The organism is Candidatus Tisiphia endosymbiont of Temnostethus pusillus (assembly GCF_964264675.1).
Taxonomy (GTDB): Bacteria; Pseudomonadota; Alphaproteobacteria; order Rickettsiales; family Rickettsiaceae; genus Tisiphia.
The window spans coordinates 1,440,894-1,556,236 of record NZ_OZ183472.1 but is presented as its reverse complement, the minus strand read 5'-3'; the positions used below and the strand labels follow the sequence as shown (position 1 = coordinate 1,556,236).

Here is a 115,343-nt window from a genome sequence, read left to right as displayed (position 1 = left end):
TTATCAACTCCTCAAGAAAAGATAGAACTATTACAGGAATTGGTACGGGTTGAATCGGATAAAAGGATGGAAAAAGTTCAACAAATTGCTCTTGGAGGAGAGGAAGAAGCGAATGTAGGGCCGGTTAGAGTAATGACAACACAGAGGAAAGAAAGTATAAATGGATCTCCTAAAATGGGATACCAACGGAAAGGAGAACATGTTAATGTTAAAGATGATGTAAATTTACAAAAATTCCTAAATGATAGAATTGTTGAAATTAAGCAAGAATCCAAAAAGCCAGTTACTACTTTTAAAACTCGGAAGGTAGGAGGTCATGGTGGTCTCTAATTTACTTTAATTTCAGTTTTATGTAAGCAGCAAACAAAATGCTATGCATTATGTAAAAATATAAACAAACTATTAGAACAGTTTGTTAGAAGACATCGGTTTGATAGTCTAGGGTAAAGTTTGTTCAATTTATTTGATTTAACTATGCCCCAAATGACAAAATCTGCAAAATGACAATATGTAGCCAGTAACTAAAATAGACTTCTTTCGAAACTCGCTTATACTGAAAGATTTGAAGGAGACACTTCACCTTGAACCGCAGCGTACTTGAATGTACATGAGGATTCGAGTACCGGCTTGACGTACAAATCACCAGTAAAAGTAGAGTTTCGAAAGAAGTCTAATGTAAATTTTCATCCCACACATCGCATAATAATACTACTTTGAAGCATAATTTTTGCTCATATTTATCTCGAGGGTGAGACGCGAATGGGGATTAATAGCCTTTCAGGCTATTTTTTTAGATCAACACAAAAATCAACTTAATCTTTTTATAATTTCCTCTCTGCGAAGTAATGGTAATATTACTGACATTTCCGGTCCGGATGCCATTCCCGTTATAGCAAGTCTTAAAGGCAGAAATACCTCCTTGCCTTTTTTATCAGTAACGACCATAATTTTTTTAGTCCATATGCTCCAGCTATCGAGGGTTATTGGTTCGTCTGGTAACAATATAGCTGCCTGTTTTAAAAAATCTTTATCTAACCCTTCAACTTTGGATGGTGAGTAACAAATATTCCACCAATCTTTTATTTCATATAATTTTTGCAAATTAGCTCTCACTGCCAACCAAAACTGTTCAGTTACTTGCTCAGCCTTAATCTCTCTTAAGCGATCTTTTACTTCATCAAAACTAAGGCTAATTAGTAATTTATGATTCAGACGTTCTAATTCTTCCGGCAAATAAGTTGTTGGACTTTTAGAAAAATTATTAATGTCAAACTCTTTTATTAGCTGATCTAAATTCTTAAACGATACAATACTTGATGACGAACCAATTAAACTAAAAAAACTGTTAATTGCCATTGGTTCTAATCCAATTTCATCCCTTAGAGCAGCGATCTCAAATCCTCCTATTCTTTTAGATATTTTGTCATCTCGGCTAATAATTAGACCAAGATGAGCAAAATTCGGTATACTCTTTTGATTTGAGTATAGTTCTTCCTGTAGGGCTTCAAACATTTGTAGCTGAATTGCCGTATTAGTTACATGATCCTCGCCCCTAATAATATGGGTAATCGAATAATCAATATCATCAATAACTGAACAAAGCATATAAGTCATACTATTATCTTCTCTGATAACTATCGGATCACCAAGATTTTTCCCATCATATTTAACTTCACCCTTAATCATATCTTGCCATATAATTGGAGTATGCGATACCAAGAATCGATAATGTGGCTTTCTTCCTTGACTAATGTAATCGTTTATTTGTTGTTGAGTTAAATTCAAAGCTGCACGATCATATATAGGAGGGAGTCCTCTAGATAATTGTAATTTACGCTTTAATTCAAGCTCTTCCTGAGTCTCAAAACAAGGATATAATTTATTTTTTTGTAATAATAATGTTTTTATCGCCTCATACCTATCAAGCCTATTAGATTGACAAAAAGTTTGATCCCAGTTAAGTCCTAGAAATTTCAAATCCTGTTCAATAGCATTTTTATATTGTTGCTTGCTACGTTCAAGATCGGTATCATCAAACCTTAAAATGAATATGCCATTATGCTTTCTAGTATATAACCAATTTATAAGAGCTGTTCTACTATTACCTATATGCAGCATACCTGTTGGTGATGGTGCGAATCTTGTGATAACCCTTCCCATAATTTTATCTTAACCGCTTATTGTACTTTTTTCTTTTTTGTTGTTTTTTTTGCTGTAGCATTCTTTTTAGAAGTTTTTTTTGCAACTATTACCTGCTTGCCATTATCTTTCTCTTGTTTATTCTTTAACTTATTATTACTAGCTTCAATTATTTCTACAGCGATCTCTGTTGTTATGGTAAAAGGATCGTATCTTTTTGGTATTGAAATAAACCTATCAAGATATTTAAGATACGGACCATATCTACCTATACCAAGTATAATCTCTTGTTGAGATTCAGGATGCAAACATAATTTAGCCGGTAACTCAAGCAACCTCATAGCTAAAGCAAGAGTGACATCATTTTGGGCAATAGAAGGTGGCAATGATGCACGCTTTGGCTTTTCACCCTTGGCAACTTGCTCACTAGTCTGTACATATAAACCATATGGGCCTTTCTTTAGAAAAACATCAAAACCATCCTTATTTACTCCTAATAGTTTGTTCTCTTCCATAGTAGTAGTAACATCATCACTATTTTTAGAGGTAATTTGTTTTTTGAAAGTACATTCTGGGTAATTACTACAAGCTAAGAATGCTCCAAACTTACCAAGCTTCAGATCTAATTGACCTGTAGAGCAGGATGGGCAAATTCTTGACTTGTTACTTTCTGACTTTTCTCCAAATAAGTGATAATCTAAGGCTTCTTCAACATAAATAATTATATCAGATATTTTCTTTCCACTAACTACTTCTACATTGTTATTAAACCCATCCCAGAATTTTTTTAGTAAAGACTTCCATTCTATTTTACCTTCTGCCACCTCATCTAAATCATTTTCAAGATCAGCTGTGAAATCATATTCCACATATTTCTTAAAAAAACCTGTTAAAAATGTTGTAACTAAACGCCCTAATTCCTCTGGAAAGAATCGTTTTTTCTCAACAACTACATATTTTCTATCTTGCAACACTGATATAATCGAAGCATAAGTAGACGGGCGACCAATACCAAGTTCCTCAAGCCTCTTTACTAAACTAGCTTCAGAATATCTTGGTGGCGGATCAGTGAAATGTTGTGCTGGATTCACTGAATCTGTAATTAATTTCTCTCCTTCTTTTAGCGGTGGTAGAAGCCTATTTTCTTCTTCTGTTTCATCATCTAGACCTTCTTGATAAATTTTATAAAAACCATCAAACGCAATAATTGAGCCATTTGCTCTGCATGTAAATTCTTTATCTTCTGTACAGTCAATTGATGAGAATTTGGTGACGTCGTCACTCGTCGCTCGCCTATTATCTATAGGCTTCGCTCCATCGTTCCTAGCATCAAATCCTCCTGAATTGACTGTATCAAGCTGAGCTACTACCAAATCAATAATAACATTTTCCATTTGGCAAGCTACCGTCCTCTTCCAAATTAGGTCATAAAGCTTGTAAAAATCTTTATCTAGTTTATCCTTTAACTTTTCTGGTAGCAGGGTAATATCAGTTGGTCTAATCGCTTCGTGAGCTTCTTGGGCATTTTTAGCTTTAGATTTATAAACTCGCTGGCTAGCTGGCAGATATTTATCCCCAAAATTCTTATCTATCAACTGACGTATTTGCTCAACAGCTTCACTAGCAAGAGTTGTCCCGTCCGTTCTCATATAAGTGATCAAACCTATAGTTTCATTACCTATATCCATACCTTCGTAAAGTTTTTGGGCAATTTGCATAGTCTTCTTAGCAGTAAACCCTAATTTTCTTGCAGCTTCTTGCTGCAGCGAAGAGGTAATAAAAGGTGGTTGCGGTTGACGTTTTTGCTGTTTTTTTTCTATAGAGGCAACATGAAAATTCTTTAGTTTTATTTTCTCGACTAGATCATTGGCAGCTAGTTCATTAGTAATTGAGAATTTCTCTAATTTCTTACCATTAACATGAGTTAATCTTGCTAAAAACGGTTCATTATTACTATTAAGAATATTAAGACTAATATCCCAATATTCTTGCGATTTAAAACGTTCAATTTCGTCTTCTCGTTCGCAAATAAGTCTCAGTGCTACAGACTGGACTCTTCCGGCTGATCTACATCCTGGCAATTTACGCCATAATATCGGCGATAAAGTAAATCCTACCAAATAGTCTAAAGCCCTCCTTGCTTGCTGAGCATTAACCAAATCAATATCAATCTTTCTTGGGTTTTCAATTGCATGTAAAATAGCTTTTTTTGTAACTTCATCAAATGCTACTCTTTTAAAGAAATCACTAGATTTAACCAAGTTTCTTTCTTTTATTATTTCTGCAACATGCCAAGCAATTGATTCTCCTTCTCGGTCTCGATCTGTTGCTAGATAAACCATTTCAGCCTTGGCAGCATCTTTAGTTATTGCTTCAACATATTTTTCTGCTTTATCTGATATAACATATTTCATAGCAAAATCTTCATCTGGCAGAACTGAACCATTTTTAGATGGTAAATCTCTAATATGCCCAAACGAAGCAATAACTTTAAAACTATTATCTAGATATTTATTTATCGTTTTCGCCTTTGCTGGCGATTCTACTATTACTAATTTCATATTTATTTATAAATTAAAGATATCTTGTTGCCAGGATATCTAGTTATTTTTCCAGCTAGTTCTAGCTCCAGTATTATCATATATATAACCTGCAAAGGTAGCTGCGTTTGATGCAAACAATCAAAATCTATAGGAGTTGAAGATAAAAGCTCCTTAACTTTCATACGCATATCGTTGGTAATTGGATTAGCATATTTTATATCTAACGCTTTAAACTGGTTATTCTCAGCTGAATCATTCGCCACATCCTTAGATTTGCTGACAACCTTAGAAAAATGTGGTAGATTAGTTACTATATCTTGGGTAGATTCCACCATATATGCTCCTTCCTTGATAAGTTTATTAGTACCCTGACACCTAGGATCTAACGGAAATCCCGGCACTGCGAATACTTCTCTATTCTGTTCTAAAGCAAACCTTGCTGTTATTAATGATCCAGATTTTAGGCTTGCCTCAATTACTACCGTTCCAAGAGATATACCAGAAATCAATCGATTACGTTGTGGGAAATGTTGTCCAAGAGGTTTTGAACCTATTGGTAATTCAGCAATTATTAACCCCTCTTGCTGAATTTGTTCGAATAATTTAACATTTTCTAGGGGATAGACATGATCAATTCCTCCAGCGATAACTCCTATTGTTTTAGAGATATTAACTTGATGCACTGCCGTATCAATACCTCTTGCAAGTCCAGAAACCATTATATAATCTGCGTCTGTCAATTCCTTAGCGATTCTAGCTGCAAAGGCACGACCATTTACTGAAGCATTTCTTGCTCCAACAATTGCTAAACATCTTTCGTGTGATAATAACCCGATATTGCCCTTATAACTTAGTATAGGCGGGCAATCAAAAATCTCTAACAATAACCTTGAATATTCTAAAGACTTATAGGTAATAATTTTGGCGTTATTCTTTTCCAAAAGCTCAAGTTCTTTACTTGCCTCACTTTGTGAAAATACCTTTACTGGTTTAGAGCGTCCACCTCGCAGTGAGAATTCTTGTATATTTTCAATAGCAGTACTACTACTACCAAATATCTTTATTAAACTCCAAAAAGTCCTTGGACCAACATTTTCACTCCTAATTAGTCTTAGAATATCAATTGTTTCTTTTGTATAAGATACTCGGTTAGTATCCAAAAATAGCTCCTTAAGCATCAAATCTCTTTCTTTGGCTTTAAGCTTACTTTGACATAAATTATCCCTTACGCGAATTCGAGATAAGAATTTGTCAATTCTTATCCCAAATTGGAGTCTCTGAGATGATATTTGCAGTATATAACAAAATTTTCTCCCACTAAGTAAAAAAACAATTAATTTCTAACTAGAGAAGTTTAAAAGCTACAACTAGCGGTAGAAACCTGCATAAACCTATGCGTGTCATATATGGTAATCTCGATGTCATCTCTAGCTACGGTATACGGTACATTGGTGTTCGTAGCTAGCAATGACATCTACTGATCCGGCAAACCTACTCTATATACTATAATTTTTCTGCATTGGAAGCTAAGTAATCTGCTACTCCTTTATGTGATGGGGTAATACCTTCATCACCTTTATGCCACCCAGCTGGACATACTTCACCATGCTTGGCATTATAGTCTAGGGCATCTATCAGTCTTATTACTTCATCAATATTTCTACCAATTGGCAAATCATTAACTGACAAATGGCGTACTATGAATTCTTCATCAATAACAAAAGTACCACGCAGTGATATTCCATCATCATGAAGTACATTATAACTATGTGAGGCATTTTTATTAAGATCTGCCACCATAGGAATTTGGATATTGCCAACACCACCTTTATTGTAAGGAGTATTCTTCCAAGCCAAATGAGAAAAATGCGAGTCAACGCTTATTGCTATTAACTTTGTATTTCTTTCAGTAAATTCTCCTAATCTATTATTAAAGGCTATAATTTCTGATGGACAAACAAAAGTAAAATCTAGGGGATAAAAAAACAATACAACTTTATGACCCTTAGCATAATTTTTAAGATTAAATTCAGATTCTATACTATTATCAGGCATAATAGCTTTAGCTGTAAAATCCGGTGCAGCTTTTCCAACGAATACTTGCATTTTAAATTCCTTCAGTTTCAAGTGATTAAAAATATTTCTTATGATAACCTTAAGTATCGATGTAGCAAATTAATACTAGGCTCAAGTAATTATCCTCATTAGGGGTGATGTCACCCTAGGCTATTAAACCGATGTCTTACATCGAACTCAAGTTATGATACACAAAATAATAATGTATTACAATACCAAATCTTAAATGAATTAGCAGAGTAATTTAAAGATTGTAATCAATAGTTGAGTGTATGCCATAATCGGAAATGGTACGAGAACTATAAGTCATGTAATAAATAATCACTCACCTTACGTATATTGCTCGTAAATGAAGAGTTGGTAGACGATAGTATAACTTCAAGAAGAGCTAAGCAGTAGCAAAGTCGAGCGGCGTAGCGTACATGAGTAACTAGGCAGCTTCGATCTTTGGTTGCGGGAACGCCAATTCTTGAAGTTCTACCTGAGTATATAAGGTGAAAAAATCAGCAATTTCTTTAAATTATTAAGCCTTTTACTTGTGATTTCCATAGTTTTTTGTACAATTTACTGTTTTTTAGTAATTCCTCATGTTGTCCATCTTCAACTATGCTACCTTCATTAAAAACCAAAATTCTATCCATATTCAACAAAGTTGATAATCTATGAGCTATAACTAATACAGTTTTATTTTGCATTAAGTAATATAGAGAATCTTGTATCAACTCCTCAGTCTTACTATCTAGACTACTTGTTGCTTCATCAAGAATTAATATTGGAGCATTCTTTAATATTGCCCGTGCTATTATTATTCTCTGCCTCTGACCACCTGACAAGTTATTACCCCTTTCACCACATAAGCTTTGGTATCCTTCTGTTAGGCTCTCAATAAATTCATGTATATGAGCTAGTTTTGCTGCCTCTATTATCTCTTCTAAGCTAGCATCTTTTTTTCCATATCTAATATTATCCATGACTGTCCTATGAAATAGGATTGGTTCTTGCGGTATTATACTAATATTTTCTCGTAAAGAGTCTTGAGTTACATATCTAATATTTTGCCCATCAATTAGAATTTCTCCTTGGTCTATATCGTGCAACCGTGTAATAAGATTAATAAAAGTTGTTTTTCCTGAACCAGAAAATCCTACTAATCCGACCCTTTGTTGACTCAAAATTGTAACGGATTTATTCTCAAATAAATTATTATTATGGTAATATTTAAAACTAACATTTTTAAATATTATCTCACCTTTTGTAACCTTTAGAAGATGGGCATTCTCAATATCTTCTATAATATGAGGTTTCATTAATGATACACTTTGGTTAAAAGAACCAAATTCTTCAAACATATCTCCTATTTCCTGAGTTAGATCCCAAATTTCACTACTAACCGTTATAGATAAAGTAAGTATCAACACGCAATCTCCTATAGTTATTTGCATTTGACTACGAAGTTGAGCTAGATAATAAACCATTATAAAAATCATTATAGAACAAGCTATGCCTAGTACAATACGTAGCTTAAACATAAAGAGTTGCATAATTTGTTCATTAACTACAGCATCATCTATCCTTACTTCTAGATTCTGACGTTCAAATTTATGAGAAGTAAACATCCGTATTGCACCAATATTTGCAATTGCATCAACAATACTGCCGGCAACTATTGATTTGCTTCGTGCATAATTTACTGAATATTTGTTTATTGTACTTGAACAGATAACACTAGTCCCTACAAAAACACAAATATGTATAAGGAATATAGTAGCAAATATTTGATGTATCCAGTACATTGTTCCAAGAGCAAAAACAATTATAGCTAGTTTGTATAGAATTTTCTCTCCAAATAAAGACAAAACAATTTCAAAAGATCTAGCCCCTTCAGTAATACGATTGGTAATATGACCAGCAAGGTTTTCTTGAAAAAATCTATGATTATGGTACTGAGTGTAATTATACATTTCGTCTAATATCTGAGCTTTGATATATGGCATGGTTTTTAGATAAATATAATCATAAATTCGCCACATAGTATTTACACATACCCACCAAAATGCATATATTATTGCCCAAAACAACATGGAGGAAGGTAGGTCTTTAACTGTTTCATTAGAAAAAGACTCAATCAAATTTATAACTTTTTGTAGCAACACACTATCAATAGCTGGTACCATTCCCCGTATTATGCATAACACCCCTAAAATAGTTAGTTTAATTCTTCTTTTCTTTAAAAAATAGAAAAATAACCTTATTGCAGACTTTGAAAAATCAAAACCTTCTAACACAGCACACACCTCATTACAAAAAAAACTAATTAGACTAAATAACCTAAATTAATCTAACAACAAACTCTTGCCACCTTATTACTAAACTGTTATAAAAACGTACAGAATATCTGAAGTTGTTTAGAATGAAAGAAAAAAACGCACCTATTTTGAATACCCCAACTAAGAAAACTACAAACTCATTAGATACTGATAATAATCCCTTTTTTAATGTTAGGTATATTTGTCAATCAACGACTCTAATTACTGAATCTATACAAAAAGGCTTTGATGTTGCACAGTTACCTAATGGAGATATTACAGTTACAGAAATTAAAACAGTAAATGTTCACTATCATTGGGATTCTTTTAAACAAAAATTTGTTAAAGTAAGCCAAAGTTAGCATTATACACTATAAATATATTATTTTTTTGCAAAATATACTTAGTGTATGTATAATATGTTATATAATTAAGTGAATCGATTGTGTAATTAATTTAATTTATGGTAATAATATGCTACTTAAGAACATAGTAACCTTCATTGCTGTTACTTTATATTTTAGTCTATCAATATGTTTTGCAACTACCATGCCAAGTAATAACAATCCAGTAGCACCATTAGAAGCATCAGCTCCTACTGCATTAACTGCATCTGTTACAATACTAAATGCTTGGGCAAGACCTTCTGCTACTGTTAGCAAAAATAATAATTCTGCAATATATTTTGAGATTTTTAATGACTCTGACCTCGATTACAATTTGGTAAATGTTTCTTCAGATATAGCTAACAAGGTTGAATTACATAAAAGTTTTGTTGATGAAAAAGGGGTTAGTAAAATGGTAAAACTCGATAAGCTAGTCATCCCAGCTAAAAGTAGTGCTATTTTACAACCGGGTGGTATGCATATTATGCTCTTGGATCTAAGAACTATATTAAAAGTTGGTGATAATTTTGATTTATCCTTATATTTCGATAATGGTCTTCAGAAAGTTGTTCAAGTAGAAGTAAAAACAAAGTAGTTAGTCGTTCTTATAATAGACCTCTTTCGAAACTCGCTTATGCTGAGGGGTTTGAAGGAGACGCTTCACCTCGAACCGCAGCGTACTCTAATTCCGTTACGGATTCGAGTACCGCATCATTGTCCAAATCACCAGCAGAAGTAGAGTTTCGAAAGAGGTCTAATGAATGGATATTTGCCTTATATGCCAGCTATTGTTAACTCTAGTATCGGTAGTCTAGATGTCATCCTACGCTGGCAAAGCTTTCCTTGTTTGTTGTTCCCATTCTTTAGATCATCCGAGTATACTCTTTTGCTCCTACGAATTGTTTTTTGAAAATATCATGGATTCGCATGCTCATCATTCATTTTCAAATCCAATTCTTCAAATCATTTGAGTATATACGTGAATATCCTACAGTTTTGCGAAACTAATTATTTAAATTAACCTGAATTCGATGTAACAAGTTACATCGAATTCAGTATTATATATAGAAACAATCAGGTGTAGAACCGCTTCAAGAGTGCATTTTTCCTTATAACAAAGCAAGTATCGATATAAGAATTAATAATTCTTATATCGCACTGAGGTTAAAGTAGAAGAATATATAAATATTTTAATGAGGCTGCCCTGAATTAAAGCTGCTAATTAAAGTTTTAGTACTTTTAATTTTTAACTATATCATTTATATTCGGTAATTTAAACATAGTATGTGTAATTATATATGACCATTATGTCTGATAATTGGATAAGAAAAATGTGTATAGAACACGATATGATTGCACCTTTTACTGATACGCAGGTTAGATTGAATAATTCAGAGAGAATTATTTCTTATGGTTTATCTTCATACGGTTATGATGCAAGAGTCTCGAAGGAATTTAAAATATTTACTAATATTAATTCGGCAATAGTTGATCCAAAAAATTTTGATGAATATAGTTTAGTAGACAGAGAGGTTGATGTTTGTATTATTCCGCCAAACAGTTTTGCCTTAGCAAGAACAATTGAGTATTTTAAAATTCCAAGAGATGTGCTAGTTATCTGTGTTGGTAAATCAACCTATGCAAGATGTGGTATAATTGTTAACGTAACGCCGTTAGAACCGGAATGGGAAGGGCATGTAACATTAGAGTTTTCCAATACTACCCCACTGCCAGCAAGAATTTATGCTAATGAAGGAGCATGTCAATTTTTGTTTTTAAAAGGTGAACAAACTTGTAATATATCTTATGCTGATCGTTATGGGAAATATATGAAACAAAAAGGTGTTACCCTTCCAATAACTTAAAATTTAAAATGTAAAGGACTATATTATTATGAAAGATACTAACCAAAAAGAAATGCCTCATATCGCTGTTAATGCACAATACATAAAGGATTTATCTTTTGAAAATCCAGACGCTCCGAGATCTTTAGTATCTTTGGAACGTAATCCACAAATTGACTTATTCCTAGACCTCAATATTTCTAATTTACCTGAAGAGAATTTTTATGAGGTAGAATTAAGTATAGAAGCTAAAGCAATGAGTGAAAATCATAGACTATTTATAGTAGACCTAAAATATGCTGGTGTTTTTAATTTAATTAATATAGAGGAAGATCAACACCAAATAATACTAGCAATTCATTGTCCAGCAATGATTTTCCCATTTGCTAGAAAAATTATTGCTGATGTTACTCAGGATGGTGGTTTCCAACCATTGATGATTGACCCGATTGATTTTGGTGCTTTATATCATAAAAAAATGCAAGAAAATGATAATTAACCATTCACCTTACATATAGCATTTAAAAATTGTAGAAAAGTACAAGACGTCTATTAGCAAGACCACATGAGTGTCGTGGCAATCCACATTCATTAGACTATCGCTGTAACACCCCCTTATAAGTCAATATAAATCATTATTTATATTGACTTTAATATCTATTATATCATACTTTTTACTTACAATTGCTTCGTCGTCGCAAAGCAGCTCTTCGCTAATAGGTGCTAGGCTGTTTTTCCTATGACTTTTAAATTGCCATGGGGGTTATGTGTAAGGTAAGTTAACTATAAAATTATAGAAACAATCAGATTTGAGACAGTTCTGCATCTGATTGTTTCGATAATTTCACTGAATTTGGGATAAGAATTGACAAATTCTTATCCCAAATTCGCGTTACTTGGATATTATTTTGATAAAATTACTTGCTCTTATAGAGATAAAGTGAGAACATAGATGTGTAATAAAGAATAATAAATTAATAATTATAAAAAAGTTAATGGGAGAAATATCATGAGGGTGCTGTTAGTAGAAGATAATAGTGATATAGCTAGTTCTATTGAATTAACGTTAGCTTCAGAAGGAATTATTTGTGAGGTGGTGGAGTTTGGTACAGAAGGAATAGAAATAGCTAAAATTTATAATTATGATTTAATTATTTTAGACCTGATGCTGCCAGATATTAGTGGGTTCGAAGTCCTACTGAGATTACGTTCTGCTAAAGTAAAAACACCTATACTGATTTTATCAGGTATTACTACAGTTGATCAAAAAATTAAAGGACTTACGTGTGGGGCAGATGATTATATCACAAAACCATTTAACCGCGAAGAGTTAATTGCTCGTATTTATGCAATTGTTCGTCGTTCTAAAGGACATTCTGAGTCAGTTGTTAGGTTTGACAAGGTAAGTATTCATCTTGATACTAGAATTGTAGAAGTTGATGGAACAAGGGTTCATTTAACGAATAAGGAATATGCTATTTTAGAATTATTAGTCTTACGTAGGGGAACAGTACTGAATAAGGAGATGTTCTTAGACCATCTTTATAGTAGTGTTGATGAGCCGGAAATTAAAATTATAGACGTATTTGTATGCAAATTACGTAAGAAATTAGCTGATGCTGCTGGTGGTACAAATTATATTGATACAGTATGGGGGCGTGGCTATATGTTGAAAGAATATGATGAACAAGAATCACTATTGCATCATTTTCAAGGAGAAGTTATTGAACCTTCTCTAGAATCAGAGGTAGAAGATAACAAAGAGTCGTGATATAAAATAAAGGATTATGATTTTGATTCTATCGTCTATCAACTCTTCATTTACGAGCAGTATAACAGAAGCTTAATTTAATATAGATAGAGAATTATGATACCTAGCAAGATAGAATTAACTGGTAAAGTCTATATTAAATATGTTGATCCTATACCAGTCCCAAATGTTGGGGATGTTAAGCTTTTATTAAATGATGATGCATTGAGTCTTAACAAAGGAGATTATGATAACTTAAAGTCAAGTGGTTATATTAAAGCAAAAATTTTTGATGGACTTGTTTGGCAAAATATTAATATAAGTGAGTTATGTCTTGAAAAAGAACATAAATTTACTAAAAAACAAAAATCTATTGACTCAGCCTTACTGTGCCGAAGTATAATTGAAAAACATCGGGGAGTCACGTTGCACCGAACTTATAGAGGACATTTTACTACTCAAGAATAGACTTTGTAAACAGAGGACTAATAAATGGAAACAGATGACAAAAAACCAAGGGACTCTAGAAAATTGGCAGACCAAATTAAAGATGCATTAGTAGGCATCACTGATAATGAACTTGGATCTGATGAGGCGATGGAAATTTTCAATGAGTTAAGTAAAAACGATGCTTTCGAACAGGAAATAGAACAAATATTGGCTTGTCTTAACGAGCAAACAATGGATCTAACAAAATTACAGACACAGATCATCCTATTAATAAAAAAATATTTAGGTAAAATTGCACACAAGAAATTAGGAAAATTAGGTGTTAAAATTGATGAGAACCTTGTTAGTAAGAATGTTGCTGAAGTAAGTAGTTACTTAATGCAACAACATTCACAATTGGTAAAAGAAGCTAACCGAGGTTTGATAAAATCAAAAGATAAGCTACAAGGCATAAGTAATCAATCTAGATTGGAAGCAAAACGTTTAGTGAAAAATTTTGCTTTATACCAAGTTTATAAGTTCATGAACCCTAAAAGAATAGCTGGAGAAACAAAGGAAGAAAATTTTGCTTATAATATGATTAGAGGGGGGATAGATCTAGCTAAAAAATATGAGGGTGGATCGAAAAATGATCTTAAATCTTATTCTCCAGAATTTATCAAAAAATTAGATAAGGCTCATCAGAATTTTAAAGGTAGTGGCAGGACAATTTATTGATTAAGTTATTGATTGCGAGTTACCCATTATGGATTGTTTTATGCTCCAATTGAAGTAGGATTATTTGTATAACCCCAGTTGTCAATTAAATAGGAGTGATGAAGTAGAACCACTATGAAAGCAACATTATATATCTTAAGTTCATTTGGACTTGGAGCAATGAAAGCTAGTATAGTAAAATCTCTTAATAGTAGTATACCTATTTCTCTAGTTGTATTTTTACAATTCTTTCTTTGTGCTATCTTTTTTTTACCAAAAGTTATTAGGTCTCGTGGTCAATTAATAGTATCACAGCGATATTGTGCGTTAATTACAAGGGGATTATTGGGGACAGCATATTGGTATTGCATGTTTTCAGCAGTAAATTACTTGTCTCTTTTCAATGTTAGTACACTTACGAATCTGTCTCCAATTTGGGTACTGCTAATAACGGGTATTTTTACTAATAAATCTATCAAAAATGATCTATTATTTTTAGCAATAATTGGCTTTATTGGCTGTTTATTAATACTGAAGCCATCAGTAGAAATTCTAACTTCAGGAATCATTTTTGGATTACTTAGCGGAATATTTATGGCATTAACTATTATATCATTACACAACTTACTAAAAACAGAGACCTCAGATAGAGTATTAGTGTATTATTTTTGGATTTCCTCTCTTATTATGTTACCATTTTTAGTGGATTTTAATATAACACAAGTTTCTTCAAAGGATTGGATATTGCTATTAGTCAACGCTCTGTTGATGCTTTTACACCAAATATTATTAAATAAGGGATTAGAAATTGGTTTAGCTACTGAAATGAGTATACTAGCTTATAGTAGCGTTGTATTTTCTTTAATTTTAAGTGTAGTTATATGGCAGGAAATACCAGATAATTTTTCGATTATTGGGGCAATAATAATAATCTTAAGTGGAGTATATATATCTAGGAGACAAAAATCGTAAGCAAAAAGTAGAGTAAGATGAATATATCTATTAGTTTATGCTTTTGCAGGGATAACATTGGTGAATTTTAGATATCCTCAAGACTACTAACGTCTAACAAGTAGTAAATGAAGCTTTACAAATTGGCAACATTTGTAGTATAAGAGCCTAGGATTAAATTATTTAAAGAATTATAAAAATGAATATTCATGAATACCAAGCAAAGATGATTTTGAGGCAATATGGTATACCTACTTCTACAGGAGTTGTAATATTGCAAAAAGAAGATATCGATAGGCTAATTGATGGTTTAGAAGCAGAAATATATGTGGTTAAAGCCCAAATCCACGCAGGTGGTAGGGGAAAAGCTGGGGGTGTAAAAGTTGTAAGAACTAAAGAAGAGGCAAAGAAAGCAGCACACGCAATGTTTGGCATTAACTTAGTAACTCATCAGACGTCAGCTATTGGGCAAAAGGTTCGCTATCTCTATGTTGAATCTGGGTGTGATATTTTAAAAGAATATTATTTTAGTGTCGTTTTTGATCGTAGTAATAGCAAGGTAACTTTTATAGCTTCTACTGAAGGTGGGGTAGATATAGAAGAAGTTGCTCATAATACTCCAGAGAAAATTATTAAAGTATCAGTTGATCCTGCAACAGGCATACAGCCATTTCATTGTCGTAGAATGGCATACAAGCTTGGTTTTAAGAATGAGCAGGCAAAACAAATGATGAAAATTGTTGAATCAACCTATCGAGCTTTTATAGCAACTGATGCTAACCAAATTGAAATTAATCCATTAATAACAAAAGCTGATGGTAGTTTATTGGCACTTGATGCCAAGATTAACTTTGATGATAATGGATTATTTAAACATCCTGATATTTTAAATATGCGGGATGATGATGAAGAAGATGCTCTTGAAATAAAAGCAGCTAGCCTTGGTCTTAGTTATGTTAAGATGGATGGTACTATTGGTTGTATGGTGAATGGGGCTGGGCTAGCTATGGCTACAATGGATATTATCAAGCTTTATGGTGCTGAACCGGCAAACTTTTTAGATGTTGGTGGTGGGGCTGATCGTGAGAAAGTAACGGAAGCACTAAAAATAATTTTATCAGATTCACATGTACAAGGGGTTTTAGTTAATATTTTTGGTGGTATAATGCGTTGTGATATAATAGCCGAAGGCATTATTGCTGCAGTGAAAGAGATTGGCATTACAGTTCCACTGGTTGTACGTTTAGCTGGAACCAATTTTGAATTAGGTAAAAATATTTTAGCAAATTCTGGTTTAAAAATAATTGCTGCAAATGATTTAGGTGATGCTGCTGTTAAGATCGTTGATGCAGTAAAATAATTCATATAAAAATACGGAAAATGCATATATGTCAATATTAGTTGATAAAAATACAAAAGTAATTTGCCAAGGTTTTACTGGCTCTCAAGGGACTTTTCATTCTGAGCAGGCAATCAGTTATGGTACTAAAATGGTAGGAGGGGTAACTCCTGGAAAAGGTGGAAATACTCATCTAGATCTACCTGTATATAATACAGTACATGAGGCAGTTGCAAAAACTAAGGCTACTGCCAGCGTTATTTATGTTCCACCACCTTTTGCTGCTGATTCAATTTTGGAAGCTATAGATGCAGGAATTAGTTTGGTAGTGTGTATTACAGAGGGAATACCGATACTTGATATGATAAAGGTCAAAAGGGCATTAATCGGATCAAAAACTAGATTAATTGGACCAAATTGTCCTGGCATTATTACTCCTGATGAATGCAAAATCGGCATAATGCCTGGTTATATTCATAAGAGAGGCAGGGTAGGAATTATATCCCGGTCCGGTACTTTGACTTATGAAGCAGTAGCACAGACTACAGCTGTTGGTCTTGGTCAATCTACCTGTATTGGTATTGGTGGAGATCCAGTTAATGGCACCGATTTTGTTGATTGTATTGAAATGTTTTTACAAGATGATGAAACAGAATCGATTATTATGATTGGTGAAATAGGAGGGGATGCTGAGGAAAAGGCTGCTGAATTAATAAAAAGCTCAAAGATTAAAAAACCAATAGTTACTTTCATTGCTGGTGTTACTGCTCCTGAAGGTAAAAGAATGGGGCATGCTGGTGCAATTATTTCTAATGGACAGGGTTCAGCTGAAGATAAGTTGGAGGCATTGCAAAGTGCAGGTGTTACTATCACTAGATCGCCAGCTGATATTGGTAAAACTATGTTTGAACTATTAGAGAAGCTCTAAACCTTAGAGGTAATAACTGCAAAAGCTACAGAAATTGGGTAATCGTCTGAAATGGACAAGTGAATTTTGATTTGTCCAAATTTGTTTGGATTTTCAGGATGACAAATTTGGACAAAGGGCTTTCCTAAGGCATCATTTAGTATAGAGATGTCTTTAAATCGTAAACCCCGCCCAATTCCGATACCAAGGGCTTTGCTAACTGCCTCTTTCGCAGCAAACCTTTTTGCCAAAAAACAACCATATTGGTCTTTGCTTAGAGAAGTTAGCTTTTGTATTTCCGTTTTAGAAAGAATTATGTTTACAAAACGCTGGTCATATAGGTTTAATATCCTTTCTATTCTTGGAATTTGTACTATATCTGTACCAACACCAATAATCATTTTTGTTCATCATCACTAGCATTATCATCAAATATTTGATCGTCTAAATCAGAGTAGTCTTCAGTAACACAAAGATCTGAGCCGTTTGGTAAATAATCAAACTCTTCTACAGCAGTATCAAGGGAAGCATCAGTATTTTCTTCATCAATAGGATCGATTCTGCTTTTTGTTCGAAGACGTTTTAATAATTGTGCCTTTAGGGCTGGAATCGTTATATGGCCAGCAGCTATTTCACGTAATGCCAGTACAGTTGCCTTATCGCCTTTCACGTTATTAATAGTCATTTTACTACCAGAATTTATATCATTTGCTCTTTGAGCAGCTAAAGCTACAAGCTTAAATCTATCGTGAATCTTTCCAACACAATCTTCAATCGTTATCCTAGCCATAATACTCTCTTTAATTTTATAAGATATATATACAATAACGGATCAGTATAAAGTATAATTAGTAGATTTCAAGAATAGAATTTTCATTGCCTCTCTAGGGTAGTTTAAAAATCATAGATACAGGTGGAAAGATGTAAGGACACTACAAAGAATTGGGGAAAATATTATGTTTTTTTGAGCATTTCTTTATATAGATCTAAGGTTTTACTAAGCATTAAATCAAGGGAAAAATTATCGATGACTGCTTTTCTTGCTGCTTGTTGTATTTTGTTACCTTCATTGGTTTTGAGTATAGATAAGCAATGTTCGATTTTTTCTGCTAAATCAACAGCATCGTTTGGTTTGACATGAAATCCAGTTTTTTTATCTAATATTGTTTCAATAGCTCCACCTATATTTGTAGCAATTACTAGCTTTTCCATTGATTGTCCTTCAGTTATAGTGCGACCAAATGCTTCTGGCTCAATTGAAGTAGATATTACTATATCTGAAACACCGTAAAGGCTGAGCATATCAGCTTCATTACCAAAAATTTGAATTTTACTTTGTAGCTTCAATAAGTTTATAAGAGATTTTACTCGATTGGTAAAATTGGGATGTTTGGATAAATCTCCAACCATTAGACAGTAGAAATCTAGATGTTTTAATTTGCCAAGTGCTTCAACAAGGGTAAGATGCCCCTTCCAACTGGTCATTCTTGATGGTAACAATATTATAGGAGTATTGTTAGATATACCGTATTTCTTTTTATGTTTTAGTAACTTTTCTTCGGTAACATTTTTTGGATCAAAATAACTATAATCTACCCCTCGATATATTACAACAATTTGATCTTCTAGGATTTGATAATTAATTAATATATGGTGTTTTACAAAATTAGACACAGCTATGATCTTTTCGCCTTTGACCATAACGCTATTATAAAAATGTTTGAAAGGATTTGAGATGTTGTAAATTCCGTGGAATGTTGTTAAGAATTTAGTGCCTGTAGCCTTTGCCGCCATATAACAACTCCAAGCTGGAGCTCTCGATCTTGCATGTACTATATCTACGTTATATTCCTTAATTATTTCTGACAGAATTCTTGCGTTTTGCCATATTGTCAAAGGATTTTTAGTAGCACTATTCATAGAAATATGTGGCACTCCTGCTGCCACTAATTCTTCAACCAATGAACCACCAGATGAGACTACAATAACATTATAATCAACTTTTTTTAACATTTTAGCCACTTCAATTGTTCCTCGCTCTACTCCACCAGAGAATAAAGCTGGAACTACTTGCAAAATGGTGGGTTTATGATATCGTTTGGGTGAATCTGATGAAATCATTAATCTTTTACATAATTAATTTAAATGCATAAAATATATAATACAGAAAAGAAAAGATTTATCACTTACAATCATCACAAAAGTAGCAAAAAAAATATGCCATCGGTAATTTTTTTGCATGGCTTGATGTCGGGTATGAATGGTAAAAAGGCTATATTTCTTGAGAATTACTGTAAAAAACGTGATTATAATTTTATCACATTTGATAATTTTGGTCATGGAGAATCATCAGGTAGATTTCTAGATGAAACGATTGGATCTTGGCTTACAGGGGTTGAACTAGTTTTAAATAAACTTGTAGTGCAACCAGCTATTATCATAGGCTCCAGCATGGGTGGTTGGTTAGCCATTCTTGCTGCTATAAAATTTCCTAATAAAGTTTGTGGTCTTGTTTGTATTGCTCCTGCCCTAGATTTTACAGAAACTATTTGGCAAAACTTAACTGAAATGCAAAAAACACAAATGCAACAACAAAAATACCTTGAGATTAGAGGGCGTAATTGCAACGATAAATATCCAATAAGTTATCAATTAATACTCGAAGCTAGAAATCACTTGTTACTAAATTCAAATAGTATTAATCTTAAGGGAGCTATACATTTAATTCACGGGATGCTAGATGAGGACGTACCTTATACCATCTCAAATAACCTTGCAGAAAAAATTACTAGTGACATGGTAGTGATAAAATTGATAAAAGATGGAGTTCATACTCTTGTACGAGAATCAGATTTAGCTATAATAGCTAATTCTTTGGAAGAAATAATAAACTTATCATTAGAACGATGAATAAACATATATTTGCTAAAATAACTAAAGTTTCCGATTTTTTAAAGATATCGGAAGTAATAGATAAAGTAGATCAAGATAGCTTGGTGCTTTTTGATGTAGATGACGTACTTATCATGGATCAAGATGAATATCGCTTAACTCATCCTTATAGGCGGCAGTGGCGTGCTGAAAGCAAAAACCGTCTTGCGAGAGAAGAAAGGCATCTTTTATACAGTATTATTTTAAAAAATCGTACTATTCGCTTAGTGGACTATAATATAACTGATATACTAGGTAGATTATGGGAGATGCAAATCCCAACTGCTGCTCTGACCAAATTATACACAGGGAAATTTGGTGTTATTGAGGATTTTACCAATTGGCGTCTTACAGAGCTTAAAGGGATAAATATAGATTTTATGAAATCTACTCCGATAAAAGAGGAAATATTAGTTGATGAATTACATATTGGGGGTGGTGTGCCAACGATGAAAGAAGGTGTGATTCTTACAGCCGATGTTGATAAAGGTGCAGTATTAGAGAATATTTTACACAAAAAAAACTACTATCCTAAAACAATAATATTTGTGGACGATATTTTAGAAAATATTGAGTCAGTGGCGAAAATATGTAGCAAATTACAGATTAATTTTTATGGTTTTGAATTTGACGGAGCTTCTTTGATCCCGGAAACAGAACTAGATGAAAAAAGTGAAAAAATTCGTTTTAAGATTTTAGAGAAGGAACATCGTTGGATAACAGATTTAAAACTATAATTATTTTTTTGTGTATATGCATTACTTCTTGCTATGCTATAGCTGAAGAACAAGAGAGTATTGGGGTAAAAGCTACTAAAGTACAAATGGCTGATTTATATAATGTTTTCAGTGTTATAGGACAATGTAAGAGTGGTATGAGCCGTGATTATTATGCAAATGTTTCTGGTAGACTTGATTTAGTATCTACTTCCCAAGGAGGTAAGATCCATCAAGGTGATGTTTTGCTTATTATTGACCAAGATTTAGCTGTGTCAATTAAGTCACAAGCGGAAGTCTCTTTAAGAAAAGCTATGGCTTCTTATAACCGTAACAAGGAATTATTTGCCAAAAAATATATTAGTAGTGATGTGCTAGAAAAATCTAATAGCGAGTTAGAAGAAGCTAGGCTTGCTTTTGCTAAAGCAATGAATAGTTACAACGATATGGTTCTTATAGCTCCATTTGATGGATATATTGGTATAATAAAATCCAAAATAGGGGATAAGATAAAACAAGGAGATTATCTTTTTAGCATTATTGCTCAAAACTCTACTACTAATAATATTTTAATGGAGCTACCTGAGGAGCTTTATAATCAGGTGTCAGAATCCACTAATTTAGTGATAACCGATAATAAGGGTGGATTAATTAATGGAAAAATTGCTGAAATCTCACAATATGTTTCAGATAATGGTACTATAAGTGCTAAAGTTATCATTGATTCTAATAGTAATATTGTACATGGAAGCTATGTAAATATAGATCTAATTCTTAACAAACATAGGAATTTAGCTGTGCCTAATCAATCGGTACAGAGTAATAATAAAGGTGAGTATTTTGTATATAAAATCAATGACAATAAGGTACAACAACTTTATGTTAAACTTGGCACTAGTTTAAATGGTTTAACAGAGATTATCTCAAGTGAAATTAAGGAAGGAGATATGGTGGTATTGGAAGGGATTACTAAGATTTATGATGGTAGCGTCGTCCAATTGTTAGATTAACCTGAATTCATATAACAGGTTACATTGTTAAGCATCAACTGCGAACGATGTCACCGAGCTAAGATTAAATTAACAGAGGATTAAAATGGAATATATATTATTAGTTTGTAGTATCGTGGCAATTCTTATTATTGTACAGATGGTTAAGGTTGTACCACAACAACAAGCATGGGTTGTAGAAAAGTTTGGAAAATTTGATAGGGTTTTGCAGCCAGGATTGAATATTTTGATTCCAGTGATTCAGAGAGTAGCCTATAAACACACCCTGAAGGAAGAAGCTATTGATGTTACTGCTCAAACAGCCATTTCAAATGATAATGTTACGTTATTAATAGATGGTGTTTTATATGTAAAAATTGTTGATCCAATCGCTGCATCTTATGGTGTTAATAGTCCATATTATGCCATCACACAGCTTGCACAGACCACCATGCGTTCAGAAATAGGTAAATTACCATTAGATAGGACTTTTGAAGAACGAGAAACGTTAAACATCGCTATTGTATCTGCTATTAACCAAGCTGCAATGAATTGGGGGATACAATGTATGCGTTATGAAATTAAAGATATTCAGCCACCACAAACAATACTTAAAGCGATGGAATTACAAGTTGCAGCAGAACGTCAGAAACGAGCTCAAATTTTGGATTCAGAAGGCAATAGACAAGCAAAAATAAACCATGCAGAAGGTGAGAAGGCTCAAGTTGTATTAAATTCTGAAGCTTCCTATACTGACCAAGTAAATAGAGCTAAAGGTGAAGCTGAGGCAATAGGATTAGTAGCAATGGCTACTGCTAAAAGTATTGAAGTTATTGCCGCATCTATTCAAAAGTCTGGGGGTAATGACGCAGTATCTTTAAAAATTGCTGAACAATATATAAATGCTTTTGGTGAGTTAGCCAAAGATAGTAATACAGTAATTCTTCCGGCAAATCTTTCTGAACCAGGAAGTTTTATAACTCAAGCTTTAAGCATTTTTGATCAGCTAAAATCAGTAAGCAATAAGAAATTGTCTAAGGAATCTTCTATGAAGAAACAAACGAGTGCTAGTGAGTAATTACTTATTTAACTTGAATTCGACATAAAAATAATTATTATTCTAAGCATTTTCGAATATCAACCCTAACAGGGACTATATTGATAACAAGTTATATCGAACTCAGGTTACAATAATCAGGTTACAATAAATTTAGGAGAAAATTTAATGACGTACGTGCCTATAGTAGTTGAACAAACCCCTAGAGGGGAAAGATCCTATGATATATATTCTAGGTTGTTAAAAGAACGTATCGTTTTTGTTTGTGGTCAAATTGAAGATTATATGGCAAATGTAGTGGTTGCACAATTACTATTCTTAGAGGCAGAAAATCCAGAAAAAGATATTTTCATGTATATTAATTCTCCTGGTGGTGTTGTGACTTCTGGTTTGGCAATTTACGATACTATGCAATATATTAAGCCTAAAATTTCCACTCTTTGTATAGGTCAAGCTTGTTCTGCAGGGTCTTTGTTGCTTACGGCTGGTGAGAAAGGTATGCGTTATTCCTTGCCACATAGTCGTATAATGATCCATCAACTGTCAGGTGGTTACCAAGGGCAAGCTACAGATATAGAAATTCATGCTAAAGAAACCATGAAATTAAAAAGAATGCTCAATAACTTGTATGTCAAACATACAGGGCAAGAACTAGATTCTATTGAAAAAAGTATGGAACGTGATAATTTCATGGATCCCGAAGTAGCTAAATCATTTGGACTAGTTGATGAAATTATCACCGATAGAGCAAAAATCTTAGTAAGAAAATAGTTTAAAAGGCTGTTAGATGTTATGGATTCCGCACCGAAATGTAGGGGCAGGGGGCAGGATTATTTTTGTTTCTTGGTTTGTGACGTAGTATTAGATCTAGCAAATACTTTAAACTCATCAAGTAGTATTTTAAGATGCAGATTTATATCTTCTAACTGAAAGGTAGCATACAATATGTGATGTTCTTTCTTAACTGTACTATTAGCTAGCTCTGTGGTCTTTTGATGTAGAGCTGCTATTTCATTTTGTGCTTTGATGTAGACGTTAGAGAAATCCTTGCAAATAACCTCGATCTCGCTATAGGTTAATCTGATGTTATTAAGCCATTTGATCGAGAGGAGGATTAAGAGTATCTGTCCGATGATTATGCTGAATGCTAAAATAGCCAAGGTTAATATTTGGTAATTCATATGTTACTTCCTTTGTTGCCTAGGATTGTGCTTGTTCGCTATAGCCTTTCGCTAGATAAGCTTGGCTGATTGATTGCTGCTATAGGACTGTGAAAATAAAGGGGGTTGATTTGGCTAAGAAATTTGTATATAATCATAGTATACCTCAATAAAAGGGTTGTTATTTAAATAGTATTTGATGCTATTTGATTAATTCTACTAGTAAGTACTTTTGAGCCTGTGAAACTTTTCGGTACTTACCAGTTGACTGTAATATTCAATATAATACTTGAGCTTTATTTAAGGATAGAGCTGAAGTATTATATTGGCTTTTTTAGTTTGAGATTTATAGCTAACCCGATTAGCATTACTCCGTCATTGCGAGACCACGTAGTGGTCGTGGCAATCTAGAAAAATTAAATTGGATTGCTTCGTCGCTACTAAAGTAGCTTCTCGCAATGACGCCAATTTATATGGCTAAATACTAATCGGATAGCTAAACCAAAATGTGTATTTTGGTTTTAAAAAAATAGTCAGTAGTTACTGACCTCTTTTTTTTGGTCTCATCCTATTTTTGGGAGTTTATTATAGTTATTTGGGGTTGTCAAGAAAAATGTGTCAACAGTTGATATATTTTTTATTTTTACTTAATCCATGAGTTCTTAGATATGACTCTTGTTAAAGAAATACAAAAATTTTTAGGATTAAAATTTGAAATACTCAAATTGAAAAGAAGAGATTTCTCTGAGGGTAGTGGGATTCCTTATAATAATATTACTAGTATTATGAATGGATTAAGGTCTAATCCCCAAATACATACTATACTGAAAATAGCTAACTACTTTGACTGTTCTATAGATGAAATTGTTGGCAGAAGTGAATATATTCCATTATTACAAGTAAAAGGAAGATTTAAGGATTTATCACTAGATGATATTAATAATAACTTAAAAAAATTCTTAAAAGATAAAGTTGTTAAGCAAGATATAAATTTTTATATTTTAGGAAAAGAAATTGGATTTAATTATTCAATTCATAATTTTATTAACGGAAGCCGAGAACAAAAAAATTTAAATAGTCAAATTATAGTAGCCCTAGCCGATTATTTCCAAGTATCCCTAGATGAAATGGTTGGTAGAATTTCTCCTACTAAAGATACTGACAATACTAAATTTTCTGAACAAAACTTTAATAGTGATCCTGATCTGAATAATTTATAGCTAACCTGTGATTTTTAAATTACCATGTCATTTTTGGCAACAAAACCTAATTCAATTTTGACAACTATATATAAAATCCTTAATTATCGGTACAATAAACTGTTTGAATTTGCTACCACTAAATAAGCCGTAATGCCCAACTCCCTTTTGTAAATGATATTTTCTCATTGTCATAGGAATACCGGAACACAAATCTAATGCAGCTTTAGTTTGTCCAACCGCAGCTATATCGTCATTCTCGCCTTCGATACCTAGTAAAGCACAATTTGTTATATTTTTTAAATGAACTTTACGATTTTTTGAGACAAATTCATCTTTGGCAAGAGCAAAATCTTTAAATACTTCTTGTATTGTTTGGAGATAGAATTCTGATGTTATATCCATAGTGGCTAAATATTCATCATAAAATTTTATGGTATGATTAGCTTTTTCAAGGTTGCCATCTAGCAAATTTTGTAGTAAATCCAAATGCGAATTAATATGCCGAGGAATATTTAAACTGATAAAACCCATAAGTTGTAAAAACCCTAGATAGACATTTCTTCCGTAACCAGGATAGTTAAAGGGGACGGATGTAATCATCATTTGGCAAAACCATTGCATGCTTTTATGGATTGCAAACAAGTCAACATCTGTAGGATTAAGCCTTGCATCAATAGGTCCACCTATCAGAATCATTGACCGCGGCACATTTATATCATTATTTGCAGACATTATACTAATGGCAGCTAGAAGGGGGACTGTTGGTTGGCATACTGCCATAGTGTGCAGATTTGGTCCTAGAAACGTCATAAATTCAATTAAGTAGTCTATAAAATCATCTAAGTTAAATTTACCAAGTTGATTAGGTATAGTGCTTGCATCAAGCCAATCTGTAATATATACATCTGCATAGGGGAGCATTTCAGTTACAGTGTCCCTAAGTAAGGTAGCATGGTGTCCTGACATTGGAGCAATTATTAATAACTTTGGCATTTCTTGCTTAATACCAATTTTGCTAAAATGCTTTAATTGACAAAATGTTTTAGTAGCAACTGTTTTTTCTTTAACAACATAAGACGTACCATCAATAATACATTCATTAATGTTAAATTCTGGCTTCTTGTATGTTCTAGTCATCCTTTCAGCAAGTGTCAAATATGCTAACATAACGTGAGTATAGCCGCTATCTTTTACAGGATTATTACTATTTTTAAACCACTGCTCTAAAATTTCTATGTTTGCTCGCATTGGAATAAGCATAGTTTTAAAGCCTTCTAGTGCATAATAAAGATTATTAGAACTGCCATTATGCATAATATTTGTCCTTTAGAAGTCTGTTTATGCTTTAATTTTATATAATTAAGTGTTAATAATATACTCAAATACTGCAATATTCAAATGATTTACCCTAATTTGGATAAGAATTGATAAATTATTATCCCGAATTTGCGTATTTGAGTATACTGCTCGTAAATGAAGAGTTGGTAGACGAAGGTTCAACTTCAAGAAGAGCTAGGAGTGTCAAAGTCGAGCAGCGGAGCGTACATTAGTACGTGAGCAGCGGAGATCTTTAGACACAACGACGCCAATTCTTGAAGTTCACCGAGTATATTAGTGCTAATGAATTATTATGATAATATAAAGGTGATGCATAAAAAAATTGTGGCGATTATTGGTAGACCCAATGTAGGGAAGTCTACGCTCTTTAATCGTTTGGCTATCAGAAAAAAGGCTATCGTACATGATCTCCCGGGGGTAACACGTGATCGAAAATATGCTGATGCTCAAATTGGACCATTCGATTTTACGGTAATTGATACTCCTGGTTTAGAAGAAGTGGAAGGTGCGAAATTAGAATATAGAATGATGCAGCAGACTGTAGAAGCCATTCTAGAAGCAGATTTACTATGCCTTATGGTGGATGGCAAAAATGGTGTATTACCGGAAGATAAGTTTTTTGCTAATTTTATCAGAAAATATGATAAAAAATCTGTGTTGATTGTCAATAAATGTGAAGGACGGTTTGATTTTGCTAAAGAATACTACAAGCTTGGTTTTGATAATGTAGTGCCAATTTCTGCAGAACATGGTGTTGGTATGGCAGATTTACACGATGCAATAACTGAAAAATTAGGAGATGAGGAACTAGAGGAAGAATTAATCGACCCAATAAAGGCTGACTATATACAAATAGTGGTGAGTGGTAGACCAAATGCAGGAAAATCTACTTTTATTAATAGTATTATTAATAATGAAAGATTGTTAACAGGACCTGAAGCCGGTATAACAAGGGAATCTATAGAAATTGATTGGCTATATAATGATAATAAATTTAAATTAATTGATACGGCTGGTCTAAGAAAAAAGGGAGCTATTAACAAGTCCTTAGAAAAATTATCAGCTTCTGATACCATTAATAGTATTAAGTTTGCTAATACTGTTATTCTGATGGTTGATGCACAAATGAATTTGGAGCAACAAGATCTAAATATTGCTAGTTATGTTATAGAGCAAGGCAGAAGCCTGCTTATAGTAGTTAATAAGTGGGATTTAATTGAAGGGAAAAATAGAGATAAATTTAAGGAAGAATTTTTTTATAAGATGGAAACCAATCTACCACAAGTTAAGGGAGTATCGATAATATTCATATCAGCCTTAAAAAAGCAGAATATTAATATGGTATTAGATGAGGCTATAAAAGTTTATACTTTATGGAATAAAAAAATTGCTACTAGTAAACTGAATAATTGGTTAGGTTTTGCACTCGAGCAACATCCGCTGCCCTTACAAAAAGGTGGTAGACGTGTTAGAATTAAATATATGACCCAAACAAAAACTCGCCCACCAACTTTTAAATTATTCTCTAATAATCCTGAGAAAATCACGGATAGTTATACTAGATACCTTGTAAACAACTTGCGGGAAGCTTTTAATTTACCCGGTGTGCCAATAAGATTTACTTATACTAAAACTGAGAATCCATATGTAAAGTCATAGGTCTAATGTAAGTAGAGTCAATTAAATTTTATTCAGAAGATAACCAATTATTTTGAAAAAGAGTTTATCATGAATAAGGGATAGTACTACTTCTATGGTAATTAATATTATAATGATCCATTCAAGTCTAGTTGAGTGTTTATAGTTTAAGTCATTTGACAAAATGTTATAGAGTTCATGGATCATGTTCAGTCGATGGTTAAGAATATTCTGACGAATTTGAATATCTTGAAACTCTGCAGTCATTAAGTATAAAGGTTCATAACTAGGACGACGCCAAAAAAATTCAGGAGTATCTAGTATATCGCTGTGTAAATTAATGGAATATCGTTCGTTAAATAATATGCCAATTTGTTGAGATATTTCCTTTTTTGAAAGTGATACACTGCCAGTGCTGGCTAGTTCTTGTTGAATAGGCGTTGTTTTTACAATTAAATTACTTACTGATTTTTCTAGTACACTAAGCTTAACTGACTGAGCTAAAGCATGAGATATAGATAATTTTATAAAAGTTGATTTATCTGCTAGAATGATTTGGTTTTTTTCTTCATCTATAAAGGTTTTACCTGTAGTTTTATCATAATCAAAATAAATAAAGTCAGACATTATCTCGTCAGTTTGATTAGCTTGCAGAGCTACTATATCGTCTAGAATCATTTTCTCTTGGCTTTCTTCAGCTCCCCATATAGTAACACAGCCAAATGGGAAAAAGAAAACATCTATAGGGTCTAAGTTTTTTACTTGTTCTTTTTGAATATATAGTACATCATCAAAGTGTTTAGGTTCAAGACCAATCTTATTGAGATTTATTACTAAGTCATTCATCTTATATTCAGAAGTCGTACAGTAGGAAGCACATCTCATATAATAAATAATTTATAGCAAACAACTATTGCATCAGTATAATATAGTATTATAAAACTTATAAAGTCAATTAAAATATCATAGTTGGTAATTATGCATGAAATATTAACAAATAGAGCAATTATTGAAGTTGTGGGTGATGATGCGATGAATTTTTTGCATAATTTGACAACTAATGATATAAAAAATAATGATTATTGTTATAGTTATGCTCTAAATAATCAAGGAAGGTATTTATTTGATTTCTTTGTATTAAAACTATCATCAACAAGGTTTTTTATTGATATAAATGTTAATCAGTCTGATTTATTTAAAAATCACTTAGTGCACTATAAATTACGTGCTAAAATTGAAGTGAATGACTTAACTAACATCTATCAGGTTATTTACTCAAAACAACAGCTGGAATTTAATGGATACAAAGACCCTCGTTATGATCAACTCGGTTTTCGTTCCATTGTTAGTAAAGATGTACCAATAACTACAGGAACAGCAGGACTATACCTGCAAGATAAATATAATTTTGCCATAGTCGATGGCTATGATGATTTAATTGCCAACAGATCTATTCCAATCGAATATGGTGCTGAAGAACTGAATTCTATAAGTTACACTAAGGGTTGCTATATTGGACAGGAAGTTATTTCAAGAACAAAATACCAAGGAGTAGTAAGGAAAAAAATATTTAAATTATACTCTCCTTCCCCTTCGAATTGGCTTCGTAAAACTGTGGGGGATTCGCGTGCTCACGTACTAGATGTACGCTCCGCTCACTCACCCCTTGTTTTACGTTCCAATTCGAAGGGGAAGGAGAGTATATCTGCTACTACAGACAGTTTAGATATCTCAAAAGATGATGAAATTATTGCCAATAATATAAAAATTGGTACAATATGTTCGATTTATCAGAACATGGCAATAGCTTTAATTAGAGTAGACGACTATCATGTATCGCAAAACACAGTTATTACTGTAAAAAACTTAACCGTTTCTTTGGTTGTTCCACCTTGGCGTTACAGATAACTATTTTGTTATTGCGAGGAGTCACTTTTGACAGTTGTACTCCTAGAACCTAAACGGGTTAGCTATAACTTGGTCATTACTTGGTTACTTTTTTGATTATTATGGTAGAGTGTTGTCGTGTTTTGCCTAATTCAGGTAATTGTGGCTGTACTGGAGTTAAACCTAATTTCTCATAACCACCACATATTCTCACAATGTTCTCCAACTCTTCTAATGCTGTACTACTTGCATCTGCTGTTTTCTCTCGTTGATATTCTGTTGCATGGGTATCATAATGTTTTCCTACAAACTGACTTGCTAGATCAGGATATAGCTCAGCAAGTTTGTGCAATGATTTTCTTTCTTGGGCTAGTAAGTTAGGTAATGATTGTAATTTAGCAGTTGTCCGCTCAAGAGTCTCATAATCAAAATACTCGGACAATCCAACTTCCAGCTCTTCAATGGTTGGTAGGGCAGTTTTTATATTTTCTGGCAAGCTTTCAGTCAACTTATATTCAGCAAGACCAATTGGCTTAGTCATGTCCCGTAGTGCATATTCGGCTTTGATTTGTTCTCCTTTATCCTTACAAAGAATTAAGCCTATAGATGGATTATCAGTTGAATGTTTTAATTGTTCATCAACAGCTGATAAGTAGAAATTTAATTGTCCTACATCACGAGGAGAAAATTTACCTGCCTTGAGCTCAATAATTATAAAGGCTCTAAGATGCAAATGATAGAATAACAGATCAATATAATAATCTTCATTTCCTATTGATAATTTATATTGTCGTCCCACAAAGGCAAAGCCTACTCCAAGTTCAAGAAGAAATTTTTCCATATGAGAAACTAACGCTTTTTCAACTTCTCTTTCATGTGCTTCATTGCCTATGCTAAGGAAGTCAAAAATATATGGATCTTTTAGAGTATGATGGGCTAAATCTGACTGCGGAGATGGTAATTTATTTTTAAAATTTGTTATAGCTTGACTCTGACGTTTATGTAGAGCTAATTCAATTTGCATAACCATTACATTTCTTGACCAACCATATGTAATAGAGTGCTTAATATAAAAAAGACGAATCTCTTTATCTATTACCTTATCTAGTAAAGTAATATTATGATACCATGTTAATTGTGCAAGTACCTCTTGCACAAATGTAGGTTCAGGATATTCTTTAGCAAATTGTCGCATATATTTAAGGTTTCTAGTGCTAAATCCTTTCATTTCAGGAAAAGCAGATATTAAATCACGACTAAGTTTGTCAATTATTTTAGTTCCCCAGGCATGTTGCTCTTGACGAGTCAAAATCTCGCTACCAATATGGTGATATAAAATTATCAGCTCTTTATTAACAGATCGTGCTGCTTGATAGCGACTTGTAGCTACACGGACTTTTAACTGTTCTAAAAACTCTTTATATTCTGTAGTTATAATATTTTTATCCATGGTATTTCTATTAATTTATTGATTACCTAACTTAATTACTATAACTTCAGCTCTAGATAATGATAACTCTTTAAAAAAATGTGGGCAAGAGTAATGTATTGAAGAATGAAAAAAATAAGCAATCCTGCAAAAATAATGAAAATTGCTATTAGTGGAGCATAAAAATCTGTTATATATATTATATATAGTTAACCCAACAGTCTCCTAGGAGGCTGCAGTATTAGTAGCAACGAGAAAGAACAGCAAGGTATCATATGAATAAAATCATATTTCTAAATGGATGTGGCTCTGCTGGTAAAACATCTATCGCAAGAGCAATACAGTATTTAAGTAAGGATTCTTGGCTTACTTTTGGTATAGATACTTTTATTAGTATGACACCATTACCATGCTCATCTGATGATAAACCGGATGTTAGATACTTTTCCTTCGTTCCGGGGATAAATGATCGTGGACCAACCATGCGTGTTGAAACTAATCCAAAAGGTGAACAGCTCTTTGGTATCATGCCAGATTTTGCCAATCTACTTGCAAGTCGTAACAATAACCTTATCATTGATGAAGTCTTATTTGAAGATGCTTGCCTCAAATCTTATATAAAAAGCTTGAATGGCTATATTGTCTATTTTGTTGGAGTTTTTTGTGATCTTTCAGTGATGCAGGAGCGAGAAATTTTACGCTGTGATCGTGCTATAGGTTTATCTAATGACCAAATAGATAGAGTCCACGCAGGTAGCCTACGAGAATATGATTTAACAGTTGATACTACGAGCAAGTCACCTTTTGAGATTGCCAAGCAAATTCTGATTTTTGTAGAGGAGAATCCTGCTCCACAAGGTTTTATAACTATGCATGAGAGATTACAGTTATGACGCTTCCCTTAAAACCTTTTTATTTTTTACGTCATGGTGAAACAGATTGGAATCGACACCATATTTACATGGGTTCGCAGGATATTCCTCTTAATCAAACTGGAGAAAACCAAGCACGGGAAGCCTCTGATATTCTTGGAAAAAAGGGTATAAAGCATATTGTTACAAGCCCGCTTATGAGAGCATACAGGACTGCTGAGATCGTCAATGAAAAGCTAAAGGTTGATATTACAATTGTCCCGGAGTTAGCAGAATGTTGTTGGGGTGAATATGAAGGCAAATCCGTTGATGATAATATTTGGAAAAGATGGCGAGATGGCAATACTCACCAAGGAGCAGAATATGTAAATGATTTTGACAAGAGAGTTTTGTGTGCTTTAAATAGTACGCTCAGCTTTCAAGAACCCGTTTTAATTGTTGCACATGGTGGAGTTTATTATGCTATCCAAAGACTTTTAGGATGGCCAATTATACATCTTAAAAATTGTTCTGCTATTTTTCACAGTCCACCAATCGGACAAAGTCAATTATGGTCTATATGTGAACTAAGTTAACCTCAGGTTAGTTGTGAGGAGGAGATTTATGAGTAATATCAAAATTCGTTACTGTGCAATGGAGGACCTCTCTTGCATGTTGCCTCTCATGGAACAACTTGGGTATAGGTCTTCAGAGGATGAATTAAAAGCAAGATTCCAAAGATTCACAAAAAACGATGGTTATGGCGTTGCTGTAGCATGTTTAGAATCCCAAATTGTTGGGTGGGTTGCATGGTCTAAATCTCAACTTTTTATATCAGATAAAACAAGATTTCATATTGAAGGAGTTGTGGTTGATGAATGTTACCGAGGTCAAGCTATTGGAAAAAGACTGATGGATTTTGTAGAGGATGTTGCACAACAGTCTAGCCCAAGCATCGTTGATTTAACCTCTGGTCTTAGGCGTGCCAAGGATGGAAGTCATGAGTTTTATAAAAGCCTTGGTTATCAGAATAAGGGTCTGATGGCAAAACTATATTTAAGGAAAGAAATTGAATGAGTGAATCAAAATCTCTTTTAAAGCCAAATGCATGGGAGGCTTTTTACAAAGAAAAATTTTATAAACCAGCAAGAGAGTTTGTTGTTGAATTCTTTAAAAAAGTTGAATTACTAGATAATCAAAAAATACGAGGTACAGCTATTGATTTAGGGGCAGGAGTGGGACATGAAACATTTTTGTTATTAGAAAAAGGTTTCAATGTTATTGCAGTAGACAACCAAAAAATGGCTTTTGATTTTATGTTTATTAAGTATCCAGAAATTGTTAAATATAAAGATCATTTTAAAACTTTAATATCTTCTTTTGAAGAGTTAGATTCTCAAGAATTACCAAATGCAGACATCATAGTTGCTAGCTTTTCTGTACCGTTTTGTAAACCTGAATATTTTGAAAAATTTTGGAGTAATATTGTAAATAAGATTGATTCAGGTGGTTATTTTGTTGGAAACACTTTTGATCCCGAGATTGTAGCTTTTTGGGAGGAGGATAAGAAAAATATGACTTTTCATACAAAAGAGCAAACAATTGATCTTTTTAAAGAGTTTAACATTATTAGTTTTAAAGAAGTGAAGACTACACCAAAAGAGGATGGGAAAATTGATCATTATTATGAAGTTATAGCCAAGAAAAAATAATACCATTTCCGAAAACTAATCATCATATCGTCGTACTTCATGATCTCTGCTCCTCATGTACTAGTTGTCCAGTAGTGTGACGATCCAGTACTCGACACTCGTACTCCGAGTAGCAATTTAGTCTTGGGAAATGGTATAAGATAAACCTTGTTACAGGATATGTTATGAATATTCATTTTGAAAAAGCTAACTTAAGTCATAAAGACACTATTTTTAACTGGTTAAAAGAACCCCATGTTCAGGAATTTTGGGATAATAGCCAAGAACATAAAGATGATATTTTAAATTTCATCAACGGTCGTATAAAACCTTCAAGTTACGCAGATGGTCTATACACGTATTGGATTGGGTGTATCTATAACGAACCTTATTGCTTGGTCATGACACTACAAGAAAAGCAGGAATATTCTATACCACTACTCAAAAAAGCTTATCTTTCAAAGCATGGTCACACCTATAGCATGGATTATACCATTGGTAATATAGCCTATTTTGGCAAAGGATTAGGGGCAAAGACTTTAGAAGTATTTATTGATTTTATTAGAAGTAGTTATGATAGCCAAGTTGATACTTTTTTTATCGATCCAGATGTCACAAATCCAAGGGCTAGACATGTTTATGAAAAGGCAGGATTTAAATATATCGATGATTTTATTATGGAAGGAGATGGTGTATTTGCTGAACGCAAAACGCATTTTTTAGTAAAGCGATTGTAATCAATGGTACAAATTAATACCAAAATAAAGAATACAGTAAAGTTTCAGGAAAATATTTTAATCCGGCTTGCTGAAACTACTGACATCTCATCATTTGTCGCTCTGTCATATAAAAAGCGTCGTGCTTATGAAAAAGTTCAGCCACAGTTTTGGAAATATGCCGGTCCTGAAGCTGAGAAATCTCAAAAGCAATGGTTCGAAGAGTTATTGAGGTTAGACGATCACATTATGCTAGCTGCAGTTTACAAAGAAAAAATATTAGGTTTCATCATCGGTAGATTAATGTCAGCACCAAAAGTCTATAACCCGGGTGGACTAACGCTTATGATCGATGATTTTTGTGTGGAAAGTAAACACGATTGGAATTCTATTGGTCAGAAATTGATTAAGGAAATCAAGAAACTCGCAAAAACTAAAAATGCTACTCAGTTTCTTGTCGTTTGTGGTGCATATGACGAACCCAAACGTAATTTCCTTAAAAGCATGGGCTTAACTGTAGCTTCTGAATGGTATGTGGGAAGAATTATGTGATTACAGGAATGAATCATGTTACTTTAGCTGTAGTTTGATCAGTCTTGTGAGTTTTTTCGTAATACTCTGCTGCTTTAAATAATTATTTTTTTAATATCATGGATTCACGTATTAAATGGTAATACTTGCGTTCGCCCGCCTCTTGTTTGTTGTTTCCATTCTTCAAATCATTATGGGTATACTCCCCAAATCTAACTTAAAACAATGGAAATCAGTTGTGTTTATTATGAATTGTATTATAATAAACTATTTAGAGGCTTTATTTTAACCTGGGGTTATCTTAAGGCACGAATATTACTGACTTTAAATTAACCTACTCCAATTCGGGATAAGAATTAACTAATAGACTTGCTGCATAAATTAAAGATAGTTGAGGGATTTTTAGGAGAAACGAAGCCGAGTACCGCAGCGTACAAAGACGTACGTGAGGAGCGGAGGCGAGTTTCGACGACAAAATCACCAACTAGATTGACTTATGCAGTAAGTCTAATTCTTATCCCGAATTCGTGTGACTACGTGGGAATGACATCCTAGGTCATTAAACCGATGTCTTACATCGATATTTGAGGTTAAATTAGTAGATTTAAGGATGGTTATGTATAGAATTAACTTTATTATTATAATCTTATCTTTCATGCTTACAGGTTGTCTGCCAGCTGTTTTTACTGCAGCAACTACCTCTACTCTTGCAGTTGCAAAAGATCAATCAATTGCGGAGACAATTGATGACGTAAAAATAGCTACAAAAATCAAAGCTTCTTTTATAAAAAATAATTTCAGGGAATTATATACTAAGATTAAGGTTGAGGTAAATCAGGGTAGAGTACTACTGACTGGAATCATAGACAAAAAAGAAGATGCATTAAAAGCTGTAGAAATTGTGTGGGGTGAACAAGGAGTTCGTGAAGTTATTAACGAACTAATAATAGATAAAAAAAGTGATCATTTTGACTTAGTGCAATATACTAAAGATGCTATGATTACTAGCCAGATCAAGGCTAGAACTTTTGTTAACCGAGATATAAAATGGGTAAATTATACCATTGTTACAGTGAATGATATAGTCTATATATTTGGTGTAGCAAGATCTGAGGAAGAATTAGAAAAAGTTACTTCTATTGCTTCCCAAATTAATGGTGTGGCAAGGGTTGTCTGTCATGTTAAAATAAAAGAAACTGAAGAAAATGATAATAAATAATCTCAATTCGATATAACTTGTTATATTAAATTCAGGTTAAATATGATATAAATGAAAGTGAAACTTAGATATATTCTTTTGTTGCTAGTTTATTGTATAGGGCTTAGCTCTTGTTCTACTAAGCCTAGTCTATATCGTAAATTATCGCAGGAAGATCCTAAAAATGTTCATTATAAGGGGCATTATAAGATAGGTAAAAAATATACTATCAAAGGTAAGACTTATAAACCTAAGGAAGATATTAATTGCAACCAAGTAGGTGTAGCGTCTTGGTATGGTTCTAAGCATAAATTTCATGGAAAAAAAACAGCAAATGGTGATACATATAATAAACATATGCTAAGTGCAGCCCATCCTAGTTTGCCATTACCTAGTTTGGTTAAAGTGACTAACTTAAGTAATAATAAATCTCTTATTCTTATGGTTAATGATCGCGGTCCTTTTAAAAAGAACCGTATTATAGATGTTTCGGAAAAATCTGCTGAAATTTTAGGATTTAAAAAACAAGGTACAGCAAAGGTTAGAGTACAATATATGCATAAGGAGACTAAAGAATTTTTGAATAATATTGCTTTAAAGCCTAAGGAAAATTGTATTGCAAAAAAGAAAGTAGCCAATCCTAAATGTAGCGTTAATTGTCATATTAAATTAGTAAATCTAAAACATAAATTGGCAGTTAACCCTTGATGATTTTTGTATTATAGTGTATTCCCAAATTGGAAAACCAATTCTTCAAGCTTTTATAGGAGTATACATGATTGTTTTTGGGAAATATAAATTAAATAGTCCTCAGTATCTTGAATCTTATAGGAAGATGTTGTTGCTTAGAAGATTCGAAGAAAAATGTGGGCAGTTTTATGGTATGGGTCTAATAGGTGGGTTTTGTCACTTATATATTGGACAAGAAGCGATAATTACTGGTGTGGATTTAGTAAAACAGCTTGGTGATAGTACTATTACCAGTTACAGGGATCATGCTCATATTATTTCAGCAGGGACTGAAGCAAAATACGTATTAGCAGAACTGATGGGTAAAGAGACTGGTTGCTCGAAAGGTAAGGGTGGTTCAATGCATCTGTTTGACGTAGAAAACAAATTTTACGGTGGACATGGTATTGTAGGGGCTCAAGTACCTATAGGTACAGGTCTAGCTTTTGCTGAGAAATATCGAAATACTAATAATATATGTTTTACTTTCTTGGGAGATGGGGCAGTTAATCAAGGTCAAGTATATGAAGCTTTTAATTTAGCGGCGTTATGGCACTTACCTGTAGTTTATATTATTGAAAATAATCAATATTCAATGGGTACTTCAGTAGCTCGTTCTACCTTTATGACTGACCTTTACAGAAAAGGGGAGTCATGTGGTATTACGGGATTTAAACTAAATGGTATGTCGTTAGAGTCAGTTTATGATTATGTTCGGCAGGCTGCGGAGTTTGTTAGAAATGATGGTGGACCAATAATATTAGAAATGGATGCTTATCGTTACAGAGGACATTCAATGTCTGATCCAGGTAAATACCGTAGTAAGGAAGAAGTGGAAAACTATAAAGAACAGGACCCATTATCACAAGTGAAAAATATAATTCTGGCTAATAAATATGCTAGTGAAGAGCAGTTAAAAGAAATTGAGAAAGAGGTTAAAGAGGTCATTGCAGAAGCAGTTGAGTTCTCAGAAAGATCGGCATTACCGGATGAAGAAGAGCTATATACGAATATTTACGTTGAATGAGTAGAAACATGTTACAAACGACAGTACGGGAAGCCTTACGTGCAGCAATGCAAGAAGAAATGTTAAGAGATAATAGTATCTTTATTATGGGAGAAGAAGTTGCTCAGTACCAAGGAGCGTATAAGATAACCCAAGGGTTATTAGAGCAGTTTGGTTCAAAAAGGGTAATTGATACGCCAATAACAGAACATGGTTTTACTGGTATGGCTATCGGAGCGGCATTTGCTGGGCTTCGTCCCATTGTTGAATTCATGACATTTAATTTTGCTATGCAAGCAATGGATCAAATAGTTAACTCTGCAGCTAAAACTCATTATATGTCTGGTGGAACTATTAAATGTCCAATAGTATTTCGTGGACCAAATGGGGCAGCAAGTCGAGTTGCTGCCCAACATAGTCACAATTATACAGCTTGTTATAGTCATATTCCGGGGCTTAAGGTAGTAGCTCCCTATAGTGCAGAAGATCACAAAGGGCTTCTAATGACTGCTATTCGTGACGATAACCCGGTTGTTTTTCTAGAAAATGAAATTCTCTATGGTCATAGTTTTGAAGTCCCAGAAATAATAGAACCAATTCCATTTGGTCAGGCTAAGAAACTTATTGAAGGTGATGATGTTACCATAGTAGCATTTTCCTTACAAGTTAAGTTGGCTTTAGATGCAGCAAATAGCTTGTATGATAGTGGTATTAACTGTGAGGTAATCGACCTAAGAACTATCAAGCCCTTAGATATAGAAACTATATTAGAGTCGGTTAAAAAAACTAATCGGTTGGTTGTTATAGAGGAAGGCTGGTTTTTTGCAGGTGTTGGTGCAACTATAGCTAGTATGGTAATGAACCAAGCATTTGATTATCTAGATGCTCCTATAGAGATTATCTCGGGTAAGGATGTTCCTCTACCATATGCTATTAATCTAGAGAAATTAGCACTGCCAACTATAGAAGATGTTATTAGTGCTGTGAAGAAAGTGTGTTATACTAGCTAGACTTCAAGAATTAAGGTCGTCAGTTTAACCATTACCGATATCATTCCCGCGTGGGGATCACTAGTATGTTATTCCCTCGTAGGCGGAAATCCATAATATCTAACAACCTTTGCAGGTTATTTTTTAGATTTCCGCTTTGCGCTGGAATGACATCTTTTTGCCATTTAATAGTTTGGGGATGTATTTAGTAATATACTAATAATTTGGTCGATAAGATCAGAGTTAGTACTAATATAATCTTCAGTTAACTTTAATAACTCAAGCAGATTGGCTTGAGAAGCATTATCCATAGCACTTGTCTTTTTATCAAGCTCAAATTGTAGGCGGCAGGAATTACCATAAATTTCCCCTAATTCAGAATTATACAAACCTTGAGCTTGCATCATTCCGCTAATCAAATTAGCTTTTAGTATCCAACCAATAACCCCTGATTTACATAAATCTTTCGACTCTATGCCTAGTTTTGTCAATCCTGTACCAAGTGATATGAGTACGATATCTTTTTGAGTTAGTGTATCATCTAGTTCATAAGCTAAATTAGCAGCTGTCAACTCAGGATTACTGGCAAACATACCCCCATCTACTTGATAACTGCTGTTATTATACGCATTAGTTAGAAGCTTTGGTGCAAAGAATATAGGGGCAGCACTGCTAGCTGCTGCAATATTACTTATCAAAAAATCATTATTAGGGTCTTTAAGTGCCTGCTTTCTAGTCCACACCTGTGGTAAATTAGTATCCAAATTATAGGAAGTAACAGCCGTAGGGCTTATTAGTTGGCTCATCCTAGTATTACCAAAAAGCCCTATTAATATCTTGTCATATTGACTCCGATCGTATTTTGGTCCCCAAAGACCAAAACCAGTATATATTTTTCTAAACATGGAAGCGTAAAAAATATCTTTAGACTTTTGCATATATAGATCTAAAATGTCAGAAGCTTTATATTTTGGCTGTCCTGATTCATTAGGTGTAGCGAGAGCTAATACCACAAGTCCACCTGTAGAAGTACCTACCATAAGGTCGAATAATTCACAGGCAGGTTTACCACTTCGATTTTCAAACTCTGCAACAATACGTGCTGGTATAATACCCTTAACCCCACCGCCATCTATTGATAGTATTCTAACAGCTTTCTTTTTATTTTTAAGAATAGATATATTTTTTGTTACTAAAGGACATGAGTTGGCAGAAATTACAGGAGAGTCCTTTTTGCTATATTGCACCTGTTTTCTAGGAGTACAAGCAGTAAATACTACTAATATAAGTAAGAATATCATGACATTTTTCATAATAACCTAAGAATATTTAATTAATTTATAAAAGTTAAGACTTAATTTTGTATACACTATAAAATACATATACTCAAGTGATTTGAGGAATTAGATTTGAAAATGAATGGTGAGCATGCGAATCCATGATATTTTTAAAAAACAATTCGTAGGAGCAGAAAAGTATATTTCGTTATCAAGAGAATTCAGGTTATATTATTCTATATTTTTACTGCCCTGACCATCAAGGCCTTTAGTTCCATCCAGCTTTGCATTAACTAAAGATATTTTACTAACAAAGGCTTTAATGAAATTAACATTTGTTAAATCAGTATCATTAAAATTTGTATTATAAAGTTTGGCAGATTCTAATTTGCTACCGATAAGCGATGATTTACTAAAATCTGTGTTATTTAGATTTGCCATAGTTAAGTCAGTATTTTGTAATATACAACTCTGAAGCTTAGAATTAGATAAATCTACCCTTTTAAGAATAGAGCCTGAAAAAATAGTTTGATTAAATACAAGATCTAGTAAATTTAAATCTTGTAAATTCATATTTGATAAGTCTTTTACCTGCTCTAAATCTTTTACAGAATATATAATATTTGTTGATTTAAGCTTATCAAAGTCTTGACTATTTAATACAATATTTCTGTTAAAATCTGAATTAACAAAATTACCATCTTTATAGCTCACATTATTTAGTTGAGAATTTATAATTGATGAATTATCAAAGGTTACTTCTGACAACTCTGAATTTATGATAGCCATTTGATAAAAATTACTATCAACAAATTTGGTACTATTTAAAACAGTATTCTGCATAAGCACTTTAGTAAAATTCACCTTATTAAATTGAGTACTAGAGAAATTAGAGTTTATTAACTCACTATTAGTCAAATCAGAATTAATAATAGTTGCTTGTTTGACATAGCTATTATTCAGTAATATACCAGTAAGATTACTATTCTCAATATCGCTATTAACAATGTTAATTTTATTTAACTTAAGCAAAATGCTACTGCAATTCTTTATTGATAGATCCTTTATGCTAGTGTTATTAAAGTGAGTATTATCCATAATACTCTTTTGAATTTGCACTTGCTGCAGTTGTGCATTATTAAAATTGGTATTTTCAAAATTACAACTTTCAATAATTGCATTGGTAAAATTCACAGACTGAAAAGAAGAAAAAGAGAATAACGAGTTAGTAAGCTTTATATTTTTTAATTGAGCCTGATTAATAATACCATGAGTAAAATCTGAATTATTAATAATCGCTCCAGTAAAATCTACCCCTGTTAGATCTACAGATTCACAATAACAATTAGTGATACTAGCGTAATTAGCTAATATTTGCCGCAAATCTGTACCATAAAAAATAGAGTTTGATATAACTGCATTTTTGAAACTACTTTTTCCTAAATTGCTTTTCTGAAAATTAGATTTACTTATAATACTATCATCAAATACAACTTTAATAAGATTGGCATTTTCAAAATTAACATTTTCTAAATTAGCTTTGATAAAATCAGTGTCCTCAAAATTTGATTGAATAAAATTACTATTTTCCAAATTGGCATTTTCAAATATAGATGCTTGAAAATCTGAGCCATAAGCTGATATATTTTTTAATCTAGTATTAGAGAGATCACTTTCTTGAATTACAGATTTTGTTAGAACTGCATTCTCAAAATTTGCTCCTGAGAAATCCACACGTGATATTTCACAGAAACTTAAATCAACACTAGAAAGGTCTTCATCTGTCAGTTTAACACCTAATAATTTTAATCCCCTTAAATTTGAACCAAATTTACTTTTAATATTTACTCGTACCTTATTTTTATTCTGCTCTATTATATAATTCCTAATAACAAGACTTTGACTATTAGATAATAAACCATCTGCATCTCTCGGAGAATCCGAACATCCGGTAAGGAATAAAAGTAAAGCTAGAATAAAGAATTTTAGTTTAAAATACTCGCCAACAAAAGAGATGTTACTCTTGCTTCCTTTAACGTCATTTCCGCCGTAGCTCGAATGACACCGAGGCTGCTTAAAGATATTACAGAGCATTCTTTCTGTTTACACCTGTTATATAATGATATAAAGAAGAAAATATTAAGACCTTCACTAAACCAGATGGTATAAATACTATAAACCCACTATAAATAGCTTGTTTAATTCCTATAATTGTTGCCAACCAGCTAACTCCCAAAAAGTAAATTATAACGTGACCAATAAGACAGCTAAAAAACCCTGCTAAAAATCTCTTAGTAAATTTTTCAGATAACCTACTTTTAAGTATACTCATCACAGGGGTTGCAATTAAATATCCTATCAGGTAACCACCTGTTGTACCAAGAAGAAAATATAAACCACTGGATAATTTTGTAAACATTGGCAGCCCTACTATTCCGGCTGTAAGATAAGTTAAAATCGTAGCAAAACTAAGTCGAGGGCTATAAGTAAAAGCAATAATACTAACCACCACAGTTTGCATAGATACTGGTACTGGCTGGGTAGGAATAATAATCTGAGCTCCAGCAAAGAGAGCTATTACCCCCATCATCACTTTAATAACAACTACAGCATGCTTATTAGCTATAAAATTTGCTAGAGTTTTCTTATTCGTAACTGTCATAAATTTCCTCTTCGTTAAATTTATTATTAGGAATATGTAAATTGAGCAATTTCAATTTACGATGTAAAGCCGAACGTTCCATACCTACAAAGGATGAGGTCTTAGAAATATTATTATTAAACCTATACATTTGAGCAGCTAAATATTGCCTTTCAAAAATCTCTCTTGCCTCTCGAAGTGGCATGGTCATCATATCAACATTATCTTCCTGCTTTGCAGAACTAGCACTATTAACTAGAATTTCTGGTGGTATCATAGATGGTTTTATTACTTCATTATTATTTGAAGATAGTGGATTCATAATTAAAGTCCATTCTATCACATTGCGTAATTGCCTTATATTACTTGGCCAATTATAAACTTGCAGAGCTGCAATAGTTTCATCAGAAAATTCACGTGCTTTTAAACCAGAAAACTTAGCAAGTTGTTTAACAAAATATTTGACTAATACAGACATGTCATCTTTTCTATCATATAAAGATGGTACTTTTAAGGAAATAACATTTAGGCGATGATATAAATCTTCCAATAGTTCACCTTTACTTATTTCTTCTTGTATAACCTTAGAAGTTGCAGCAATAATCCTTATATCTAATTTTATTGCTTTGCTTCCCCCCTTATGAAACATTTGATCTTGCACAAATTTAAGCAATTTTACTTGTACCGAAACTGGCAAACCACTAATTTCATCTATGTATAAAGTACCATTATTTACTATTTCTAATATCGAAGGACGTATAACGCCTTGGTTCTCTATTCCTTCAAATAATTCTTGATGGACTCGGTCAGGATTCATGCATACTGGACTAAAGATTACGAAAGGAGCATTGGCCCTTTTTGATTTTTTATGAATTAACCGAGCAGCTAGTTCTTTACCACTACCAATTTTACCTTGAATCAATACTCTACTAGTAGCTAAAGCAGCTTTTTCAATATCAGACTTAAGCTTAGCTGTAATGTGAGAGTTACCTATAAGCTCAGTTTTATCAATAACCTTTGATTTCAGATCAAGATTTTCACGCTTTAACTTAGCTGCTTCACAGGCTCTTTTTAATAAAATCACTAACTTATCATGACTAAATGGCTTTTCTAGATAGTCATATGCCCCCATTTTGATAGCATTTACTGCAGTTTCAATAGTACCATGTCCACTAATAACTATCACAGGCATTAGTGGATAGCGTTTTTTTACTATTTCCAAAATCCCAAGTCCATCAAGTTCACTACCCTGGAGCCAAATATCTAGAATAATTGCCGAGGGGGTTCTTTCCTGGAGTATTTTAAAAGTTTGAATACTATTAGCAGCGGTCTTGGTAGTAAATCCTTCCTCTTTTAAAATATCTGAGACTAAATCTCTAATATCTGCTTCATCATCAACAACAAGAACATCTATAGACATTGATTTTTCCTAAAACTAATTATTGAAATTATACGTTAATAGCTTACATAAAAGAAATCAACTAATTTTTATAACATTTTTACCACATAATCAAAATTATACATATTAAGCCCACACCAAGGCATGCGAATTCGTGATAAGACTATACTATTTAAGAACTTGTTTTATAAGAGGAACAGTAATAGCTCGTTTATGAACTAATGCAAAATGCGTTATTATCCCTAATAATTTTATCATTTGATCAAATTGCCTCGGCAAATTAATTAATAAATATTCAATTACACAGTCAGATACTTTAAGCGATTGATCGGAAAAATACTTAAAGATTAACTTGGTCATTAACTCATCATCAGGCTGGTTTATTTCTAATCTTACAACAGCATTAATTCTTGAGGATAAATCCTGTAACGCAAAATTACTAGCTAAACTTCCTGTAGTCATCAACAAATATTTACGACACTCACTTATTAAATTAAAACAATGGAGAACTTTTCTTTCATCCCAAAATTCTATATCTTCCATAATAAAAGCATTATACTGCATTATATCTTCTGCACTAAGTATATCTAAATCTTTTTTTATAAAAAATGCATTCGACAAATTTTGCCATATTTTACTAAGATAGGTCTTACCAGAGGATGGTGGTCCGTAAATCAAAACTGTAAACTCATACGGTTTACTTCCCCAAGATACAGACCAGTTTTTGATTGAATTGTATGCAACTTGATTAGAAAGTGAATTAATAAAATTATCTAGAGCATATAGATTATTACTAAATAATGGTAATATATATTGCTGGGAGTTTGGCATAATTAATGTTTAAGTCTTATAAAACTTACTGGATTTATAAAAGTCGATAGCGGCTAAAAACAAAACTTTTATTATACTAGCAATTGGCACAGCAAAAAATATACCAATAAAGCCAAATAGGTTACCCAGTGCTAGAACCGCAAATATTATCCAAAGAGGATGTAATCCTATCTTATCACCTATGATTTTTGGTGATAAAATATACCCCTCAACTATTAGACCAATCAAATAGATAATTATTATATAAAATAATTTATTGACCATACCAAAAGTAAAATAACTAACAATCATGGTAAGAGAAAAGGATATAAAAACTCCAACGAATGGTATAATTATTGAGAAACCAGATAATATCCCTAATAATACACCTAGATCTACGCCAAGAATCGATAAAGAGATTCCATAGTAAACTGATAATAACAAACAAACATTTAGTTGTCCTCTTATATAAGCAGATAAGGAACAATTAATTGCTGATAATATTTCTTGAATTTTCTTTTTACCTTTTAAAGGTAGCAAGAGGTCTATATTCTTTGCCATTGTTAGCCAATCCCGTAAAAAATAAAACAATATAAGCGGTATTAATAAAATTAACATAAATAAATTGATTGTTATCTTTGTCACATGCCAAATATTATTAGCAAGACCTGTGATAAGCAAAAATATGCCATTAACAAAATTACTAATAGAATCTTTTATCTTATCGGCAATATTTGGATCTATTGAATAAACTTTTGCCGTAATAACCGGTATTAATTCAGTTTGTAAGTAATCTTTATAAGCAGGAATCTTACTAATAAGTAGAGTTGTTTGTTGATATATAATAGGCAACACTACCACAACCACTATAGTAAAAATACTGAAAAACAGCAAAGAAATTACCGAAACTATTATAGTTCTAGATAGTTTATATCGTAATGAGAGATTATCAATTATAGGATGTAATATATATGATATTATCCCAGCTATAAGAAATGGCATCAATATATCAGAGATCAAAGTCAAAGTTACTATAACAGTCCCAATAACAATAACCCAAAAAATAACTTTATCCAAGATTATGCCTTTTCTTTATTCATGTTTTTTTCGATACTTGCACTATAGCAGGTCTAACTAACCTATCTTTTATCTTGTAGCCTGATTGCATAATACCTATAATACTATCTTGATCATATTCATCTGATACTACTTGTGAAATTGCGTGATGTATATTGTAATCAAACTTTTCCCCTAATAATGGCTCTATTGATTCTAAACCGTGCTTTTTTAGTATGCTAGTCAATTCACTTTTAGTCATTTCTACCCCGGTAATAATACTAGCTAGATCACCTTCCGTATTTTGTGGCTTATGCTCCAAGGCTCTAGAGAGATTATCATTAACACTTAGCAGATCTTTAGCAAAAGAGAAAATGGCATAGTCTTTTGCATCTTCAATTAATTTTTCTAAACGTTTCCTAGTATTGTCAGATTCAGCTATTGTCCTTAACAGTTTATCCTGTAAAATTTCAATTTGACTTTTCAAGCTAGCAATCTCTTGCAAACTATCTTGCAAAATCAGGGTATCTGTAGGATTTTCCTCTATTTCATTTACTAGCTGAGCATCATTGTCAACTTTAATTTCTTGGTTACCATTATTCTTCTCATGTTGTTTTTCCATATTTACAGCCTTTTTTCTTGCAAAAATCTATTTTCTTAACATATAGTGTAAATCTTTGTATTTTCAAGTCAATTTTAATTAAGTAATAATCCATGAGAGCTTTTAATAGAAAGAATAATCAATTACGCAATATTTCAATTGAACCTTCAGTTCTGCTTAACGCTGATGGTTCGTGTCTTGTTAAGTTCGGCAATACCCATGTAATATGTAGTGCAACATATGAAACAAATGTTCCGCCATTCCTACGAGGGCAAAATCAAGGTTGGATAACTGCTGAGTATGGTATGTTACCTCGCTCAACCCACCAACGTATGAAGCGTGAATCAACGCAAGGAAAACAGTCTGGTAGGACACAAGAGATTCAAAGACTAATTGGCAGATCGATGCGTACGGCAATTGATCTAAAAGCCTTGGGAGAAAAGCAAATTATCATTGATTGTGATGTAATTAATGCCGATGGTGGAACTAGGACAGCAGCAATTACTGGTAGCTATATTGCACTTCATTTAGCGATTAGATCATTAATTGCTAGAAAAATACTTAAAACTAATCCTTTAATTAGCCAAGTAGCCGCTATTTCATGCGGTATATATAAAGGACAGCCCATAGTTGATCTTGATTATTTAGAGGATAGCAACGCGGAAGTAGATGCCAATTTTGTTTTCTCAGGCAATGGAAATATAATAGAAATTCAAAGCACAGCAGAAAAAACCCCCTTTTCCGAAGAGCAATTTTATGATATGCTAAAATTGGCGAGGTTTGCTTCCTCTGATCTATTCAAGCTACAAAACCAAATATTATTAAATAGCACAATTTAATATTTTTACATGGAATATTTATGACTATAAAAGAATTTTTTACTAAATATTCGGAATTAAATGTTGAAGATTTAAAAAATCTTTTAGTTGATCGTGTTAAGGGTCTTAACATAAATCCAGCAGACAGTAAAGAAAAACTTATACATAATATAATCAAAACACCTGAAAAATCTACAGATCCAAAGGGTAGCCTTGAAAAAGCTGGTGTAATAATAGATATAATGGAAAAAGTTGTATTGCAGCATGCGGGTGATTTTCTAAAAGGAGCTCATGTAATGGTTGAGGACAATGGAGATATGTATGATACCTTAAAAGATTTAGGATTAGTTAAAGAACGAATCTCTTCACATCATAGAGGTAATAAAGCTGAGCCAGATGCATCAGTGCAAGCTGGAGAAATATTTAGGGAATTTTTAGTTGGAAAAACGAAAGACGGGAAAACATGGTTTCAGCTAGAAGCTCATTCTATAGGAGGGCTTAGCAATTTTATAAAACATATGATAGATTATGTGACTTATGTATTAACCGGCAAGAATGTTGGGCAATATGGCCTTTCAGAACACGTGGACAGCAAACCTATTACACTTAAGACTAAAGAAGTTAAGGAAAGAACACAAAAGAAAACTCCTACTACAACTGCCAAATTTGTACAAAGAATAGGAGATGAAAAGAGAAAAACACAACATATTGAACGTTAATATCATCGTTCGTAGTTAATACTTACTACATATTAACTATTGGCTGTGCAAATTTCCCTGTAAATATACATTTTAGCCTTGCTTAGCTTTAAATCTTTTGATTTTCTTGTTTATTACAAGGATTTTACCTTTTCTTTTTACAACCTGACAATCTTTATCTCTTTTCTTTAAAGATTTTAACGAACTTACAACTTTCATATAAAACTATCCTTGGTATTACTTGCAAAAACCTAGAAAGTGATATAGTCAATTGATGAGAAGTTGGTGACGTCGTCACTCGTCGCTCGCCTATTACATATAGGCGTCGCTCCATCGCTCCTAGCACCAAATCCTCCTGAATTGACTATAAATCAACCTTCAAACTTTCACTAGCTTAAGTTTAAAAAGTAATAATAATATTTTTTATCAATTCAGTCAACCTAAAAACTTCTTTAGAGTAATTTAAAAGTCGGGATGTACTGCGATGTAGAGAAATCTAGCTTGTATAAAAAAATTATTACGGTATTCTAACTTTTTTCCAATATTAATTTTATGTTAACTCCTTTAAAATTATTCGTTATTTGGTTATTTGGACTAACTAGCGGGTTTACCTTAATGATTACAGGTAATACTTTAAACTACTGGTTGGCCAAGGAAAATATTGACTTACAATCTATTGGTATGTTTGCTTTTATCATAATGCCCTATTCTATTAACTTTTTATGGGCTCCTATTTTTGACACTATATATTTAGGTCAATTAAGAAAACTGCTTGGTCATAGATTATCTTGGATTTGTCTAATCCAGATTTTGTTGGCATTTACTATTTTTCTTTTAAGTACCATGAATCCTCACCACAGTCTAATATTGTTTGCACTAGTAGGCTTGATAATATCATTTTTAAGTTCAGCTAAAGATAGTATCCTAGGGGCTTTCAGAACCGAAATTATTGCAAAAGAATCTCAAGGAGCAGCTTCTGGAATTTATATTTTTGGCTACCGCATTGGTATGCTAATTTCAAGTTCTGGAGCTATCTATCTGTCAAGCTATTTAGGATGGAATAATATATATAAAATTTTTGCCATTTCTGTACTTGTTTGTTCTGCTATTTTGGTTACAAGTATCTTGCGGTTAGAACACGACTTAGCCTCAAAAACTTATCCAGATCATAAAATAAATATTTCAAACTTTGTACAAAATATCTTAAGACCTGTAGGGTCTTTTTCCTTAGTCTTTTTAATAATAGTTTTCCTTATTTTATATAGATTACCAGATGATTTTATTACTATGATGATGAACCCCTTCTTAATACATCTTGGTTATAACGAATTTGAAATAGCCAGTGCAGGGAAATTCTTTGGCATAATATCTACAATAATTGGTGGACTAATAGCCAGCTTAGTGATGAAAAAAAAGAATATCTTAGATAGCTTGCTGATATTTGGCGTAATTCATGCAATCGCACATACCTCACTTATTGTGCATGAGATTTATGGCAAAAATCTACCATTATTCTTTATTACCACAGTCTGTGAAGGTATAACTTGCGGGATGGCTATGACAGCTTACATTGCTTTTATAGCTTCAATATGCACAGGCAAATTTCGTGCCACTCAGTATTCATTTTTTTCTTCTATGATGGGATTTTCAAGATCGATTTTTCCAGCTCTTTCAGGATATATTGTCGTACAATTTGGATGGAAAAGCTTTTTTACATTTATTATTATAATCACAATTCCTTCTCTACTTCTGCTACTAAAAATCAGCTCACTATTAAAAGCAAAAATGAAATATTAAATGTAACCATGAGTTCTATTACGTTGTTGGTGTCGGGATAATGTCTTTTGTTTTGTTGATACTACTGTGTTTGTTTCAGGTGGAGTGTTGTTCACATGATGTTTTAAGCTACTCTGAATCTGTGTTAATTCACCTATAGAGTCGCTTGCCTCAAGGGGAATAATAGCTTGTGACATATTGATATTACATTCTTTATTTTTTGCTACTTCTTGTACCATTGCTTCATATTGACCTTTTGTTACAGGGATAGTGTAGATATTATTTCCTCTTTGTATATATCCTATAGCATCTTTATCATCCCAAGCAAACTTTAGTGATAATGGGTTGGTTATTTCCACTAGTTTTCCTTGCTTGTTATAGTGAACAGTAAAATAAAGTGCTTTCGAGCTTGCAATATTTTCACCTTTCTCGTTTTGTACCGGGAATGAAAGATGGACAGCTGTACTAGAGGGCTTGATTGTTAATGGTAGATTAATATTTCGATAATTACTAATCTCTCTCTCTGTTACACCATCTTCTAATATTACTTTCTTAGAGGTCTTTATATTAGTTTCTATTAATTTAAATAATTCTTCATCTTTGACTTTAATAACCCTTGACCTAGTAGAGGTTATGTTTGTTACTGTTTCTTGTTCGTTCCAAGTTAAAGGTTTAAAATGATTAGCCTGAAGGACTTTAGCATAACTTTGTACTTCATCATTCATGGCTTGTGCTATATTTGCTTTTACACTGGGGGCAGCCCAAGCCTTTTGTATTAATCCGTTGTTATTTTCTATAAACTCTTTAAACTCCTGAGAATTAGTAGCAAGACCTGCAACTGCAACTCCTTTATCCGTCTTAATATTTGCTTCAGCAAGGACGTGTTGTAATAGTGCTTGTTGTTTGGCAATAATTTCTTGTCTAAAGGCTAATGTTATAGAATCCACTTTGGAGGTTGAGGATTGAACATTAGTAGTTGTTGTTTCGTGAGTCAGCATAACGTCTAGTGCTTTTCTAGATATTTGCATAGATGGTTCGAGATCGCTTGTTTTTTTGGTCAGTAGCTGTTTTTCTTCTTGTAATATTTTTGCTATTTCTTTAATTAATAATACTTCTCGAGCTTTATAGTCTAAAATATACTCTATTTTATTTTCTTTTCTTAATTTTAATTTTTTGGTTTGGTTGATTATATTGTTAAAATAATCGGGATGTTCTTGGACTAATTCTCGTAATTTTGGTGTGTTAATTTTTCCTTTTGTTACTAAAAGACCCAATTTAATTTGCAACCCATATTCTTTTAATGATTGTTGTCTCTTTTGCATAGTCTCTTTAAGAGCATCTTTAACATCAGCAATCTTTATGTTTTCTGGGGCTATGTCCTTAAATTTCTGGTGCATTGCCATTTTCGCCCAATTTGCTAGTGCTTTATCACTATAATATTTTGATAATTCAGCAAAGCTATTATCAATAGTATCATTTAAATCAACTTGGGCAGTATCAAGTAAACCTTTTACAAATAACTCATTATACTTTAGGCTACTTGGGAATTCTCTAAAATGATTAGTTGGACCTAGTAAGGGCAGATGTCTAGACCAAGAATTTGGATGGATGTTATCCTCTAATTGGTCAAGACTTCCAGCAAAATCTATACGAACTAGTTTGGGAAGAATGGTAGAATCTTCGGGGTCTCTTATAACTCCTATGTTACCTGTATGAATATCAAAGTCACCTATTAATAAGCTAGTTGGAGCTATTTTATCAAAAGAACTATAATGAAGTTCTTCAAAAGCTTTGCTTAAAGTATTAGATAATAATTCTCTTGTTCCCATGAAAATCGGTCTTCCCCCATCTTTTCGAAGCCAACCACTTGGTTTAGTTTTTGTAGACATGTGTTTATCCATATCTACATACATATCACCACTATAATTCTTAAAAAATTCAGACCGTACATATACCTCAGAGCCATCACTTTGAAGTCCTCCTTCCTGATGTACTTTTTCGGTAAGATGATCAGGTACAGTGAGAGAAACTTTAGCTCCATGATTTGGGTTTGTTGCTTGAAAAATTTGTGAGCCTAGAAACTCTGATATATTTTTTCGAGAATCCCCTTCGCTTTTAATCATGGATAGAAGGTCATCAGAACTTTTGTATATTCCTCCTAATTCTCCACCATCATTAGCTCCAAGTGATTTCTTTGCCAAATAATTCCAACCGATAAATTTTGATATCAATGGTGTTGTCATATTATCCTCTTGGACTTTTTTGCTTCAGTTCGATATCGAACTAATGGTTATATTGATTATACACTCAAATAATTTCAAGAAAGTTTAAGAAATCTCGTAATTCTTGTCGAGCAGCTACGTGAGATATACTAAGTGTTTTTCCATGATTAGCTGTTGTTAAGTCGAGTAATGTTAATCCTTGTAAAAATAATTCCCGAAAAATTACTCTTTCACTAAAGCCTGGGGCAATTTTAAAGCTAATTCTTTTTGCTAATTGTTCAAGAGAAGTAGCAACCTTCCTTTTATTGACTGCATCCAAGTTGCTTAATCTATTACGCATTACAATCCAATTAATTGTTTCGCCATTACGGTTAGCCTTCTGCATTTTTTGTTCCCAAACCATTTGGCTATAGATTGACGGAGTAATAATTGACAAATTGTTAGCATTAACTTTACCTAGTACATCAAAATCAAGGAAACTGTCATTAATTGGCGTAATTATAGTATCAGCATAAGAGTGAGCTAGTCTTGATAAAAAGGAGTAGCTTCCTGGTGTATCGATTACTACATAATCTGCTTTTTTTGTCTGTTCAATTATTTGTTCAAACCTAGTTTTTTCGTCCTCTTCTTTAAGGTTAATGACTTGTTCTTGGCTTTCAGTTAAATGAACATGCTGAGGAACGGCAACCGTTTTGTCCGGATTCTTTAGATTATAGTCATCCCTATTCTTTAAATAATTTGTTAAAGAACCCTGACGTGAATCAGTATCAATACTAGCTACCGTATGACCATTATACAATAAGCCAGTAATTAGATGCATGGAGCAGGTAGTTTTACCCGCTCCACCTTTTTCATTACCAACTACAAAAATACGATTTGTTTGATTATTTTTCATAGTGATCTTGGATAAATTGGTTAAGAAGCCTTACACCATAACCTACTGCTCCTTTGGGACCAAGAGGATTACCTGTTTTATTATAGGCAACACCAGCAATATCAAGATGAGCCCAAACCATACCTTCCTTAATAAAATTTCCTATAAATTGAGCTGCCGTACAACTACCAGCCGCTCCAGGGACATTACCAATATTGGCAAGATCAGCAATGTCAGATTTAATCATTTCATCAAAATCTTTATGCAGAGGCATACGCCATAATTTTTCATTAACTTTATTACCAACCTCTATTAGCTTATTAGCTAATTCATCATTATTAGTGAAGCATCCAGCATAAGTTTTGCCAAGAGCAACAACGATAGCTCCAGTAAGGGTAGCAAGATCGATGACACATTGAGGTTTAAATTTTTCTTGAGTATACCAAATTGCATCAGCCAGGACTAACCTACCTTCTGCATCAGTGTTATCCACCACCACTGTTTTTTTAGACATAGTGGTTACCACATCTCCCGGTCGTTGAGCGTTACCTGATGGCATATTTTCCACAAGACCAACTACCCCAACCACGTTAACTTGGGCGTTACGACTAGCCAAAGCCATGATAGCTCCAACTACTGCGGCTGAGCCAGCCATATCATATTTCATATCTCCCATATTGGCTGCTGGTTTAAGAGAAATCCCGCCACTATCAAAAGTAACTCCTTTCCCAACGAAAGCTACAGGCGGGGTATCATCATCCAAACCATTATATTGCATTACTACAAGTTTAGATTCATTTTGCGAACCTTGTCCAACACCAAGTAAAGCCCCCATGCCAAGATTTTTCATTTCTCTTTCACCGATAACGGTAATTTCAACTCCTAATGGTTCAAGATTCTCTAATATCTTTTCCGAGTAAGATGAAGGAGTTTTGATATTGGCTGGTTCATTAATTATATCTCTAGCAAAGAATACTGCCTCAGCCAATGATTTTTTATCATTAAATAATTCTTCTGCTTTAGACTTGTCATCTATAGAAATCTCCAGAGAATCTACAACAAATTTTTCTCCTTCACTTTGGGTAGTTCTGTATTTATCAAATCTATATGAAGCAAGCAAACAGCCGCTAGCTATAAGCATCGCTACAACAGCTGGCTCATATTGTCCAATATTATGAGAGATTTTTATACCAATAGTTCTAATTTTACAGCAAGTACTACTGGATAAAATTCTTCCCCCGATCTCTTCAATACAAGAGGTCTTTAGTTTTGTTTCATCACCAATGCCAACTATGATTAAATATTTTATTTCCCCATCCTTAGCAACAGAGTTAACAATTTTAATTTGTCCAAATTTCCCAGCAAATACTAATTTATTCTGAATAGTTTTAGAAATTAAACCATGATGTTGTTGGTCAAGTAGCAATAACTCATTGTCTAATTTTAGTTGTTCGTTAATAAAAACTACAGTTGCTTGATTATTTGATAATTCTTTACTTATAAAGTTAATGTTATTGAGCATAAATTCCTATTTTTGAGAGGCTAATTTTATATATTCTTTTTGTAAGCGTAATAATCTGAATAATGGAAGTATATAAAAAACCCACTAATTAATAAAGTAATTCTTTAAGTCTTTAAATATTATATTCTAAAATTATCTTCCACTAAGTAGAAAAGTGATTAATTTCAATTATTTTTTTGTGGTAGAGTATATAAAAATAAATATTGCCAAGTGTGCGTTTAAGTAGGTGTAATAGTCCTCGATGTTTTAAGGGTGATGGTACTGGGCTTATTATCAATTTATTACATCGATACTTGAGGTTAATTAGTTTCTTTTAAATTAGATTTAATTTTGTCTGAATATAATTTTACCTATAAACCTTAACCTAAAAATTTCTTTCTTGCTTTTCTACTTGGAAATAGTGTTTTCAGGAAAATAGTGTTATCATCTTCTTTTATATAAGGTATACTGCTCGTAAATGAAGAGTTGGTAGACGAAGGTCAACTTCAAGAAGAGCTAGGAGTGTCAAAGTCGAGCAGCGGAGCGTACATTAGTACGTGAGCAGCGGAGACCTTTAGACACGACAACGCCAATTCTTGAAGTTCACCGAGTATACAGCATATATTTCAGTTAGTATCCTTACATATAGAATTTGCTGATCAGGATATTGTTCTTGATTATGATGTTTAGTTATATCTAATAGATTCCCATCTGCTATAGATTGAATTATTTCTTCAAAACCTATTCCTCTTTCAAGCAATAATTTTGAATTCTTTTCATAATTATATCTAAATTTAATCAACTTAAACTACCTAACAACTACAATTTTGTGGCTTCTTTATGAATTAACATATTAATATATGTTTGATATGCTAACCCAAGTTTTGAAGCCTTAATTTTTATAGCTTCAATATCCTGCTCAGCTACTCTTATAGTAATAGGATGCTTTCTCTTTAGGTGTGTTTTAGCTGCATTTTGAAATAGTTTAATATCATTTTGATTTTTAATACTAGGTTGTTCTTCAAAATTAATCTCTATATCCTGCTCATATTTATCTAATTTGTAGCTCATAGTTTGATATATTTTATTTAATATAATAATAAATAGTACATACTATGTCAATACATTATACGCGAATTCGATAAGCGAACAATAGTGTACTGCTCATAAATGAAGAGTTGGTAGACGATAGTATAACTTCAAGAAGAGCTAGGCAGTAGCAAAGTCGAGCGGCGTAGCGTACATGAGTAACTAGGCAGTTTCGGTCTTTGGTCGCGGGAACGCCAATTCTTGAAGTCCTACCTAAGTATGCATAGTGAAGTAGGCTAGGCAATTTTTTTATACTCAAAGTATATTTTTCTTACCGAGTGAATCCATACAATACAAACAATGGTAAATACCACCATTAAAAATGGTGATATAGAGCTAAAAGTAGCTGTTGGTATTAATGTGAAAATAATTGACTGTATTAACCCGCTCGAAGATTTACCAACCTTCGAGCTAATGACGTCTACAGCTGCCTTACCTTTTGTCTTTAGCTCTTGGTCAAGAGGAATATATAACATTTCTCTTGAGGTATCCCAAATTGAATATTTACTACCTTTCACTAGAATGTTTTGTAAAGCACCAATTGACACCGCAAGAGCTAAGGGTGTCATGAGAATGCTACTATCAAATATCGATAATACTTGGTGGTCAAATACGATTAAGATAAAAAACAATATACCAGTAATCATCATGACAATTGGCGGAATTACTGCAGCAACAAACCAGCCATGGCTACGCATTATATTATTGCCTATTATAGTCATTACCATAATAGCAACTCCAGTCCAAAGAATGTAAAGACTATTGAATTCTGCATAACTATTAACAGTGGGGTATAATTCCTTAATTTTTGCTTTCCATACTGCTTCTACCAAATTCATTGATAAACCAAAGGCAGCAGAGCAAATTAGCATTAACCATAAATATTTTGATCTTGTTATATATTTAAAACTTTCAATTAAACCCATGCCTTCTTTAGTAGATCTACCACTTTTAGCATTTGCATAAAATGTTGGATTTGTAAAAACATTTTTGGTAATAAATTTTACAAGTAAACATGATATAACAGCAGAAACTACCACGAGACTTGTTGATATTTTTATAAGTGTAGTTTTGTTGTCCGATACGGTTAAAAAATATTTAGCAATACTGTTCTCAGATGATAAGTTCATCATCAAAAAGCCTACAAATATTAAAGAAGAATTGCCAAATAATGAAAAAAGCGTGTAAAACCTTTTTGCTTCTTCTGTTGTAGTAAGTTCATTAGCAAACTGCCAAAAAAGTAAAACATAAAAGATATTTGGCCAAAGTTCAGATAATGTATAGAAAACCATATAACTCCAATTACCAATTAAAGCTATATACCATTTAAGATGAGGATAAGTTCCCATAATTTGTTCTAGTGAATTTGGACTAATATGGAAAATATCGACATTTGGATAAATAATGAAAGCAAAAAGAATGAAGAATCCAACAAAAAAAGTGATTAAATAGCAAAAAATCTTTTCAAAACTAAAATGATTAAGCATCTTAGCATAGATTATAACGAATAAAGCTGCTGCAGGTGTTACACAATAAACTTTAGTAAAACTTACTACTTCAGCACTAATCTCTGAAATTAAAATACTATCTTTTAAAATTCTTAATATGTTTTGATTGAATAGGACACAGAACATCAGGCCGCACATAGGTATGAATTTTCCAAGCTCATGATTATGGATAGGCCAAAATATAGTTCTGAATTTGCTTTTAAATAAGTTTGACTGTATACTAGTCATAATAAGGATTCCCTAAGACAAAAAAAAAACTTGAGGACTATGTTCAAGAGTTTCTCTATAATGGCTTAAGGCTATTATGAAAACCAAAGAAAGTTAGGAACTTATATATTATTAGCCTCCCTATGTCAAGATATTTTAATTTAGCTTGTATAGCAAGATAGGAGATGCTATAACTCTTTATGTCTATATAGAAAATCTAACGAGAGTATATGAGAAAACTATTGTTATTAATCGCTGTTGCAACTTCTGTTATTTTGACTTCTACCATATCAATAGCAGATGAAAATCAATTTTATGTAAAAGCAGAAGTTGGTGCAACAATATTAAGTGAAGGAAGTGAGGCTAACTCTAATATACGAAAGAAGCACTATCCAATTAAGGCTATTTCTGGTTTTGGTGTAGGCTATTATGTAATGAATAATGTTAGAGTAGATTTAACACTCGATTTTGTTCCAAAATTGGAAAGCAGTAAGATTGATAAGAATATTCTAAATATTGTTAGGAATGACAATAAGACACTACCGAAAATATCTCACACACGTGCAGAAGTAGCACATAAAGCCAAAGTAGAGTCATTGTTACTTAATAGTTATATTGATTTGTATGGTGTAGGTATTGCCAAGTTCTTTATAGGAGCAGGTGTTGGAATGGCTCAAATAAAAGAAACAATAACAGCTACTGTGAAACACAGCGATACAGTCACAAACCCAATGGTAGCAGTTTCTGTGTCTTCTAAGAAGGCTAATAATTTTGCCTATCAGTTGACTATTGGGACGTCTATCAATGTGCTTGATCATGTAAATTTTGATGTTGTATATAGTTGGAGAGATTATGGAAAAGTACCATCTAAGCAATATAAATATAATGATACTGAAAAGAAATATAGCACTGCTGAAATGACTAAAAATTCTTACAGAACTCATAATGTGATTGCTGGCATAAGATTTGATATATAATAATAAATATCAAGAATATTTTGATCAATATAATGATTATTCATCCAAATATTTATTGGGTAATAAGTATTGTTCCTTGGGTAAAAAAATAACTAAAACAAAATATTATCAAATTTTATATTATAAAACACTGGCATCGCAAGATTGCATTATTAGTAAAAAAAGAATATTCTTAGTTATTCCTTCGATCTTTAACTCCCCGGAAATTCTCTTCTTAGCTAAATCAAAAAGCTTTGTTGATAACTTAAGACATTGTGGTGAGGTGTTTCTAGTTGATTGGTTTGAAGTTGATGAAGCTGATTATTTGTTAGAAGACTACGTAAAGAGGGTAGTTGAAATTATTAGCAATTTAAGACAAAAAAAGTATCAAATAGACTTAGTGGGACACTGTATCGGTGGTATTATAGGAATGGCAGCCACTATAATAATACCAAACATGATAAGAACATTAACATTACTTTCAACTCCTTGGGATTTCTCCCATTTTGCTACAGCAAGGAATATATACCAATATCTTGGTCTAGATTATTATGTACGAAATTTGCCAATGATCCCTAAACTACATATTCAGATTCTTTTTTTCCTATTAATGCCAAATTATTTCAGTACAAAACTTGATAAATTTTTTACCATAACTGTACCAAAAATAAGAGATTTATCTTTTAGAGTAGAAAATTGGTTGATGTCTGGAACTGCTTTGTCTAGAAATACATATATACAAATTATGGATGATGTAGTAGGCAATAATATGCTTGCAAAACTTCAATGGAAAGTCAACAATATCACCATTGATCCGACATTAATAAATAAACCAGTATATCAAATAATTGCAAGTAATGACAAAATAGTACCAAAATCATCTATGTTATCCTTACACAAATTATTTAGAGAATCTATGATCTTCGAAGTACCAAGTGGTCATATTAGCTATTTGATTAATAACAATTTAGATATCTTATTTAAGGAGTATACTCGATGAGTAAAAAGGCAGTTTATATAACTCATGCAAAAAGAACAGCAGTAGGATCTCTGCTAGGAAGCTTAGGATCAATTCCAGCAACTAAACTTGCAGCTATCATTATAGAATCAATTTTAAAAGATAGTAAACTAGATCCAGCTATTATTAATGAAGTAATAATGGGACAGGTAATCACTGGTGGCGTAGGACAAAATCCTGCTAGGCAAGCTCTAATCCAAGCTGGATTACCTAAAGAAGTTACAGGCTTCACAGTTAATAAAGTATGTGGATCTGGGTTAAAAACGGTATGTTTAGCAGCAAGTAGTATTATTGCAGGTGATAATGAGATTGTGATAGCTGGTGGGCAAGAGAATATGTCTTTGGGTTTACATGGAGCGTATATTCGTGCTGGTCATAAGTTAGGTAGCACACAAATGGTAGATTTGATGCAGTATGACGGTTTGACCGATGTATTTTCTAATAATTTAATGGGAATTACCGCCGAAAATATATCTAAAAGATTTAATATTACTAGAGAAATGCAAGATGAGTTTGCACTAAAATCACACCAAAAAGCACGTGAAGCACAAGCAGAAGGTCGTTTTAAAGACGAGATCTTACCAGTAGAAGTTAAGATGCAAAAAGCTACATTAATATTTGATCAAGATGAGGGAATTAGAGCTGATATTAAATTAGAAGTTCTAGCTAAACTACGTCCAGCTTTTGACAAAGAAGGTACTGTAACAGCTGGTAATGCTTCTTCTATTAATGATGGAGCAGCTTGTTTAATGGTAGTATCTGAAGAAGCATTAAAGAGATATAATCTAAAACCTCTTGTTAGAATTGTATCATATGCTGAAGTAGGGGTAGAACCAAATATTATGGGAACAGGTCCAGTACCAGCATCGAAGAAGGCTTTGGACAAAGCTGGTTGGAAAGTAGAAGATTTGGACATAATAGAAGCTAATGAAGCTTTTGCCGCTCAAGCTATTTATGTAAATCAACAGATGAATTGGGATATTAATAAAGTCAATATGAACGGAGGGGCTATTGCTCTTGGTCATCCAATAGGAGCAAGTGGGGCAAGAATCTTGGTAACATTAATTCATCAAATGCAAAAAATTAACGCGAAAAAAGGGCTAGCAACACTTTGTATAGGTGGAGGGATGGGGATAGCTATGTGTATTGAAAAGGTAAATTAATAATGCAAAAATTTTCATTTGACTTAAAGTTTCAACATAAAAAAGCAAGAACTGGTGTTATTACTACTAGGCACGGTCAGATACGTACCCCAGCTTTTATGCCAGTCGGTACGAAAGGTACGGTAAAAGCCATGTTGCCCGAAGCAGTGGAGTCTACCGGAGCTGATATAGTACTTGGTAATACTTATCACTTAATGTTGCAGCCAACTGCTGAAAGAATTGCTAAGCTTGGGGGCTTGCGTAAATTTATGAACTGGTCAAAGCCTGTACTTACTGACTCAGGTGGTTTTCAGGTCATGTCCCTATCGAAATTACGTAAAATTACCGAAGAAGGTGTAATTTTTAACTCTCATATTGATGGTAGTAAGCATATGTTAACTCCCGAACGTGCAACTGAGATACAATATCTTCTTGATAGCACTATTACTATGGCGTTTGATGAATGTACCCCATATCCTGCAACATTTGAGCAAGCAAAATCATCTATGGAGTTGACATCTAGATGGGGAGAGAGGTCAAGAAAAGCCTTTGTTCAAAGAGAAGGTTATGGTCAATTTGGTATTGTACAGGGGAGTATATATCAGGAGTTACGTGTTCAGTCAGCACAGAATTTGGTAGAATTAGATTTTGAAGGGTATGCTATCGGAGGTCTAGCAGTAGGTGAGGGGCAAGAACTAATGTTCAATGTGTTAGACTATGCTCCGGATTTGTTACCTAAATATAAGCCAAGATATCTTATGGGGGTTGGTAAACCAGATGATATTATTGGTGCGGTTGCAAGGGGAGTAGATATGTTTGATTGCGTTATTCCAACCCGCTCGGGTCGGAATGGTCAAGCTTTTACCAAATATGGTATAGTAAATATTCGCAATAGTAAATATAGTAGCGATCATGAACCTCTAGAATATGATTGTCCATGCCCAGCATGTAAAAATTATAATAAAGCTTACTTACATCATTTGGTAAAGGTAAAAGAGATTCTAGGGGCGGTACTTATGACGTGGCATAATTTGGTGTATTTCCAAGAATTAATGTCAAGAATAAGACAATATATTCAACAAGGGAAAGACTTTGATTTTATCAATTAGTTCAGAGGGATAATTTTGTTAAAACGGTATAGCTAACCCGGATAAGTTCTTGATATACTGCTCGTAAATGAAGAGTTGGTAGACGAAGATCAAAATCAACAAGTGCTAGAAGTGTCCAAGCCGAGGAGCACAGTGTACATTAGTACGTGAGTACCGCAGGTCTTGGACAACGACAACGCAATTGTTGATTTTCATCGAGTATATTGTTATAAGCTTCTAAATGTCTATTAGCGAGTAGCTATCTAGAACCTTAACGGGTTAGCTATAGTATTGGTGCTTTGCTTTTTTAACAATATTTCTACTGTTCTTTTTACAACTTATAGTGGCGCTTCTGATAAATCTGCATCTCCTGACCCATTACCCATTAAATCGGTGCCTTCTACATTAGTTACTGAAAAAACAAATGTAGGGTATGGTTCTTCTGTTTTACTACAATACTCCTGGCAAATAGCAGTACCTTTTTTGTAAATATAAGTAGCAATACCACCTACCGTAATTACTACAATCGCAGCTGAACCTGCAGCTGTCAATATATCTTTCAGCGACCATCCTTGACCTTCAGTAGTTTGTTTGTGTGGTGCTGCTGTAGGAACAGAACCCCTATTAAATGGAGCATTATGAGGTTCTAGGTTGGGTGTGTTTTCTTCCGTTATAGTGGTAGGTGTATTTTCTTCCATTATAGTGGTAGAGTTCGCTGTAGGAGTGGAATTTTCTGCAGAGCTAGGGGAGATGGCTCAATGGTAGTACGTGCTGCTAGTAATTCTTCTAGAGCAGCTTTCTGTTCAAGGGCTTGTGTAAAATTTGGATCTACCTCAAGAGCCTTGTTGCATTCTGTTAGAGCTTCTTGATATTTACCAGCAGAACTCAATCCATTGCACTCATTTAAATGTTGATAACGTGGTGAAAGTGGCAAATCACATGTGTGACGCACTGGATAACTCCAGTGGTAGCCGCCCACCCAAACAGAACTTTTATATAAGAAGTCTATCTCTGCCATTTGTCCGTTATTAAGACTTCTTACCTGTAGATCTTTTAATAAATACCCCCAATTAAAGCTTTCTCCTTCATCGCTTGAAACAAATGATTGACCTTTGTGGCAAGGTTCATTATAACACTTTTTAAATAACTCGCCCCACTCTATATGCCCGTTAGCGGGATGTCTTTTCACTCCAACTGCCAAACAGTTCTGATTTGACAAAGTAATGGATTGTACTTCTGATATATCCCCCACACCACGTTTACCTCTATGATGAACTGCATCGGAGTTATCTGTAGGTTCTGCAGATGGGTGGTTATGGTTATATCCAGTAGGGAGTGCACCAACAGCCTTTAATACTTCACTAGCGGCTAGTGTTAAGACAACCGCTTTGGGGATAGTTGCAAGAACATCAGCAGCAGCAGTAGTAAGCCAACTACCTGTATTAGAAGAAGGGGAAGGAGCAGTGATGACTCCAAGCTTTATAGCTGCGTCTTTCATGTTTTCTGATAGTAAGTCTTCACCGTATTTCTTTATAGTTCCTCTCAGATGAAACTTTTTATTTGTATCATTTAATTGGTCAAAATTTTTCGTATCATCAAAATACTTTGGGGTAAGGTCACCGTTGTTGTCACGATAAGGATTTGTCTGTAAATTTTTTTGTTTAGAATGTCTATGATTTTTTGACATAAAAAATTGTTTCCTATTTAATAATATTCAGTTTAACAAGATAGTTAATATAAACTATTTAAATTGATAAAATAGCTTTTTTTATATAGGAGTCAAGGTTTAGTTTCAAAGCTACCCTGGCTAGCTGATAAAAAATAACATAGTGATATTTTATAGTTACCCTGACTAGCATTACTCCGCTATTAGCGAGGAGGCATTTTAGGTGGCAACGAATGAGTTATATAGAACCTTAATGGGTTATAAAACAATAATTTTTTAAAGCAGAAGGTATAATTGTATTTTTTAACTTAGTGGATAGAAATTTTATAGTATACTACATGGATTTGGTAGATAATAGTACTGTGATAACTCATTTGAGTATACATATTTGAAAGACTATAAATGATTACAGAATGTTAATATATAAACGTTATATAATAAGAAATATTGTACCATCCTTGGTGATAATTATTTTCTCGATCACTAGCCTTGTATGGATTACTCAGATATTAAAGTTTTTGTACTTAATTGATAAAGGAATAAAAGCTCAGGATTTCTTAAATTTAATTATTTTAGTTATTCCATCTTTGCTATTTATTTTGCTACCTTTTGCAACTATTATCACTATTATTTATACTTATAATGCTTTAAGTGAGAGGCGTCAGATAATTATTCTGCAAAATTTGGGATTAAGTAATATACAACTAGCTAGTCCAGCATTGATTGTAGCTTTGACAGTTACGTTATTTGCTTATTATATTTCGATTAGTTTATTGCCATTATCTTATGCAAAGCTTAAATCAGATCTTAATTTCATGAAAAATAATTATGCATCCACTCTACTAGATGAGAAGACATTTAATACAATTTCTAAAGATATCACAGTTTATTTTGATAAAAAATTGGCTGATGGTACTATGAAAGATTTAATCCTTTTTGATAATCGTAAACATGATAATCATGCAATTTTATTTTCTAGATCGGGGATATTTAAAATATATAATAACTCTTCGTTTTTTCAACTAAAAGATGGAGTTAGGCAGGTATATGATTATAATGGTAATTTAACTAATTTATCATTTGATGTTCTAACAGTAGAATTAGTCAGTAATGATGCTAAAAGATTGGTAAAGGAAGAGTATAGTCGAGAAATCAATGAATATTATATTCATGAATTATTAAAACCCAACAATAATCTATCAAAGCAGAGACAGATTAAATTAGTTGCTGAGGGACACCAAAGATTGATTTGGCCAATGTATAATTTTGTACTTGTTTTTCTAACATTGTCGGTTTTTTTAAGACAGCCTTATAATAAAAAATCTAGTCTGAGGCAGATTCTAATTACAGCACTTTCTGCAATAATTATCACATATTTACACTTTGTATTACAAAATCTTGCTTCTAAAGATTCAAATTTTATCTTTGCTTGTTATGCTAACATTATTATCGCTATTATTTTAAGCCTGTATTTATATTTTCGTAAAATTATATGAGTTTTCAAGATTTACCACAATTCCTAAAAATTTTAGAGCAAAATGGTCTCCTAAATCGTATATCTTATCCTGTATCATCTAACCTTGAAATAACAGAAATCAGTAGAAGAGTTTTAATAAAAGATGGTCCTGCTCTTTTGTTTGAAAATGTTATTAGAGATGATGGGACTAAGTCTGATATGCCAGTTTTAACTAATTTATATGCCAGCACGCAGCGGATTGCCTTAGGACTTGGTTTAAAAAATACAGAAGAGTTGAGGAAATTTGGTGAATTGCTAGCTTTTCTTAAAGCACCAGAACTACCTTCTTCCTTTAAAGAAACCTTTGCTATGTGGCCACTCGCCAAAAGAATATTGGCTATGTCACCCAAGATTTTGTCAAAAGCTCCTTGTCAAGAAGTGATAATTAATGATCCTGATGTTAATATATTGCCGATACAAACCTGCTGGCCTCTTGATATTTCACCACTACTTACTTGGTCAATAGTTGTTACAAAAGGACCTAGCTTAGAAAAAATAGATAATTTTAACCTTGGTATATACCGAATGCAAGTAGTAGAGCGTAACAAACTTATTATGCGCTGGCTTAAAATGCGAGGTGGAGCTCAGCAACATAAGCGTTGGCAATCAGCAAAGATTGATCCTTTCCCTGCTGCAGTGGTTATTGGGGCAAGTCCTGCCGTGACTATGGCTGCTGTTATGCCGCTACCCGATAATATGTCCGAGTATAATTTTGCTGGATTATTAAGAGGTAAGTCAATTGAACTGGTAAATTGCGTCAGTATAGATATGAAAGTGCCAGCTCATAGTGAAATTGTTATTGAAGGGCATGTAAGTTTTGATGAATATCTACCAGAAGGACCATTTGGTGATCATACAGGTTACTATAATGACGTTGAATATTTTCCAGTATTTAATGTTAAGACTATTACCATGAAAAGACAACCTATATATTTAAGTACTTATACTGGTAAACCCCCAGATGAGCCATCTATACTTGGTGAAGCATTAAATGCAATGTTTATTCCGATAATTCAACAGCAATTTCCAGAGATCGTTGATTTTTGGTTGCCACCTGAGGGTTGTTCTTACAGAGTTGCTGTGGTATCTATTCGTAAAGCTTATGCAGGTCATGCAAAAAGAATAATGATGGGGATTTGGTCATTTTTAAGACAATTCATGTATACAAAATTTATTATTGTGGTAGATGATGATATAGATATTCGTGACTGGAAAGAAGTGGTTTGGGCAATATCGACTAGGGTGGATCCTTCTAGGGATACTACTTTTATTGATAATTCACCAATAGATTATCTTGATTTTGCCTCACCTGTGTCTAGCCTTGGTAGTAAAATGGGAATAGATGCAACTAATAAAATAGTCCCAGAAACTAATAGAATTTGGGGTAAGAAAATAGAAATGACTAGTGAAGTTGTGGAAAAGATTGACAAAATTTGGGATATGCTTGGTATATCCGCAAAAACTTGAAATAATTTTTTCTTAAAACACTTAGTGTTAGAAATTTATAGTATATATTATATATACTGCTTGTAAATGAAGAGTTGGTAGACGATAGTATAACTTCAAGAAGAGCTAGGCAGTAGCAAAGTTGAGCGGCGTAGCGTACATGAGTAACTAGGCAGTTTCGATCTTTGGTCGCGGGAACGCCAATTCTTGAAGTTCTACCTGAGTATACTCAAATGACTTGAAGAATTGGAATTGGATATAGTGGATAATATTTCTAGTGATGAAATAATCAAAAATATAAAAAAAGTTAGTGATAAATACCAAGAGATAATACTTTGTCTTATGCAGGGCAGGGGGAACATGATCCCTGCATCTCTTATTGATATGGATAAAAATAGAGTTATATTATCAAGCTTAAGTGAACAATTTGTAAAAAATCCTGAAAAATTTTGGCAACTAAATATTCAGTATGTTGAGAAATTTCAGAATCTTGTCATAAATTCAGTAGAGAAATTTGTAGGGAAATCAACCACTCCTCTTTTTTCACCAAATAGTAAAGATAGAAGGTTTAAGGATTTAGCTTGGCAGGATAATGCGTATTTTGATTTTGTTAAGCAGTTCTATTTAATGTCTTCAGAATGGTTACAGGATAATATCGAACAATATGAACTAGCACCTGACCTTAAACAACATTTGGCATTTATGACGCATCAATTTATTAATGCCTTCTCTCCGTCAAATTTTGCTTTTGGTAACCCGATAGTTCTTAGTAAAATTTTGGAAACAGGTGGTCAGAATCTTGTTCAAGGCTTAGAAAACTTTCTTGCAGATATAAGAAATTCTAGTGATATATTAAATATAAAAACTACCGATAATAATGCTTTTTTACTTGGCAAAAATATAGCTACTACTAAAGGAAAAATTGTTTTTCAGAATCAATTAATACAGTTAATATGTTATGAACCTAAGCAAAAAACACGGGCGATACCATTACTTATAATTCCACCCTGTATTAATAAATACTATATACTTGATCTATCTGAACATAATTCAATGGTAGCATTTCTTGTCGAACATAATTTTCAAGTATATATGGTCTCTTGGGTTAATCCCGATGAAACTCTAGCTGATAAAAGTTTTGAGGACTATGTAAAAGAAGGAGTTTTAGAAGCTTGTGAATATATAATGCGGTTTGGATATAACCATATTAATGCTATTGGTTATTGTATTGGTGGAACTTTTCTTGCAACTGCTGTTGCTTATCTGAAGGCAAATAATTTAAATTATATTAATAGTGTCAGCTTTATTACTACCCTTTTAGACTTTAAAAATCCTGGGGAAGTAAGTATTTTTGTCAATGAGTCATCGATTGCCATGATCGAACAAGAAATGAATTCTAAAGGATATTTTGATGGTCGTTATTTGTCGAATAGCTTTAGTTTGCTAAGAGCTAATGATTTAGTATGGTCGTTTTTTGTTAATAACTATCTGCTTGGTCAAACTCCAATGCCATTTGACTTATTATATTGGAATGCTGATCCAACGAATTTACCAACTAATATGTATAGCTACTACTTACGTAATATGTATCTAAATAATTTATTAAAAGAACCGAGTAACTTATCATTATTTGGTACGCCAATTGATTTGAGCAAGATTGACTGTAATTCTTTTTTCCTTGCTGCAAATGACGATCATATAGCTCCGTGGCGATCGGTGTATGAAGGATTAAAACTATTAAAAGGTAACAAAACCTTTTGTCTTACAAGTTCTGGACATGTTGCAGGGGTGGTTAATCCTCCTGCAATGTCTAAATATAATTATAAAACTAATAAAGACTTAACCTTGACTAGTGAATCATGGTTTATTAATGCTGACGAGCATCAAGGATCATGGTGGTCTTACTGGCTTACTTGGTTAGAAGATAATAGTGGTGAGTTAATAAAATCGATAGATTATGATAGGTTAAAATCCATCGAACTTGCCCCCGGCAAATATGCTCATAAAAGAATATAACCTCTAACTTTTTTACCTAATCTCAACTTGATAGAGCTAAATAAAGTGAGCCGATGAAAATATAGAATCAATTAATGTGAGCCAAGAAATTTTGAGAGTCAATTAAATCAAGCTAGACTGTATTTTTAAAGTCAGTTAATTTAAGCCGCTTGTTGCCGATGAAAGCAAGCCAGTGTCATTTCAAAATCAGGTCGTCACAATTAAGGAAGCTGCTTTAAGTATTTATTTTTAATAGCTCTCTAATTTTGGTAATAGATAATTTGGTCATTCTAGAGATTTCTTCAATAGAACTACCACTTTTTATCATCGTTTTTACTAATCTAGCTTCACCTCTAGCTTCGCCTCTAGCTTCACCTCTAGCTTCACCTATTTGTTCCCAATGTTGTGCTAAACTACCCATAAGTTTTGTACCTGTTTGTTGATTTAACTTACTGGTTAATAATTTCTCCAACTCTATTTTATCCGATTGATCTATTTTTGTCAAAGTGTAAGAAAGAATCATTTCAATATAGTTATAACCTATAGTCACTTTGGTAAATTCAGGTAAAATATTGGCTATTTCCTGCCATTTCTTTAATAGATTACGTTTTTTTATATGTTTCATAAAAAATTCGAGAATGCCTGACCACACTCTTTTTTTCAGTTCCTCATCAGCAATATCATGCACATTTACTAGTTGATAATCATTTGCCCAAATATCCCTAATTAATTTACTATTGTCAAATAAACTCCACAAATTACGAGACACATTATATTTTCTTGTGCCGTTAAAAAATATTAACGGATAGACTAACGGTAAAGTTTTGGTTTTAGGATTCTCAGTTAAATATCTGTCACAAATATTCATCATATATTTGAAGAGACGGAAAGCCATGAAATGATCAGGGCTGCTTTGATGCTCGACGAGCAGGTACAGATAACCATCTTGCTTACCAAATTTAGTATAAAACAACACGTCTGAGATAGTATCTCTTAAATTTGGTTCAACAAAAGTTGTATTGTCCATTTCTAGGCTAGTGAAATCTACTAAATCCTTAATATGTTTAGGTAAATGGGCATCAAAAAATTCATGTGCTACTAGTGGATTTTCCATAGCTTTACGAAAGATTTGATCATGCTTTAAGCGTCCAGCCATTTTCCTTACCTATTTTAACAAATTTTACAAGTTCTATATAGTTCATTGATGAGAATTTAGTGACGTCGTCTTCGATCACTCGCCTATTATCTATAGGCTTCGCTCCATCGTTCTTGCTATCCAATTCTCCTGAATTGACTATATTTGAGGTTACTTAGAAACTCTTGCTACCCTTATATTTATTATGTCTGAATTTAATTCAATATTAGTCATATATTCTGGCGTAAAATTGCTAGCAAATTCACTTAAGGTTTGTTCGAGAATAAATTGACTGTGCTGCTGGACTATTAGCATAAAATCTGGTTCACCAATAATTTCTAGAAAGATTCTGTCACTTATAGCAAAATTGGCATCTTTTCTTGCTTGTTGAATAAAGCGTACCAAATCTCTTGCTATACCTTCTTCGTATAATTCTTTTGTTATGTCTAAATCTAGCAATATTAGTCCATGATTATTGGCTAAAGATTTTGTACCTTTAACATTTTTAGGTTGTAAAACTAGAGAGAACTCGTCTTTATTCAGTTGCTCTCCTGCTATTATTAGATGCTCAGAGGTAAGCTGCCATTGATGATTTTTAGAAGCTATTATGATATCTTTGACTTTATGAGGTAGACGCTTGCCTAAATTAGGAAAGTTAATCGATAATTTATGATCGGCATAATTTTCTACATCATCTCTATAAATTACTTTTTTAACATTGATCTCATCTTTAATCAATTCTTCAAATTTTATTAATAATTCATTATTGTTGCTAATGATTGTTAAACTACTCAGTGGTTGTCGAGTCCGAATATTTTCACTACTTCTAATGAATAAAGCATTACTACAAATATCTAATATTTGATCCATAGTGCTGACCAAATCATAATCGATTTCTATCGTATCAAGTTTAGGAAAATCTGCTAAATGAACACTGCCTCCTTGCTTTTCTAGCCCTGTGAGTCCCAAATAAATTTCCTCAGAAATTAATGGCAATAAACTGGATTGAGCAATAGACATTATTTCAAGACAACTATACAAGGTATTATAAGCGTTTTTCTTATCTTGATCTTTTTCACTTTTCCAGAAACGATTCCTACTTCTTCTAATATACCAATTGTTTAATACTTCAAAAAAATCGGCAATGCTACTATAAGCTATTTGACTGTCAAAATTATCTAACCCATGCTGAATTTTTTGTACTGATATTTTTAGTTTTGATAAAATATAACGATCTAGCACATTTTGAGAATTAAAGTCTAGCTCAGCTTTGATCTGATCGCTATTAGCATACAAAGTAAAGAAGTGGTAGGCATTCCAAATGGGTTTGATAAATAAACGTAGGCTCTCATAAACCATTTTTCCATCTTTATCGATCAATAATTCCTGACCTTTAACTATATTGGTAGAGAGCATGGTGACTCTTAGAGCGTCAGAACCATATTTATCAAATAATTCTAGTGGATCAGCATAATTATTAAGACGCTTTGATAATTTTTGTCCGGTGCTATCTAATATAACTCCATGGCAAATACAATTTAAAAAAGGTGGTTGGTCAAAAAGGGCTGTTGACAGTACCATTAAAGTATAGAACCAACCACGTGTTTGTGCTGAATATTCCACTATAAAGTCAGCAGGAAAATGTCCCTCAAACCACTCTTTATTTTCAAATGGGTAATGTGCTTGTCCATAAGGCATAGAGCCGCTTTCAAACCAACAATCAAAAACATCTTCTACTCTAACCATCATTGATTTACCGGTTGGATCGTCTGGATTTTTTCTAGTTAGCTGATCAATAAAAGGTCTATGTAAATCAACGATTGTCACTCCAAAATCTTTCTCTAGCTCCTCTATTGACCCATATACATCAATTCTTGGATAAATCGGATCATCCGACTTCCACACTGGTAGAGGCGTCCCCCAAAATCTATTGCGACTAATTGACCAATCTCTAGCATTTTCTAACCATTTGCCAAATAGATTATCCCTGATATGCAAGGGTATCCAGTTAATTTGTTGGTTTAATTCAACCATTCTGTCTTTAAATTCGCTAACTTTTACATACCAAGAAGGAACTGCTTTGTATATAAGAGGGGTATCAGTACGCCAACAATGCGGATAATTATGAATATATTGCTCGGTTTTAAGCCAATTACCCTGATTTTTTAGCTTAATAATAATTTGATCATTAGCATCAAATACTTGTAAACCAACAAAATCATAAATTTCTTTGGTGTATTTTCCAGCATTATCTACAGGACAAACGAGTTCTATTCCTTGAGATTGACAAAGAATCTGATCCTCTTCACCAAAGCCGGGAGCCATATGGACGATACCGGTGCCGTCTCCTTCAACTACAAAATCTCCGGAAAGAACTTTGAAGCTACCAAGATGGTTGGAAAAATAATCGAATAATGGTCGGTAAGTAAGATTCAGGTTTAATAGGCACTTACCTTCAATTATATCATAATTTGTGTCAGCACTAAGCCCTAATTCTTTGGAATATTTTTCCAAAGCAAATTTAGCCAAAATATAACAAACCTGACCATTTGGCACTAAAGCATATTCAATATTTTCTCCAATGGCTAATGCTAAATTAGCCGGCAAAGTCCATGGAGTCGTAGTCCATGCCAGCATTCTGTACTCATTATAGGGTACAGAACTTGGCAATTTCTCATTAAGTACAAAACTTACCGTAACCGCCTTATCAGTTCTTTCTCTATATGAATTATCTAGCCTAGTCTCAAAATTAGATAAAGGTGTCTCACATGCCCAAGAATAAGGCATTACCCTCATCGATTCATAGAGAAGTCCTTTTTTGTATAACTCTTTAAAAGCCCACAAAACAGATTCCATAAAGGCTTTATCCATGGTTTTATAGGAATTATTGAAATCTACCCATCTTGCTTGCCTATTGACATATTCCTGCCACTGATCAGCATATTTCATGACCGATGATCTACAATGCTCGTTAAATTTATCAATACCAAAATTGATGATGGCAGTTCTACCAGAAATACCCAGCTCCTTCTCTGCTTGCATCTCGGCAGGTAGTCCATGACAATCCCAACCAAAGCGTCGCTCAACTCTTTTGCCTTTACTGGTTTGATAACGTGCATACACATCTTTGATAAAGCCAGTTAGCAAATGTCCATAATGTGGTAATCCATTAGCAAAGGGTGGGCCATCATAAAAGATGAATTCATTATTTTGCCCATTAGACCTCTTTCGAAACTCTACTTCTGCTGGTGATTTGTATGTCGATGCGGTACTCGAATCCTCACGTACATTAGAGTACGCTGCGGTTCTGCGTTCCGCGTCTCCTTCAAATCCCTCAGCACAAGCGAGTTTCGAAGTAGGTCTACTTTCTAATGATGCTCTAGCATCTATAGTTTTTTGGAAAATATTGTGCTTCTGCCAATAAGCTAGAATCTTTTTTTCCACTGTTGGAAAATCAACATTAGATTGAATATCAGGGTAGTATTTTTTAGTCATGTTTGTAATATTGATTATTATGAAAATAGTCGAATAATTGGTATATCGACAGGGTTTGGTAACTTTAACATATTCTTACATTTAGAGGTCATAGTTATAATATTGGATAAGGATTTAGTGATATATTGATCAGTATCTACATTATTTTCCGACTCATCTTGAATATAATAAAGTATTGAAGTTATATAAACACTGAGCAACAGACCTCTCTTAGTATAATAATTATAATCTATAGACTTATCACCTGCATAACGCCAAATTAAGTCACATGTACGAAAAGCTATTTTTGTTGCGAATATGCTGTTTGATGGTGTGGTAAAATAACTGCGATTCTTCAAATGTATAAGTTTAGGTGTACAATCTTTTATTCTAATTCTTAAAGCTAAATCAATTTTATCCCTTATTTTAATCGGGGTTTCTTGTTGAGATAGTAAATCAAGCATGTTCTGGTCTTGCCAATTTTCAAAGAAATCAACTATTTCCCTTATGCCGCCCGGAAAGATTATATGATAATAGCCTTTAACAAACCCACATTCTTCCTCGGTATCTGCCAATAATTTATTATTCCACTTATCAAAGATTAGCAGTTTTGCTAGAACTTGTACAAATTGTACTTTCAAACTATAATATTTTTCGTAAGTAGTCATTAAATGCATCTTTTAATCTTGACATATAAGCTTAGTATATAGATAATGTTACTATCATTCAATAGTCTAATTTGTGCTAAAAGGGGGTAATTAAAAGTGATACTAGTAAATGTTCATGCTGGGAATGGTGAACAAGCAATTAAAAATTTGAAAAGAAAAATGCAAAGAGAGCTTGTTTTTCGTTCAATGAAAATGTCGCGTTTCTATGAACCTCCTTCAGTAAAACGTGTCCGTAAGGATCAAGAAACAGAAAGAAGGAAAAGAAAAGTTGCTCGTAAACAACTGATGGAAGGCTGATGGTTCTTATTTTTTACCCCCTGTTTACGCGCAGGGGGTGTACTAGTAATTTACGTGGTAATGACATCGTGTTGCCGTGGTGACATCGTTTCTTTCCTGCAAGCAAGTCCAATGTTAATATTTGAGATATTATGATTATTAGAACATATTTTTGCTATATTTTTTTTATAGTTTTAATAATATCATCTTTTATGATGCATACTCACGCAGCTGAAACAAAGAGTGCTAATTTATATATTATAAGCGATAAAGCTTTTGTTGGGGATCGTAGTCAATTGCTAGGAGTAGCAAGAGAAAGCGAGAAGTACTTTAAAAGCAAGTCTGTTAAGCTGAATGTTGAGGAATACGATAAATCTCAATTAGAAACCGTTAAGGATCAAATTAGCAGTAACAAAAATCTTGCCATTATAGTTTCAGTTGGTTATTACGGCATAGAATCAATAACTAAATTAAAGTCAGATCCTGAACTGGCAAAAAAGATTATCGCAGTACATCTTTCTCACCAACTATTAGATAATGGCACTTTATCACACAAGCAACTTGTCCAAGAAAAACGTGATAATTTTTTTGGTGCAGACATAATAGTATTGCCTAACCATGCATTAGATAAGCATAATGTTAAGCTTACTGGCGTGAACACTATACTACTTACTACTAATGGGGTAGCTCATAATATGCAGGTCTCTGATATTGAATCAGAATATGGTGCATTTAAATCAATGTTCTCTTCCTTTGATAAATATTTAGCAGTGATTTTAGCAGGGGATGTACCGGAAAATGGTACATATCATTGCTACACAAATAAAGAAGCCGAGAAGTTAGCCGAATATGTTAGTAATCTTGCATTAAAAAATAATTATTTCGTATTAGTATCCAATGGACCGCGTACAGGAAAATATGATTGCCAAAACAATAAAGAGCTTAGTGTACATGAAAAAGATAGTATAATGGACATGGTGACATCAAGTTTCCAAAGGGTTTTACAAGAAAATCGAGTACCCTTTAAATTATTTGACTTTAAGAAAGGACAACCAAGTATGTATAAGGCTATTCTTGGAGCCGTTTTATATAACAAGCATAGTCTGATTATAGTACCAGGTGAGTCTACTTCTATGGTCTCGGAAACCGTAGATATGTTACCTGCTAAAACTGTTACGGTGTATTATAACTCCACAATGAACGAAACCCATAAAAGACATATAAAAAACGAGTTTAATGAAGGAAGAGTGTCAATTATTGATGAGAATATGCATCTTCATTTACCTAATATACCTAATAATATGCGAGCTAAGTATTATTCTGCTAGTGAGAATATAGCTAAGGGGATATATACTTTGTGGCATACTCGTACAGTTACTATCCCAAAGGTTATTAAATAGACCTGTTCCATACTTATCATCCTACTCTTACTATAGTGAAACCTATTGAATTAGGTGATACAAACTTTGTGTCATGCGAAAGCAGGTATCTAGATTCCCGCTGCGGCTAGGAATGACAACTTACAACCCCTGCGAAAGTAGGGGGTTTAAAAAACTATTAAACATTTTTAGATTCCGCTACCTACGCAGGAATGACATCAAAGCTGTTTCAGAACCTAGGTTAATTATATAAAGTGCGAAACTCCTGATAGAGAATTTTCAATAATCTAAAGATTTTACTTCTAAAAGTTGTTTTTAACAACTTTTGAAGTTATAGTTATACTCAAATAATTTTATAATATTAATTTAGATAATTTAAACTATGGGTAAATAAAATGTCATTACCAGAATCAGAAGAAACTTTATCCGCAATAAAACAACTTCAAGAAAAGATGAAAACTGAACAGGGTATGTTTGAAGAAGCTGATAAAGACCTTAAAGGTCTACAAAAAGATATTCAAGACAAGCAAAAAGCATTAGATACTCTAAAAGATAATTTGCAGCAAGAAGATAATGATGCATTAGAATTGTTGGGAAAACTTTGGAAACAGCAGGAAAAAATAAAAGGACACCTAGCTGCTCAATCAGCAGACGCAATAATACAAGCAGTTCAAGAACAAAATGAATTTATAGACTCAGAGTTAGAACTGATCAAACAGCAATATGAAAATATTGCATTAAATCTTGAGATATGCCGAGAGTTTGAGCAGTTTTTACGTGAAGATGGACAAAATACTTCTCATAGGAGCATTGAACACAAAGAGGCATTTGCTAAATTTCTTGAAGGAAGTGAATTGCTTAAAGAAGATGACAAAAAAGAGTTGCTTGAGAAAAATTCGCAGCTTATGACCGAGCTTAATGCCAGTATGCAGAATTTAGAAAAAAGAGATGGAAATTTAATCGAGCAAAAAAAGAAGTTAGAAAAGAAAGATTTAGCTAATAATTTGGCAGTTGATGTTCAGCCAATACTACAAAAATTGTTTAAGGAACAGCAAGCGGAGATAGAAAAAGAAATAGAAGTTATATTAGCAGAAAATTCTACAATAGTGGAGCAATATAAAAATGTAAAACTACGAGAAGAAGAAATAAAGAAAATCCAAGGTCAAATAGAGCAAAAAACTCAAATCATTGAACAAAGCAAGCAAAAAGAAGAGCAGTTGTTTGAAGAATTAAAGCAATTGGAACAAAAATCTTACCCCCCTCTATCCAGTGCAAAACAACAAGAAGGTTCAGTTAGCCAGTATTCTATATTACAAGAAAGAGCTAATGATGCTGAGGCGTCAGTGAAACGTCAAATTGAGATTAATGAACTGATAAAACAGCAAAAAGAACTGACTAGTGTTGAAAAAGCAAGAGCAGATAATTTAGACCAGCAATTAACACAGCTACAATTGTCTACAAAGCAAGAAATACAAGCACATCAAAAATTAATAGATGACCTCCAAGACGAGATTATAGGTCTGAAAGGAGAAAAAGAGCAGAAACAATTTAGTATGCCTACTAATGAGAAAAATTGGGCAGATGAACTACAGGAGCTAAGTGAATCAGATGGATCTTTGTCAGATCAGATAGATAAGTTAACCAGTGAAAATGATAATTTAAGAGCTAAGTTAGAAGAGACAGAGAAAAATGCAAAAGAACAGCTATTAGAACTTAGTGGAGCAAAAGATTTAGAGTATAGTAAAGCAAAAGAAAATTATGTAGCAGAATTACGAACAATAAACGAGGAATTATTACAACTAAAATCAGAGCAGCGAGAAAAACAGGCAGAGCTAGATAGAACAAAAGAAGAATTAACCAGTACTAGTAAGAAATTGCTTGAAGCTGAAAAATTGCATGGAAAAGAAAGTGAGCAGGCTAAAATTTTACAAGATCAGGTAGAGGAATTAACCGAGGCTCAGCATCAATTAACAACTAACTTAAAAGAAACAAGAGAAGGGGCAGAAAGTCGAATAGCAGGACTTACTAAAGAAAAAGAATCAGCAACTCTCGACTTACAGGCAGCACGATTGGTCTATGAAGCAATGCTTAAAGGACAATCAGAGGCAGCTGCAGTAGAATTGCAAACAATAAACGAGAAATTATCTCAACTAAGATTAGAGCAGCAAGAAAAACAGATAGAGCTACAAAGGACGAAAGAAGAATTAACCAGTACTAGTAAGAAATTGCTTGAAGCTGAAAAATTGCATGGAAAAGAAAGTGAGCAGGCTAAAATTTTACAAGATCAGGTAGAGGAATTAACCGAGGCTCAGCATCAATTAACAACTAACTTAAAAGAAACAAGAGAAGGGGCAGAAAGTCGAATAGCAGGACTTACTAAAGAAAAAGAATCAGCAACTCTCGACTTACAGGCAGCACGATTGGTCTATGAAGCAATGCTTAAAGGACAATCAGAGGCAGCTGCAGTAGAATTGCAAACAATAAACGAGGAATTATCAAAACTAAAATCAGAGCAGCAAGAAAAACAGACAGAGCTAGATAGAACAAAAGAAGAATTAACCAGTACTAGTAAGAAATTGCTTGAAGCTGAAAAATTGCATGGAAAAGAAAGTGAGCAGGCTAAAATTTTACAAGATCAGGTAGAGGAATTAACCGAGGCTCAGCATCAATTAACAACTAACTTAAAAGAAACAAGAGAAGGGGCAGAAAGTCGAATAGCAGGACTTACTAAAGAAAAAGAATCAGCAACTCTCGACTTACAGGCAGCACGATTGGTCTATGAAGCAATGCTTAAAGGACAATCAGAGGCAGCTGCAGTAGAATTGCAAACAATAAACGAGAAATTATCTCAACTAAGATTAGAGCAGCAAGAAAAACAGATAGAGCTACAAAGGACGAAAGAAGAATTAACCAGTACTAGTAAGAAATTGCTTGAAGCTGAAAAATTGCATGGAAAAGAAAGTGAGCAGGCTAAAATTTTACAAGATCAGGTAGAGGAATTAACCGAGGCTCAGCATCAATTAACAACTAACTTAAAAGAAACAAGAGAAGGGGCAGAAAGTCGAATAGCAGGACTTACTAAAGAAAAAGAATCAGCAACTCTCGACTTACAGGCAGCACGATTGGTCTATGAAGCAATGCTTAAAGGACAATCAGAGGCAGCTGCAGTAGAATTGCAAACAATAAACGAGGAATTATCAAAACTAAAATCAGAGCAGCAAGAAAAACAGATAGAGCTACAAAGGACGAAAGAAGAATTAACCAGTACTAATGAGAAATTGCTTGAAGCTGAAAAATTGCATGGAAAAGAAAGTGAGCAGGCTAAAAAACTACAAGATCAGCTAGGTGGGTTAACCAATGAGAATAATAGTTTAAAAACTCAGTTAGAAGAAATAGAAAATGAAAGAAAACAGTTAGAAACACTTAGTGGAAAAAAAGATTTAGAGTATAATTATTTAGAGGCAGAATACGAAAAACAACAGGCAGAGCTAAAGAAAATTCAAAAAGAATTAACCGAAGTTCAAGAAGACCTAACGTTGGATAAACTTATTTCTGATGACCAAAATAAAAACTTTAAAACTCAGCTAAATAAAGTAACCGACGAGAATGAGGGGTTAAAATCTCAGTTAGAAAAAATAAAAAAAGATACAAAAAATCAGCTAGAAACACTTAGTGCAGCAGAAAAATTAAAGTATAATGCTTTAGTAACAAAACAAAAAGGGTATATAGATGAACTTTGGGGGAGGTTAGAGGTTGCTAAGGAACATGCCCAAAGAATCCAAAAAGATGAACAGGCTAGGGTAACAGAGCTTAGAGATAAGGATATTAGGATAGCTGCTCTTGCAAGGCAAAATGCCGCACTTCTAAGTCAATTGGAAAAGTTGCAAATTAAGCCAGAAGCATATGAAGTTGAGATTCAAACGGATAATATAGCTGGTAAGTCAATAGGTACGGAAACAGAGACTATTACTAAAGAGTTTAGAGCAGTTGATAGCCAAACAGATAATAGGCAAAAGTTGTATCAATCAGTAGGTACAGAGTATAGACCAGTGATGGATAGTGGCGTGTCTGTAGATAAAGTATTAGTTCAGGATAAGACTAAGGGTAATGTTTATGACGATGATAAAATATTGCAAGCTTTTAAGGAATTGTCAAGAGAGCAAGTTCAGCCAATTGTTAATAAATGTTCTTTGCAATCTACAAGCAGTTTTGCTCAATTTGCCCAAGAAAATGTTGGTAAATTATCCGAAGCATTTCGGGACTCAAATGTACTACGAGAGATAGAAAATATTGAACAAAGAGGCTATACAGATATTCATAAAAAATTTGCAGCTGAGTATAAAGATATTGCATGGCAAGAAAATATTATATCCCCAGAATCAGGTAAAAGCTTTAACTTGAAGCAAAACGGTAAGGATGTTGTAACAATAAATGAAACAACATTGAGTTATGATGTAAGTCATGATGACAAAAATGCTAAATATAAAACTAGAGAGGGAGAAGAAATTAAAAATGCTCGTATGGTAAATATACCGTTATCTATAGATATGCAGGGGGCGTGTCATATGTCTTTTGCAGTGCAAGATACAAATGGACGTAATATTGGTAAAGAAGATGCTGTATATTTGACTGCTCACTATAAGAATGGCAAGTTGGTGCATCTGACCAAACCTACAGAAATATTTTCTTGTTCTGATGACAATAAGTCACCTTTATATTTGAAACGTAAGGGTAAAACTTATACTTTACCAGTAGATAAAAGCACTCTTGAGCAACTTGAGCAAGAAGTCCTTAAAAACAAAGGAGAATATGTAGGAATCGTTAGAAATGTCCAGGGTAATATTAAGGTAAATTCAGCTGCTGTTCACGGGTTGCAACCTGATCGTGTAACAGCTGACCCTCTTTTTAAGGATGCGTCTCAGCTATTACATGATGCTAATGCCACCCCTGCTCTAGATGGTTCTCTAGATATGAAAGGACTTGCTCATAAAAAACCTAACCGAAATGTAGGTGGTAGTAGAAATCCTTAACGAAAGTTGCTAATTATGTAATAATTAGCAACTTGTATTAAAATTTCACTGATCCATTAACATAGAAAGAGTGGGTAGTAAAACTTTTTTTTAAACTATAATCGTAACCAGCACCTAATTCAAGTGCTGATACAGATTGCATGTTTATACAACCTCCTAAAGTGTACATAACATTCTTTGGAGATGGTCTTAGAGATTTTGTGATAGCTACTGTTTGAGTATGGTGTTCTATGCTAGTAAAATTAATGATGTCGGTTGAATTATTTAGTAGAACAGTCTGATCTAGTTTAAAGTGTACCTTAGGAATAATTGAAATATTTCTTACTAAAATGCGTTTACTGAAATCAATTCCAGTTTCAAATGATACTCTTTTTCCTTTCCTAGTTGGTACATTAATATTAAAATCTTTCCTATATTCTGTAAAATTTTTGATTAGAAAATGATCAAATATTATTCCTACCATTGGTTTGAACAAAAATTTATCTAAATCAACTTTATAGTGAGTTTCAAGCTTCGCACGTCCTACATAACCGTTAGTCTTGCTATTAATTGATATAGTATCTCTTTTCCCTAGATTTTTAATAAAGGCTTTACCATATTTAAGATAAGAACTCAGATACATATTTTGTGATAATGTATATTTGCTGTAAACTGCAGCTACATGTAAAATAATATTTTGCTTGTCATTAAAGATGCTTTGAAATTTAGTATATGAATTTGCATTAGCATATGCGATTCCTATAATAAGTTCATCAAGAGGCTGTGCATCAAAACCTAGAACGAAGCCTTGCTGATTATTTTTAAAGGGTAAAGTATTTCCTTTTTGTTTGCTAGTAGAGTTCATAACTTGAATCCACCCTCCTTTTTTAATATAATAATCATTATCCCCTGCCGCTACCATATTTACCCTATTAGGTTTTAATAGATTATTTCGAGTACTTAAAGCGTTTGAAATTAAATCCAAGTAATCAAATTCTATATATGTAGTATATTTTGCTATATTTTGTTCGATATCAAAATTAATAGGTGAGATATAAGATTCTTTTTCAGCTAATATTGTAGTTTCTGCAGAAATTTGGGGTTCAGTTGCAGTTGCAATAGGTTGAACATCAGATATAAGCTGTTCATCTGCAGGATGTTCAGGCTCAGGAAGTTGCTCATTAGCTACAAGATGTTCATCCTTCTGAGGTTGATCATTAGCTACAAGACGTTTATCTGCATCATGTTCAGCCTCTTGGGCTTGATCATTAGTTACTATTGGTACATCCTCTTCTTTAAACAATTCTTCTAACCCAAGATTATCTTCATCAAATATATCATGTTCATCCTTCTGAGGTTGATCATTAGGTATAAGATGCTGCTCATTAGCTGCAAGAGGTTGAACTGCAGGAGGATTATTTTCTACATGGACTACATTTGCAGGAGGTTGAGGTACAGCCTCAAGAGGTTGAACTGCAGGAGGATTATTTTCTACATGGACTACATTTGCAGGAGGTTGAGGTGCAGCTGCAAGAGGTTGAACTGCAGGAGGATTATTTTCTACATGGACTACATTTGCAGGAGGTTGAGGTACAGCCTCAAGAGGTTGAACTGCAGGAGAATTATTTTCTACGAGGACTACATTTGCAGGAGGTTGAGGTGCAGCTGCAAGAGGTTGAACTGCAGGAGGATTATTTTCTACATGGACTACATCTGCAGGAGGTTGAGGTGCAGCTGCAAGAGGTTGAACTGCAGGAGGATTATTTTCTACATGGACTACATTTGCAGGAGGTTGAGGTGCAGCTACGAGAGGTTGATGATCAGCTACAAGATGTTCATCTGCATCATGTTCAGCCTCAAGAAGTTGCTCATAAGCTACTATTGGCACAGCCTCTTCTTTAAATAATTCTTCTAATCCAAGATTATCTTCATCGAATATATCATGTACAGCTATACTCCTTTTCTGCCTTTTAGTTTTATAAAGTTTCGGTGGATTATAATATTCATGTAGCTCTAAGTTGTTTTCGTTTACCCCTTGTTTATTGTCCGCATTGTATACTACAACTTGCTCAACTACTGCGTGCATTGTTGAAGATTGTTCTTGAGTTATTGGTGGGGGAAATGTTACTACTGCTGCTTCAGTACTATTTTGAAAGGATGCAACATTTTGAGTTCTATCTATTTTTGGAGCTTGAGATTGCAATATAGGAAGAGTTGGAGAATATCTTCTATATAATCTTGGCGGTTTAGATTCTTCGTCATCTAGTTTACTATCTAAGGATTCATCACTAGAATCAAGATTTGAGGTATCTGATGATCTTCTTGAATAATATTGTGGATCGAGTGGTGCTAATGAAGATGACCGTGAAAACCTTTTGGGAGTATCTATGAGTGGTTCATCTTCAGAGTCGCTCCACTCTTCCTCTTCAGATTCTGGTATGCTGCTGTGATGAGAGAAAAATCCTTCGTCTAGTGATTGGGGTCGGGGGAGTTTGAGGCTAAACGTACGAGTAATAGTTTTATTATCTTGATAATGTTTAGGTTGTTCTGTTTCGATGCTATGTCTGCGAGTAATAATCTCCTTACGTTGATTATTACCGTCATCTTCTGTTGCAAATTCTTGAAATTCGTTGTGTAAACTTTTAGTGTTTACTAGTGGTATAGCTTTATCGGTTAGCGTTTGATTATTAGGCTGAGTGGTATCTGATATTAGAGGCATAACAACAGAATCCTCTACTTGGTATGGTAATATCTCTGTTTGCATACTTAAGCTTGGATTTGGAGGTGGGTCATTAAGAGATATATAAGGTGATTTTACTGACATCAAACTATTAGAAGCTTGAGGTTGTGCTTTGATAATAGAAATAATGTATGCTGCCACATTCTTAAATTTCTTCTTTGGTAAAGTAGGTAATGAATTATTAGCCTCTTTACAATCTAACTTAGATTCAAAGTATTGTTTTGTTTCTTCTAACTTGCGGATTTTATCTTCTTTTATATTGATAGCACTTGATAGTTTGTCGTAATGATCTTTTTCTTGGTTGAGTATTGACTCTTGCTGTTCTATGTTACTCATATCCTGTGCCAAATCTTCTAACTTTTGATTTACTTCCTTAAGATTAATATAAAGAGTTTCTTTTGTGTTATCATCGTACCTTAGGTCTTGTGGAGATATGTCTATTTCTTTTAAAATTTTAACTATACTTGAATGATCTGAAAAATTGTCTTCGTAAATACTTTCGGGGTTTGTGTTTACTACGTTATATTCGCTCCCTCCTTGTTTGTTATTCTCATTCTTCAAATATACAGCATCTTGATATGAGGCTTCTTCTAATTCTTTTTTTATTTTTGATAAAGATTCTTCCTTTTCTACCAAAGCCTTTCGTTCAGCGTCTGATTGAGCTTTATCATATTCTTTAGAATTTCTCTTTATTAGTTGCTTTATTGCGGTTAAACCTTTCTCCTTTATACCTTTCCGTGTTTCGTTATTTAATATTTTTTCTTCGATCATTTCTTTCTTGAAACTATAGTTTCTATGTAAATCAAGTAATGTTAAATAATTTGCTTCTAGTAACTTAAGTGTTCCTAGATAATAATTGTTTTGTGAACCAAATTCTTTTTTCAACTCATTGTCATAATCCCCAAATCTGTCTATTATTTGTGAATTACGTGTTTGTTCTAGTCTTTTCAACTCATCACGAGCTTCATCAATAAGTTGCCAAGTTGTTTCTATTTCATTTTCAAAGTATTCTCTATTAATAGTTGGGTTTGGATGATATAAATTTATTTGCTCATTTCTTAATCCTGCTGCCAAAACATTAGATGTACCAAATCCTTGTAATAAAAAAAACAGAATAAACAAAAAAAGAAAAATTATGCACCTTGTTACTAAAGATCTATTAGATATATATCTATTAGATCTATTAATAAGAGAATTATTTTGTAACTTGTTAAATAAAACCATTTTATTACCTATCAGTTAATTTATTTATTAAAGATTAATTAATGTTAATGCAATTGTCATAGAGAGGGAAAGTAAAAACTGTATTTATAATTTTATTTTTAAAGAAAGATTTACTAATATGTGATAAAAATCACGATTACAGATTAAGTATATTGTTATAAAGCATGACTTTAAATATAAGAGAGTCGCCAAGAAAGAGGTAAAGTAAGGAAAGAATATTAAGTGAAAATGTGATTTATCGACTTCGAATTATTGATCTTTAATTTTAATTCATCAAGGTTGAATGTTATGTTGACAATCGCTCCCCCCTCGTACTTGTTTGCTAACTCTAGTGTTGCACAATGATCTTGTGCTATTTTTTTGATAATGGCTAGTCCTAAACCAGTTCCTTTAGATCTAGTTGTTATATAGGGTTCTGTAGCCCTATCAATTAAATTTGCTTGGAATCCTACTCCATTGTCATTTACTGTAATAGTGATCTGATGGTTAGACTTGGTTATAGAAACAGCAATAACACCTTGTTGAAATCTAGTAAGTCCTATAGATTCTTCGGCATTTTTTAATAAATTAACCATAATCTGATTAATTTGAGTTGTATCACAGATAAAATCTATGTGTTGATCAGTTGTGATGAATTTATATAATATTTTATCATTAATTAATTTTCGTGATTCAACCATATTCTTTATAAGAATTACTAGATCGCAATCCATAAATATTGGGGCTGGTAGTCTTGCAAAATTAACGAATTCAGAGACAATTTTCTTAATATCGTCAGTATGACGTACAATCATCTGTATGTATTTGTTGAACTCTGTCTTATCTTCAACTTGATTACTAAATTTCCTAAGTAATCTTTCGGAGGCAAGATGAATAGGTGTCAAAGGATTCTTAATCTCGTGAGCTACTTTCCTTGCTACGTCAGACCAAGCAAGTGCACGCTGAGCTATAACTAGATCTCTTTGTTGATGGTCAATTTGTTTAATCATCCTATTAAAAGCTGAGGATAAAACGCTTATTTCATCTTTATTAACAAGGTCTTCTGGTACTTGAATAGTTAAGTCACCATTTTTAACCTTTTCAGTAGCAATCACTAATTTCCGAATAGGCTTTACTATCTTTGTAGCAAAAATCATCCCCCAGCTTATTGCAGCTAATAGCAGTAATAAAGCAATAAAAATAAATACTATAGAAAATTTGATCTGCATACTGGATATATGTTTTTTAAGACGATAATATTCTTCAGCTGCACCGTTAGTTTTATCAATATGATCAATAATTTTAGCATCAATCAATCTACCTACCAACAAATATATATCATTATGATCTTTAAGTTTTGTAAGCATTCGAATCTTTTTAGGATCAGATTTTATCTCAACAATTTCTCCTAGCTCAGCTCTTTTCATTAAATGAGCTGGAATAGTAGCAAATGAAATTGCGAAACTTAAGAATGTATTAGCAATAACAGTATTAGTAGGTCTATGAAAAACTATAGCTTCATCAAGAGAACGCATCTCAACTTCAGTATTTAATGCTTCATTAAATGAAAGGGGATTATGTATTAGATTATAATACATCTCAGTTAAATCATCAGCGACAGATAATGCTGTTTCTCGTAACTGTAGTTTATGTTCGTCTATATAAGATTCTGCGACTATTATCGACTGATCAAGCACAGCAGAAATCTTTTTATCGAACCAAGATTGAATGCCAAAATTAAAAAAATATGCTGAAAAGACTGAAACAATAATGGTTGGGATTGTAGCAATTAAGCTAAAGGCAATAATGATACGATTTTGTAATTTCGAAGACGTCTCCCTTTCACCTTTATCAATAAAATCTCGTAAAAATTTACGAGCTAATAAAATGCCTAAAAGTAAGAATACAGCAAGATCTACTAATATAAGCCCTATAACTCTACTTGGGTCTGGACCAAGAGATTTCGACTCAATTGAAATCACATAATAAGTCGAGCAAGCCAATATAATGGCTACAATTATTAGAACAAATATTAATTTACCGCTACTACAATATTTTTTAAGATCTCGATAAAAGTAATTCAACATTTTTATTATTCAAAATCATTTGAGTATGCTAGTTACAATTAATTTTCAAGCTATTATTAGATATAAGACTTGCTGCATAAATCAAAGATAGTTGAGGGATTTTTAGGAGAAACGAAGCCGGCTACCTTCGCGTACACAGACGTACGTGAGGAGCGGAGGCGAGTTTCGACGACAAAATCACCAACTAGATTGACTTATGCAGTAAGTCTATAGTTTTAACCTAAGCAAATTCAAGTAACACCTGCCCACTAACCACCTGATCTTTCTCATTAACTAAGATTTTAGCAATTTTCCCATTACGTTCAGCAACAAGTATATTTTCCATTTTCATAGCAGTTAAAACCATAATCTCTTGACCAATAACTACCTTACAACCTTCTTGAACCTTAATTGCAATAATTTGTCCTGCAAGCGGGGCATGCAGCTCTGTTTGCTCTTCTTGGATATTTTTTGTAATCATCAACGCTTCTAGTTCAGACATCCGTGGAGAACGGACATAAGCTTTAACAGTAATACCTGAATGTGATAACATATAACCTGTTAAGATATTACCAATTTTTACATTGGCTTTTCTACCATTTACAATACAGGAAAAGAGTCTACTACCTAAGTTCCAGTTACTACGGATATAAATTCTATCATTTTCTTGTCTTATATTATAACCATAATCTACTGATTTAATTAAAACTGGAAATAGTTTATCATCAATTGATACAACCCATCTAGTACCGATTTTATTAGTTTGATCGACTATTTGACCAGAAATTAACGAAGCACGTTTTTGCTCCGCAATATAAACAAAAATGGCTGTAGCTAGGAATATTTTAGTGATTTCAGAAGTTAAGCTTGCTCCAGAAAAACCATCTGGATATTCTTCTTCTATAAACGCGGTATTTATATCACCTGCTATAAAACGAGGATGTGATATTACTGCTTCTAAGAAACTAATATTATGAGAAATACCTTGTATTATGTAAGCACTTAAAGCAGAACGCATAACCTCAATAGCTTGTTCTCTAGTCTCTCCGTAAGTACAAAGCTTTGCAATCATTGAATCATAAAACATACTGACTTCTCCACCAAGTCCAAGACCTGTATCCACACGTATGTTAGCATTTTTTGGTGGTTCTGAATATTCAGTAATTCTACCGCTAGACGACAGAAATCCACGCATGGGGTTTTCTGCACAAATTCTAGATTCAAACGCATGCCCTTTTAATTTTATATCTTCTTGAGAAAATGATAATTTTTCACCAGCAGCAATTTTTATCATCTCTTCTACTATGTCAATACCAGTGATCAGTTCAGTTACTGGATGCTCAACTTGTAGCCTAGTATTCATCTCAAGGAAATAAAAATTCTTATCTAAATCAACTATAAATTCAACTGTCCCGGCTGAGTAATAACCTACCTTGCTAGATAAAGCTATGGTCTCTTTATACATTTTTTGCCGTATTTCCTCGGTAATAAAGGAGCTTGGGGCTTCTTCAATCACTTTTTGATGATAACGTTGAATTGAACATTCTCGCTCACCAAGACAAACACTGTTACCATACTGATCAGCTAATAATTGTATTTCAATATGCCTAGGGGACTGAATCAATTTTTCAATGAATAATCTACCATCGCTAAAATTATTTACTGCCTCAAGCTTAGCTGATTCAAAGGCATTAGCCATTTCTTCGGAGTTTTTTACTACTCTCATTCCACGACCACCACCGCCAGCTGTTGCCTTAACTATAACAGGGAAACCTATTTTTTCTGCAATTTCTATAGCCTGATTTATGTTGCTGATAGTACCAATATAGCCAGGGACAGTGCTGACTCCTGCTTCCATAGCGATTTTTTTTGCTTCAATTTTATCACCCATTTTCTTAATAGCAGAAGCATTGGGACCTATTAAGGCAACTCCTTCCCTTTTTAAGATATTTGCAAAATTTGAATTTTCTGATAAAAATCCATATCCTGGATGTACTGCTGAAGCACCACTTGCTCTAATAGCATTTACAATATTTTTAATTGACAAATAGCTTTCAGTGGCAGGAGAATTGCCGATATAATAAGCTTCATCAGCATATTGTACATGCATTGAATGTGTATCTGCTTCAGAATATACGGCAACTGATTTAATACTCATCTTCTTTAGGGTTTGCATTATTCTCAAAGCTATTTCACCACGATTGGCGATTAAAATTTTATCAAATAATGGTTTAGTCATAAAATCTCGTGCTTAAGTATACTAAAGTGGTAAGTTATCATGCTTCTTCCATGGTAATTGTATTTTTTTGTTTTGAAGAAAGTTTAGTGCTTTACATATACGCCATCTAGTATTTTGAGGCTTTATAATATCGTCTAGGTATCCTCTAGATGCTGCAGTGAAAGGAGAAGTAACAGTATCTTTATACTCTTGGATTTTTCGTTTTTTTGATTCTGTATCTTTGCATTCTTCTTTAAATATTATTTCAGCAGCTCCTTCAGCTCCAAGTACTGCAATTTCTGAGTTGAACCACGCGTAATTCACATCACCACGAAGATGTTTTGAGTTCATAACTATATAAGCTCCACCATAAGCTTTCCTAGTAATTATGGTAATTTTTGGTACAGTTGCTTCAGCGTACGCATATAACAATTTTGCTCCATGTTTAATAATTCCGTTATGCTCTTGATCAGTGCCAGGTAAAAAACCTGGTACATCAACTAGAGTTACTATTGGGATATTAAACGCATCACAAAAACGAACAAACCTTGCTGCCTTTCTTGATGCGTTAATATCCAAACAGCCAGCTAAATGTAATGGTTGATTCGCAACAAATCCTATAGGTCTTCCTTCCATATAACCAAAGCCGATTATAATGTTTCTAGCAAAATCTGGTTGCAGCTCAAAAAATTCTCCTTCATCAACAATACGCTCAATTAATTCTTTCATGTCATAAGCTTTGTTCGGAATGCTTGGGACTAAGGTGTTTAGGGACATATCAACCCGATCAGCTGGGTCTTCGGTACGACGATGTGGTAGGGGACTACGATTTGATAGAGGTAAAAAATTAAAAAACCTTCTAGTTTCTAGAAGTAGCTCTATATCATTTTTAAAAGCAAGGTCAGCAACACCACTCTTTGTAGTATGCATTTTTGCTCCGCCAAGTTGTTCTTGGCTTACTTCTTCACCTGTAACAGTTTTAACTACGTCTGGTCCTGTTACAAACATATAAGAAGTATTTTTAACCATGAATATGAAATCTGTTAAGGCAGGAGAATAAACAGCACCACCAGCACAAGGTCCCATAATTAAGGTGATTTGCGGAATGATACCAGAAGCAATTACATTACGTTGGAATAATTCACCATAACCAGCGAGAGCATCGACTCCCTCTTGGATTCTTGCTCCTCCCGAATCATTTATCCCAATAACTGGTGCTCCTACCGCTAGAGCAGAATCGAGTAGGGAACATATTTTTTTAGCATGATACTCACCAAGGGATCCACCGAATACCGTAAAATCTTGGCTATACACAAAAACCAATCTACCATTTATGGTACCATGTCCAGTTATTATACCGTCCCCAAGAAATTTTTTGTCGTTCATGCCAAAATTACTGCATCTATGTTCAACAAACATTCCTGTTTCTTCAAAACTCTCAGGATCTAGCAATACTTCTATTCTTTCTCTTGCAGTAAGCTTACCTTTTTTATGTTGTAAGGCGATTCTCTCTCCTCCCCCACCTTGACGGGCATTATTGCGTTTTTCATCAAGTGATTCAGGAGAGTTTACAATATGTTGATTCATTATGGCTATACTAGTTCATTATAAAATCATAACCTGTAGTATAATAATAAAATGTCGAAAAGATAGTAGAAATTTATTTGAATAGTTATAGAATGCAGTGAAGAACTTAAAAAAGTTTATAGGAAGGGTTTTATAACAAAGGAAAAGCAGCAGAAATTGCAAAATAGTGGGAGTAAATTTAGTGAGAGTAAATTTCAAAAACTGTCTAGTGCTTTAAAACAGAATATAGCAAGAAGAAAAAATAGCCAAAAAGTTCATATTGAGGATAAAAACAAAAGTGAAAATAATTAAGATCGCACCTTCGTTACTGTCAGCAGATTTTGCTAATTTGCAAAAAGAAATCAGTTCTTTGGAAGAAGCTGGCGCTGATATGATCCATATAGACGTTATGGATGGACATTTTGTACCTAACTTAACATTTGGACCTCCTATAATAAAAGCTTTAAGACCTCACACTACATTACCATTTGACGTACATTTAATGATTAATAACCCGGAATATTCGATTAAAGACTATGCTAGTAGCGGAGCGGATATTATCACTATCCATCCTGAAACCACTATTCATCTTGACAGAACTTTAAGTACTATTCAAAATTTAGGATTAAAAGCTGGGGTGGCATTACTTCCCTCTACAAGTCCAAATTCTATAGATTATATTATTGATAAAGTAGATCTAATTCTAGCAATGACCGTAAACCCCGGTTTTTCTAGCCAAAAGTTTATAGAGAATCAGCTAGAGAAAGTCAAAATTATTTCGGAAAAAATTAAAAATTCCGGCAAAAATATATTGCTTTCTGTAGATGGAGGAATAAATGATGTTACCGGTAAGAACTGTATAAAAGCTGGAGCTGATATTTTAGTATCAGGTAATTTTATTTTTCAATCAAAAGATTATCAAAAACAAATAGACTTACTAAGACATTAAATATTGATGGAGAGTATTGCCATGTTCCTTAAGCCATAATCTAGCCAACTTATAGTCAGGATAAAGTCTTGCTACTAAATTCCAAAAACGAGGACTGTGATTCATTTCAATTATATGACACATTTCATGGACCACTAAGTATTTTAATATTTTTTTTGGAGCAAAAATAAGACGCCAATTAAAAGCAAGTACAGCCTTACTAGAGCAGCTTCCCCATTTGCCCTTATTATTCATAATTTTAATTTTAGTAAAGTTTATATTATGTTCTTTTGCTAGAAGAGTAGCCAGTTTTGTGGTTTCTAGTAAAAACATATCTTTTAAAAACCTTACTAAAGTACTTTTGTGTTGTGAGGGTAAAGAATATATCTGAATAACATCATCCGTGATTTGTACTTTTTCATAATCTGCATCAATATTTAATAACGAATATACTTCGTCAAAGACTGTTATTGTGTTATAATCAAAGGAGGGCTTGTTTAAGAATTTTTGCAGTTTTTGCCTAACCCAAGATTCTTTTTCTAACAAAAATTTATATCCTGTATTAAAATTTTTATTAGGTAAAACTAATTCAGCTCCTGTGTGGTTTATTCTAATGCTAATTCGTTTGGCTTTAGTACTATATCTTACTGGAATGTTAATATCAGACCCTAGTTTATCTAAAGTAATCTGCTGATGTTTCATGTTTAAAATCTAATTTAAAAATTATTATTAATATAGTATATTGACAATTCTAGTTAATTAAATTTATTAAGAGTAACTTAATTATGCATACTTTATCTTTTAACGTAGATGATCAGTTAAATGAACAAATTGAAACTTTTGCTAAAGTGCATGACCGTAGTAAAGCCTATATACTAAGAAAAGCTGTAGAGTTATATTTAGTCGATCAAAATGATCTTACAATTGGCAGGCAAGCTTTAGATGAGTTTTATAACGATGGTTTTAAAACTTATTCATTAAATCAAATTAAAAAGGAAAATGGCTTATAGTATTCTGTTTACGGATCGTAGTAGAAAACAATTTTCAAAATTAAATAAAGATACACAACAACGTATAATTCACTATTTGGAAAGCAGAATCTCTATTAATCCTCATGATTTTGGCAAAAGTCTTGTTGGAGAGAAGAAAGGTCTTTGGCGTTACAGAGTTGATGATTATAGAATTATTTGCAATATCAGTAATAACGAATCGCTGATCTTGGTTATTGATGTAGGACATAGACGTGAAATATATGATTAAAACCGATGTTAGTACATACTAAATACTAGAAATTACGGAGGCTAGAGGACTCTCGCTTATCATCCCAACGCCGTTATTAAGCCTATATAGCTGCAAAGTTCAAATTACTCTGTATTTAAAATCTAATATTATTTTATAGCCAATGATAGTATCATATGATACTATCATTTTATGAGTAAAAAACCACCTTTTCAAGTAAGTAATAAAATACTTACATTACTACAAGATATTGCATATGAGCTTGGTATTCTATCCGGAGCTAAGCTTTCTTTGCCTGCAGTAAAACTTAGAAAAAGTAACCAAATAAAGACTATCCATTCTTCTTTAGCAATTGAAGGTAATAGTTTAAGTTTAGACCAAATAACCGATATAATTGATGGAAAACCGGTGCTAGGTCCTAAAAATGATATTATTGAAGTTAACAATGCCATTAAATTATACAATAATTTACATAAATTAAATCCATTATCAATAGATTGTTTATTAGAGGCACATAGATTATTGATGCAAGAGTTAATAGTTGATAATGGCTATTTTCGAGCTAGCGGAGTTGGCATATTTAAAGGCAATGAAATATCTCATATAGCTCCTAAAGCTAATCGTGTTCCATTATTAATTGATAAATTATTTCAGTTCATAAAAGAAAACAAGGATATTCCGTGGCTAATTAAAGCTTGCTTATTTCATTATGAGCTAGAATTTATCCATCCTTTCTCAGATGGTAATGGACGAATGGGTAGGTTATGGCAACAATTATTATTAATGAAAGCAAATCCAATTTTTAAATATATTTCGGTAGAGGTACTAATAAAAAACGAACAAAGTGAGTACTATGACGTTTTAGCTGAGTGTGATAAAGTAGGGGAGTCTACCTTATTCATTGAATTTATGGCAACACAGATACTAAAAGCTCTGCAACTATATGTTAATAATGTAGTATCGCAAGTCAAAACTCCTAAGTCTAGGTTAGAATTTGCTAAAATAAAATTACCAAATAGTTGGTTTTCAAGGAAAGATTATATTCTGTTACATAAGAATATTTCTTCTGCGTCGGCCAGTCGTGATCTAATCTTTGGGGTTAAGGAAGGTATCCTAACTCATAAAGGTATAAAAAATCAAACTTGTTATAAATTTCAATAATAGACTCTTCCGTTAAATTAAGTTATAAAAGAAATCTAGAAAGAATGAGTGGATATATTAATGGAAAATTATGATCTAGCGATTATTGGTGGTGGACCAGGTGGTTACGTGGCTGCAATTAGGGCCGCACAACTAAATAAAAAAGTTGTGTTGATTGAGAAGGAGCATTTAGGGGGAGTTTGCTTAAATTGGGGTTGTATACCAACAAAAGCATTGCTTAAATCAGCTGAATTATTTCAAAAAATTAAACATGCTAAAGATTATGGTATTATAGTAGGTGAAGCAAGTTTTGACCTAAAAAAAATAGTACAGCGTTCTAGAGATATATCGACGCAGTTAACATCTGGTATTAAATCTCTGCTAAAAAAAAATAAGGTTACGATAATTGATGGCACGGCTAGCCTAGGAACAGGCAAGGTAGTAGAGATCAATAATAATGGTCAAAAAATTTTGATTAAAGCAAAGGACATAATAATTGCAACAGGTGCAAGGTCTAGAATCTTAGATGGATTTGAGCCGGATGGCAAGCAAGTTATTACCTCCAAAGAGGCTATGGTTCTTGATAAATTACCAAAATCTATGATTATCGTTGGATCAGGAGCGATTGGTATAGAATTTGCTTCATTTTATAATGCTTTAGGAACAAATGTCACTGTAATTGAAGTGCAAAATAGGATATTACAGGCTGAAGATGAAGAAATTTCTTTAATGGCACAAAAAACCTTTGAAAAGAAAGGCATAAAAATTCATACTAATAGCAAATTGTTAAATCATAGCAAAACCCAAGATCATGTTGTAGTTGAAGTTGAGATAAATAAAAAAAATTACAAGATACAAGCTGAAATTTTGCTTATAGCCGTGGGTATAGTTGGTAACATAGAAGACCTTAATTTAGAAAAAACTAATATAAAAATAGATAGAGGTCATATTATTACCAATCAGTTTATGCAAACTTCAGAGGAAGGCATTTATGCAATAGGTGATGTAACATCAGCGCCATGGCTTGCCCACAAGGCAAGTCATGAAGGTATTATTGCTGTAGAAACTATTGCGGGGCTTAAAGCTCATCCTATAGAGAAACGTAATATTCCAGGCTGTACTTATTCCTCACCTCAGATTGCTAGTGTAGGACTTACTGAAGAACAAGCGAAAAAAGCTGGTTACCAAGTGAAAATTGGCAGATTCCCGTCTATCGCTAATGGTAAAGCCTTGGTTGATGGTTGTACTGAAGGGATGATTAAAACGATTTTTGATGTAAAGACTGGTGAATTGTTAGGAGCCCATTTGATAGGCGAAGAGGTTACTGAACTAATTCAAGGTTATGTGATTGCTAGAACTATGGAAGGTACAGAGCTTGATTTAATCAATACTATTTTCCCTCATCCAACTTTATCTGAAATGATGGGTGAGTCAGTATTGCAGGCTTATGGTAGGGCTATTCATATATAATTAAAAAAATTCTTTTTGTTACTTAGTGGTAAGCATAAATTATGTTATAAATTGTCCTAGAATTAATATGAGGAAAAAAAATGAGTAAAATGAACCGTGAAGATTATGGAGTTTATCCACCAAGGAGGAGAATAAACATTGTTATGCAGCATGGCGTGTCATTTGGTGCGGCACTTGCTATGGCTATTTCATTTAATATAAACCATTCTGTATTATGGGCAATCGTGCATGGCTTGTTTTCTTGGCTGTATGTGGTTTATTATTGTTTGATTTAGTTTTAGCATAATAAAAACGGATCATATATACTCTTCTGCTTTGAAGAATTGGTTCTTGCAAATACTTGTGGGAGATTCGTGTGCTTACGTACTTCATATACTGCTTGCGTTCGTTCACTCCTTGTTTATTGTCTCCATTCTCCAAATCATTTGAGTATATAAGACGCTAAGATTATAGAATTTTATGGATATAAAAACATAATGATTAACAATAAATTAGTACGTAACTATACTTCTGCTTTATTTGATAATGCATTGGCAAGTAGCTTGGAAGATAAAATATTACAGCAGATTAGCATTATTAATCAATTTATCGAGGATAATCCGCAAATCAAGGTTGTTATATTTTCTCCGATAGTAAAGGATATTGACAAATGTAAAATAATTGAGTTAATTACAGAAACCTTTAATATCGAATCTATAGTTAAGCGGTTTTTGTTAATATTACTAAGGCATTCACGTATGCCTATTTTATCAAACATAATAGTATTATACCAACAACTACTTAATAACAGCAGAAATATTAAAATGGTAAAAGTAACTTCTTCTAAATCTTTGCAAACTAGAGAGAAAGAATGGTTAACAAAATATTTAGCAGATGAGTTTCAGCAGAAGGTTGTCATAAATTTCCACCGAAATCAGTCAATTATTGGTGGTATTGTGGTACAATATGATAGCATAGTTAGGGACTATTCTATTGTTGGAATGTTAGAAAAAATAACGAAAACCTTGAAAGCTACAAAGATAGGTTAAATAAATTTTATATGAGGAATAACTATGGGGTCTACCCAACAATTAAAGGCTGTCGAACTTGCTGAAATATTAAAAAAAGAAATTGCTAACATTGATCAGCTTAGCGATTTACGAGAAGTAGGGCAGGTTGTAACGGTTGGTGATGGTATAGCTAGGGTATATGGTATTGATAATGTGGAAGCTGGCGAGGTAGTTGAGTTTGCGTCAGGAGTAAAAGGTCTAGCTCTTAATCTTGAAACAGACTCTGTAAGTATTGTATTAATTGGTAGTGATCGAGAAGTCAAACAAGGTGATGCGGTAAAAAGAACTGGAAAGATTTTACAAGTACCAGTTGGTAAGTCGTTGCTTGGTAGGGTCGTTGATGGTATGGCAAATCCTATTGATGGTAAAGGCGAGATTATAACTGATACATATAGGAATATAGAGGAAAAAGCTCCTGGGATAATTGTTAGAAAAAGTGTTACAGAGCCGGTGCAAACGGGCATTAAAGTAATTGATGCCCTAATTCCTATTGGTAGAGGTCAGAGGGAGTTAATTATTGGTGACAGGCAAATAGGTAAAACCGCTATTGTTATCGATACTATTATTAACCAAAAACAAGCTCATCTTGACGGTGATGAAAAAAATAAAATTTATTGTATTTATGTAGCTATTGGTCAAAAAAGATCGACTATTGCACAGGTAGTAAAAAGATTAGAAGACTCAGGAGCAATGGAATATACCACAGTTGTAGCAGCTACTGCCTCTGATCCTGTTGCGTTACAATATGTTGCTCCTTACACTGGTTGTAGTATTGGTGAGTATTTTCGTGATAATGGTATGCATGCACTAGTTATTTACGATGATTTAAGTAAACATGCTGTTGCTTATAGACAAATCTCACTACTACTTAGAAGACCGCCGGGACGTGAAGCTTATCCAGGAGATGTATTTTATCTACATTCTAGGTTACTTGAACGAGCAGCAAAAATGTCAGATGAATCTGGTGGTGGCTCTCTTACGGCTTTGCCAATTATTGAAACCCAAGCAGGTGATGTTTCCGCATATATTCCAACCAATATTATATCAATTACTGATGGACAGATTTTTTTAGAAAATGAGTTGTTCTATAAAGGTATCAGACCAGCGGTAAATATTGGTATATCCGTGAGTAGGGTAGGATCAGCAGCACAAGTAAAATCTATGAAGCAAGTGGCAGGAAGTGTGAAACTTGAGTTAGCACAATTTAGGGAATTAGCAGCTTTTTCTCAGTTTAGTTCAGACTTAGACGCTTCAACTAAACAACTTATTTCACATGGTACAAAGCTTAGCGAAATATTGAAGCAGGATCAATATAACCCTTTCCCTATTGAGGAACAGGTGGTTAGTCTTTATGCTGGGGTAAAGAATTATCTTGATAGTATTCCTGTTGAACGAATAAAAGAATTTGAGCGTAGAATGCTACAAGAAATAAAACTGAGTGAAAACGATATTTTAGTATCTATTAGAGAGCAAGGACGAGTTACTGAAGAAATGGAACAAAAGTTAAAAATTTTCTTAGAAAATTTTGTGCAAAACTTTAACGCTTGTTCAGTAAGTTAAATCGACTTCAGGTTAAGATTAATTAGGTAGCTATGTCAGGTTTAAAACAGTTAAGATCTCGTATTAAGAGCATTACAACAACGCAAAAAATTACTAAGGCTATGCAGATAGTTTCGGCTACTAAGTTTACAAAAGCCAAAAACCAAGTTAAGGACTCAGAGGATTATATTGGGATTCTGCAGGATATAATGTCTAGTGTGGCATCTAGCAATAATTTACAGGATATGCCTCTCGAACAGAAAAAATTTTTTTCGGAAGAATTATTATACCAAGGTGACGTGAATAGACCTATTGCAGAAGTAGAATTATGCAATAGGTCTAATATAAATAAGTTACATTTACTAATAGTAGTCACTTCCGAACGAGGCTTGTGCGGAGCTTTTAATTTTTTACTGTCCAAGCAGGTAAAATCTGATATTGCAAATTTGGAAAATGCTGGTAAACAAGTAAGGCTTATTATTATTGGCAAAAAGGGTTATGATGTATTTAAGGGGCAATATTCCCATTATATTGATAATTATTATGAATTTCCAAAAACTCATAATAATAATTTGTCATTTCAGGTCAAAGAAAAACTGATGGAGATGATAGAGGATTCTAGAATTAGCAATTGTCAAATATATTTTAACAATTGTAAAAATGCTATGATACAGATTCCAACTAAAAAGCAAATATTGCCAATTGAAAAACAGCTATGTTCAAATGAGAAATATTTGAGCTATGAATATGAAGGTGAAGGGCTTATTTTGCATATGATTAATCTTTATATATCTGCTCAAATTAATTATGCTCTACTACAAAATAGAGCTAGCGAAGAAGGAGCTAGAATGACAGCAATGGATAATGCAACAAAAAATGCTAAGGAGCTTATTAATAAATTAACACTAAAACTTAATAGATCTAGACAAGATCTGATTACTAAGGATTTGATAGAGATTATTGCAGGGGCAGAAGCCGTATAAAAAATAAATTAAGGTAAAATATGACAAAAACTATTGGCAAGATTGTGCAGATTATTTCAGCTGTAGTCGATGTGCAGTTTAGTAGTGATGGTAAATTGCCAAAAATTCTCAATGCACTTGAGTGCAATAATAATGGAGAGAAAGTGATACTAGAAGTATCACAGCATATAGGAGACGATATTGCTAGATGTATATCTATGCGACCAACAGAAGGGTTAGTAAGAGGGCAAGAAGTAATAGATACAGGTGAGACTATTAAGATACCTGTCGGTATTGGCACACTCGGACGCATAATAAATGTGGTTGGTGTACCAATTGATGAAAGAGGTAAGATTGATTCAACTGACTTTGCTTCAATTTACAAACCAGCTCCAAGTTTTGTTGATCAATCAACTGAAAGAAACATTTTGGTTACAGGAATTAAGGTCATTGATCTTTTAGCTCCTTATTCAAAAGGAGGAAAAATTGGGTTATTTGGTGGTGCTGGGGTAGGAAAGACAGTGTTAATTATGGAACTTATTAATAATATAGCAAAAGCACATGGAGGATATACGGTTTTTGCAGGAGTTGGGGAAAGGACTAGAGAAGGTAACGACCTTTATCATGAAATGATTGACTCTGGGGTAATTGATTTAAAAAATTCCAAAAAATCTAAAGTAGCTCTTGTTTATGGGCAAATGAACGAACCACCCGGTGCAAGAGCTAGAGTTGCTTTAAGTGGTCTTACTATAGCCGAAAGTTTCAGGGATTTAGATGGAGGACAGGATGTCTTGTTTTTTGTCGATAACATTTTTCGCTTTACTCAAGCTGGTTCTGAGGTATCAGCCCTTTTAGGCAGAATACCTTCAGCAGTTGGTTATCAACCAACACTGGCAACAGATATGGGAGAGCTACAAGAGCGTATTACTTCAACAAAGCTTGGATCAATTACCTCTGTGCAGGCTATTTATGTGCCAGCAGATGACCTAACTGATCCTGCTCCTGCTGCCTCTTTTACCCATTTGGATGCGACTACCGTACTTAGTCGACAAATTGCTGAGCTTGGTATTTACCCGGCAGTAGATCCACTTGATAGTAGTTCACAATTACTAAATCCGGCAATTGTTGGAGAGAAACATTACTCGGTTGCTCGTGAGGTGCAAAAAGTTTTGCAGACATATAAGTCTCTGCAAGATATAATTGCCATTCTAGGAATGGATGAGTTATCGGAAGCAGATAAATTAACCGTTACTAGGGCAAGGAAAATTCAACGCTTTTTATCTCAACCTTTCCATGTTGCCGAAGTATTTACAGGTATAGCTGGAAAATTTGTCAGTTTAGCTGATACTATTGAAGGGTTTCATGGGTTGGTTTCTGGCAAATATGACTATTTACCAGAGGCTGCTTTTTATATGGTTGGTAGCATTGATGAAGCAGTAGAGAAAGGTGAAACACTTAAAGAAAAAGTGGCATAATGAATAAAACAATTAGAGTTAAAATTGTAACACCAGTGAATGTTGTGTTTGACATGGAAGCTCGGATGATAACAATGCCGGGAGAATTAGGAGAATTTGAGGTTTTACCAGGTCATGAGTTATTGATTGCAAATTTAAAAGATGGATTGACAAAAATTACAGTAGATAATTCTGTATTTAAGTACTTTATCTACTCAGGGTTAGCTGAGGTCACGTGGACAAATGTAAATATAGTGACAGAGTTTGCTGTTGATACTAGTAGTTTGCAACTACATGACATAATTAGAAAAATAGACTCTTTAACAAAAGAAATAGACGAAGAAATTGATGATACAAAAATTGATATTATTAAATTGGATATTGCTAGATATGAATCTTTGCTAGCTCATATTTAAAGAATTAAACAATTTTTCAAAGCATTCGAGTATATACTGCTCGTAAATGAAGAGTTGGTAGACGATAGTATAACATCCTTCTAGGCTATTTTCTTTAGATACCAGCCGGGGGGCCTACGCCTGAGATGATATCAAAAGTGCATGGATGATACCCTAGGCTATTAAACCGATGTCTTACATCTATACTTGAGGTTAATGATGATAAAGTGTACTCGTAAAATTGAATTTGATGCAGGTCATAGAGTTGTTGGACATGAGAATAAGTGTCAATTTCTACATGGTCATCGTTATGTCCTTGAAGTTACAGTGGAATCAAGTGTTACTGATAATCTTGGTATGGTTATAGATTTTGGTTACATGAAGTCAATAATACAAAAGTGGATAGATGATAATTTTGATCATAATATTATATTACACCAAAATGATAGAGAAATGGGGGATAGAATATGTGACTGGACTGGTCAAAAAATATATTATATGCAGGAAAATCCAACTGCAGAAAATATAGCACTACACTTAAAATTGAATATTTTACCAAAATTATTTACTAATAGTTCTTTTATTATTACAAAAGTCAAATTATTTGAAACACCTAATTGCTTTGTTGAGGTATAAGTGGTACAAAGATGTTGTGTGATTTTAACTACGACCAATGACCAGCAGGTGGTAGATAAAATAACAACTAGCTTATTGGAAGAAAATCTAGCTGCTTGTATACAAGTAGATAATATAGTCAGCTATTTTAAATGGGAAGGCAAGATATCTTCTGTGCTAGAATATCGTATTGTGATAAAGGCTAAGTCTGATAACTACAATACAATAGAAAAGGTGATTACTGATATACATAATTATGATCTTCCGCAAATAATAAAGCTCGACATTCAAGATGGGCTGTCTAGCTATTTAAATTGGGTAACTCAAAGTATCTAATTTTAAGAGAGTGTTTATTAGAGCTAAGATTTACTCAAACTATATAGTCCACTGCTTCCTGAGTTTAAGTCAGCTATGTTATACTCTTCTGCTTTAAAGAATTGTTTTTTGAAAATATCATGGATTCGCATGCGTAATTATACTATATGTACACCTAGCATGCTCACCATTCATTTTCAAATCCAATTCTTCAAATCATTTGAGTATATCTAGAATTCCAAAGTTGGTGTCATCCTGAACACAAGTGGATATTATCTTGAATTTATTTCAGGATGACGTCGGATCAAAACACTCTTTAAATTAATTAAGTAGAACAATGAAATTATGGAAAAAAGTTACATTGGGATTAATCTTGGGTATATTGTTTGGTATATATTTTCCTGAATATGTATCTTACATAAAACCGGTAGGAGATATTTTCCTACGTTTGATCAAAATGATTATTGCTCCTTTAATATTTTTTAGTTTAGTATCTGGCATAACTAGCATGAATGACCCTGCTTCTCTTGGTAGAGTAGGGATAAAGGCAGTTGCAGCTTTTTTAGGTACTACCTTCTTTGCCGTAGTTTTTGGTATTACAGTTGCTCTTGTATTAAAGCCAGGACATGGTGTGCATATTAACTTTGATGTTGCACAAAATGTTTCACAAGAGAAGTCCTTTAATATGCTTAACTTTTTTGTAAATATTGTGCCTGAGAATGTAGTGGGATCCTTTGCCAATTCTAATGTTTTGCAAATTGTATTCTTCGCAATATTTTTTGGACTTGTACTAAATAAAATGGATGTTAGTGCTACACCTATTAAGAATTTATTTCACATATTATCAAAAATAGTGTTAAAAATGATCTCCATGATCATTCAACTTTCTCCATATGGTGCATTTGCTTTAACTGCTTGGATAGTTGGTACGCAGGGCTTTGATGTAATGATTAGCTTGTCTAGATTAGTTGCTGCGGTAGTTATTGCCATGATATGTCAATATGGTATTTTTGGTATGCTAATTTATCTATTCTGTCGAATATCACCATTACCTTTTTATAGAAAAAGTCTAGAATATCAGGTACTTGCCTTTTCTACTTCTAGTAGCAAGGCAACACTTGCCACCACTATGCAAGTTTGTCGTGAACGTCTAGGCATCTCTGAATCTAGCACTTCTTTTGTATTACCACTTGGTGCATCGATAAATATGGATGGGTTTGCAATAAATTTATCTCTTACTACCATATTTTTTGCCCAAATGATGGGTGTAGATTTAGCATTACATGATTATTTAGTCATTATTATTACCTCAACTCTTGGTTCTATAGGTGGTGCTGGTATTCCAGGAGCCTCTTTAATAATGCTACCTATGGTTCTGTCTTCAATCCATTTACCGATTGAAGGTGTTGCTATAATTGCTGGAATTGATAGGATATTAGATATGTTACGTACCACCATTAATATTACAGGTGATGCAACAATTACCTTGATTATCGATAATAGTGAAGGTACTTTGGATAAAGATACATATAATTCGGTGTAAAATATTAGCATTTTGGTATTAGTGGGCAATAAAAATATGATATAGTAGTATAGTTAACCTAGACTATACATTAGACTTACTGCATAAGTCAGTCTAGTTGGTGATTTTGTCGTCGAAACTCGCCTCCGCTCCTCACGTACGTCTGTGTACGCGAAGGTAGCCGGCTTCGTTTCTCCTAAAAATCCCTCAACTATCTTTGATTTATGCAGCAAGTCTATTACTCCTAATAGGGTTAGCTATATGATAAAATGAGGATATATGAAAGTAGAAGATGTTGAATTAAAAATAGGTGATAAGTCTTTTAAGTTACCAATAAAAAAAGCATCGATTGGTCAAGATGTTATTGATGTTAGCGGTATATATTCATTAACAGGCTATTTCACTTATGACCCTGGTTTTATGTCTACAGCAGCTTGTAAATCTGCAATGACGTACATAGATGGGGATCAAGGGATATTAAGACATCGGGGATATGATATTAAAACGTTAGCAGAAAAAAGTAATTTCTTAGAAGTCGCCTATTTACTGTTAAATGGTGAATTACCAACCACTAATCAGTATAAATCTTTTTCTCAGAAAATTACTAATCACTCGCTGGTTAATGAACAGCTTAGAAGCTTATTTATGGCTTTCCGTCACTCAGCTCATCCTATGGCAATTATGTTGGCTGTGGTAGGATCTTTATCTGCATTTTATCCAAGTTTTTTAAATGTAGAAGAAAATGAACGCGAGTTAGCTGCTATTAGAATGATTGCAAAAATGCCAACTATTGCAGCAATGGCATATAAATATTCAATAGGTCAGCCTTTTATATATCCTGATAATAGTTTAGATTTTACTGAAAATTTTCTCCATATGATGTTTGCGACGCCTTGTGAAAAATATAAGGTAAACAAAGTAGTAAAGAACGCCTTAGATAAAATATTTATTCTCCATGCTGACCATGAGCAGAATGCCTCCACTTCAACAGTACGTTTGGCCGGATCATCCGGTGCTAACCCGTTTGCCTGTATCAGTACTGGCATAGCATCTTTATGGGGACCAGCACATGGCGGAGCAAATGAGGCAGTAATTAATATGCTGAAAGAGATTGGGACAATAGACCGTATTCCACAATATATTGCAAGAGCAAAAGATAAAAATGATTCTTTCCGCTTAATGGGCTTTGGTCACCGAGTCTATAAAAATCATGATCCAAGAGCAGTTGTACTTAGAGAGACCTGCAAAGAAGTATTAGATGAATTAGGAGAAAATAATAACCCATTACTCCAAATCGCTACTGAGCTTGAAAAAATTGCTCTCAATGACCAATATTTTATAGATCGTAAGCTTTATCCAAACGTTGATTTTTATTCTGGTATTATTTATCAAGCTATGGGGATACCATCACAGATGTTTACAGTGCTTTTTGCTATAGCAAGAACTGTTGGTTGGATGGGACAATGGAAAGAGATGCATGAAGATCCTGAACAAAAAATTAGCAGACCTCGGCAATTATATACTGGGTATGTACAAAGAGAATTTATTCCTTTTGATAAAAGATAATTATAGTAAAATCCTATATAGTCGATCCGTCAAAAAGGCTGTAGACATAAGAGATAATACATGTTCGTGGTCAAAAATCACATCAAAATCCATAAGATTTTCACCTTATTTTGTTCAAAACCTTATGGATTTTCAAAATTTTTAAGTCTACTCACTAACAATGCTTGTTATTCCTAGCTAAAGTCGGGAATCTAAAATGGTTTCCAAAAAGCCCTGAGGTACTATAGATTCCGCTACCTACGCAGGAATGACACCTCTTGCGTTTAAATATAGTAGATGTTGTGTTTTTAGACTTTTGAAGGATTGACTATTTAACTATGCTATTCTAGCAATAGATTAATTGACTCCTCTACACCTGCAAGAGCAACATCGCCGTTACTGTTTTGTCTGTCATTAGTATTTAGATTTTCAGGAGTACTGACGAGATTTGAAGCATCATGACAAGCTAAACTATAGTTTAGCTCAAAACCATTCAAATTTCTTAAAAAATCATATAACATTGAAAACGAATTTGCCTGTGCACAAGCACATAACCACTCTCCTGTGTCAACATCTGAATCACTGATGGCTTGCCCTAGGGTTTTAAGGAATTTATTGCAGTCATCAGATGTTTTATGCTGTAATAGACTTAATAGCAACTCAAATACTGCACATTCATGCAAATTTTCATTTACTTGCTTTAAATTATAGTCATCGGAAGACCGTAAGATAAGACTGTAACACCTAGAAAAACTACCTGCGTTTATTGCATCCAGCAAATCACCACTAACAGCTGAAAACAACTTCTTTGAATTATTTTTTTTACTGGTTTTAAAATTTTCTAAGTCTAGTATTGTTAACATGATATCTTTTAAAATAAAATTATGAAACTAATTGCACCATTAACATGATTGGTAACATAATTAGTAAAAAGCAATTTTGCAAGTATTATCTCCCTGGAATATATGCTCAGGTAGAACTTCAAGAATTGGCGTTCCCGCGACCAAAGATCGAAGCTGCCTAGTTACTCATGTACGCTACGCTGCTCGACTTTGCTACTGCTTAGCTCTTCTTGAAGTTATACTATCGTCTACCAACTCTTCATTTACGAGCAGTATACCATAATCAAGAAGGTAAATATGACAGTTATTTCACTTCGCCTTTTCATCCCCAGGTAATACATAATTCGGTCCTTTCCAACTTGATGAAAAATCAAATTCTCTATATGGCTGATCAAGTTTAACTGGCTCATATACTACTTTTGCAAGATTCTCATCATATTTAACCTGCACGTAACCAGTTAATGGAAAATCTTTTCTAAGAGGGTGTCCAACAAAATCATAATCTGTTAGAATACGACGAATATCATGACTCTCAGCAAAATTCACTCCAAACATATCATATGCTTCACGTTCATACCAGCAAGCAGCACTAAAGATTTTGGTAACTGAAGGAATTATATCATTTTCTCCAACCTCAACTTTAACTAATATACGTTTGTTTAATTTAAGACTTAGTAAATTATACACTACTTCAAACCGTTTAGAACGGCTCAAGAAATCTGCAGCAAACAAATCTGTCAACACAGTAAAACGTAAATCCTCAGATTCCTTAATTGCCGATAAAAATGGTATCAAACTTTCTATACCAGCTTTATAACTAATAAAATGTATATTCAAATCATTTTCAGGCAAAGCAGTTATCTCAAGATTCTGATTTTTTATTAAGTCGTCAATGATATTTTCCATTGTCACCCTCTCTAAATCTAGTAGTTCTTCTAATTTTCTTTTGTAACTGCATTAAACCATAAATCAAAGCTTCAGCACTTGGGGGGCAGCCTGGCACGTATACGTCTACTGGAACAATCTGATCACAGCCACGTACTACTGAGTATGAATAGTGATAATAACCCCCACCATTGGCACAGCTTCCCATTGATATAACCCACTTAGGTTCAGTCATTTGGTCATAAACTTTTCTAAGGGCGGGAGCCATCTTATTGGTTAAGGTTCCTGCAACTATCATTAAGTCAGATTGACGTGGGCTTGGTCTAAACAACATGCCAAAACGATCCATATCATAGCGGCTAGCAGCAGCTTGCATCATTTCTACTGCACAACATGCAAGACCAAAACTCATGGGCCAAAGTGAATTAGATCTAGCCCAACCTATCAAATCATCGAGTTTAGTTATAAGGAATCCTCGATTTGAAATTTCTTCTTCAAGGAGCTTATCTTGATCATATAGATCTATCTTTGCTTGCATGTCATTACTCCCAGTCTAAAGCTCCTTTTTTCCATTCATATACAAAACCGATGGTAAGTACCAATAAGAAAAACATCATTGAGAAGAAACCAAATTTACCAATTTGTCCAAGCGTAATAGCCCATGGTATCAAAAAAGTTATTTCTAGATCAAAAATAATAAATAAAATAGCTACTAGATAAAAACGTACGTCAAATTTACTTCTAGCATCACCAAAAGGTTCAAATCCACATTCATAACTATCCAACTTAGCCTTATTATATTTTTGAGGAGCTAAAAGCCTTGGCAATGTAACTATTACCAATGACAAAACTGATGCTATACCAAAAAACACAGCTATAGGCAAGTATTCCTGTAAAATATTAGATGTTTCCAACATTAGTAATTGTACTCCTGTGATTTTGAAAGAAGTAACTTAAACAAAATCATCGCTCCAAAAGAGCTGCAAACCCACCATATTTGCCAAATGTTAAATGAAATCATACCTATTATGTAATAATTTATAAAGCAAGCATAGGCAACTGACTTGTAATTTAATACATCTATTTTGTTATTTTCAGTCGTTCGATTCATCTTACCACTTTTAGAAGACTGCACTAAGGATATATTACTAATTTTTTGAATATATTTGTAAATTAAAGATAAAAATAATATCAAACCTATTAAGCCCGTTTCCAATAAAATTTGCATTATATTATTATGTGGGTGTAGAGGAAGGGGAGACCACGTCCACTGATTATAGCTAATCATTTGTTTCTCATCAATTTTAAAATTTCTTGATGAAGCAAATCCATGACCTAAAATTGGTTTCTTGATAATTTGCTTGGCAACAAAGTGCCAAATAAATACACGGTGCTTAGCAGAGTCTGGTAGAAACTTGGCATAGTGATCTGAGGCATAATGTGGTTGTATTTTATAGGCAATTATCGGCATCATTATTGAACCGGTAAGCATAGCCAAGGTAAATAATTTCAAAAAAATAGATTGTAGAGATTTGGATGCTAACAATCTATTTGTTAAAAATACTAAACCACCTACGGTAAATGCTAAAAAGCTTGCCAAACTATCAGAGATAGATAATAAATAAAAAATTATCAGGTAATATATTAGTGCTAATAAATATCTATGATATGATATAATTATAGCTATAGCTACCCATGAAAGAACTGATAATAAAGAACAGCCACGGTCAAGAGTGAATAAAAAGAATTGATTTGAAGATTTTGGCTGAAAAACAGTACGGAAAGCCCTTGTTATAATACCGTGAGATGCGTATTCTATAAAAAACAAAGCAATTGCTGCTATTATTCCTATAATAAAGTATATTTTTATTTTAGTTACATTTATGGATAATTTGTCAATATTGCTATTTACGATAAATCCTATTAGAACAATTAAACAAACCTGTAGATAGTTAAGTAAAGAGGAGGGGTAATTAGGTGAATAAAAATTTGTTATAAGACACCAAAGACAAAATAGTAATTCCAGTTTCCAATTGGATAACAAAGTTTCTTTAATAGTGGCGTATTTAAAATGAATAAAGATTTTATCTCGCAAAGCAATTAATATAGTTAATAACAACAGAGGAACTGTTACTGCAGCAGAAAAACCAGAAATCAATCCAACTACTGGAAATAGCATTACTAAAATGTAAAACAGGGATTGTATCATTCTTAAATATCCTATAAACAATTTTTAGCAAAGATTTCATAAATAGGATGTTCAAAGGTGGAAACTGAAATGCTTGATGAGATAATCCATCCTTGAAAAATTAACATAGGGTCTTCATCAATCTTATGCTCTGTAATGGTTAATAGCATGTAATTATCCTCATTGTAAGGATCAAGATTTTTAATACATTTATGAAGTTTAATTTGAATATTACCAAAATATTGTGGTTCATTAGGCTTTAATACCAGCTCCTTTGATGTTGCTGTGATTTTATTTAAAGCAATAACCTTACCTAAAGTGCAAGTTTTTAATTCTGAATGTTCAACATTATTTTGTATATTAGGTAAGTTATTAGAATCAGCAACATGCTCAGTAAAATTATGATTTTTTAATTCATTACTTTCATCTGTAGTATCAAGGAATTCCATATTTTGGGTAGTATCTTCAGCTTGTACATAAGAAGAAAGAATACATAAAAACCCCATTATACTAGCAAATATAAGGTGCTTCATCAATTTCTGCAACATGCGAAAATAATAATTCTTTAAGTTATAATTTGCCCCAATTCGGGATAAGAATTAACTAATTCTTATCTCGAATGGGCTTTAATATTATGGATTGCCACACTCAACGTACGTTCACTCTACTAATATACATATACTCAGGTAGAACTTCAAGAATTGGCGTTCCCGCGACCAAAGATCGAAGCTGCTCACGTACTAATGTACGCTACGCTGCTCGACTTTGCTACTGCCTAGCTCTTCTTGAAGTTATACTATCGTCTACCAACTCTTCATTTACGAGCAGTATATACGTCTATAAAACGTCTATTAGCGAGGAGGCCGTAGGTAGACGAAGCAATCTATAATTTCACCGAATTTGGACTGTGCTGAATTATACTAGCATGCAACAAAATTGTATATATAAAATTTTATGATAGTGTAATTCATCTCTAGTAGTTTAAAATAAGTAAAACTTTAGTAATTTTTCTATTGTAATTTATTTTTCTATACTCCATATTGGTAGAATGTCAGATAATCACTCAAAATAAACATTTTAAAGGTGACTTTATGCAAATTTTGTTTTCTCTTATCCTAATGTTGTCTATTCAGAACTGTTACGCAGATATTTCTCTTAATTCTTCTATACAATATGCAGTTGACAGTAATACAAAACATCAATACCTTGAAGGGGCTATACCTAATGAGGCTGTAGAACCATATTTAAAGCATTTGAAAACCATTCTCTCGCCAAAAGATTACAAAAAATACACGCAAAATCAACAAAAGCGTGATGCGGGAAAGTATCATATTACTATAGTTAGACCTGATGAGTACAAAGCCTTGAATCAAGATTTTTCGAGTTTTATAGGATATCCTATGAGCGTTAGGTGCTTTGGTATCGGAAATATTAAAGAGGGAGATAACGAGACATATTTCCTAGTATGTCAAAGTCAAAATGCCGCTAATTTAAGACAGCATCTTAAGTTACCTACGCAGAATTTTCATGTTACACTAGGATATAAAGAAACAGATATTTTTGATCGTCCAAAAGATAAATCTTCTTTAATTCCTCCTTATTCTATTTTAGAGTAATGTAGGCGGCAAGTTGTTGGCTGTTTAAAACTCGTCAGCAACTTGCTATTTTTAACTTAATAGACTGCTGCATAAATCAAAGAAGCTTTCGGGATTTTTAGGAGAAACGAAGCCGGCTACCTTCGCGTACACTGCTCGTAAATGAAGAGTTGGTAGACGATAGTATAACTTCAAGAAGAGCTAGGCAGTAGCAAAGTCGAGCAGCGTAGCGTACATTAGTACGTGAGCAGCTTCGATCTTTGGTCGCGGGAACGCCAATTCTTGAAGTTCTACCTGAGTATACACAGACGTATGTGAGGAGCGGAGGCGAATTTCGACGACAAAATCACCAACTAGATTGACTTATGCAGTAAGTCTAATAACCAATTAGATTGACTTTAAGTAAGTCTGCTAACTAATTACGTGAGTAAGCCTTAATGCAAGCTATTATCCGCCTTATATTAACAAACCCAAAAATTAATTCTAAATTTAGAACTGGTTTTTCGTACTTTTCTATATTCATTTTTATGGGGTTTGCTACTTTTGTATCTTTATCGATCAATAAGTTTGTTAGTGATACTATGTCAATGACCATAGCAGAGCCAGAGATACTTGAGTCTTCAGAAGAACTGTCAAATGAAATTTCCAAAATTATAACGGTCAAAAAAGGTGATACATTAAAGTCAATACTTTTGCATCAACAAATTCCAAATAAAGAAATAACCCAAATTATAAAAATAGCAAAAGATAAAAATATTGAATCTTCTCTGAAGATAGGGCAGCAACTGGTTTTCGATTACGAAATAAAGATTATTGAACAAGATGATGAAGATCTTGCTTCTGAATCACGTACATTAAATAAACTGACTATAGCGTATGATAAAATCAAATCTTTAGAAATTATTAGAGAAGGTGAAGATTTCCTTGCAAGAGACGTAACCAAAGTTCTCAATAAGCTATTAACTAAATCGTCGGTAGTTATTAATTCAAACTTTATGTCAGCTTTAAAATCGTTAGGGTTATCGAGTAATAGTATAATTGAAATGATCAACTCATATAGTTATCAAATTGATTTTCAACGTCAAATTAAGAGTGGTGACACTGTAACTGTTATAACCGAAAAATTTGTTACCGATGATGGTAAATTTTCTCATCATGGTAAGGTTTTATATGTATCACTTAATTTATCTGGTAAGGAATATAATATTTTTCGATATTCTCCAAATAATGCAGAAAATAATCATGATTTCTTTTCTGAGGATGGTAAAAGTGTCAAAAGAAGTTTGCTTAGAACACCTGTTAAATTAGTTAGAGTTTCTTCTCATTATGGTAATAGACATCATCCTACTTTAGGCTATACTAAAATGCACAAAGGTGTTGATTTTGCTGCTCCAACTGGTACGCCGATTTATGCTGCAGGTAATGGGGTGATAACTGAAATAGGATGGAAATCTGGCTACGGAAAATTTATACAGATTAAACATAGTCAAAATCTATCAACTGCTTATGCTCATGCTTCTAATTTTTCTAAAAATCTTAAGCTAGGAAGTATAGTTAAACAAGGTCAAGTTATTGCGTATGTTGGTAGTACTGGTAGAACTACTGGACCACATTTACATTATGAAGTTAAAATAGGTGGTAAGAACATAAACCCTATGCACGTTAAATCTACTCCAGGCATAGAACTTGCTGGCAAGCAATTAGCAAAATTTAAACAATTTAAAAGTAATGTAAGGTCTTTAAGTAATGAGCTTGATAATAAGTCAGAGATTGCTGAAAATTCAGCAACAAAATTCTTGAAATCTTAAGGAGTTAATATAGTTCTCGTTTCTTATTATTTCACCAAGTGTGATAAAGAAAAAATCCTTGATGAGTTTAGAAAAAATACAATCTTACTAAATTATTTAAGTAATTTTTAGTCAAAATGCAGCTCAGTAATGTAAATAGTAAACATAAGTAACAAGGTAAGCCTAAAAATTATGGCATCGTTTCTTTCGCAAAAACATAAGAAGATAGGTATAGTTGGTTTGGGTAAGACTGGTATAGCTGCTTGGGAAGTACTGAATAAAGTAGCTAAAGTAATTTGCTATGATCAAGCAAAGAGCAGTCGGGATGCTTTTACCAAAATCTATGGGGCTGATAGTCTTGTTGGCTTATCTGATCTGCAGTGGCAAAATCTTGATAAGATTCTACTGAGCCCAGGTATTCCTTTGTCTCATGACATTGTTACAATGGCTAATTCTTATAATATACCGATAACTTCAGATATAGATATGTTATTTGAGGAAGTTAGGTTAAGAGAGGCTGAGGCAGCTAACTTCATTGGCATAACTGGTACTAATGGTAAGAGTACTACCACTGCTTTAACCGGTCATATTTTACAATCTTGTGGTTTTGATTATCAAGTTGGAGGAAATATAGGTTTTCCTGTTTTGGCTATGAGGTTAGATAGCAAAGGATATGTATTGGAGCTATCCTCATTCCAATTAGATTTATTAAACAGTTTTAAAGCCAAAATTGGGGTGCTTCTTAATATCACGCAAGATCATTTAGACCGACATAATAATATGCAAGGCTATATTGCTGCTAAAAAAAAGATCTTTGATCGAATGGACAAAGATTCATTTGCCATAATTAGTGTTGATAATGAAATTACCAAGAATATTTCTCTAGAATTACAAAAGGAAAATAGAACAAATGTAGTACCAATCTCTACTTATGAAATTCTTAATAAAGGAGTATCAATTTGTAATAATATTATTTATGACAATATTTTTGAACCTATTACTATTAATTTCCATAATAATAACTATCTACAAGGGATACATAATCAAGAAAATATCGCCGCTAGCTATGCAGCTTGTCGAATTATAGGGGCAAGACCAGAACAAATAATTGCCGCTATCGGGCTATTTAAGGGGTTACCACATAGAATGCAATATGTTGGTACAATATACTCAGGCCATTCGAGTAAGATAAATTTTTATAACGATAGCAAAGCTACCAATTATATTGCTGCTTCTAAATCCATCTCATCGCTTGATAATATATATTGGTTAGCTGGGGGGATAGCAAAAGAAGGAGGAATAACAGATATAGAACCATGGTTTTATAAAATTCGCAAGGCTTATCTTTTGGGTCAAGACAAAGACCTTTTGGCATCATTCCTTAATGGCAAGGTAGATTACCAAATTTGTCAAGATTTAACGGAGGCTTTTAATTCTGCCTTTAGAGATGCAATGGAGGATATAGGGAGTATAAAGAATATCCTGCTAGCCCCAGCTTGTGCTTCCTACGATCAATTTAAAAATTTTGAAGAACGCGGAGAATTATTTATTAAATTATATAATATTATTGCTACCCATGATCAAAGATAATCATAATAATGAATTGTCTAACAACTATATAAAATGGTGGTGGCGTAGTATTGACCAGCAAATGATTATTGCTTTAGTAATCCTATTTGTGTTTAGTATAATGTTGGTTACTACATCAGGATCAGCAGTAGCGAATAGAATTGGACTTAATGAGTATTATTTTGCATCTAGACAATTATTCTACCTTGCTAGTGCTTTGTTACTAATCATTTTTTTTTCTTTTTTCTCAAGAAAATGGTTAAAGAGATTCTCAATTCTAGGGTTTATTGGGAGTATATTATTATTAATTTTAGTTAGATTTTATGGTTATGAGGTTAAGGGGGCTACTCGTTGGATTAATATTCTAGGTCTCTCTGTACAACCTTCAGAATTTGTAAAACCATTTTTTGCAGTGGTGGCAGGCTGGATATTATCGCTGAAATTTGAAGATGAAATTCCAAGTTTTTCTATTTGCCTAAGTCTTTATAGTATCGTTGCTTTATTATTAATTATCCAGCCAGATTTTGGTATGTTAGTGATGGTAACTGCTGTTTTTGGTATTCAACTTTTTATTGCTGGTATGCCGATATTTTGGATTATACTTGCTGCTTTTATGTTGGTATTTGGGGTTACAGCAGCTTACTTTTGGCTTCCTCATGTAACAAAAAGGATTAATAGTTTCTTGGATCCTGATAGTAGTAGTAATTACCAAGTTGGTAAGTCAATCAGGGCGTTTGAGCATGGAGGTTTATACGGTCGTGGTCCTGGTGAAGGGGCGGTAAAACAAGTATTGCCGGATTCGCATACTGATTTTATCTTTGCTGTTGCTGGTGAAGAATTTGGGGCAATTATTTGCTTAATCATTATAGGGATATTTGCTTTTATAGTTATTCGTAGTTTACTTAAACTTATTAATGAAGAAGATAAATTTATTCAATTAGCAGCTAGTGGTATTATTTCCCAAATAGGGTTACAAGCAATCATTAATATTGGTGTAACCTTGAATTTATTACCAACCAAAGGTATGACGTTACCCTTTATTAGTTATGGTGGTTCTTCAACTCTTGCTATAGCCATTGCTACGGGGATGCTGCTTGGTTTTACCAAACATAAAACCTCTCTTAGTAAGTATAAAATTCAAGATATTGACATATGAAGAATATAATTGTTGCTGGGGGTGGTACAGCTGGTCATTTGTTTCCCGCTATTGCTTTAGGTGAAGAATTAATGAAGCGTGGGTATGAGTTGCACCTTATCACCGATGTTAGATGCCAAAAATATTTAATTAGACCTCTTTCGAAACTCGCTTATGCTGAGGGATTTGAAGGAGACGCGGAACGCAGAACCGCAGCGTACTCGAATGTACGTGAGGATTCGAGTACCGCATCGACGTACAAATCACCAGCAGAAGTAGAGTTTCGAAGGGGGTCTACTGAAGATTTAAAGCTTATACCACATATAATAAATTTTAGATTAGCACCTAAAGGGTTAATTAATAGGTTTAAGTTATTGATTTCTTTGTTATTTGTAACTTTTAAGATGTTATTGCTATTAGTGAAGATTAAACCATATGCTATAATTGGGTTTGGTGGCTATCCGACTTTTCCTCCATTGCTTGCTGCAGTATTTTTACGTATTCCTATCATAGTTTATGAACAAAATTGCTTTATTGGTAAAGCTAATAGATTTTTCTTAAAATATGCTAGGAAAGTTGCTCTTACATATGATGAAACTAAAAATTATAATATTCTTGATAAAAGTAAGAAACTGGTTATAGGAAATATAGTACGGGAAAATGTTAAAAATTTGAAAGTTAGAGAA

General features: G+C 33.2%; 103 protein-coding genes and 4 pseudogenes (2 of these 107 cut by a window edge). 63 read left to right on the top strand and 44 right to left on the bottom strand.

The window, feature by feature from the left end:
* Positions 1–330 carry the end of a Sca4 family protein gene (locus ACFEL2_RS07105; protein WP_375331885.1) on the top strand. Its footprint begins 1,905 nt before the window's first position, so only the last 330 of its 2,235 coding nucleotides appear in the window; its start codon lies beyond the left edge, outside the window; it ends in the stop codon at positions 328–330.
* 477 nt (positions 331–807) lie between these two features.
* Here ACFEL2_RS07105 and gltX read toward each other — a convergent pair whose 3' ends face one another.
* The 6 genes and pseudogenes from gltX to ACFEL2_RS07070 all read right to left on the bottom strand — a co-directional run bounded on the left by gltX (position 808) and on the right by ACFEL2_RS07070 (position 9,043).
* On the bottom strand, positions 808–2,160 hold the full coding sequence (gltX, locus tag ACFEL2_RS07095; protein ID WP_375331883.1) for a glutamate--tRNA ligase: 1,353 nt from the start codon (positions 2,158–2,160) through the stop codon (positions 808–810).
* A 17-nt stretch (positions 2,161–2,177) separates the two neighbouring features.
* Positions 2,178–2,690 carry a topoisomerase C-terminal repeat-containing protein gene (locus ACFEL2_RS07090; RefSeq protein ID WP_375332397.1) on the bottom strand — a complete coding sequence of 171 codons (513 nt, stop codon included), beginning with the start codon at positions 2,688–2,690 and terminating at the stop codon, positions 2,178–2,180.
* 6 nt (positions 2,691–2,696) lie between these two features.
* A pseudogene (topA, locus tag ACFEL2_RS07085) lies at positions 2,697–4,700 on the bottom strand (type I DNA topoisomerase); the annotation flags it as partial.
* Between the two features lie 2 nt (positions 4,701–4,702).
* Positions 4,703–5,842 carry a DNA-processing protein DprA gene (dprA, locus tag ACFEL2_RS07080; protein WP_341755939.1) on the bottom strand — a complete coding sequence of 380 codons (1,140 nt, stop codon included), beginning with the start codon at positions 5,840–5,842 and terminating at the stop codon, positions 4,703–4,705.
* Between the two features lie 343 nt (positions 5,843–6,185).
* Positions 6,186–6,788, bottom strand: a complete 603-nt coding sequence (locus tag ACFEL2_RS07075; RefSeq protein WP_341747226.1) for a peroxiredoxin — start codon at positions 6,786–6,788, stop codon at positions 6,186–6,188.
* Between the two features lie 485 nt (positions 6,789–7,273).
* Entirely contained in the window at positions 7,274–9,043 is a 1,770-nt protein-coding gene (locus ACFEL2_RS07070; protein ID WP_375331882.1) for an ABC transporter ATP-binding protein, read from the bottom strand.
* A gap of 125 nt (positions 9,044–9,168) precedes the next feature.
* Here ACFEL2_RS07070 and ACFEL2_RS07065 point away from each other — a divergent pair, with 125 nt between their 5' ends.
* From ACFEL2_RS07065 to sucD, 10 genes are all read left to right on the top strand, one after another.
* Positions 9,169–9,426, top strand: coding sequence for a DUF2671 domain-containing protein (locus ACFEL2_RS07065; protein ID WP_341755938.1), 258 nt, complete (start codon positions 9,169–9,171; stop codon positions 9,424–9,426).
* A 112-nt stretch (positions 9,427–9,538) separates the two neighbouring features.
* Positions 9,539–10,045: a copper chaperone PCu(A)C gene (locus ACFEL2_RS07060; protein ID WP_375331881.1), complete on the top strand. Its 507-nt coding sequence runs from the start codon at positions 9,539–9,541 to the stop codon at positions 10,043–10,045.
* A gap of 703 nt (positions 10,046–10,748) precedes the next feature.
* The gene (gene dcd / locus ACFEL2_RS07050) at positions 10,749–11,315 is read left to right on the top strand and encodes a dCTP deaminase (protein WP_341751713.1); all 567 of its coding nucleotides are present in this window, start codon (positions 10,749–10,751) and stop codon (positions 11,313–11,315) included.
* 28 nt (positions 11,316–11,343) lie between these two features.
* Entirely contained in the window at positions 11,344–11,793 is a 450-nt protein-coding gene (secB, locus tag ACFEL2_RS07045; RefSeq protein WP_341755936.1) for a protein-export chaperone SecB, read from the top strand.
* Between the two features lie 510 nt (positions 11,794–12,303).
* Positions 12,304–13,065, top strand: coding sequence for a response regulator transcription factor CtrA (ctrA, locus tag ACFEL2_RS07040; RefSeq protein ID WP_342260298.1), 762 nt, complete (start codon positions 12,304–12,306; stop codon positions 13,063–13,065).
* A gap of 96 nt (positions 13,066–13,161) precedes the next feature.
* The gene (locus ACFEL2_RS07035) at positions 13,162–13,512 is read left to right on the top strand and encodes a hypothetical protein (protein ID WP_341755934.1); all 351 of its coding nucleotides are present in this window, start codon (positions 13,162–13,164) and stop codon (positions 13,510–13,512) included.
* Between the two features lie 24 nt (positions 13,513–13,536).
* Positions 13,537–14,211 (top strand): DUF5394 family protein, encoded by a 675-nt coding sequence (locus tag ACFEL2_RS07030; RefSeq protein WP_341748035.1) that lies wholly within the window; start codon positions 13,537–13,539, stop codon positions 14,209–14,211.
* A 114-nt stretch (positions 14,212–14,325) separates the two neighbouring features.
* On the top strand, positions 14,326–15,162 hold the full coding sequence (locus ACFEL2_RS07025; RefSeq protein WP_375331880.1) for a DMT family transporter: 837 nt from the start codon (positions 14,326–14,328) through the stop codon (positions 15,160–15,162).
* Between the two features lie 178 nt (positions 15,163–15,340).
* Positions 15,341–16,501 (top strand): ADP-forming succinate--CoA ligase subunit beta, encoded by a 1,161-nt coding sequence (sucC, locus tag ACFEL2_RS07020; protein WP_341751719.1) that lies wholly within the window; start codon positions 15,341–15,343, stop codon positions 16,499–16,501.
* Between the two features lie 28 nt (positions 16,502–16,529).
* On the top strand, positions 16,530–17,408 hold the full coding sequence (sucD, locus tag ACFEL2_RS07015; RefSeq protein ID WP_341751720.1) for a succinate--CoA ligase subunit alpha: 879 nt from the start codon (positions 16,530–16,532) through the stop codon (positions 17,406–17,408).
* Here sucD and acpS read toward each other — a convergent pair.
* From acpS to ACFEL2_RS07000, 3 genes are all read right to left on the bottom strand, one after another.
* Positions 17,405–17,788: a holo-ACP synthase gene (acpS, locus tag ACFEL2_RS07010; protein WP_341751721.1), complete on the bottom strand. Its 384-nt coding sequence runs from the start codon at positions 17,786–17,788 to the stop codon at positions 17,405–17,407. The genes sucD and acpS overlap by 4 nt on opposite strands.
* A complete protein-coding gene (rpoZ, locus tag ACFEL2_RS07005; protein ID WP_341751722.1) occupies positions 17,785–18,177 on the bottom strand; it encodes a DNA-directed RNA polymerase subunit omega in 393 nt (130 codons plus the stop codon). Before rpoZ ends, acpS begins: the two co-directional genes overlap by 4 nt.
* Positions 18,178–18,341: 164 nt before the next feature.
* Positions 18,342–19,508 (bottom strand): glycosyltransferase family 4 protein, encoded by a 1,167-nt coding sequence (locus ACFEL2_RS07000; protein WP_375331879.1) that lies wholly within the window; start codon positions 19,506–19,508, stop codon positions 18,342–18,344.
* Between the two features lie 24 nt (positions 19,509–19,532).
* Here ACFEL2_RS07000 and ACFEL2_RS06995 point away from each other — a divergent pair, with 24 nt between their 5' ends.
* The 5 genes from ACFEL2_RS06995 to ACFEL2_RS06975 all read left to right on the top strand — a co-directional run bounded on the left by ACFEL2_RS06995 (position 19,533) and on the right by ACFEL2_RS06975 (position 23,851).
* On the top strand, positions 19,533–20,297 hold the full coding sequence (locus ACFEL2_RS06995) for an alpha/beta hydrolase (protein ID WP_341751724.1): 765 nt from the start codon (positions 19,533–19,535) through the stop codon (positions 20,295–20,297).
* Positions 20,294–21,055 (top strand): DUF2608 domain-containing protein, encoded by a 762-nt coding sequence (locus tag ACFEL2_RS06990; RefSeq protein ID WP_375331878.1) that lies wholly within the window; start codon positions 20,294–20,296, stop codon positions 21,053–21,055. Before ACFEL2_RS06995 ends, ACFEL2_RS06990 begins: the two co-directional genes overlap by 4 nt.
* Positions 21,031–22,044 carry an efflux RND transporter periplasmic adaptor subunit gene (locus ACFEL2_RS06985; protein WP_341751726.1) on the top strand — a complete coding sequence of 338 codons (1,014 nt, stop codon included), beginning with the start codon at positions 21,031–21,033 and terminating at the stop codon, positions 22,042–22,044. The genes ACFEL2_RS06990 and ACFEL2_RS06985 overlap by 25 nt, the downstream gene beginning before the upstream one ends.
* An 85-nt stretch (positions 22,045–22,129) precedes the next feature.
* Entirely contained in the window at positions 22,130–23,101 is a 972-nt protein-coding gene (locus ACFEL2_RS06980) for an SPFH domain-containing protein (protein WP_341751727.1), read from the top strand.
* A gap of 147 nt (positions 23,102–23,248) precedes the next feature.
* Complete coding sequence (locus ACFEL2_RS06975) at positions 23,249–23,851, top strand: ATP-dependent Clp protease proteolytic subunit (RefSeq protein WP_375331877.1); 603 nt, start codon at positions 23,249–23,251, stop codon at positions 23,849–23,851.
* Between the two features lie 59 nt (positions 23,852–23,910).
* Here ACFEL2_RS06975 and ACFEL2_RS06970 read toward each other — a convergent pair whose 3' ends face one another.
* Positions 23,911–24,261: a hypothetical protein gene (locus ACFEL2_RS06970; protein WP_341751729.1), complete on the bottom strand. Its 351-nt coding sequence runs from the start codon at positions 24,259–24,261 to the stop codon at positions 23,911–23,913.
* A gap of 647 nt (positions 24,262–24,908) precedes the next feature.
* On the opposite strand from ACFEL2_RS06970, the gene ACFEL2_RS06965 reads away from it, so the two are divergent.
* The gene (locus ACFEL2_RS06965; protein ID WP_375331876.1) at positions 24,909–25,460 is read left to right on the top strand and encodes a helix-turn-helix domain-containing protein; all 552 of its coding nucleotides are present in this window, start codon (positions 24,909–24,911) and stop codon (positions 25,458–25,460) included.
* A gap of 51 nt (positions 25,461–25,511) precedes the next feature.
* On the opposite strand, the gene phaZ is transcribed toward ACFEL2_RS06965, so the two are convergent.
* Positions 25,512–26,756: a polyhydroxyalkanoate depolymerase gene (gene phaZ / locus ACFEL2_RS06960; RefSeq protein ID WP_341751731.1), complete on the bottom strand. Its 1,245-nt coding sequence runs from the start codon at positions 26,754–26,756 to the stop codon at positions 25,512–25,514.
* A gap of 333 nt (positions 26,757–27,089) precedes the next feature.
* On the opposite strand from phaZ, the gene der reads away from it, so the two are divergent.
* A complete protein-coding gene (gene der, locus ACFEL2_RS06955; protein WP_341751732.1) occupies positions 27,090–28,439 on the top strand; it encodes a ribosome biogenesis GTPase Der in 1,350 nt (449 codons plus the stop codon).
* A gap of 21 nt (positions 28,440–28,460) precedes the next feature.
* Here the strand turns inward: der and ACFEL2_RS06950 are convergent, their stop codons facing one another.
* A complete protein-coding gene (locus tag ACFEL2_RS06950; protein ID WP_342260287.1) occupies positions 28,461–29,264 on the bottom strand; it encodes an RMD1 family protein in 804 nt (267 codons plus the stop codon).
* Between the two features lie 132 nt (positions 29,265–29,396).
* Here ACFEL2_RS06950 and ACFEL2_RS06945 point away from each other — a divergent pair, with 132 nt between their 5' ends.
* Positions 29,397–30,326: a YgfZ/GcvT domain-containing protein gene (locus ACFEL2_RS06945; RefSeq protein ID WP_341751734.1), complete on the top strand. Its 930-nt coding sequence runs from the start codon at positions 29,397–29,399 to the stop codon at positions 30,324–30,326.
* Between the two features lie 397 nt (positions 30,327–30,723).
* Here ACFEL2_RS06945 and ACFEL2_RS06940 read toward each other — a convergent pair.
* Positions 30,724–31,755, bottom strand: a pseudogene (locus ACFEL2_RS06940) (PDDEXK nuclease domain-containing protein); the annotation flags it as partial.
* A gap of 254 nt (positions 31,756–32,009) precedes the next feature.
* Between ACFEL2_RS06940 and ACFEL2_RS06935 the strand changes: the two are divergent.
* The 10 genes and pseudogenes from ACFEL2_RS06935 to ACFEL2_RS06890 all read left to right on the top strand — a co-directional run bounded on the left by ACFEL2_RS06935 (position 32,010) and on the right by ACFEL2_RS06890 (position 39,466).
* Positions 32,010–32,627 (top strand): chloramphenicol phosphotransferase CPT family protein, encoded by a 618-nt coding sequence (locus ACFEL2_RS06935; RefSeq protein WP_375331875.1) that lies wholly within the window; start codon positions 32,010–32,012, stop codon positions 32,625–32,627.
* Positions 32,624–33,181 (top strand): histidine phosphatase family protein, encoded by a 558-nt coding sequence (locus tag ACFEL2_RS06930; protein WP_375331874.1) that lies wholly within the window; start codon positions 32,624–32,626, stop codon positions 33,179–33,181. Before ACFEL2_RS06935 ends, ACFEL2_RS06930 begins: the two co-directional genes overlap by 4 nt.
* 28 nt (positions 33,182–33,209) lie before the next feature.
* Positions 33,210–33,662, top strand: a complete 453-nt coding sequence (locus ACFEL2_RS06925; protein WP_341751738.1) for a GNAT family N-acetyltransferase — start codon at positions 33,210–33,212, stop codon at positions 33,660–33,662.
* On the top strand, positions 33,659–34,297 hold the full coding sequence (locus ACFEL2_RS06920) for a hypothetical protein (protein ID WP_341751739.1): 639 nt from the start codon (positions 33,659–33,661) through the stop codon (positions 34,295–34,297). Before ACFEL2_RS06925 ends, ACFEL2_RS06920 begins: the two co-directional genes overlap by 4 nt.
* Positions 34,298–34,461: 164 nt before the next feature.
* Positions 34,462–35,013, top strand: a complete 552-nt coding sequence (locus ACFEL2_RS06915) for a GNAT family N-acetyltransferase (protein WP_375331873.1) — start codon at positions 34,462–34,464, stop codon at positions 35,011–35,013.
* A 3-nt stretch (positions 35,014–35,016) separates the two neighbouring features.
* Entirely contained in the window at positions 35,017–35,544 is a 528-nt protein-coding gene (locus ACFEL2_RS06910) for a GNAT family N-acetyltransferase (RefSeq protein ID WP_341755914.1), read from the top strand.
* Positions 35,545–36,139: 595 nt separating this feature from the next.
* The gene (locus tag ACFEL2_RS06905; RefSeq protein WP_375331872.1) at positions 36,140–36,742 is read left to right on the top strand and encodes a BON domain-containing protein; all 603 of its coding nucleotides are present in this window, start codon (positions 36,140–36,142) and stop codon (positions 36,740–36,742) included.
* Positions 36,743–36,814: 72 nt separating this feature from the next.
* Positions 36,815–37,429, top strand: a pseudogene (locus ACFEL2_RS06900) (septal ring lytic transglycosylase RlpA family protein); the annotation flags it as partial.
* 67 nt (positions 37,430–37,496) lie between these two features.
* The gene (gene pdhA, locus ACFEL2_RS06895) at positions 37,497–38,477 is read left to right on the top strand and encodes a pyruvate dehydrogenase (acetyl-transferring) E1 component subunit alpha (RefSeq protein WP_375331871.1); all 981 of its coding nucleotides are present in this window, start codon (positions 37,497–37,499) and stop codon (positions 38,475–38,477) included.
* 8 nt (positions 38,478–38,485) lie between these two features.
* On the top strand, positions 38,486–39,466 hold the full coding sequence (locus ACFEL2_RS06890) for a pyruvate dehydrogenase complex E1 component subunit beta (RefSeq protein ID WP_375331870.1): 981 nt from the start codon (positions 38,486–38,488) through the stop codon (positions 39,464–39,466).
* A gap of 164 nt (positions 39,467–39,630) precedes the next feature.
* On the opposite strand, the gene ACFEL2_RS06885 is transcribed toward ACFEL2_RS06890, so the two are convergent.
* From ACFEL2_RS06885 to grpE, 7 genes are all read right to left on the bottom strand, one after another.
* Positions 39,631–40,758: a patatin-like phospholipase family protein gene (locus ACFEL2_RS06885; protein WP_375331869.1), complete on the bottom strand. Its 1,128-nt coding sequence runs from the start codon at positions 40,756–40,758 to the stop codon at positions 39,631–39,633.
* A 195-nt stretch (positions 40,759–40,953) separates the two neighbouring features.
* Positions 40,954–42,816 (bottom strand): pentapeptide repeat-containing protein, encoded by a 1,863-nt coding sequence (locus ACFEL2_RS06880; RefSeq protein WP_375331868.1) that lies wholly within the window; start codon positions 42,814–42,816, stop codon positions 40,954–40,956.
* Positions 42,806–43,384 (bottom strand): biotin transporter BioY, encoded by a 579-nt coding sequence (locus tag ACFEL2_RS06875; RefSeq protein WP_375331867.1) that lies wholly within the window; start codon positions 43,382–43,384, stop codon positions 42,806–42,808. Before ACFEL2_RS06875 ends, ACFEL2_RS06880 begins: the two co-directional genes overlap by 11 nt.
* Positions 43,368–44,783: a sigma-54-dependent transcriptional regulator gene (locus ACFEL2_RS06870; protein ID WP_341748227.1), complete on the bottom strand. Its 1,416-nt coding sequence runs from the start codon at positions 44,781–44,783 to the stop codon at positions 43,368–43,370. Before ACFEL2_RS06870 ends, ACFEL2_RS06875 begins: the two co-directional genes overlap by 17 nt.
* Before the next feature lie 147 nt (positions 44,784–44,930).
* Complete coding sequence (locus tag ACFEL2_RS06865) at positions 44,931–45,593, bottom strand: HdaA/DnaA family protein (RefSeq protein ID WP_341751747.1); 663 nt, start codon at positions 45,591–45,593, stop codon at positions 44,931–44,933.
* Positions 45,594–45,602: 9 nt separating this feature from the next.
* Positions 45,603–46,649 carry an AI-2E family transporter gene (locus ACFEL2_RS06860; RefSeq protein WP_375331866.1) on the bottom strand — a complete coding sequence of 349 codons (1,047 nt, stop codon included), beginning with the start codon at positions 46,647–46,649 and terminating at the stop codon, positions 45,603–45,605.
* Between the two features lie 19 nt (positions 46,650–46,668).
* A complete protein-coding gene (gene grpE, locus ACFEL2_RS06855; protein ID WP_341751748.1) occupies positions 46,669–47,250 on the bottom strand; it encodes a nucleotide exchange factor GrpE in 582 nt (193 codons plus the stop codon).
* A 92-nt stretch (positions 47,251–47,342) separates the two neighbouring features.
* Between grpE and rph the strand changes: the two genes are divergently transcribed.
* Positions 47,343–48,068 (top strand): ribonuclease PH, encoded by a 726-nt coding sequence (gene rph / locus ACFEL2_RS06850; protein WP_375331865.1) that lies wholly within the window; start codon positions 47,343–47,345, stop codon positions 48,066–48,068.
* 20 nt (positions 48,069–48,088) lie between these two features.
* Positions 48,089–48,766, top strand: coding sequence for a hypothetical protein (locus ACFEL2_RS06845; RefSeq protein WP_375331864.1), 678 nt, complete (start codon positions 48,089–48,091; stop codon positions 48,764–48,766).
* A 72-nt stretch (positions 48,767–48,838) separates the two neighbouring features.
* Here ACFEL2_RS06845 and ykgO read toward each other — a convergent pair whose 3' ends face one another.
* Entirely contained in the window at positions 48,839–48,964 is a 126-nt protein-coding gene (gene ykgO, locus ACFEL2_RS06840; RefSeq protein ID WP_094648811.1) for a type B 50S ribosomal protein L36, read from the bottom strand.
* A 333-nt stretch (positions 48,965–49,297) separates the two neighbouring features.
* Between ykgO and ACFEL2_RS06830 the strand changes: the two genes are divergently transcribed.
* The gene (locus ACFEL2_RS06830; RefSeq protein WP_341751751.1) at positions 49,298–50,542 is read left to right on the top strand and encodes an AmpG family muropeptide MFS transporter; all 1,245 of its coding nucleotides are present in this window, start codon (positions 49,298–49,300) and stop codon (positions 50,540–50,542) included.
* On the opposite strand, the gene ACFEL2_RS06825 is transcribed toward ACFEL2_RS06830, so the two are convergent.
* The 6 genes and pseudogenes from ACFEL2_RS06825 to ACFEL2_RS06800 all read right to left on the bottom strand — a co-directional run bounded on the left by ACFEL2_RS06825 (position 50,539) and on the right by ACFEL2_RS06800 (position 57,943).
* Positions 50,539–52,764 (bottom strand): Sca4 family protein, encoded by a 2,226-nt coding sequence (locus ACFEL2_RS06825; RefSeq protein ID WP_375331863.1) that lies wholly within the window; start codon positions 52,762–52,764, stop codon positions 50,539–50,541. The genes ACFEL2_RS06830 and ACFEL2_RS06825 overlap by 4 nt on opposite strands.
* Positions 52,765–52,828: 64 nt before the next feature.
* The gene (locus tag ACFEL2_RS06820) at positions 52,829–53,638 is read right to left on the bottom strand and encodes a division plane positioning ATPase MipZ (protein ID WP_375331862.1); all 810 of its coding nucleotides are present in this window, start codon (positions 53,636–53,638) and stop codon (positions 52,829–52,831) included.
* The gene (locus ACFEL2_RS06815) at positions 53,628–55,139 is read right to left on the bottom strand and encodes a leucyl aminopeptidase (protein WP_375331861.1); all 1,512 of its coding nucleotides are present in this window, start codon (positions 55,137–55,139) and stop codon (positions 53,628–53,630) included. Before ACFEL2_RS06815 ends, ACFEL2_RS06820 begins: the two co-directional genes overlap by 11 nt.
* Before the next feature lie 592 nt (positions 55,140–55,731).
* A pseudogene (locus tag ACFEL2_RS06810) lies at positions 55,732–55,920 on the bottom strand (hypothetical protein); the annotation flags it as partial.
* Positions 55,921–55,937: 17 nt separating this feature from the next.
* The gene (locus ACFEL2_RS06805; protein WP_341751756.1) at positions 55,938–56,189 is read right to left on the bottom strand and encodes a CopG family antitoxin; all 252 of its coding nucleotides are present in this window, start codon (positions 56,187–56,189) and stop codon (positions 55,938–55,940) included.
* A 254-nt stretch (positions 56,190–56,443) separates the two neighbouring features.
* On the bottom strand, positions 56,444–57,943 hold the full coding sequence (locus ACFEL2_RS06800) for an Npt1/Npt2 family nucleotide transporter (protein WP_375331860.1): 1,500 nt from the start codon (positions 57,941–57,943) through the stop codon (positions 56,444–56,446).
* 209 nt (positions 57,944–58,152) lie between these two features.
* On the opposite strand from ACFEL2_RS06800, the gene ACFEL2_RS06795 reads away from it, so the two are divergent.
* From ACFEL2_RS06795 to tgt, 4 genes are read left to right on the top strand one after another with little or no spacing between them, the layout of a single operon-like run.
* Entirely contained in the window at positions 58,153–58,899 is a 747-nt protein-coding gene (locus ACFEL2_RS06795; protein ID WP_341751757.1) for an outer membrane protein, read from the top strand.
* A complete protein-coding gene (locus ACFEL2_RS06790; RefSeq protein ID WP_375331859.1) occupies positions 58,889–59,878 on the top strand; it encodes an alpha/beta fold hydrolase in 990 nt (329 codons plus the stop codon). Before ACFEL2_RS06795 ends, ACFEL2_RS06790 begins: the two co-directional genes overlap by 11 nt.
* Entirely contained in the window at positions 59,875–61,059 is a 1,185-nt protein-coding gene (locus ACFEL2_RS06785; RefSeq protein ID WP_375331858.1) for an acetyl-CoA C-acetyltransferase, read from the top strand. The genes ACFEL2_RS06790 and ACFEL2_RS06785 overlap by 4 nt, the downstream gene beginning before the upstream one ends.
* 2 nt (positions 61,060–61,061) lie before the next feature.
* Positions 61,062–62,147: a tRNA guanosine(34) transglycosylase Tgt gene (gene tgt, locus ACFEL2_RS06780; RefSeq protein WP_341751760.1), complete on the top strand. Its 1,086-nt coding sequence runs from the start codon at positions 61,062–61,064 to the stop codon at positions 62,145–62,147.
* 317 nt (positions 62,148–62,464) lie between these two features.
* Here tgt and ACFEL2_RS06775 read toward each other — a convergent pair whose 3' ends face one another.
* Both ACFEL2_RS06775 and ACFEL2_RS06770 read right to left on the bottom strand, forming a co-directional pair.
* The gene (locus ACFEL2_RS06775) at positions 62,465–62,824 is read right to left on the bottom strand and encodes a hypothetical protein (protein WP_375331857.1); all 360 of its coding nucleotides are present in this window, start codon (positions 62,822–62,824) and stop codon (positions 62,465–62,467) included.
* Positions 62,824–63,813 (bottom strand): hypothetical protein, encoded by a 990-nt coding sequence (locus ACFEL2_RS06770; RefSeq protein ID WP_375331856.1) that lies wholly within the window; start codon positions 63,811–63,813, stop codon positions 62,824–62,826. Before ACFEL2_RS06770 ends, ACFEL2_RS06775 begins: the two co-directional genes overlap by 1 nt.
* A gap of 392 nt (positions 63,814–64,205) precedes the next feature.
* Here ACFEL2_RS06770 and ACFEL2_RS06765 point away from each other — a divergent pair, with 392 nt between their 5' ends.
* The 3 genes from ACFEL2_RS06765 (at position 64,206) to ACFEL2_RS06755 (ending at position 68,770) form a co-directional block, all read left to right on the top strand.
* A complete protein-coding gene (locus tag ACFEL2_RS06765; RefSeq protein ID WP_341751764.1) occupies positions 64,206–65,288 on the top strand; it encodes an LptF/LptG family permease in 1,083 nt (360 codons plus the stop codon).
* Entirely contained in the window at positions 65,285–66,775 is a 1,491-nt protein-coding gene (locus ACFEL2_RS06760; RefSeq protein WP_375331855.1) for a UbiD family decarboxylase, read from the top strand. Before ACFEL2_RS06765 ends, ACFEL2_RS06760 begins: the two co-directional genes overlap by 4 nt.
* Positions 66,776–67,015: 240 nt before the next feature.
* Complete coding sequence (locus tag ACFEL2_RS06755) at positions 67,016–68,770, top strand: PHA/PHB synthase family protein (RefSeq protein WP_375331854.1); 1,755 nt, start codon at positions 67,016–67,018, stop codon at positions 68,768–68,770.
* 214 nt (positions 68,771–68,984) lie between these two features.
* Here ACFEL2_RS06755 and ACFEL2_RS06750 read toward each other — a convergent pair whose 3' ends face one another.
* The 4 genes from ACFEL2_RS06750 to ACFEL2_RS06735 are packed head-to-tail and all read right to left on the bottom strand — an operon-like array spanning position 68,985 to position 74,026.
* On the bottom strand, positions 68,985–69,905 hold the full coding sequence (locus ACFEL2_RS06750; protein WP_375331853.1) for an Rpn family recombination-promoting nuclease/putative transposase: 921 nt from the start codon (positions 69,903–69,905) through the stop codon (positions 68,985–68,987).
* Positions 69,883–70,029 (bottom strand): hypothetical protein, encoded by a 147-nt coding sequence (locus ACFEL2_RS06745; protein WP_341751767.1) that lies wholly within the window; start codon positions 70,027–70,029, stop codon positions 69,883–69,885. The genes ACFEL2_RS06750 and ACFEL2_RS06745 overlap by 23 nt, the downstream gene beginning before the upstream one ends.
* A gap of 26 nt (positions 70,030–70,055) precedes the next feature.
* On the bottom strand, positions 70,056–73,379 hold the full coding sequence (ileS, locus tag ACFEL2_RS06740) for an isoleucine--tRNA ligase (RefSeq protein ID WP_375331852.1): 3,324 nt from the start codon (positions 73,377–73,379) through the stop codon (positions 70,056–70,058).
* Positions 73,380–73,396: 17 nt separating this feature from the next.
* Positions 73,397–74,026 carry a COQ9 family protein gene (locus tag ACFEL2_RS06735; protein WP_375331851.1) on the bottom strand — a complete coding sequence of 210 codons (630 nt, stop codon included), beginning with the start codon at positions 74,024–74,026 and terminating at the stop codon, positions 73,397–73,399.
* Between the two features lie 96 nt (positions 74,027–74,122).
* On the opposite strand from ACFEL2_RS06735, the gene rpsU reads away from it, so the two are divergent.
* The 3 genes from rpsU to ACFEL2_RS06720 all read left to right on the top strand — a co-directional run bounded on the left by rpsU (position 74,123) and on the right by ACFEL2_RS06720 (position 80,711).
* Positions 74,123–74,323, top strand: coding sequence for a 30S ribosomal protein S21 (gene rpsU / locus ACFEL2_RS06730; RefSeq protein ID WP_341748434.1), 201 nt, complete (start codon positions 74,123–74,125; stop codon positions 74,321–74,323).
* Between the two features lie 191 nt (positions 74,324–74,514).
* Positions 74,515–75,702 carry a hypothetical protein gene (locus ACFEL2_RS06725; protein WP_375331850.1) on the top strand — a complete coding sequence of 396 codons (1,188 nt, stop codon included), beginning with the start codon at positions 74,515–74,517 and terminating at the stop codon, positions 75,700–75,702.
* 374 nt (positions 75,703–76,076) lie between these two features.
* Positions 76,077–80,711 carry a hypothetical protein gene (locus ACFEL2_RS06720; RefSeq protein WP_375331849.1) on the top strand — a complete coding sequence of 1,545 codons (4,635 nt, stop codon included), beginning with the start codon at positions 76,077–76,079 and terminating at the stop codon, positions 80,709–80,711.
* Positions 80,712–80,748: 37 nt separating this feature from the next.
* Here ACFEL2_RS06720 and ACFEL2_RS06715 read toward each other — a convergent pair whose 3' ends face one another.
* The 4 genes from ACFEL2_RS06715 to ACFEL2_RS06700 form a co-directional block, all read right to left on the bottom strand.
* Positions 80,749–84,654: an autotransporter domain-containing protein gene (locus ACFEL2_RS06715; protein ID WP_375331848.1), complete on the bottom strand. Its 3,906-nt coding sequence runs from the start codon at positions 84,652–84,654 to the stop codon at positions 80,749–80,751.
* Between the two features lie 218 nt (positions 84,655–84,872).
* Positions 84,873–86,720: a sensor histidine kinase NtrY-like gene (locus ACFEL2_RS06710; RefSeq protein ID WP_375331847.1), complete on the bottom strand. Its 1,848-nt coding sequence runs from the start codon at positions 86,718–86,720 to the stop codon at positions 84,873–84,875.
* A 220-nt stretch (positions 86,721–86,940) separates the two neighbouring features.
* Positions 86,941–88,938: an acetyl/propionyl/methylcrotonyl-CoA carboxylase subunit alpha gene (locus ACFEL2_RS06705; RefSeq protein ID WP_341751774.1), complete on the bottom strand. Its 1,998-nt coding sequence runs from the start codon at positions 88,936–88,938 to the stop codon at positions 86,941–86,943.
* 21 nt (positions 88,939–88,959) lie between these two features.
* Entirely contained in the window at positions 88,960–90,504 is a 1,545-nt protein-coding gene (locus ACFEL2_RS06700) for an acyl-CoA carboxylase subunit beta (RefSeq protein WP_341751775.1), read from the bottom strand.
* A gap of 156 nt (positions 90,505–90,660) precedes the next feature.
* On the opposite strand from ACFEL2_RS06700, the gene ACFEL2_RS06695 reads away from it, so the two are divergent.
* Both ACFEL2_RS06695 and rpe read left to right on the top strand, forming a co-directional pair.
* Entirely contained in the window at positions 90,661–90,795 is a 135-nt protein-coding gene (locus ACFEL2_RS06695) for a hypothetical protein (RefSeq protein WP_341751776.1), read from the top strand.
* The gene (gene rpe, locus ACFEL2_RS06690) at positions 90,782–91,432 is read left to right on the top strand and encodes a ribulose-phosphate 3-epimerase (RefSeq protein ID WP_375331846.1); all 651 of its coding nucleotides are present in this window, start codon (positions 90,782–90,784) and stop codon (positions 91,430–91,432) included. Before ACFEL2_RS06695 ends, rpe begins: the two co-directional genes overlap by 14 nt.
* Here rpe and ACFEL2_RS06685 read toward each other — a convergent pair.
* A complete protein-coding gene (locus ACFEL2_RS06685) occupies positions 91,421–92,113 on the bottom strand; it encodes a M48 family metallopeptidase (RefSeq protein ID WP_375331845.1) in 693 nt (230 codons plus the stop codon). The genes rpe and ACFEL2_RS06685 overlap by 12 nt on opposite strands.
* A gap of 83 nt (positions 92,114–92,196) precedes the next feature.
* On the opposite strand from ACFEL2_RS06685, the gene ACFEL2_RS06680 reads away from it, so the two are divergent.
* From ACFEL2_RS06680 to ACFEL2_RS06615, 14 genes are all read left to right on the top strand, one after another.
* Positions 92,197–92,421: a DUF6290 family protein gene (locus tag ACFEL2_RS06680; RefSeq protein WP_341747822.1), complete on the top strand. Its 225-nt coding sequence runs from the start codon at positions 92,197–92,199 to the stop codon at positions 92,419–92,421.
* A complete protein-coding gene (locus tag ACFEL2_RS06675) occupies positions 92,411–92,671 on the top strand; it encodes a type II toxin-antitoxin system RelE family toxin (RefSeq protein WP_341751779.1) in 261 nt (86 codons plus the stop codon). The genes ACFEL2_RS06680 and ACFEL2_RS06675 overlap by 11 nt, the downstream gene beginning before the upstream one ends.
* A 171-nt stretch (positions 92,672–92,842) precedes the next feature.
* Positions 92,843–93,811: a Fic family protein gene (locus ACFEL2_RS06670; RefSeq protein ID WP_375331844.1), complete on the top strand. Its 969-nt coding sequence runs from the start codon at positions 92,843–92,845 to the stop codon at positions 93,809–93,811.
* A gap of 60 nt (positions 93,812–93,871) precedes the next feature.
* A complete protein-coding gene (lpdA, locus tag ACFEL2_RS06665) occupies positions 93,872–95,260 on the top strand; it encodes a dihydrolipoyl dehydrogenase (RefSeq protein ID WP_341751781.1) in 1,389 nt (462 codons plus the stop codon).
* 80 nt (positions 95,261–95,340) lie between these two features.
* Complete coding sequence (locus ACFEL2_RS06660) at positions 95,341–95,535, top strand: hypothetical protein (protein WP_341751782.1); 195 nt, start codon at positions 95,341–95,343, stop codon at positions 95,533–95,535.
* A gap of 201 nt (positions 95,536–95,736) precedes the next feature.
* Positions 95,737–96,288, top strand: coding sequence for an ATP synthase F1 subunit delta (gene atpH / locus ACFEL2_RS06655; protein WP_341751783.1), 552 nt, complete (start codon positions 95,737–95,739; stop codon positions 96,286–96,288).
* A 24-nt stretch (positions 96,289–96,312) separates the two neighbouring features.
* Entirely contained in the window at positions 96,313–97,869 is a 1,557-nt protein-coding gene (gene atpA, locus ACFEL2_RS06650) for a F0F1 ATP synthase subunit alpha (protein ID WP_375331843.1), read from the top strand.
* A 32-nt stretch (positions 97,870–97,901) separates the two neighbouring features.
* Positions 97,902–98,831 (top strand): ATP synthase F1 subunit gamma, encoded by a 930-nt coding sequence (gene atpG / locus ACFEL2_RS06645; RefSeq protein ID WP_375331842.1) that lies wholly within the window; start codon positions 97,902–97,904, stop codon positions 98,829–98,831.
* Positions 98,832–98,851: 20 nt separating this feature from the next.
* Positions 98,852–100,285, top strand: coding sequence for a F0F1 ATP synthase subunit beta (gene atpD / locus ACFEL2_RS06640; RefSeq protein WP_375331841.1), 1,434 nt, complete (start codon positions 98,852–98,854; stop codon positions 100,283–100,285).
* Positions 100,285–100,680 (top strand): ATP synthase F1 subunit epsilon, encoded by a 396-nt coding sequence (gene atpC, locus ACFEL2_RS06635; protein WP_341751787.1) that lies wholly within the window; start codon positions 100,285–100,287, stop codon positions 100,678–100,680. Before atpD ends, atpC begins: the two co-directional genes overlap by 1 nt.
* 198 nt (positions 100,681–100,878) lie before the next feature.
* Positions 100,879–101,295 (top strand): 6-pyruvoyl trahydropterin synthase family protein, encoded by a 417-nt coding sequence (locus ACFEL2_RS06630; protein WP_341751788.1) that lies wholly within the window; start codon positions 100,879–100,881, stop codon positions 101,293–101,295.
* Between the two features lie 18 nt (positions 101,296–101,313).
* A complete protein-coding gene (gene cutA, locus ACFEL2_RS06625) occupies positions 101,314–101,610 on the top strand; it encodes a divalent-cation tolerance protein CutA (protein WP_341755864.1) in 297 nt (98 codons plus the stop codon).
* A gap of 316 nt (positions 101,611–101,926) precedes the next feature.
* Positions 101,927–103,132, top strand: coding sequence for a dicarboxylate/amino acid:cation symporter (locus ACFEL2_RS06620; RefSeq protein WP_375331840.1), 1,206 nt, complete (start codon positions 101,927–101,929; stop codon positions 103,130–103,132).
* A gap of 258 nt (positions 103,133–103,390) precedes the next feature.
* Positions 103,391–104,677 carry a citrate synthase gene (locus tag ACFEL2_RS06615; RefSeq protein WP_375331839.1) on the top strand — a complete coding sequence of 429 codons (1,287 nt, stop codon included), beginning with the start codon at positions 103,391–103,393 and terminating at the stop codon, positions 104,675–104,677.
* 320 nt (positions 104,678–104,997) lie between these two features.
* Here the strand turns inward: ACFEL2_RS06615 and ACFEL2_RS06610 are convergent, their stop codons facing one another.
* The 6 genes from ACFEL2_RS06610 to ACFEL2_RS06585 form a co-directional block, all read right to left on the bottom strand.
* Complete coding sequence (locus ACFEL2_RS06610) at positions 104,998–105,519, bottom strand: hypothetical protein (protein WP_341751792.1); 522 nt, start codon at positions 105,517–105,519, stop codon at positions 104,998–105,000.
* Between the two features lie 288 nt (positions 105,520–105,807).
* Positions 105,808–106,410 carry an NADH-quinone oxidoreductase subunit C gene (locus ACFEL2_RS06605; RefSeq protein WP_375331838.1) on the bottom strand — a complete coding sequence of 201 codons (603 nt, stop codon included), beginning with the start codon at positions 106,408–106,410 and terminating at the stop codon, positions 105,808–105,810.
* Positions 106,388–106,921 (bottom strand): NuoB/complex I 20 kDa subunit family protein, encoded by a 534-nt coding sequence (locus ACFEL2_RS06600; protein WP_375331837.1) that lies wholly within the window; start codon positions 106,919–106,921, stop codon positions 106,388–106,390. Before ACFEL2_RS06600 ends, ACFEL2_RS06605 begins: the two co-directional genes overlap by 23 nt.
* 4 nt (positions 106,922–106,925) lie before the next feature.
* Positions 106,926–107,300 carry an NADH-quinone oxidoreductase subunit A gene (locus ACFEL2_RS06595; RefSeq protein WP_342272041.1) on the bottom strand — a complete coding sequence of 125 codons (375 nt, stop codon included), beginning with the start codon at positions 107,298–107,300 and terminating at the stop codon, positions 106,926–106,928.
* Complete coding sequence (locus ACFEL2_RS06590) at positions 107,300–108,592, bottom strand: O-antigen ligase family protein (RefSeq protein WP_375331836.1); 1,293 nt, start codon at positions 108,590–108,592, stop codon at positions 107,300–107,302. Before ACFEL2_RS06590 ends, ACFEL2_RS06595 begins: the two co-directional genes overlap by 1 nt.
* 11 nt (positions 108,593–108,603) lie before the next feature.
* Complete coding sequence (locus ACFEL2_RS06585; protein WP_375331835.1) at positions 108,604–109,104, bottom strand: DUF2155 domain-containing protein; 501 nt, start codon at positions 109,102–109,104, stop codon at positions 108,604–108,606.
* Between the two features lie 558 nt (positions 109,105–109,662).
* Between ACFEL2_RS06585 and ACFEL2_RS06580 the strand changes: the two genes are divergently transcribed.
* From ACFEL2_RS06580 to murG, 5 genes are all read left to right on the top strand, one after another.
* The gene (locus ACFEL2_RS06580) at positions 109,663–110,187 is read left to right on the top strand and encodes a hypothetical protein (protein ID WP_375331834.1); all 525 of its coding nucleotides are present in this window, start codon (positions 109,663–109,665) and stop codon (positions 110,185–110,187) included.
* A gap of 416 nt (positions 110,188–110,603) precedes the next feature.
* Positions 110,604–111,974 (top strand): M23 family metallopeptidase, encoded by a 1,371-nt coding sequence (locus ACFEL2_RS06575; RefSeq protein ID WP_375331833.1) that lies wholly within the window; start codon positions 110,604–110,606, stop codon positions 111,972–111,974.
* 171 nt (positions 111,975–112,145) lie between these two features.
* Complete coding sequence (gene murD, locus ACFEL2_RS06570; protein ID WP_375331832.1) at positions 112,146–113,543, top strand: UDP-N-acetylmuramoyl-L-alanine--D-glutamate ligase; 1,398 nt, start codon at positions 112,146–112,148, stop codon at positions 113,541–113,543.
* Positions 113,530–114,678: a putative lipid II flippase FtsW gene (gene ftsW / locus ACFEL2_RS06565; protein ID WP_375331831.1), complete on the top strand. Its 1,149-nt coding sequence runs from the start codon at positions 113,530–113,532 to the stop codon at positions 114,676–114,678. Before murD ends, ftsW begins: the two co-directional genes overlap by 14 nt.
* A protein-coding gene (gene murG, locus ACFEL2_RS06560) for an undecaprenyldiphospho-muramoylpentapeptide beta-N-acetylglucosaminyltransferase (protein ID WP_375331830.1) crosses the window boundary here: on the top strand, positions 114,675–115,343 show its 5' portion. Its footprint extends 555 nt past the window's final position; only the first 669 of its 1,224 coding nucleotides appear in the window; it begins with the start codon at positions 114,675–114,677; the stop codon falls past the right edge of the window. The genes ftsW and murG overlap by 4 nt, the downstream gene beginning before the upstream one ends.

Coding starts and splice junctions, on each gene's coding strand:
- gltX (WP_375331883.1), bottom strand. CDS start 2,160: ATGGGAAGGGTTATCACAAGATTCGCACCATCACCAACAGGTATGCTG.
- ACFEL2_RS07075 (WP_341747226.1), bottom strand. CDS start 6,788: ATGCAAGTATTCGTTGGAAAAGCTGCACCGGATTTTACAGCTAAAGCT.
- ACFEL2_RS07065 (WP_341755938.1), top strand. CDS start 9,169: ATGAAAGAAAAAAACGCACCTATTTTGAATACCCCAACTAAGAAAACT.
- ACFEL2_RS07060 (WP_375331881.1), top strand. CDS start 9,539: ATGCTACTTAAGAACATAGTAACCTTCATTGCTGTTACTTTATATTTT.
- dcd (WP_341751713.1), top strand. CDS start 10,749: ATGACCATTATGTCTGATAATTGGATAAGAAAAATGTGTATAGAACAC.
- secB (WP_341755936.1), top strand. CDS start 11,344: ATGAAAGATACTAACCAAAAAGAAATGCCTCATATCGCTGTTAATGCA.
- ctrA (WP_342260298.1), top strand. CDS start 12,304: ATGAGGGTGCTGTTAGTAGAAGATAATAGTGATATAGCTAGTTCTATT.
- ACFEL2_RS07035 (WP_341755934.1), top strand. CDS start 13,162: ATGATACCTAGCAAGATAGAATTAACTGGTAAAGTCTATATTAAATAT.
- ACFEL2_RS07030 (WP_341748035.1), top strand. CDS start 13,537: ATGGAAACAGATGACAAAAAACCAAGGGACTCTAGAAAATTGGCAGAC.
- ACFEL2_RS07025 (WP_375331880.1), top strand. CDS start 14,326: ATGAAAGCAACATTATATATCTTAAGTTCATTTGGACTTGGAGCAATG.
- sucC (WP_341751719.1), top strand. CDS start 15,341: ATGAATATTCATGAATACCAAGCAAAGATGATTTTGAGGCAATATGGT.
- sucD (WP_341751720.1), top strand. CDS start 16,530: ATGTCAATATTAGTTGATAAAAATACAAAAGTAATTTGCCAAGGTTTT.
- acpS (WP_341751721.1), bottom strand. CDS start 17,788: ATGATTATTGGTGTTGGTACAGATATAGTACAAATTCCAAGAATAGAA.
- rpoZ (WP_341751722.1), bottom strand. CDS start 18,177: ATGGCTAGGATAACGATTGAAGATTGTGTTGGAAAGATTCACGATAGA.
- ACFEL2_RS07000 (WP_375331879.1), bottom strand. CDS start 19,508: ATGATTTCATCAGATTCACCCAAACGATATCATAAACCCACCATTTTG.
- ACFEL2_RS06995 (WP_341751724.1), top strand. CDS start 19,533: ATGCATAAAATATATAATACAGAAAAGAAAAGATTTATCACTTACAAT.
- ACFEL2_RS06990 (WP_375331878.1), top strand. CDS start 20,294: ATGAATAAACATATATTTGCTAAAATAACTAAAGTTTCCGATTTTTTA.
- ACFEL2_RS06980 (WP_341751727.1), top strand. CDS start 22,130: ATGGAATATATATTATTAGTTTGTAGTATCGTGGCAATTCTTATTATT.
- ACFEL2_RS06975 (WP_375331877.1), top strand. CDS start 23,249: ATGACGTACGTGCCTATAGTAGTTGAACAAACCCCTAGAGGGGAAAGA.
- ACFEL2_RS06970 (WP_341751729.1), bottom strand. CDS start 24,261: ATGAATTACCAAATATTAACCTTGGCTATTTTAGCATTCAGCATAATC.
- ACFEL2_RS06965 (WP_375331876.1), top strand. CDS start 24,909: ATGACTCTTGTTAAAGAAATACAAAAATTTTTAGGATTAAAATTTGAA.
- phaZ (WP_341751731.1), bottom strand. CDS start 26,756: ATGCATAATGGCAGTTCTAATAATCTTTATTATGCACTAGAAGGCTTT.
- der (WP_341751732.1), top strand. CDS start 27,090: ATGCATAAAAAAATTGTGGCGATTATTGGTAGACCCAATGTAGGGAAG.
- ACFEL2_RS06950 (WP_342260287.1), bottom strand. CDS start 29,264: ATGAATGACTTAGTAATAAATCTCAATAAGATTGGTCTTGAACCTAAA.
- ACFEL2_RS06945 (WP_341751734.1), top strand. CDS start 29,397: ATGCATGAAATATTAACAAATAGAGCAATTATTGAAGTTGTGGGTGAT.
- ACFEL2_RS06935 (WP_375331875.1), top strand. CDS start 32,010: ATGAATAAAATCATATTTCTAAATGGATGTGGCTCTGCTGGTAAAACA.
- ACFEL2_RS06930 (WP_375331874.1), top strand. CDS start 32,624: ATGACGCTTCCCTTAAAACCTTTTTATTTTTTACGTCATGGTGAAACA.
- ACFEL2_RS06925 (WP_341751738.1), top strand. CDS start 33,210: ATGAGTAATATCAAAATTCGTTACTGTGCAATGGAGGACCTCTCTTGC.
- ACFEL2_RS06920 (WP_341751739.1), top strand. CDS start 33,659: ATGAGTGAATCAAAATCTCTTTTAAAGCCAAATGCATGGGAGGCTTTT.
- ACFEL2_RS06915 (WP_375331873.1), top strand. CDS start 34,462: ATGAATATTCATTTTGAAAAAGCTAACTTAAGTCATAAAGACACTATT.
- ACFEL2_RS06910 (WP_341755914.1), top strand. CDS start 35,017: ATGGTACAAATTAATACCAAAATAAAGAATACAGTAAAGTTTCAGGAA.
- ACFEL2_RS06905 (WP_375331872.1), top strand. CDS start 36,140: ATGTATAGAATTAACTTTATTATTATAATCTTATCTTTCATGCTTACA.
- pdhA (WP_375331871.1), top strand. CDS start 37,497: ATGATTGTTTTTGGGAAATATAAATTAAATAGTCCTCAGTATCTTGAA.
- ACFEL2_RS06890 (WP_375331870.1), top strand. CDS start 38,486: ATGTTACAAACGACAGTACGGGAAGCCTTACGTGCAGCAATGCAAGAA.
- ACFEL2_RS06885 (WP_375331869.1), bottom strand. CDS start 40,758: ATGAAAAATGTCATGATATTCTTACTTATATTAGTAGTATTTACTGCT.
- ACFEL2_RS06880 (WP_375331868.1), bottom strand. CDS start 42,816: ATGCTCTGTAATATCTTTAAGCAGCCTCGGTGTCATTCGAGCTACGGC.
- ACFEL2_RS06875 (WP_375331867.1), bottom strand. CDS start 43,384: ATGACAGTTACGAATAAGAAAACTCTAGCAAATTTTATAGCTAATAAG.
- ACFEL2_RS06870 (WP_341748227.1), bottom strand. CDS start 44,783: ATGTCTATAGATGTTCTTGTTGTTGATGATGAAGCAGATATTAGAGAT.
- ACFEL2_RS06865 (WP_341751747.1), bottom strand. CDS start 45,593: ATGCCAAACTCCCAGCAATATATATTACCATTATTTAGTAATAATCTA.
- grpE (WP_341751748.1), bottom strand. CDS start 47,250: ATGGAAAAACAACATGAGAAGAATAATGGTAACCAAGAAATTAAAGTT.
- rph (WP_375331865.1), top strand. CDS start 47,343: ATGAGAGCTTTTAATAGAAAGAATAATCAATTACGCAATATTTCAATT.
- ACFEL2_RS06845 (WP_375331864.1), top strand. CDS start 48,089: ATGACTATAAAAGAATTTTTTACTAAATATTCGGAATTAAATGTTGAA.
- ykgO (WP_094648811.1), bottom strand. CDS start 48,964: ATGAAAGTTGTAAGTTCGTTAAAATCTTTAAAGAAAAGAGATAAAGAT.
- ACFEL2_RS06830 (WP_341751751.1), top strand. CDS start 49,298: ATGTTAACTCCTTTAAAATTATTCGTTATTTGGTTATTTGGACTAACT.
- ACFEL2_RS06825 (WP_375331863.1), bottom strand. CDS start 52,764: ATGACAACACCATTGATATCAAAATTTATCGGTTGGAATTATTTGGCA.
- ACFEL2_RS06820 (WP_375331862.1), bottom strand. CDS start 53,638: ATGAAAAATAATCAAACAAATCGTATTTTTGTAGTTGGTAATGAAAAA.
- ACFEL2_RS06815 (WP_375331861.1), bottom strand. CDS start 55,139: ATGCTCAATAACATTAACTTTATAAGTAAAGAATTATCAAATAATCAA.
- ACFEL2_RS06805 (WP_341751756.1), bottom strand. CDS start 56,189: ATGAGCTACAAATTAGATAAATATGAGCAGGATATAGAGATTAATTTT.
- ACFEL2_RS06800 (WP_375331860.1), bottom strand. CDS start 57,943: ATGACTAGTATACAGTCAAACTTATTTAAAAGCAAATTCAGAACTATA.
- ACFEL2_RS06795 (WP_341751757.1), top strand. CDS start 58,153: ATGAGAAAACTATTGTTATTAATCGCTGTTGCAACTTCTGTTATTTTG.
- ACFEL2_RS06785 (WP_375331858.1), top strand. CDS start 59,875: ATGAGTAAAAAGGCAGTTTATATAACTCATGCAAAAAGAACAGCAGTA.
- tgt (WP_341751760.1), top strand. CDS start 61,062: ATGCAAAAATTTTCATTTGACTTAAAGTTTCAACATAAAAAAGCAAGA.
- ACFEL2_RS06775 (WP_375331857.1), bottom strand. CDS start 62,824: ATGGAAGAAAATACACCTACCACTATAACGGAAGAAAACACACCCAAC.
- ACFEL2_RS06770 (WP_375331856.1), bottom strand. CDS start 63,813: ATGTCAAAAAATCATAGACATTCTAAACAAAAAAATTTACAGACAAAT.
- ACFEL2_RS06765 (WP_341751764.1), top strand. CDS start 64,206: ATGTTAATATATAAACGTTATATAATAAGAAATATTGTACCATCCTTG.
- ACFEL2_RS06760 (WP_375331855.1), top strand. CDS start 65,285: ATGAGTTTTCAAGATTTACCACAATTCCTAAAAATTTTAGAGCAAAAT.
- ACFEL2_RS06750 (WP_375331853.1), bottom strand. CDS start 69,905: ATGGCTGGACGCTTAAAGCATGATCAAATCTTTCGTAAAGCTATGGAA.
- ileS (WP_375331852.1), bottom strand. CDS start 73,379: ATGACTAAAAAATACTACCCTGATATTCAATCTAATGTTGATTTTCCA.
- ACFEL2_RS06735 (WP_375331851.1), bottom strand. CDS start 74,026: ATGACTACTTACGAAAAATATTATAGTTTGAAAGTACAATTTGTACAA.
- ACFEL2_RS06725 (WP_375331850.1), top strand. CDS start 74,515: ATGATGCATACTCACGCAGCTGAAACAAAGAGTGCTAATTTATATATT.
- ACFEL2_RS06720 (WP_375331849.1), top strand. CDS start 76,077: ATGTCATTACCAGAATCAGAAGAAACTTTATCCGCAATAAAACAACTT.
- ACFEL2_RS06715 (WP_375331848.1), bottom strand. CDS start 84,654: ATGGTTTTATTTAACAAGTTACAAAATAATTCTCTTATTAATAGATCT.
- ACFEL2_RS06710 (WP_375331847.1), bottom strand. CDS start 86,720: ATGTTGAATTACTTTTATCGAGATCTTAAAAAATATTGTAGTAGCGGT.
- ACFEL2_RS06705 (WP_341751774.1), bottom strand. CDS start 88,938: ATGACTAAACCATTATTTGATAAAATTTTAATCGCCAATCGTGGTGAA.
- ACFEL2_RS06700 (WP_341751775.1), bottom strand. CDS start 90,504: ATGAATCAACATATTGTAAACTCTCCTGAATCACTTGATGAAAAACGC.
- ACFEL2_RS06685 (WP_375331845.1), bottom strand. CDS start 92,113: ATGAAACATCAGCAGATTACTTTAGATAAACTAGGGTCTGATATTAAC.
- ACFEL2_RS06680 (WP_341747822.1), top strand. CDS start 92,197: ATGCATACTTTATCTTTTAACGTAGATGATCAGTTAAATGAACAAATT.
- ACFEL2_RS06675 (WP_341751779.1), top strand. CDS start 92,411: ATGGCTTATAGTATTCTGTTTACGGATCGTAGTAGAAAACAATTTTCA.
- ACFEL2_RS06670 (WP_375331844.1), top strand. CDS start 92,843: ATGAGTAAAAAACCACCTTTTCAAGTAAGTAATAAAATACTTACATTA.
- lpdA (WP_341751781.1), top strand. CDS start 93,872: ATGGAAAATTATGATCTAGCGATTATTGGTGGTGGACCAGGTGGTTAC.
- ACFEL2_RS06660 (WP_341751782.1), top strand. CDS start 95,341: ATGAGTAAAATGAACCGTGAAGATTATGGAGTTTATCCACCAAGGAGG.
- atpH (WP_341751783.1), top strand. CDS start 95,737: ATGATTAACAATAAATTAGTACGTAACTATACTTCTGCTTTATTTGAT.
- atpA (WP_375331843.1), top strand. CDS start 96,313: ATGGGGTCTACCCAACAATTAAAGGCTGTCGAACTTGCTGAAATATTA.
- atpG (WP_375331842.1), top strand. CDS start 97,902: ATGTCAGGTTTAAAACAGTTAAGATCTCGTATTAAGAGCATTACAACA.
- atpD (WP_375331841.1), top strand. CDS start 98,852: ATGACAAAAACTATTGGCAAGATTGTGCAGATTATTTCAGCTGTAGTC.
- atpC (WP_341751787.1), top strand. CDS start 100,285: ATGAATAAAACAATTAGAGTTAAAATTGTAACACCAGTGAATGTTGTG.
- ACFEL2_RS06630 (WP_341751788.1), top strand. CDS start 100,879: ATGATAAAGTGTACTCGTAAAATTGAATTTGATGCAGGTCATAGAGTT.
- ACFEL2_RS06620 (WP_375331840.1), top strand. CDS start 101,927: ATGAAATTATGGAAAAAAGTTACATTGGGATTAATCTTGGGTATATTG.
- ACFEL2_RS06615 (WP_375331839.1), top strand. CDS start 103,391: ATGAAAGTAGAAGATGTTGAATTAAAAATAGGTGATAAGTCTTTTAAG.
- ACFEL2_RS06610 (WP_341751792.1), bottom strand. CDS start 105,519: ATGTTAACAATACTAGACTTAGAAAATTTTAAAACCAGTAAAAAAAAT.
- ACFEL2_RS06600 (WP_375331837.1), bottom strand. CDS start 106,921: ATGCAAGCAAAGATAGATCTATATGATCAAGATAAGCTCCTTGAAGAA.
- ACFEL2_RS06595 (WP_342272041.1), bottom strand. CDS start 107,300: ATGTTGGAAACATCTAATATTTTACAGGAATACTTGCCTATAGCTGTG.
- ACFEL2_RS06590 (WP_375331836.1), bottom strand. CDS start 108,592: ATGATACAATCCCTGTTTTACATTTTAGTAATGCTATTTCCAGTAGTT.
- ACFEL2_RS06585 (WP_375331835.1), bottom strand. CDS start 109,104: ATGAAGCACCTTATATTTGCTAGTATAATGGGGTTTTTATGTATTCTT.
- ACFEL2_RS06580 (WP_375331834.1), top strand. CDS start 109,663: ATGCAAATTTTGTTTTCTCTTATCCTAATGTTGTCTATTCAGAACTGT.
- ACFEL2_RS06575 (WP_375331833.1), top strand. CDS start 110,604: ATGCAAGCTATTATCCGCCTTATATTAACAAACCCAAAAATTAATTCT.
- murD (WP_375331832.1), top strand. CDS start 112,146: ATGGCATCGTTTCTTTCGCAAAAACATAAGAAGATAGGTATAGTTGGT.
- ftsW (WP_375331831.1), top strand. CDS start 113,530: ATGATCAAAGATAATCATAATAATGAATTGTCTAACAACTATATAAAA.